Annotated in this window: 78 protein-coding genes, 1 rRNA gene and 1 pseudogene; 53 read left to right on the forward strand and 27 right to left on the reverse strand. The window is 67.3% G+C overall.

From position 1 onward, the window contains the following. The 13 genes from rrf to LBC97_02855 all read left to right on the forward strand — a co-directional run. Window positions 1-114, forward strand: a 5S ribosomal RNA gene (gene rrf, locus LBC97_02795); the annotation flags it as partial. A 220-nt stretch (window positions 115-334) separates the two neighbouring features. Continuing rightward, complete coding sequence (locus tag LBC97_02800) at window positions 335-1024, forward strand: hypothetical protein (protein ID MDR2564985.1); 690 nt, start codon at window positions 335-337, stop codon at window positions 1022-1024. Then, window positions 1021-2046, forward strand: a complete 1026-nt coding sequence (locus LBC97_02805; protein ID MDR2564986.1) for an HAD-IIA family hydrolase — start codon at window positions 1021-1023, stop codon at window positions 2044-2046. Before LBC97_02800 ends, LBC97_02805 begins: the two co-directional genes overlap by 4 nt. 96 nt (window positions 2047-2142) lie before the next feature. After that, a complete protein-coding gene (locus LBC97_02810; GenBank protein MDR2564987.1) occupies window positions 2143-3444 on the forward strand; it encodes a GNAT family N-acetyltransferase in 1302 nt (433 codons plus the stop codon). Window positions 3445-3603: 159 nt separating this feature from the next. After that, entirely contained in the window at window positions 3604-5595 is a 1992-nt protein-coding gene (locus LBC97_02815; GenBank protein ID MDR2564988.1) for a right-handed parallel beta-helix repeat-containing protein, read from the forward strand. A gap of 196 nt (window positions 5596-5791) precedes the next feature. Next, entirely contained in the window at window positions 5792-7405 is a 1614-nt protein-coding gene (locus LBC97_02820) for an ATP-binding cassette domain-containing protein (protein ID MDR2564989.1), read from the forward strand. 42 nt (window positions 7406-7447) lie between these two features. Further along, window positions 7448-9418 carry a threonine--tRNA ligase gene (thrS, locus tag LBC97_02825; GenBank protein MDR2564990.1) on the forward strand — a complete coding sequence of 657 codons (1971 nt, stop codon included), beginning with the start codon at window positions 7448-7450 and terminating at the stop codon, window positions 9416-9418. Then, the gene (locus tag LBC97_02830) at window positions 9411-9995 is read left to right on the forward strand and encodes an HIT domain-containing protein (GenBank protein ID MDR2564991.1); all 585 of its coding nucleotides are present in this window, start codon (window positions 9411-9413) and stop codon (window positions 9993-9995) included. The genes thrS and LBC97_02830 overlap by 8 nt, the downstream gene beginning before the upstream one ends. Continuing rightward, window positions 9995-10624 carry a CDP-alcohol phosphatidyltransferase family protein gene (locus LBC97_02835; GenBank protein MDR2564992.1) on the forward strand — a complete coding sequence of 210 codons (630 nt, stop codon included), beginning with the start codon at window positions 9995-9997 and terminating at the stop codon, window positions 10622-10624. The genes LBC97_02830 and LBC97_02835 overlap by 1 nt, the downstream gene beginning before the upstream one ends. Next, entirely contained in the window at window positions 10621-11535 is a 915-nt protein-coding gene (locus LBC97_02840; GenBank protein MDR2564993.1) for a phosphatidylinositol mannoside acyltransferase, read from the forward strand. The genes LBC97_02835 and LBC97_02840 overlap by 4 nt, the downstream gene beginning before the upstream one ends. Beyond that, complete coding sequence (locus LBC97_02845) at window positions 11535-12641, forward strand: glycosyltransferase family 4 protein (GenBank protein MDR2564994.1); 1107 nt, start codon at window positions 11535-11537, stop codon at window positions 12639-12641. Before LBC97_02840 ends, LBC97_02845 begins: the two co-directional genes overlap by 1 nt. A gap of 7 nt (window positions 12642-12648) precedes the next feature. After that, window positions 12649-13185 carry a hypothetical protein gene (locus LBC97_02850; GenBank protein MDR2564995.1) on the forward strand — a complete coding sequence of 179 codons (537 nt, stop codon included), beginning with the start codon at window positions 12649-12651 and terminating at the stop codon, window positions 13183-13185. 176 nt (window positions 13186-13361) lie between these two features. Then, window positions 13362-16133 carry a hypothetical protein gene (locus tag LBC97_02855; GenBank protein MDR2564996.1) on the forward strand — a complete coding sequence of 924 codons (2772 nt, stop codon included), beginning with the start codon at window positions 13362-13364 and terminating at the stop codon, window positions 16131-16133. A gap of 91 nt (window positions 16134-16224) precedes the next feature. Here the strand turns inward: LBC97_02855 and LBC97_02860 are convergent, their stop codons facing one another. Next, on the reverse strand, window positions 16225-17556 hold the full coding sequence (locus tag LBC97_02860) for a UDP-glucose/GDP-mannose dehydrogenase family protein (protein MDR2564997.1): 1332 nt from the start codon (window positions 17554-17556) through the stop codon (window positions 16225-16227). Window positions 17557-17698: 142 nt separating this feature from the next. Between LBC97_02860 and LBC97_02865 the strand changes: the two genes are divergently transcribed. From LBC97_02865 to LBC97_02875, 3 genes are all read left to right on the forward strand, one after another. Beyond that, window positions 17699-18688, forward strand: a complete 990-nt coding sequence (locus LBC97_02865) for an ATP-binding protein (GenBank protein MDR2564998.1) — start codon at window positions 17699-17701, stop codon at window positions 18686-18688. A 142-nt stretch (window positions 18689-18830) separates the two neighbouring features. Next, window positions 18831-20243, forward strand: coding sequence for a polysaccharide biosynthesis tyrosine autokinase (locus tag LBC97_02870; protein ID MDR2564999.1), 1413 nt, complete (start codon window positions 18831-18833; stop codon window positions 20241-20243). A gap of 7 nt (window positions 20244-20250) precedes the next feature. Next, window positions 20251-20919: a hypothetical protein gene (locus LBC97_02875; protein ID MDR2565000.1), complete on the forward strand. Its 669-nt coding sequence runs from the start codon at window positions 20251-20253 to the stop codon at window positions 20917-20919. A gap of 142 nt (window positions 20920-21061) precedes the next feature. Here LBC97_02875 and LBC97_02880 read toward each other — a convergent pair whose 3' ends face one another. Further along, on the reverse strand, window positions 21062-21340 hold the full coding sequence (locus tag LBC97_02880) for a helix-turn-helix domain-containing protein (protein ID MDR2565001.1): 279 nt from the start codon (window positions 21338-21340) through the stop codon (window positions 21062-21064). A 338-nt stretch (window positions 21341-21678) separates the two neighbouring features. On the opposite strand from LBC97_02880, the gene LBC97_02885 reads away from it, so the two are divergent. From LBC97_02885 to LBC97_02925, 9 genes are all read left to right on the forward strand, one after another. Then, window positions 21679-21834 carry a hypothetical protein gene (locus LBC97_02885; protein ID MDR2565002.1) on the forward strand — a complete coding sequence of 52 codons (156 nt, stop codon included), beginning with the start codon at window positions 21679-21681 and terminating at the stop codon, window positions 21832-21834. Between the two features lie 10 nt (window positions 21835-21844). Then, window positions 21845-22111, forward strand: coding sequence for a hypothetical protein (locus LBC97_02890; protein ID MDR2565003.1), 267 nt, complete (start codon window positions 21845-21847; stop codon window positions 22109-22111). 205 nt (window positions 22112-22316) lie between these two features. Continuing rightward, on the forward strand, window positions 22317-23297 hold the full coding sequence (locus LBC97_02895; protein MDR2565004.1) for a glycosyltransferase family 39 protein: 981 nt from the start codon (window positions 22317-22319) through the stop codon (window positions 23295-23297). Beyond that, window positions 23288-23917, forward strand: coding sequence for a hypothetical protein (locus LBC97_02900; protein MDR2565005.1), 630 nt, complete (start codon window positions 23288-23290; stop codon window positions 23915-23917). Before LBC97_02895 ends, LBC97_02900 begins: the two co-directional genes overlap by 10 nt. Before the next feature lie 341 nt (window positions 23918-24258). Further along, window positions 24259-25230: a GDP-mannose 4,6-dehydratase gene (locus LBC97_02905; GenBank protein MDR2565006.1), complete on the forward strand. Its 972-nt coding sequence runs from the start codon at window positions 24259-24261 to the stop codon at window positions 25228-25230. 44 nt (window positions 25231-25274) lie between these two features. Beyond that, a complete protein-coding gene (locus tag LBC97_02910) occupies window positions 25275-26360 on the forward strand; it encodes a glycosyltransferase family 4 protein (protein ID MDR2565007.1) in 1086 nt (361 codons plus the stop codon). A 103-nt stretch (window positions 26361-26463) separates the two neighbouring features. Then, a complete protein-coding gene (locus LBC97_02915) occupies window positions 26464-27309 on the forward strand; it encodes a hypothetical protein (GenBank protein MDR2565008.1) in 846 nt (281 codons plus the stop codon). A gap of 368 nt (window positions 27310-27677) precedes the next feature. Next, window positions 27678-29150, forward strand: a complete 1473-nt coding sequence (locus LBC97_02920) for an oligosaccharide flippase family protein (GenBank protein ID MDR2565009.1) — start codon at window positions 27678-27680, stop codon at window positions 29148-29150. A 553-nt stretch (window positions 29151-29703) separates the two neighbouring features. Continuing rightward, entirely contained in the window at window positions 29704-29943 is a 240-nt protein-coding gene (locus tag LBC97_02925) for a hypothetical protein (protein ID MDR2565010.1), read from the forward strand. Between the two features lie 416 nt (window positions 29944-30359). Here LBC97_02925 and LBC97_02930 read toward each other — a convergent pair whose 3' ends face one another. The 11 genes from LBC97_02930 to LBC97_02980 form a co-directional block, all read right to left on the reverse strand. Beyond that, the gene (locus LBC97_02930; GenBank protein MDR2565011.1) at window positions 30360-30509 is read right to left on the reverse strand and encodes a hypothetical protein; all 150 of its coding nucleotides are present in this window, start codon (window positions 30507-30509) and stop codon (window positions 30360-30362) included. A gap of 1644 nt (window positions 30510-32153) precedes the next feature. After that, entirely contained in the window at window positions 32154-33323 is a 1170-nt protein-coding gene (locus LBC97_02935; GenBank protein MDR2565012.1) for a glycosyltransferase, read from the reverse strand. Further along, window positions 33320-34072, reverse strand: a complete 753-nt coding sequence (locus tag LBC97_02940) for an HAD family hydrolase (GenBank protein MDR2565013.1) — start codon at window positions 34070-34072, stop codon at window positions 33320-33322. The genes LBC97_02935 and LBC97_02940 overlap by 4 nt, the downstream gene beginning before the upstream one ends. A gap of 11 nt (window positions 34073-34083) precedes the next feature. Then, entirely contained in the window at window positions 34084-34635 is a 552-nt protein-coding gene (locus LBC97_02945) for an ATP-grasp domain-containing protein (GenBank protein MDR2565014.1), read from the reverse strand. Between the two features lie 158 nt (window positions 34636-34793). After that, the gene (locus LBC97_02950; protein MDR2565015.1) at window positions 34794-34955 is read right to left on the reverse strand and encodes a hypothetical protein; all 162 of its coding nucleotides are present in this window, start codon (window positions 34953-34955) and stop codon (window positions 34794-34796) included. 391 nt (window positions 34956-35346) lie between these two features. Beyond that, window positions 35347-36021, reverse strand: a complete 675-nt coding sequence (locus tag LBC97_02955; GenBank protein MDR2565016.1) for an acetyltransferase — start codon at window positions 36019-36021, stop codon at window positions 35347-35349. Next, window positions 36014-36613, reverse strand: coding sequence for a sugar transferase (locus LBC97_02960; protein MDR2565017.1), 600 nt, complete (start codon window positions 36611-36613; stop codon window positions 36014-36016). Before LBC97_02960 ends, LBC97_02955 begins: the two co-directional genes overlap by 8 nt. A gap of 23 nt (window positions 36614-36636) precedes the next feature. Beyond that, window positions 36637-37782, reverse strand: a complete 1146-nt coding sequence (locus LBC97_02965) for an aminotransferase class I/II-fold pyridoxal phosphate-dependent enzyme (GenBank protein ID MDR2565018.1) — start codon at window positions 37780-37782, stop codon at window positions 36637-36639. 5 nt (window positions 37783-37787) lie between these two features. Continuing rightward, window positions 37788-39683 (reverse strand): polysaccharide biosynthesis protein, encoded by a 1896-nt coding sequence (locus tag LBC97_02970; GenBank protein MDR2565019.1) that lies wholly within the window; start codon window positions 39681-39683, stop codon window positions 37788-37790. Window positions 39684-39841: 158 nt separating this feature from the next. Continuing rightward, the gene (locus LBC97_02975; GenBank protein ID MDR2565020.1) at window positions 39842-42052 is read right to left on the reverse strand and encodes an acyltransferase; all 2211 of its coding nucleotides are present in this window, start codon (window positions 42050-42052) and stop codon (window positions 39842-39844) included. A 239-nt stretch (window positions 42053-42291) separates the two neighbouring features. Beyond that, on the reverse strand, window positions 42292-44553 hold the full coding sequence (locus LBC97_02980) for an acyltransferase (protein ID MDR2565021.1): 2262 nt from the start codon (window positions 44551-44553) through the stop codon (window positions 42292-42294). Window positions 44554-45705: 1152 nt separating this feature from the next. Between LBC97_02980 and LBC97_02985 the strand changes: the two genes are divergently transcribed. The 10 genes and pseudogenes from LBC97_02985 (at window position 45706) to LBC97_03030 (ending at window position 57804) form a co-directional block, all read left to right on the forward strand. Next, window positions 45706-47367, forward strand: a complete 1662-nt coding sequence (locus tag LBC97_02985; protein MDR2565022.1) for a DUF222 domain-containing protein — start codon at window positions 45706-45708, stop codon at window positions 47365-47367. A 289-nt stretch (window positions 47368-47656) separates the two neighbouring features. After that, window positions 47657-48415: a YebC/PmpR family DNA-binding transcriptional regulator gene (locus LBC97_02990; protein ID MDR2565023.1), complete on the forward strand. Its 759-nt coding sequence runs from the start codon at window positions 47657-47659 to the stop codon at window positions 48413-48415. 6 nt (window positions 48416-48421) lie between these two features. Then, window positions 48422-48994, forward strand: a complete 573-nt coding sequence (ruvC, locus tag LBC97_02995; GenBank protein MDR2565024.1) for a crossover junction endodeoxyribonuclease RuvC — start codon at window positions 48422-48424, stop codon at window positions 48992-48994. Between the two features lie 121 nt (window positions 48995-49115). After that, the gene (ruvA, locus tag LBC97_03000; GenBank protein MDR2565025.1) at window positions 49116-49721 is read left to right on the forward strand and encodes a Holliday junction branch migration protein RuvA; all 606 of its coding nucleotides are present in this window, start codon (window positions 49116-49118) and stop codon (window positions 49719-49721) included. 85 nt (window positions 49722-49806) lie between these two features. Beyond that, entirely contained in the window at window positions 49807-50910 is a 1104-nt protein-coding gene (ruvB, locus tag LBC97_03005; GenBank protein MDR2565026.1) for a Holliday junction branch migration DNA helicase RuvB, read from the forward strand. A 132-nt stretch (window positions 50911-51042) separates the two neighbouring features. Beyond that, window positions 51043-51504, forward strand: a complete 462-nt coding sequence (yajC, locus tag LBC97_03010; protein ID MDR2565027.1) for a preprotein translocase subunit YajC — start codon at window positions 51043-51045, stop codon at window positions 51502-51504. A gap of 46 nt (window positions 51505-51550) precedes the next feature. Then, entirely contained in the window at window positions 51551-53770 is a 2220-nt protein-coding gene (gene secD, locus LBC97_03015) for a protein translocase subunit SecD (GenBank protein MDR2565028.1), read from the forward strand. Next, window positions 53763-54866, forward strand: a complete 1104-nt coding sequence (gene secF, locus LBC97_03020; protein ID MDR2565029.1) for a protein translocase subunit SecF — start codon at window positions 53763-53765, stop codon at window positions 54864-54866. The genes secD and secF overlap by 8 nt, the downstream gene beginning before the upstream one ends. A gap of 5 nt (window positions 54867-54871) precedes the next feature. Continuing rightward, entirely contained in the window at window positions 54872-55414 is a 543-nt protein-coding gene (locus tag LBC97_03025; protein MDR2565030.1) for an adenine phosphoribosyltransferase, read from the forward strand. 206 nt (window positions 55415-55620) lie between these two features. Continuing rightward, window positions 55621-57804, forward strand: a pseudogene (locus tag LBC97_03030) (bifunctional (p)ppGpp synthetase/guanosine-3',5'-bis(diphosphate) 3'-pyrophosphohydrolase). On the opposite strand, the gene LBC97_03035 reads toward LBC97_03030, so the two are convergent. Both LBC97_03035 and LBC97_03040 read right to left on the reverse strand, forming a co-directional pair. After that, window positions 57712-59679 carry a DUF6020 family protein gene (locus LBC97_03035; GenBank protein ID MDR2565031.1) on the reverse strand — a complete coding sequence of 656 codons (1968 nt, stop codon included), beginning with the start codon at window positions 59677-59679 and terminating at the stop codon, window positions 57712-57714. The pseudogene LBC97_03030 and the gene LBC97_03035 overlap by 93 nt on opposite strands. A 116-nt stretch (window positions 59680-59795) precedes the next feature. Next, window positions 59796-60554: a DUF6270 domain-containing protein gene (locus LBC97_03040; GenBank protein MDR2565032.1), complete on the reverse strand. Its 759-nt coding sequence runs from the start codon at window positions 60552-60554 to the stop codon at window positions 59796-59798. Between the two features lie 111 nt (window positions 60555-60665). Between LBC97_03040 and LBC97_03045 the strand changes: the two genes are divergently transcribed. The 3 genes from LBC97_03045 to LBC97_03055 all read left to right on the forward strand — a co-directional run bounded on the left by LBC97_03045 (window position 60666) and on the right by LBC97_03055 (window position 63276). Next, window positions 60666-61562 (forward strand): peptidylprolyl isomerase, encoded by an 897-nt coding sequence (locus tag LBC97_03045; GenBank protein MDR2565033.1) that lies wholly within the window; start codon window positions 60666-60668, stop codon window positions 61560-61562. Between the two features lie 61 nt (window positions 61563-61623). Continuing rightward, entirely contained in the window at window positions 61624-62598 is a 975-nt protein-coding gene (locus LBC97_03050) for a site-specific DNA-methyltransferase (protein ID MDR2565034.1), read from the forward strand. A 27-nt stretch (window positions 62599-62625) separates the two neighbouring features. After that, the gene (locus LBC97_03055) at window positions 62626-63276 is read left to right on the forward strand and encodes an XcyI family restriction endonuclease (protein MDR2565035.1); all 651 of its coding nucleotides are present in this window, start codon (window positions 62626-62628) and stop codon (window positions 63274-63276) included. Window positions 63277-63287: 11 nt separating this feature from the next. Here the strand turns inward: LBC97_03055 and LBC97_03060 are convergent, their stop codons facing one another. Both LBC97_03060 and LBC97_03065 read right to left on the reverse strand, forming a co-directional pair. Beyond that, entirely contained in the window at window positions 63288-65255 is a 1968-nt protein-coding gene (locus LBC97_03060; GenBank protein ID MDR2565036.1) for a DUF349 domain-containing protein, read from the reverse strand. After that, entirely contained in the window at window positions 65252-66040 is a 789-nt protein-coding gene (locus tag LBC97_03065; GenBank protein ID MDR2565037.1) for a peptidylprolyl isomerase, read from the reverse strand. The genes LBC97_03060 and LBC97_03065 overlap by 4 nt, the downstream gene beginning before the upstream one ends. A 173-nt stretch (window positions 66041-66213) precedes the next feature. Here LBC97_03065 and hisS point away from each other — a divergent pair, with 173 nt between their 5' ends. Further along, complete coding sequence (hisS, locus tag LBC97_03070; GenBank protein ID MDR2565038.1) at window positions 66214-67572, forward strand: histidine--tRNA ligase; 1359 nt, start codon at window positions 66214-66216, stop codon at window positions 67570-67572. Window positions 67573-67583: 11 nt separating this feature from the next. Then, on the forward strand, window positions 67584-69335 hold the full coding sequence (aspS, locus tag LBC97_03075; GenBank protein ID MDR2565039.1) for an aspartate--tRNA ligase: 1752 nt from the start codon (window positions 67584-67586) through the stop codon (window positions 69333-69335). An 11-nt stretch (window positions 69336-69346) separates the two neighbouring features. Here aspS and LBC97_03080 read toward each other — a convergent pair whose 3' ends face one another. Further along, on the reverse strand, window positions 69347-70819 hold the full coding sequence (locus tag LBC97_03080; GenBank protein ID MDR2565040.1) for an AAA family ATPase: 1473 nt from the start codon (window positions 70817-70819) through the stop codon (window positions 69347-69349). 158 nt (window positions 70820-70977) lie between these two features. Next, the gene (locus LBC97_03085) at window positions 70978-73329 is read right to left on the reverse strand and encodes an MMPL family transporter (GenBank protein ID MDR2565041.1); all 2352 of its coding nucleotides are present in this window, start codon (window positions 73327-73329) and stop codon (window positions 70978-70980) included. 135 nt (window positions 73330-73464) lie between these two features. On the opposite strand from LBC97_03085, the gene LBC97_03090 reads away from it, so the two are divergent. Beyond that, window positions 73465-74835, forward strand: a complete 1371-nt coding sequence (locus LBC97_03090) for a replication-associated recombination protein A (protein ID MDR2565042.1) — start codon at window positions 73465-73467, stop codon at window positions 74833-74835. A gap of 8 nt (window positions 74836-74843) precedes the next feature. On the opposite strand, the gene LBC97_03095 is transcribed toward LBC97_03090, so the two are convergent. After that, the gene (locus LBC97_03095) at window positions 74844-75542 is read right to left on the reverse strand and encodes an FCD domain-containing protein (GenBank protein MDR2565043.1); all 699 of its coding nucleotides are present in this window, start codon (window positions 75540-75542) and stop codon (window positions 74844-74846) included. Between the two features lie 249 nt (window positions 75543-75791). Here LBC97_03095 and LBC97_03100 point away from each other — a divergent pair, with 249 nt between their 5' ends. The 5 genes from LBC97_03100 (at window position 75792) to LBC97_03120 (ending at window position 80742) form a co-directional block, all read left to right on the forward strand. Further along, complete coding sequence (locus LBC97_03100) at window positions 75792-77246, forward strand: GntP family permease (protein ID MDR2565044.1); 1455 nt, start codon at window positions 75792-75794, stop codon at window positions 77244-77246. A gap of 10 nt (window positions 77247-77256) precedes the next feature. Then, complete coding sequence (gnd, locus tag LBC97_03105) at window positions 77257-78696, forward strand: decarboxylating 6-phosphogluconate dehydrogenase (GenBank protein MDR2565045.1); 1440 nt, start codon at window positions 77257-77259, stop codon at window positions 78694-78696. 135 nt (window positions 78697-78831) lie between these two features. Further along, window positions 78832-79506 carry a 4'-phosphopantetheinyl transferase superfamily protein gene (locus LBC97_03110; protein MDR2565046.1) on the forward strand — a complete coding sequence of 225 codons (675 nt, stop codon included), beginning with the start codon at window positions 78832-78834 and terminating at the stop codon, window positions 79504-79506. 81 nt (window positions 79507-79587) lie between these two features. Further along, entirely contained in the window at window positions 79588-80325 is a 738-nt protein-coding gene (locus LBC97_03115; protein ID MDR2565047.1) for a DUF554 domain-containing protein, read from the forward strand. A gap of 36 nt (window positions 80326-80361) precedes the next feature. Continuing rightward, window positions 80362-80742: a hypothetical protein gene (locus tag LBC97_03120; protein ID MDR2565048.1), complete on the forward strand. Its 381-nt coding sequence runs from the start codon at window positions 80362-80364 to the stop codon at window positions 80740-80742. A gap of 10 nt (window positions 80743-80752) precedes the next feature. Here LBC97_03120 and coaA read toward each other — a convergent pair whose 3' ends face one another. Then, window positions 80753-81706: a type I pantothenate kinase gene (gene coaA, locus LBC97_03125; GenBank protein MDR2565049.1), complete on the reverse strand. Its 954-nt coding sequence runs from the start codon at window positions 81704-81706 to the stop codon at window positions 80753-80755. 145 nt (window positions 81707-81851) lie between these two features. Here coaA and clpX point away from each other — a divergent pair, with 145 nt between their 5' ends. From clpX to LBC97_03145, 4 genes are read left to right on the forward strand one after another with little or no spacing between them, the layout of a single operon-like run. Next, window positions 81852-83309 (forward strand): ATP-dependent Clp protease ATP-binding subunit ClpX, encoded by a 1458-nt coding sequence (clpX, locus tag LBC97_03130; protein ID MDR2565050.1) that lies wholly within the window; start codon window positions 81852-81854, stop codon window positions 83307-83309. Between the two features lie 2 nt (window positions 83310-83311). Then, window positions 83312-83668, forward strand: a complete 357-nt coding sequence (locus tag LBC97_03135) for a chorismate mutase (protein MDR2565051.1) — start codon at window positions 83312-83314, stop codon at window positions 83666-83668. A 24-nt stretch (window positions 83669-83692) separates the two neighbouring features. Further along, window positions 83693-85879 (forward strand): 4-alpha-glucanotransferase, encoded by a 2187-nt coding sequence (gene malQ, locus LBC97_03140; GenBank protein ID MDR2565052.1) that lies wholly within the window; start codon window positions 83693-83695, stop codon window positions 85877-85879. A 24-nt stretch (window positions 85880-85903) separates the two neighbouring features. Then, window positions 85904-86755, forward strand: a complete 852-nt coding sequence (locus tag LBC97_03145) for a DMT family transporter (GenBank protein ID MDR2565053.1) — start codon at window positions 85904-85906, stop codon at window positions 86753-86755. 8 nt (window positions 86756-86763) lie between these two features. On the opposite strand, the gene LBC97_03150 is transcribed toward LBC97_03145, so the two are convergent. From LBC97_03150 to LBC97_03165, 4 genes are all read right to left on the reverse strand, one after another. After that, window positions 86764-86949 (reverse strand): hypothetical protein, encoded by a 186-nt coding sequence (locus tag LBC97_03150; GenBank protein ID MDR2565054.1) that lies wholly within the window; start codon window positions 86947-86949, stop codon window positions 86764-86766. Window positions 86950-87104: 155 nt separating this feature from the next. Beyond that, window positions 87105-88142, reverse strand: a complete 1038-nt coding sequence (locus tag LBC97_03155) for a VanZ family protein (GenBank protein ID MDR2565055.1) — start codon at window positions 88140-88142, stop codon at window positions 87105-87107. A gap of 56 nt (window positions 88143-88198) precedes the next feature. After that, the gene (locus LBC97_03160; GenBank protein ID MDR2565056.1) at window positions 88199-89563 is read right to left on the reverse strand and encodes a DUF4921 family protein; all 1365 of its coding nucleotides are present in this window, start codon (window positions 89561-89563) and stop codon (window positions 88199-88201) included. Window positions 89564-89615: 52 nt separating this feature from the next. Beyond that, window positions 89616-90767, reverse strand: a complete 1152-nt coding sequence (locus LBC97_03165; protein ID MDR2565057.1) for a hypothetical protein — start codon at window positions 90765-90767, stop codon at window positions 89616-89618. Window positions 90768-91180: 413 nt separating this feature from the next. On the opposite strand from LBC97_03165, the gene LBC97_03170 reads away from it, so the two are divergent. Then, window positions 91181-92413 (forward strand): glycosyltransferase, encoded by a 1233-nt coding sequence (locus LBC97_03170; protein ID MDR2565058.1) that lies wholly within the window; start codon window positions 91181-91183, stop codon window positions 92411-92413. A gap of 24 nt (window positions 92414-92437) precedes the next feature. Here the strand turns inward: LBC97_03170 and LBC97_03175 are convergent, their stop codons facing one another. Continuing rightward, window positions 92438-93547, reverse strand: a complete 1110-nt coding sequence (locus LBC97_03175; protein ID MDR2565059.1) for a glycosyltransferase family 2 protein — start codon at window positions 93545-93547, stop codon at window positions 92438-92440. Between the two features lie 241 nt (window positions 93548-93788). Between LBC97_03175 and LBC97_03180 the strand changes: the two genes are divergently transcribed. Then, window positions 93789-94673 (forward strand): ABC transporter permease, encoded by an 885-nt coding sequence (locus tag LBC97_03180; GenBank protein ID MDR2565060.1) that lies wholly within the window; start codon window positions 93789-93791, stop codon window positions 94671-94673. Beyond that, window positions 94651-95457 (forward strand): ABC transporter ATP-binding protein, encoded by an 807-nt coding sequence (locus LBC97_03185; protein MDR2565061.1) that lies wholly within the window; start codon window positions 94651-94653, stop codon window positions 95455-95457. The genes LBC97_03180 and LBC97_03185 overlap by 23 nt, the downstream gene beginning before the upstream one ends. 72 nt (window positions 95458-95529) lie before the next feature. Here the strand turns inward: LBC97_03185 and LBC97_03190 are convergent, their stop codons facing one another. Beyond that, on the reverse strand, window positions 95530-103878 hold the full coding sequence (locus LBC97_03190) for an Ig-like domain-containing protein (protein ID MDR2565062.1): 8349 nt from the start codon (window positions 103876-103878) through the stop codon (window positions 95530-95532). Window positions 103879-103920: the final 42 nt, after the last annotated feature.

The raw sequence follows: 103920 nt of genomic DNA on the forward strand, positions 1-103920 counted from the left end.
GGTGGCCACAGCGGAGGGGAAACGCCCGGAACCATCCCGAACCCGGAAGCTAAGCCCTCCAACGCCGATGGTACTGCCAGCGCAGGCTGACGGGAGAGCAGGAAACCGCCGACACAACCCCATAAGGCGGTCCCCCTTTTCCTTGCGGACAATGAACGCGGGGGAAAGGGGGACTCGCCATTTAACGGGCCGGGCGCCGGGAAGCGGCGCCCGGCCAGCCGCAAGCCACAGCCGGGCCGCAAGCCGTGTCCGGGGCGTGGGCGGCGAACGGCAGGGCCGTGCAGCGTGCCGGACCCGGCGCCGCTCGCCGGAACTCGCGTAGGATCGAGGGGTTATGCCATTGCACCGAGACGACTTCGGCGAGCGCAATCGGGAACGCGAAGCCCGCCGTATGCAAGCGCACAATCGGTTGGAAGAGCCAGACTTGCCGACCATTCCCGACCACGTCTCCTCAGCCGATCTGCCGAGTTGGATCAGGGCGCAGCTGAGAGGCTTGGGGGAGCAGAACGGGGAGTTGGTGGGACGGCATCTGGCCATGGTGCTGGAGTACCTGGAGGAAGTCCCCGAGCTGGCCTACAAGCACGCCCGCGCGGCGGCGGATCGGGCCGGACGGGTGGGCGTGGTCCGGGAGTACGCGGGGTTGGCGAGTTACTACACCGGCAGGTACGCCGAAGCGGTCCGGGAGCTCAGAACCTACCAGCGCTTGTCGGGCGAGAAGCACCACACGGCCATCCTGGCGGACGCGCTGCGCGGAGTCGGCAAGTCGGGGGACGCCGTCGAGCTCGCGGCCGGCACGCCAAGGGCGTCGCTGGACCCGGACGAGGCGGTCGAGCTGGCCATTGTGGGCGCGGGGGCGCGCGCCGACATGGGGGAGTTCGGCGCGGCGCGAGCCGCGTTGGACCGGCTTTTGCGCGCCAACTTGGATGTTGACCAGCGGGAGCGGGCGGTGGAGGCGTTGGACCGGATAGAGGCTTTGGCGGCGGGGGCCGATCCGGCCACCCAAGAGTTCGTGGAGGGTGAATGAGCGAGGGCCGCCTCCTGCACGTGTCGGATCAGTTGCGCCGACACTTTGACGTGGCCCTGACGGACTTGGACGGGGTCTTGTTCCGGGGCAACGCGCCGGTGGCGAAGGCTGCCGATGCCGTGGCGGAGGCCAGGAAGGCCGGGCTCCGGTTTGTTTTCATCACGAACAACGCGTCGCGGCCGCCCAAGGTGGCGGCCGCCAAACTCGGGTCGGTCCGCATTCCGGCGGAACGCGAGGACGTGGTCACCGCGGCCGAGGCAGGGGTTCAACTGATGGCGGGAGAGATCGAGCCCGGCTCCCGTGTGATGGTGGTAGGCGGCAACGGGCTCACCGAGGCGGTCACCAAGGCCGGATTCAAATTGGCGACGGCCGCCGTGGAACGCCCGGCCGCAGTCATCCAGGGGTGGAGCCCCACACTGACCTGGCGGGATCTTGAGGAGGGCTGCTACGCCATTGAGGCGGGTTCGGCCTACTACGCCACCAACCTGGACAAGAGCATTCCGACCGAATTCGGCTTCGCCCCCGGCAACGGCGCCATGGTGCAGGCCATGGTGATCACGACGGGGGTGCGGCCGAAGGCCTCCGGCAAACCCGACCCGCTGATCTTTTGGCTGGCGGCCGAGCGCCGCCAGGCCGTCAACCCGCTGGTGATCGGCGACCGCCTGGACACGGACATGGCGGGCGCCAACAACGCGGGCTATCCCGGCCTGCTGGTGTTGACGGGGGTCGCGACAGCCGCTGACGCTTTTGTGGCCCGCCTGGCGGAACGCCCCAGCCTGATCGCGCGTGACCTGACCGCCCTGGCGGAACCCCATCCGGCCCCGACCCGCGAGGGCGACCGCTGGCTTTGCGGGCAAGCCCGCGCGTGGGTGGACGGCAACCGGCTGGTGGCCGAGGACCCGTCCCCGGCTGAGGACGGCCCTTCGAACGAGGCGATTCGCGCCGCCGCAGCGGCCGCCTGGGCGGCCGCCGACCAGGGCGTGATCCTGGAGCGCGAGTCCATACCGCCCGAATTCTCCTGAGCAGCCGGGGGACACCCGCGCGCTCGGCGATCAGGCGCGGGGCAGCCTGGCCGGTGCGCGTCCGGACCCGCCGACGGGACGTGAAAGACTGCCGGGGTGACTTTTCTGACTGAGGCGGTGGACGGCATCGTGCCCGCGAGGATTGTGCGGCTGGAACGGAGCCGGTCCGAGGACTTCGTGGAGGTGGACGAGCTCGTCTGGTCGACGCGGCGCGTCGAGGAGCGGGCGCGGCTGGGCGTGGAGGCGCTGGACTTCTCCTGGGCTGTCGGCGTGGACGTGCCAACGGAGGGCGGCGCGCGGCTGGGCGCGGTGGCCTCGGCGTTGAGCTTCGACCTGCCGGTGCCGGGCGGCCGGGTCAACGCCGCGGGGCTGACCTGCGTGGGCGTTCGCCCCGAGTACCGGGGGCGAGGATTCCTGCGGGCCATGATCGCCCGCCACTTCGCCGACTGCCGGGACCGGGAAGTGCCGGTTTCCCTGCTGTTCGCCTCGGAGATGTCGATCTACGGCCGGTTCGGCTACGGTCTGGGCAGCACAGGTGTAACTCTGAGGCTGCCCCGGGGCGCGGCGCTGCGCCCGCTGCCCCAAGGCGGCGCCAAGGTGGAGGCGCGGTTTGAGACGGGCAGTTTCGAGGCGCACGGGGCCGTGATCGAGGCGATCGACCGCCAACTGGGCCACGGCCCGTCCGCCCGTCCGGGCTGGACCGGCCTGACCAGCCCCGCCCGCCAGCGATTGCTGTTCCAAGACGAGGGGCACAAAGACCTGGCGCTGGAGCCGTGGCGCGTGCTGATCGTCAGCCGGGACGGGGAACCCACGGGCTACGCGCTGGTGCGGCGCGAGTCGAAATGGGACGGCGACCTCCCCGCCGGCACGGCCACCGTCCGCGTGGCGCAGGCTTTGGACCCGGCCAGCGGGCATGAGCTTTGGCGCCAGCTTCTGAGCTTGCCGCTGGTCGCCGTCATTGAGACGCCGCCTCTGCCGCTGGACCACCCGCTGCTTCACTGGTTGGAGGACTGGCGCGCCGGGCGGCCGGCCTGGGGCGACTTCGAGCACGTCCGCCTGGTCGACGTGCCCGCCGCCTTGCGGGCCCGCCGCTACGCCGCGCCGCTCGACCTGCGGCTGGCCGTCCGCGACCGGCTGCTGGGCCACAACGAGGGGGTTTGGCGCCTGCGGGGCGGCTTGGACGGCGCCGAGGTCGCCAAGGTCGCGGAGTTGACCGACGATGCCGACGCCGACCTCGCGCTCGACGTCCGCGAGTTGGGCTCGCTCTATTTGGGCGGCGTCACCGCCACGTCCTTGGCCGGCGCCGGGCTGGTCGCCGAGGCCACCGCGGGAGCGGTGGGGCTGGCCGCCCGCGCCTTCGCGGCGGAGCGCGCGCCTGGGACGCCGCACCCGTTCTAGAACACCGGAGGGCAACCGCCCGGCAGCGTTGGCGGGCGCGCCGTCAGCGGGCGTAGGCAACGCGCCGCGCGGGGGTCGGCGGGTACTGACGACGGACCGTCGATCGGAGGCTGCCGCGGGGGCTACCGTTCAATGGAACCGACCCGGAGGGGAACCGAGATGACCGAATACCACGTCGCCAAGAGGGGCTCTTACTACGCGTCGGGGCTGGCGGGCGATCCGTTCTCGACTATTGGCGAGGCCGCGCGGGTGGCGGTGGCGGGCGATCAGGTGGTGGTCCATGAAGGCGTTTACCGCGAATGGGTGGACCCCCGCCACGCGGGCTTGAGCGACAAGCGACGGATCGTGTTCCAGGCCGCCCCGGGGGAGCACGTGGTCATCAAGGGCTCCGAGTCGGTGGTGGCCTGGGTCCGCGAAGCGGGGGAGGTTTGGCGGGTGTCGCTGCCGAACGACCTGTTCGGCGACTTCAACCCCTACGCGCTCGCGGTGGAGGGGGACTGGGTGGTGGAACGGTTCCCCGGCGAGCCGGTCAGGCACCTGGGGGACGTGTACCTGAACGGACGGAGCCTGTATGAGGCGGCGTCCAGGGAGGAACTGGACAATCCGCCGCGGCGGACGGCGGTCAAAGACGACTGGACCGGAATTGTCGATCCGATCGCCGACCCGGATCAGACGCGCCGGGTCTGGTATGCCGAGGTGGACGAGGAAGACACCACCATTTGGGCCAACTTCGGCCAGGCGAACCCGAACGCGGAACTGGTCGAAGTCAACGTTCGGCCCTGCGTCTTCTATCCGAGCCGGACGGGCCGCGACTACATCACCGTGCGGGGGTTTGAGTTGGCCCAGGCCGCCTGCCCGTGGGCTCCGCCGACAGCCGATCAGCCGGGGCTGATCGGCCCGAACTGGGCCAAAGGGTGGGTGATTGAGGACAACGTGATCCACGATGCGAAGTGCTCCGCCGTCTCGATCGGCAAGGAGGCCTCCACGGGGGAGAACAACTTAACGCGCCGGCGCGACAAGCCCGGCTATCAATACCAGGTCGAGGCTGTTTTCGCGGCACGGGGGATCGGCTGGGCGAAAGAACGGGTCGGGTCGCATGTGATCAGGCGCAACACGATCTACGACTGCGGCCAGAACGCGATTGTGGGGCACCTGGGCGGCGTCTTTTCCCGCATTTGCGACAACCACATTTTCAACATCGCGTTGAAGCGGGAGTTCTTCGGCCATGAGATCGCCGGAATCAAGCTTCACGCCGCCATTGACGTGGAGATCAGCCACAACCTGATCCACGATTGCTCGTTGGGCGTCTGGCTGGACTGGCAGGCGCAGGGGACCCGTGTCGCCCGCAACATCTTGTTCGGCAACGACCGGGATCTGTTTGTCGAGGTCAGCCACGGCCCGTACGCGGTGGACCACAACATCTTCGCCTCCCGCGCGGCGGTCGAACTGGCCAGCCAGGGCGGCGCGTTTGTCGGCAACCTGGTGGGCGGGACGCTGCGGTTGGAGGCGGTGATGAACCGGGCCACGCCTTATCACGTCCCGCATTCGACCGAGGTCGCGGGCTACGCGGTGGTCCACGGCGGCGACGACCGCTGGGTCGGCAACGTTTTCCTTGGCCCCGGAGGCGATCCGGCGGACGTGGGCGCCGCGTACGCCCCGCCGCCGGCCGCGGCCTTCTACGGCACCGCCCGCTACGACGGGCATCCCGCGTCGTTTGAGGCTTACCTGGCCAGCGTCGAAGCCGCCCTGCCCGGCGACTTGGACGCGGTGATCGGGCTCAAGCAACCGGTCTACCTGGCTCGCAACCTGTACTTGAACGGCGCGGCCCCGTACGCCCAGGAGGACGGGGCGGTGGTGGCGGCCGCGCCGGGCCGGGTTCGCTTGGAACAAGCCGACGATGCCGTCTGGCTGGCGGCCGAACTGCCGCCCGAGTTCGGCTCGCTGACGGTTCCGATCCAAGGCGCCGCGACCTTGGAGCGGGTCCGCTTGGCGGACGCCGATTTCGAGGCCCCTGACGGATCGCCCCTGGTCATGGACATGGACCTGACCGGCGCCAAGCTGGGGCCTAAGTCCGTGCCCGGCCCCATCGCGGCGCTGAGGCCGGGCGCCAACCGCGTCCGTCTTTGGCCGCTGACGCCGCCAGAGCTCTGACCGTTCGGACCTAGCCTGCGAATCGGCCCCGCCCCGGCGAGGGCCCCGTTTCGACCGGGCGTCGGGCGGTCACCTGACGGCGGCGGGTTTGGTAGGGTGGGGGCGTCCTGTTGCCCCTTGAAAGGCCGCGCTTCAACATGTGGATTTGAGTCTGTTACCAGTTCCCCGACAGACCTCACCCTTGCTTGGAGCGCGCATGCCTCGGCCGACACCTTCTATTTCAGTTTCCAATTTGGGCTTCGCATTGCCGGATTCCGCCGCCCCGTTTTTCAGCCTCAGCTTCGCTTTGGGTCCCGGCCGCCACGGGTTGACCGGCCCCAACGGGGGCGGCAAGTCGACCTTGCTGCGGTTGGTCGCAGGCGAATTGAAGCCGACCGCCGGGGCGGTGGCCGTCAACGGCGAGATCGCCTATCTGCCCCAGCGCCTCCAGTTCGATCCGGCGGCGCCGGTCAGCCGGCTGCTCGGGATAGCGCACAAGCTGACGGCCATCGCCGCGATCGAGGCGGGCAGCGTGGACCAGGCGCACTTCGACGCGATCGGCGAAGACTGGGACGCCGCCGAACGCGCCCGGGCCGAACTCGCCAGGCTTGGCCTGGGCGGGTTGGGGTTGGACCGGCCGTGCGGCACTTTGTCCGGCGGGGAGGCGCTAATGGTTTGCTGGGCGGGGCTCGCGCGGCGCCGGGGCGGCATTTTGCTGGCGGACGAGCCGACCAACAACCTGGACCGGCGGTTCCGGGAGAGCCTGATCGACGGCATCGGACGCTATGACGGCGTGGTGCTGGCGGTCAGCCACGACCAAGCCTTGCTGGACCGGATGGACCGGATCGGCGAACTCCGCGACGGGGAGCTGACCTGGTATGACGCGCCGTTTAGCGCGTTCATGGCGGCGAAAGAGGCCGAGGCGGCGGCCCGCCAAAAGGCCCTGGCGGAGGCGAAGGCGGACCTCCGGCGGGAACGGCGGGACCTGGCGGAGGCGCAGACGCGCCAGGCGAGGCGGGACGCCGCCGGGCGCAAGGCGGCGGACTCGCTGCCCAAGATCATCGCGCACGCGCGCAAGGGCAAAGCCGAGGCCACCGCGGGCAAGACGAAGCATTTGCACGAGGACCGGATCGAAGCCGCGCGCGAACGCCTGGACCAGGCCAAGGACGCGTTCGGGAGCGTCGAGCGTTTGAAGCTGGACCTGCCGGGGGCGCTGGTGCCCGCCGGCCGGGACGTGCTGGAGTTGGCGGGCGTCCGGCCCGCCCACACCGAACTCGACGTCAGGCTGCGCTTGCGCGGCCCGGAAAGAGTGGCGCTGACCGGCCCAAACGGGATTGGGAAGACCAGCCTGCTGCGCTGCGTTCTGGGGCTGGACCGCCCGGCGGCGGGCGCGGTCCGCCTCCACGTGCCGGCCCGTCTGCTGCCGCAGAGCCTGGACATGCTCAGCGAGGACCGCTCGGCCCTCGACAACATCCTCCGGCCGGCGCCGGGGACCATGGGCTGGAATCCGTTCGGCGCGGAGGAGATCCAGCGGGTCAGGGCGGGCCTGGCCAGGTTGGGGCTGCGGGGGGCGAAAGTCGAGCGGCCGGTGGGCGCCCTGTCCGGGGGCGAACGCTGGCGGGCCACCTTGGCGGCGCTGCTGCTGACCAGGCCGACTCCCCAGCTGCTGTTGCTGGACGAGCCGACCAATTCCCTAGACTTGGACGCCAAGTCGCTGCTGATGGAGGCCCTGGCGGACTACCCCGGCGCGTTCGTGGTGGTGAGCCACGACGACCGTTTCATGGTGGGAATCGAGCCGACCCGCCAATTGGACCTGGGTGGCGAGCGGTAGGCTCGGAGCGGCAAATTGAGTAGTTGGAAAGAGGGAACAGCAGTGTCCAGTGACGAGGCGCCCAAGACGGGCGCTGAACTGTTCGCCGACCGCGATGACGTGGTGGTGGTCCGGGTTGACGGCGAGTTGAGGGATCTCGACCAGCCGATCCCCGAAGGGGCGGTGGTTGAGCCGGTCACCCTGGCGGAGCCGGACGGGTTGAACGTGCTGCGGCACTCCGTGGCGCACCTGTTGGCGCAGGCGGTCCAGGAGGTCAACCCGGACGCCAAGTTGGGGATAGGGCCGCCCATCGAAGACGGCTTCTACTACGACTTCGACGTGGCGGAGCCTTTCACCCCCGAGCAGTTGCGCCAACTGGAAAAGGTCATGACCCGGCTGGCCGCCCAGGGGCAGACGTTCAACCGGCGCACGGTGACAGACGACCAGGCCCGCGCCGAGCTCGCCCACGAGCCCTACAAACTCGAACTGATCGGCCTGAAGAGCCAGCCGGCGGACGCCGGCGAGGACGCTGGCGTGGAAGTCGGCGCGGGCGAGCTCACCATTTACGACAACATCAGGCGTGACGGGGCCGCAGCCTGGAAGGACCTGTGCCGGGGCCCGCATCTGCCCAGCACCAAGCACATCAAGAAAGGCGCTTTCAAGCTGATGCGGTCGGCCGCGGCCTACTGGCGCGGCGACGAACACAACCAGCAGCTGCAGCGGATCTACGGGACCGCCTGGCCCACGGCCGATGACCTCAAGGAATACACGGAACGGCTCGCGGAGGCGGAGCGCCGCGACCACCGGAAGCTGGGCGCGGAACTGGACCTGTTCTCATTCCCGGAGGAAATCGGCTCCGGCCTGGCGGTTTTCCACCCCAAAGGGGCGGTCATCCGCCAGGAGATGGAGGAATACTCGCGCCGCCGACACATAGAGGCGGACTACGACTTTGTCTACACCCCCCACATCACCAAAGCGCGGTTGTACGAGGTGTCGGGGCACATCGACTGGTACGCGGACGCGATGTACCCGCCCATGCGCCTGGACGAGGAACGGGGCGCCGACGGCCACATCAAGCGCCAAGGCCAGGACTACTACCTCAAACCCATGAACTGCCCCATGCACAACCTGGTGTTCGCGGCCCGCGGCCGCTCCTACCGGGAACTGCCGCTGCGCTTGTTCGAGTTCGGCACGGTCTACCGCTACGAGAAGTCCGGCGTGGTCCACGGCCTGACCAGGGCGCGCGGCTTCACGCAGGACGACGCGCACATCTACTGCACCAAGGACCAGATGCGGGACGAGCTCGCGTCATTGCTGGGCTTCGTGATCGACCTGCTGGGCGACTACGGGCTGAACGACTTCTACCTGGAACTGTCCACCAAGGATCCGGACAAGTACGTGGGCTCGGACGAGGTCTGGCGCGAGGCGACCCGCACGCTTGAGGAGGTCGGCCTGGCCTCCGGCCTGGAGATCAGACCGGATCCGGGCGGGGCCGCGTTCTACGGGCCCAAGATCTCCGTTCAGGCGCGGGACGCGATTGGGCGCACTTGGCAGATGTCCACCATCCAACTGGACTTCAACATGCCGCAGCGTTTCGGCTTGGAGTACACGGCGCCGGACGGCTCGCGCCAGACGCCCGTTATGATCCACCGCGCGCTGTTCGGGTCGATCGAACGCTTCTTCGCCATCCTGACCGAGCACTACGCGGGAGCCTTCCCCACCTGGCTGGCCCCGGTCCAGGCGCGCGCCATACCCGTCTCGGCGGACTTCGACGGCTATTTGGAACAGGTTGTGCGACAGCTGAAAAGCCTGGGCGTGCGGGCGGAGATCGACCGCAGCGACGACCGCTTCGGCAAGAAGATCCGCAACGCCGCCAAGGACAAGATCCCGTTTGTGCTGATCGCCGGCGCCGAGGACGCGGCCCAGGGGGCCGTGTCGTTCCGCTTGCGGGACGGGTCGCAGGACAACGGGATCCCCGTTGAGGAGGCGGTCGCCCGCATTCTGGGAACAATCGAACGGCGCTCAAATGACTGAAAACGCTCCCCCCGGCGAACGTGCGGGGCCGGCGCCGGGCGAGGAAGCGGCATCGGGCGCGGCGGGTGTGCCGGACGGCTTCGAGCGTCTCTGGGTGCCGCACCGGATGGCGTACGTGGACGGCGAGGCGCGGCCGGCGGACGGCAACCCGGACGACTGTCCGTTCTGTCTGGCGCCCGAACGGGAGGACGAGGAGGCGCTGATCGTGGCGCGCGGGCGGACGGTCTACGCGCTGCTCAACCTGTTCCCCTACAACCCCGGGCATTTGCTGGTCTGCCCCTATCGACACGTGCCGGAGTTGACGGACCTGACGGACGAAGAGGCCGTCGAGTTGATGGACTTCTCGCGGCGGGCCGTCCGGGCGATCCGCCGGGCCAAGGCGCCGCACGGCTTCAACCTGGGAATGAACCTGGGCGCCGTGGCGGGGGCGGGAATCGCCGCGCATCTGCACCAACACGTGGTGCCGCGCTGGACGGGAGACTCGAACTTCTTCCCGATCGTGGCGCGCTCGCGGGCTCTGCCGGAGTTGCTGGGCGCCACGCGGGCGGCCGTCGCCGCGGCTTGGGACGCGCCCTGATGCTTGGCGCCAACTCCAAGCCATTGGAGCAGCGGCTGTTCGGCCGGCCGGCGGCCTGGCTGGTCAAGCACCATGTGCGCGCGAACACGGTGACGGTGGCAGGAGTGGCCGTGCAGTGCGCGGTCGCGTTGACGCTGTTCCCGCTCGGCTACCTCTGGCAGGGGGCGGTGGTTCTGGCGGCGGTGGTGACCACCGATGCGCTGGACGGCACCATGGCCCGGCTGGCCGGGACGGCGTCGAAATGGGGGGCGTTCCTCGACTCGACGCTGGACCGGTTGGCGGACGCGGCGATTTTCGCCGGGTTGACCGTGTACCTGGCCCGCGAGGGGCACACCGCGGGCGTGATCGCCGGCGTGGCGGCGTTGGCGGCGGGAACCGTTGTGCCCTACACCCGCGCGCGGGCGGAGGCGCTGGGCTACCAGGCCACCGTGGGGATCGCGGAGCGCGCCGACCGGTTGATCGTGGCCCTGGTGGCGGCGTTCTTGACGGGCCTTGGGCTCAGCCCGCTGGTGTTGGTGGTCGCCTTGGGAGTGCTCGCGGCGGCCAGCCTGGTGACGGTGGGGCAGCGGTCATGGGCGGTCTACACGCAGGCGCGGGCGGAAGCGCAATCGCAGGCGGACGAACAGTGAACCTGACGGCGCTGGCCTGGAAATGGGTGCCGCGCCTGCCGGACGGCCTGGCGCGCGCCTTGTTCACTCTGGGCGCGGACTTGGCCTGTGTCCGCCCGGGCAAGGGCGTGCGCCAACTGGAGGCGAATCTGCGCCGGGTGCGCCCCGAACTGGCCCCCCGGGCGCTGCGCCGGCTGACCAGGGAGGCCATGCGGCGCTACCTCCGCTACTACTGCGAGGCGTTCCAGGTGGCGAACTGGCCGAAGGAGCGGGTCACGGCGATGGTCCGCATGGGGGACGAGCAGCGGGTCCGCTCCGAGATCGGGGAGGCCCCGCGACTGGTGCTGGCTTTGGGGCACATGGGCAACTGGGACTTGGCGGGCGCGTGGGCCACCGACCACTTGGCTCCCATCACCACGGTGGCCGAGCACTTGCGGCCTGAGGAGGTGTTTCAGGACTTCTTGGCCATGCGCCGCCGGATCGGCCTGAACATCATTCCGCTGGAGCGCGGCCAATCGGTTTTCCGGCAACTGCTGCGCGTGACCCAGGAGGCCACCAAAGCCGGCGAGCCGTGGGCGGTGCCCCTGCTGGCGGACCGCGAACTGGGCCGGGGCGGGGTCGAGGTGGACTTCTTCGGGGAGAAGGCGCTGATGGCGCCGGGGCCGGCCGCTTTGGCGCTGGCCTCAGACCGGCCGCTGTACGCCGTGGCGATGTACCGGGACGGGCCCGGCTACGCGCTGGAGTTCTCCGCCCCCATCGCGCCGCCGCCCGGCCTGCCCAAAGCCGAACAGGTCGCCGCCATGACGCAGGCCTGGGCCGGATTCCTCGAAGGCGCCATCCGCCGCCACCCCGCAGATTGGCACATGCTGGCCAAGGTGTTCGTCGCGGACCTCGACCCGGAGCGGCTGGCCCAAGTGCGGGGCGGGGCCTGATGCGCATCGGCCTGGTCTGCCCCTACTCGTTCGACGTGCCGGGCGGCGTCCAGTTCCACATCCGGGACCTGGCCGGGGAGTTGATCGAACGCGGCCACGAGGTCTCCGTGTTAGCCCCCGCCGAAGAGGACACGCCGTTGCCCGCCTACGTGGTGGCGGCCGGCCGGTCGCTCCCGATCCACTACAACGGGTCGGTGGCGCGCCTCAGCTTTGGGCCGCTGGCGGCCCGCCGCACGCGGCGTTGGCTGGGCGACGGCGAGTTCGACCTGCTGCACATCCACGAGCCGATCGCCCCGTCGCTCGGAATGCTCGCGATGCTCAACGCCCACGGGCCGCTGGTGGCCACGTTCCATTCGTCGCAGACCGCCTCGCGCGCTTTGCGCGCCGCGTATCCGCTGGTCAGGGCGTCTATGGAAAAGATCGTGGGGGCCATCGCGGTCAGCGAGGACGCCCGCCGGACCGTCATGGACCATTTGGGGGTGGACTCGGTCATCATCCCTAACGGGGTGCACGCCGGCTATTTCGCCAACGCCGAGCCGGATCCGCGTTGGCAGGCCACCCCGGACCGGCCGGTGGTGGCGTTCCTGGGGCGCCTTGACGAGCCGCGCAAGGGCCTGAAAGTCGCGCTCGCCGCGGTGCCGCTGGTCCAAGCCGCGTTTCCGGGCGTCCGGTTCGTGGTCGCCGGGGCCGGCGATGCCGCCGAGGCGCTTGGGCATTTGGGTCCCGAACGGGCCGCCGTCGAGTTGGCGGGCTCCATCACCGACTCGGAAAAGGCCGGCCTGTTCAAGGGCTGCTCCGTGTACATCGCGCCGCAACTGGGCGGCGAGTCCTTCGGGATTGTGCTGGTCGAGGCGATGGCGGCGGGCGCGCCTGTGGTGGCCTCCAACCTGCCGGCCTTCGCCCGCGTGCTGGACGGCGGCGAACTGGGGCACCTGTTCACGTTGGGGGACGCTGGGGCGCTCGCAGACGGGATCGTCGGAGCGTTGAACGGAAGCGACCAGACCAAGCGCCAGGTGGAGGCGGCCAGCCGGGCGGTGCTGCGCTACGACTGGTCGCAGGTGACGGAAAGCATCCTGGCGGTTTACGACACGGTGACGGGGCGTTAGGGGCGGCATGGACTGGACCGGCTCCACGCTCGTCACCTTGGCGGCCGCGGCCCTGGTGGTCGGGGCGGTCTGGTATGCGGCGAGCCGGGTCGACCGGATGCACCGGCGGGTGGAGAACGCCTGGGGCTCGCTGCAGCTGCAGCTGACCCGGCGGGCCTCGGTGGCGCTGGACTTGGCGCACGAGGACCTGTGGGACCCGGTCGCGTCGATGGTGGTGGCGGAGGCGGCGCGCGGCGCGCTGGAGGCGCCGCCTTGGGGGGCGGAGCATTCGGAGCTCTCGGCGGTGTTGCGGGCCGCCGCGGGCGACCGCGCCCAGGTCGAGGCGGACTTTGGGCGCCCGGACCGGGAGCCGCTCCTGCGGGAGTTGAGCGCGGCCTGGTACCGGGCCATCCTGGCCCGCCGTTTCCTCAACGAGGCCGTGTCGATGACGGCGCGGTTGCGTTCGCGCCGCCTGGTCCGCTGGCTGCATCTGGCCGGCCGCACGCCCATGCCGCAGTCCTGCGACATTGACGACGCGCCCCCGGACGGGCTGATCAGCCAGTAGCCGCGGCGGTGATCAGCGGAAACACTTCACACGGGTTGGAAACACGGCGGTCGTTCTGACGCAATTGAGGAGAAACTGCTGGGAAACCGCCTCCTTCTAGCGTCTTTGGAGAGGCGCCGGCGGTCCTCAACGCGTTGTCCCACGCACCCGCCGATCGCCCGGAAGGAGATATTTCGATGACCAATCCGCGGCGGAAAGTCAGCGGGGGTTTTGTCAAGCGCTGCGTTGCGACGGTGGCGGCGGCGTCCGTGCTGGGCGTTGTCGGCGCCGGCGCAGCCTGGGGTTATACCAGCGTGACCATAGTGGGGGGCGACCAGTGGAACGTGAATGACGCGGTCAGCCCGCGTGTCGACACAGGCAGCGTCATGTCCACGAGTTCCAACGCCTTGATGGGCTACGGCGGCCTGCGGGTGCAGGTGCGCGGCGGCGCTAGCCCGCTGGGCGGTCTGCTGCTGCGGGGGTTCGAGTCGACCTATGACGGCCTGGACACGTTCGAGGCCCGCCAAGGCGTGGACGTGGACGGGGTTGTTGTCCAGCGCGAGCTCACCATTGACCGCGTGACTAGCGTTGGCCGCTTCTACGACGCCTTCACCAACACGACCGCCGCGTCCGTGACCGTGGACGTGGCCTTCGGCGGGCAACTCGGCTACGACACAGGGGCGAACCAGAGCGCGATCGCCGCGACCGGCGACGGCGACGTTGCGATCACGGCCGCCGACGGCTGGGCCAGTTGGTACACCCCGAGCAACGGCCCCGGCTCGGCCAGCAACAACGGCCCGTCCGCCACGGTCTTCGGAACCCCCGGATTCGCGGGATCGCTTGGCCGGGTGGGCAACTTCCTGCGCGACCCGTTCACCAACGACCTGCCCGCCACGGGCGACGAGTCGAACCATCCCGCGTTTGTCAACACGCTGACGATCGCACCGGGCCAGACCGCCGCGGTGGTTCACTTCGTCGCCACGGGACTCTCCGAGGTCCGCCCCGTCGCCCAAGGGGCGGCCGTGCCGCCCGCCGGCGCCGAGGTGGCAGAGGTGCAGGCGGCCGCTGCCGCCCTCGCGGCGGCCCCGGATTGGGACGGTTTGAACTCCGCCGAGGTCTGCGCGATCGCGAACTTCGACCTGGCGGGAACTGACTGCGCGACCCCCGAAGGGCCGGTCCTGGGCGGGATAGGCGCGACGGCGGCCCCGATCAAGGGAACCACTAGCGTGGCCTACGACGTGCGCGGGAAGACCATCACCGACCTCCTGGCGGACCTTGAGGCCGGCGTGGTCACCAACGTCGAATTGGTGCAGGCCTACCTGGACCGGATCGAAGCCTATGACAAGGGGCCGTTCGGCCTGCATGCGGTCCTGACGATCTCCCCGACCGCGCTTGAGCAGGCCGCCGCCGCTGACGCCGCCCGCCAGGCGGGGGACGACCGCCCGCTGCTCGGCATCCCGATCCTCGTCAAAGACATAGTCGACACCTACGACATGCCGACCACCGGCGGCTCGCTGGTGTTCGACGGATACCAGCCGACGGCGGACTCCTTCCAGGTGGCCAAACTCCGCGAGGCGGGCGCCATCATCTTGGGCAAAGCCAATCTGGCCGAGTTCGCCAACGACGGGCATTTCAGCCCCAGCGCCTACGGGCAGGTGTGGAACGCCTTCGACCCGTCCCGCTCTTCGATCGGCTCCAGCGGCGGATCCGCCGTGGCGGTCGCCTCCGGGTTCGCCGCCGCCGCGATCGGCACGCAGACCGGCGACTCGCTGTGGGGTCCGTCCGGCGCGGCCAGCCTCTTCTCGCTGCGCGGCACGGACGGCATCCAATCAAGCGCGGGGACCATGCCGCTGACTTTGATTCAGGACTACGTCGGCTTCATCGCCCAGTCGAATGAGGACCTGGCGTTGCTGCTCTCCGTGGCGGCCGTCGACAACCCGGACGACGTGCTGGATGACGTGGCCAACGGGAGCCGTCCCGCCGACTGGACCGAGTTCTTGAAGGCGGACGCCCTGCAGGGCAAGCGCATCGGCATTCCGGACGGCGCGTTCGACGACCCGTTCGGGACCACCGCGGTCACGGACGCGCTGGCCGCGCAGTTGGCCAACTTCGAGGCGGCGGGCGCCACCCTGGTGCACATCCCGGCCGCCCCGGCCGCGTTGGGCGGGCGCCCAACGGGCGACCTCGGCTATGAGGGCTGGTCGCAATGGATCGACGCCCATCCGGACAACCCGTACACGGCGGCGGAGCAGATCATCCGGAGCCCGCTGCGCGTCCCCAACCGCGTCAGCACGAACCCGTACACGGGGACGGGCAGGATGACGGACGCGGAACAGCGGGCGTTCGAGCAGTGGCGGGCCGACAGCCGCGCCGCCCTGGCCGACTGGATGGACCAGAACGGGGTTGACGCGGTCCTCTACGGCGCCGAACTGAGCGACATCCACTTGAACGATTCGATCCAGCCGAGCTTTGGGCGGATCGACCCGCAGTCTTCCGCCACCGGCGTGCCCACCGCGATCTTCCCGGCCGGGTTGAACGCCCACGGCAACCCCGTCGGCTTCCAGTTGCAGGGCAAGGCGTTCCAGGACGCCGAGTTGTTGGGCTTCGCCTACGCCTTTGACCAGGTGGCCCACGGCCGGGTGCTCCCGTCGGTCACCCCGCCGCTGCCGCTGGCGGCCGGCGAGTCCCCGGACGATCAGGACGGCGAGGAGGATCCGGACGGCGAGGAAGACCCTGACGGGGAGGAAGACCCTGACGGTGAGGAGGGTCCCGGAGGCCAAAACGGTTCGCCCAGCCCGAGTGGTTCGGCGAAGCCGAGCGCCGATGCCGTGAACTCGCCCCCCAGCGCCAAGGCCCTCCCGATCACCGGCGTTGGCGGCCAGATGTGGTGGACGCTGGGCACCAGCGCCCTCGCGATAGCCTTGGGCGCGGCCCTGCGGATGCGAGCCCGGAAGCCGGCCTCAACGTGACCGGCACCGCGTCCTAACCGGCGCGCGATCACGCCCGGCGCCGTCCGCGACGCGCGAGGGTCGTTATGACCCGCCGCGCCGCGGACGGCGCCTACAGTGTTGGGCGGCCGGGGGAGTGGATTGTCCAGCCTGCGGCTTGCCAAGCCGGCACGTCTAGGCATAGGCGGGCGTCCACGACTTGGCGGGTGTCAGTCCAAGTGGCGACTTCGGCGGGGTCCAGCGCGCGGTACTCCGGCCACTCCGTGAGGACCAGGATCACTTCCGCGCCTTGGACCGCCTCGGGGACCGTCTCGGCGTAGGCCAGGCCTGGATAGGCGGCGCGCGCGGTGCGCACCGCTTGCGGGTCGGTCGCCACGACTTCGGCTCCCGCCGTCGCCAACGCCTGGGCGACCAAGATTGACTGGCTGTTGCGGACGTCATCGGACAACGGCTTGAAGGCCAATCCGAGGACCGCGATCCGGGCGCCGGCGACGGGGCCGCCCAAGGCGCGCTGGGCCAACTCCACCACGCGGGCGCGGCGGGAGACGTTCAGGTGATCTGCGGCAGAGAGCAGTTCGGCGGTCAGCGGCGCCCCCAGCTCTTCCGCCCGCGCCGCCAGCGCGTGCAGATCCTTCGGCAGACAGCCGCCGCCAAAACCCAGGCCGGGGTTGAGGAAGAGTTTTCCGATGCGCTCGTCGAGGCGGAGCGCGGCGGCCACGTCCAGGATGTCGGCTCCGGCGGAATCGGCCAAATCGGAGATCGCGTTGATGAAGCTGACGCGCAACGCGAGGTAGGAATTGGCGGATGTCTTTACCAATTCGGCGGACTCGTAGGACATTTTCAGGCGGGGCGTGCCGACAGCTAGGAGGTCCGCGTAAACCTGGTCCAGAACGTCGGCAGCCGACTTGCCGCCGAAGCCGCCCCGTTTGGCCGAAACCTGGGCCAGGCCGTAGACAATGCGGTCCGGCGCCAGCGTGTCCGCCACGGCGTGGCCCTCACGCAAGAACTCCGGATTCCAGACCAGGTGTGCGCCCGCGTCCGCGAGGCGGGCGGCCAGCGGCCGGGCCGTTCCCACCGGCACCGTCGACTTGCCGACCACCACCGCGTCCGGTCGCAGGTGGGGGAGCAGGTCCACTGCGGCGCGGTCAAGGGCGGACAGGTCCGCCGCTTGAGAGCCGGGCAACTGCGGCGTGCCGACGCAAATGAAATGGACCTGGCAATTCGCCGTGTCGGCGCTATTGTCGCTGAAGCTCAGTCGGCCTGATTCGAGGCCCTGCCGCAACAGGTCGGCGAAACCGGGCTCGTAGAAAGGAGCCTCCCCGGCTCGAAGACTGGCGACTTTTGCCTGGTCTGAGTCCACGCCGATGACTTCATGCCCCAAACTGGCCATGGCCGCGGCGTGGACGGCTCCCAGGTAGCCGCAGCCGATCACAGACAAACGCACCCGCTTACCTTACCGGCACCGACGTGTTTAGCGACGGGGTTATGAGGTGACCACGGTTACCAGCCTGGCCAGGTCAGGTATGGTGAAGCTGAATTGAACGCTGGGGAAGCGAATTGGCCCAGATAACGTTAGGTGTCCCCGAGTGGTAACAAGTGATCATGTATTGGCCTTGGTCAAGAGCCATTTCCAAGGCGATGACGACGCCTTTGGCGCCGTCGCGCAGCGGGTAGTCCAAGAGGCTGCGCGGGCGGGGAGGACCAAGTTCGCCCGAGAGCTTGGGGACTTCATCGACTCGGTCCGCGTCCAGCCGCCGTCGTTTTCCGGAGCGAAGCCCGCGCTTCCCTTTGCACGGCGGAGTGGTGAAACCGCATCGCCGGTGTCGGTTTCGTATCCCGACCCCGAGCTTGACCGATTGGTGTTGTCCCCCAAAGTCGAACAGGCCGTGATGAGCCTCCTGGCGGAGCAGCGCGACCTCGGCGTTTTGGCCGAGCATCGTTTGCCGCCCGCCCGGAAGATGCTGCTGGCCGGACCTCCGGGAACCGGCAAGACCTCGGCCGCGCGCGCAGTGGCGGGGGAACTTGCTTTGCCGCTGTTCTCGGTTCGGATCGACTCATTGGCCGACAAGTCCGCGCCGCAGGCTGCGGCGGACCTCCGGCTTGTCTTCGACCGCCTGAGCGACACCCGCGCCGTCTGCCTGTTCAACGGGGTCGACGAATTGGCGGGGGACCGTGATCCGGGCGGCGACTCCCCTACGGGGCGGCGGCCCTTGGATTCGTTTCTGGAGCTTCTGGACGCGGATGTGTCGGATTGCTTGGTTTTTGCCGCCACGAACAGCGTCCATCGGATCGACAGCGCCGCGAAGCGGCTGTTCGATGCCGTGGTCACCTTTTCGTTGCCGGACGAGGTTGCCGCGAAGACGGTCGCGGAGAATCGCCTGGCTTCATTCGATTTGGACGGCGTGGACTGGTCCGAGGTCACGGCCGCCGCCGCGGGACTCAGCCACGGGGACATTTGCGTTGCGGCGGAGAACGCCGCCAAGTTGGCGGTCCTGTCCGGCCACAAGAAAGTGGACACGTTGGCGTTGGTGGCCGCGCTGGAAAACCGGCCGCACCGGGTGGCCCGTGACATTTGAAGTGGTCAGAAAGGCCGACCGTTGGGCGCTGAACGGCCTCAACGTCCCGGCAGGCCGGGTTACCTGAGGTACCATCCCGGTGAGAGTTTTTTCCGAGCGGGGCGGGATGAGTAGCTGCCGTCCTTAGAAAGGTGCCGAGTTCATGGACCTGCCCGAGTTCATCGGCGTGATGAAGCGAAGCTGGGTGCTTGTGTGCCTGATCGCGTTGGCGGGTGTCCTGGTCGGCGTGGTCGCCGGTGTGGTTCGGACGCCTCTTTACACCGCCCAAGCGCAGCTTTACGTGTCGGTCCGGGCCAGCGGCACCCTGGGAGATTTGGTCCAGGGATCCACTTATGCGCGCCAGGCCGTGGTCAGCTACACGCAGGTCGTCACCAGCCCCTCGGTGCTCGGCGTTGTGGCCGAATCGCCGGAGGTCCCGTACACGGCAGCCGAGTTGAACGGCAAGGTGACGGCGGATTCGCCGTCAAGCACTTCGTTGATCAACATTAGGGTGTTAGATCCGGATCCCGAGGTGGCGGCGCTGATCGCGAATCAGACCGCCGCCGCGTTCATTGACGTGGTGGCTAACGAGTTGGAGCCAGCGGGGCCGGACGGCGTCAGCCCGGTGGCGATTCACGTGATCGGGCCGGCGACCCCGCCCGGCGCGCCGAGCGGCTTGGGTCCGCTCCGGACTGGGGCGATTGGGCTGATGATGGGGCTGGTGTTCGGGGTGGCGATCGCGGTCCTGCGGTCCAAGGTCGACACACGGGTGCGGAGCGAGGAGGACGTGCGTACGGCATCGGGCAAGCCTTTGCTGGGAACTATCGCGTTCGATCGCAACGCGGTGGCTTCCCCGCTGATCGCTGAGGCGGACCCGGATTCCATGCTGTTGGAGCACTACCGGGCGCTGCGCACGTCGCTGTCCTACGTCAATCCGGGCGGGCCGCTGAAATCCTTTGTGATCACCAGCTCCGGACCCGGCGTGGGAAAGACCCTGACCGCGTGCAACCTGGCCTGGGTGACGGCCCGCGCGAGCGCTCGCGTTCTGCTGCTGGACTCCGACCTGCGCCATCCGCGCGTCTCGAAGACCATGCACATACCCAGGACCCCCGGCCTGTCGGACGTGCTGGCGGGACGGATCGAGCCCAGGGACGCCATCCAAAACTGGGGAGGCAGCGGACTTAGCATTATGCCGGCCGGCCACACCCCGCCGAACCCCAGCGAGTTGCTCGGCTCGAGGACCATGCGGGACCTGATGGCCTACCTTGAGGCGAATTACGACTTGGTGATGGTCGACTCGCCGCCCGTGGACCTGTTCACGGACGCCACCCTGTTGGCGAAGCTGACCGAGGGCGCGGTGGTGTTGGCGGCCTACAAGAACACCAAGGCGCACGGGTTGGCGAAGGCCGTCGAGTTGATTGAGGCGGTCGACGGCAACGTGTTCGGCGTGGTGCTGACGTGCGCCCCGGACGCTGGCTCGGAGTATTACGGCAGTTATTACGGGGGCAGGCCGGTCAGAACGGCGACCGACTCGTCGGGGCGGCGCGCGCACCGCTCCTCGGCGGCAAAGCGATGAGCCCGCGTTGAGCCGACCGTTCAGCGTGTTGGCGGTGTGCACCGGCAACGTTTGCCGCTCGCCCATGGCCGCCGCGCTGATAGCGCGGCACCTCGTGCGGGCGGGGGTCGGCTCTGGCCTGGTCCAGGTGGAGTCTGCGGGCACCCACGCCTTGGCGGGCGCACCCACCGACCCGCCCGTCCTGGCCATGCTGGAAGGCCTCGGCGCCCGGCCCGACACGCCGCACCGGGCGCGTTTCGTCACCGAAAACCTGGTGGACCAGGCCGATCTGATTCTGGCCATGGCGCGGGGCCACCGCGACTGGATGGTGCGCGAATGGCCGGCTGCGGGCCGCCGGGTCTTCACCCTGAGAGAGCTGGCCGGGATCGCGGTGCAGTTCCCCTCCGAGGGACCGGTGCCCGTGGGCGGCGCCAAGGGGCGCTTGATTGGCTGCGGGTCTGCGGGGGATCCGGTCGGCGGAATACGCCCGGCCTTGACCCGCGTGGTGGAAACCGCTTCGGCGTTGAGGGGCCGGGCCACGCGGGGGTTCGCGCCGCGTGACTTCGATGTGGTGGACCCCTACCGCCGCCCCCCGGAGATCTACCGCCAAATGGCGGCGCAACTGGCCCCCGCAGCCCAGCAGGTGGCGGACTGGATAGCCACCCATGTTGAAAGGGCGGGCGCGACGTCCGCATAACGTCCGGTTTGCCGCCGTGCTTCGGGCCGCGTCGGTTGGATTCGGGTCGGCGCGAACGTCGGGCGGCCCCGCCATACGGTGGCGAACAGCGTGGCCACCTTCGTGTCGCCTCCGGTCTCCGGAGGGGCTACGTGGGTCTGGCTCATCGCCGCACTCGCTTCGGCAGCGCGTCATCGGCCCGGGCGCGGCCGAATTCCGTCTCGTAGGGGTCGGTCGCCAGCACGATGCCGTTCAGTATTCCCAGCCCCGACGCGACCGACAGCACCGCACCGAGGCTGACCCCAAGGTCGCCATGCTCCAGCCGCCCAAGCGTGCCGCGCGCTATCCCGGCTCTGTCGGCCACCTGCTCGGCCGTCAAGCCCAGGAGCTTCCGCCAGGCGGCGAGTTGCTGGCCGATGTCGCCGGCTGCGGCCTTGACCATGCGTGTGGGGGGACGCGATCACATGTGGTGGCTCCCAGTAGTGTGCTCTTGGGCGACCACAATAGCGCTTTAGGGTCGGCAAAGCGATCGCTATCCTTACTCGGTTGAAAAGGCGACCACCCGGTCGCCCTGCAGGATGCGGTCTTCTCATAACCCAGGCAGAGCGGGTTGGCGAACCGCCCGAATGACGGCGAGAAGTGCCACGCGCCTCAGGTCGGCGGGCGGGGGCCAAGTAAGCTTGTCGGCAAGTAAGCTTGCCTTGTGGGCGGCGAACCGATCATACTGGCGAGCGCGTTCAGGCATGGTCAAGCGCTGACGGCCAAAATCCCCTTCACGCGTTGCGATTCGAGGTTGTCCACTTTGTGCAAGGAGACGGCATGGTGATGGTGGTCGGTCCCAGCAGAATCGGAATCCTGATTGAGGTAGGAGTTGTCGAATGGTACGGCGACGTGGCGATAGCGCATTCGCGCACGACGACCAGGGGAAATACCTGAGGTGGTTGAAATGAAGCGATCTTTGAAAGATCTGGAGGCGAGGGCGGACGCGTTGGCCGACGCGTTCGAGGACTACGAACCTACCGAGGCGGATCTGGGAGCTCCTCTTCCCCCGCTGACGGCGGTGCGCTTGGCGGCCTGGCGACGGGATGCCGCCGAGCGCGACTTGGCGCAGGCAGTCCGCGCGGCACGGGAAGAGAACGTGTCGTGGCGCAAAGTGGGAGATGCGATCGGCACCTCGGGCGAGGCCGCTCGGCAGCGCTACGCCCCTTTGTAGTGCGTCACCCGCGCTGACTCGCCGCGCTGGCGCCGAGTCAGCGCGGGCTTGGCCGAGTCCCGATTCGTAGGAACCGGTCGCGAATACGGTGCTGTCCAGAAGCCCCAACCCTGAAGCCACCGACAGCACCGCGCCCAGGTTCCCCCCAGGCCACCGTGCTTCAAGCGTCCCCGCCGCCACAAGGGCCTCCAGTAGGATTGCCGCCGTGAGTGCCTCGCCGTCCTTGCGCCAATCGTTGCGTGACGCTACCCCCTACCTGGCCCTGGCTTTGCTGGCGCTGATTGTCTTGACAACGAGCCCGCTATCCCCCTGGAGCACTGCGGTGCAGACGGCGGACTCGTCGGACTTCTTCTACGAGGGTGCACGCGTTCTGGCCGGAGCTGCGCCTTACGTTGACTTCTTCGACCACAAGGGACCTGCGATCTTCCTGATCAACGCAGCGGGCCAGGTTGTTCTCGGCGAGTTGGGGGTGTGGTTGGTCGAGTTGATTTCACTCTCGTTGGCGGCGTCGATCTGCTACCGAACCATGCGGGTCTTGTTCGGGACCCGAGCTTCCTTCTTGGGCACGGCCACCGTGCTGGTGTTTGTCGTCTCGTGCTTGGAGCACGGCAACTTTACCGAGGAATACGCTCTGCCTCTGGAGATGGCGGCGCTGGCGGTGCTGGTTCGTTTCGCTGCGGTAGATCGCCTAGGCCGTGTGGGTGCGGTGACAATGGGAGTGACTTGCGCGGCCGCGTTCTTGCTGAAGCTCACGACGGTCCCGCTGTGGGCGGCTTACTGCCTTGGGGTCGCCGTGTTCCTGATGGCTCGCCGCCGGACTCGCGAGGCTGCGGCCGCAGCCGTATGGTTTTTGACTGGAGCGTTGGCTGTACTGGTGCCAGTGTTCGGCTGGTTGGCCGCGAGGGGCGCGCTGGGAGCCTGTTTTGACCAGATGATCGCCTTCAACCGGGAGTACGCGGGGATCATGGGTCCAGGCGAGTCAGTCGGAATGCTCGTCAAGTACTTTGCGCGGCCCGACACGCTCGCGGCCGTCTCCGTTCTTGTCTCCGGCGGCATGGCGCTCTGGGCCTGGCGGCGCCAGACGCGTGGGATCAGGGGGGGGGGGGGGGCTCCGCAAGAACGCGAGCAGTCGTTTTGCCATCTGGCAGATTCCTTGGCGCTGACCGTGTCTTGTTGTTGTCGCTGAGCAACCTGGCCGCGCTGATTCTGCTGCTCGTGGCTGCGGCGATGCCTGGCCGCGCTTACGGGCACTACTTGTTGGTGCTGGCCCCCTGCCACGCACTTGTTTGCGGCTTCTTGTGGCGGGCGACGGTGGTGTTCATCGCTCGACGGAGGCCTGCAGCGCGAACTGTGCTGGCGATTGGCCTAGCGGTGTGCGTTCTGGCGGCAGGCTCGCTCTACGTGGCCTTCAGGCTCGCGCACAAGTCGCAATTCGGATTCTCATCCAGCGGCCCGGAGGCCGGGTTCCAGGCCGAAATGGCAGACGCCATCCGGAGCAACACCCCCAACGAAGAGCCGATTCAGGTCTACGGAAACGCGAGCTGGATCTACCTTGCGTCGGATCGTCTAGCAGCCACAAAGTACCATTACATCCCGCTAAAGGGCGAGCCGCCAGCACTCCGTGGCGAGGTGCTCGGCCTGATCGAGGACGCCCGTCCGCGCGTGATCATCGACGTAGACGACAGACTCAAGGCGACTGGCTTTGATCTCCTCCAATACAGCCTGGTCTACCAGCAGGTCGACAACGGTCTGCCAATGACCTACAGGGTCTACGCACTGCCTCAGGAGATCCCGTCCCAGGGGTAGATCTCATGACTCGTCTCATAGGCAGTGATTGGATTATGTGGGGTGGTGGGGTGGCGTTCCTGGTGGTGGCGGTGGCTGACCGCTTGTAGCTCGTGCACAGTTTCCGATGCACGAATCTCGCCGTTGAAGACCGCCAGATCGCTGCCGGTCAGGAAGGCGCGTGTCCTTGGCTGGGGATGGTTGCACCGCACTACCCCCAAGGTGGTTTGGCCGGATCATGGGCCCCGGGGACCTGCGCCAGTCCGACTGCTCGGCGCGTGCCGTTTCGAAACGAGGGGCCTCATGTACACTCGACTGGCGACGAAATGATGCAAAGACCTAATCAGAAGCAGGTGACTCGCATGAGGGTGTTGGTGACAGGAGCTGCCGGATTCATCGGTAGTTCCTTGGTTGACTATCTCTTGTCCGCGACGGACTACCACGTTGTGGGGATCGACAGCTTCTCCGACTACTATTCTGTGGGGACCAAAGAGAACAATATTCGGGATGCTGGGCTGTCTGAGAGATTTGCTCTGCTCCGTTGCGATCTTCTCTCTGCGGACCTTGAGGCCATCGTCCGGGAAGTCGATGTCATCTTCCACTTGGCTGGCGAGCCGGGGGTGAGGGGATCGTGGGGGCATGGATTCCGAAACTATGCGGACGCCAACATACTTGCGACACAGCGGTTGCTAGATGCAGCCCTAAGCTGCACACGGTTGCGGCGGTTCGTGTACGCCTCGTCCTCCTCAGTGTACGGGGACGCTGACCGGTACCCAGTCACCGAAATGACATTGCCGAATCCGCTGAGTCCCTATGGTGTCACAAAGTTAGCGGGCGAACATTTGTGCGGGCTATATGGCAAGGTGTTCAACCTCCCCACCACAATGCTGAGGTACTTTACCGTCTACGGTCCGCGCCAGAGACCGGACATGGCGTTCACCCGCATGCTTCGCTGCGCCGCGACGGGCACCGAATTCGATCTCTACGGCGACGGCTCGCAGATCCGCGACTTCACCTATGTGGCCGACATAGCAGCAGCGAACATTGCGGCGGCGGAAGGAGACCAGGCACCGGGCACAGTGATAAACCTTGCCGGGGGCTCGGAGGTGTCTATGCGGGAAGCGATTTCGGAGATCGAGAAGGTTACTGGGAAAAGCCTCCTTTTACGCACTCAAGGGCGTGCGTCCGGAGATGTGATGAGGACTGGTGCCGAGACTGAGCGCGCCCATCGATTGTTGGGGTGGCGGCCCCGAGTGGGCCTGTCAGAAGGCCTGGCGAGGCAGTATCAATGGATTGTTGAGGAACTTGAACGCACAACGGTCGGTTCAGAATGAAGCGAATCGTATTCGCAGTTTCAAACTGCAAGAGAATCGGCCCAGTGAAGCAAACCCTGAATATAATCAGGGGGCTGGACAGGGCAGCATTTGAGCCCATTTTGGTGACGCTTTTTCCTGAAATGGACCAATCCACTTTGATAGCCGCTTATGTGGATGAAGTGCGAGAGAGGCACTGTCTCGGTCTGAGCCGTGCGCAAGCCGCAGTTCAAGGGAAGCGCCACCTGAACGAATTACTGGAGAAGATCGAGCCCGACATTATCCATGCTGTCGGTATGCCCATCTACTCTTACAGCCTCGGATACAGAAGCGCAGGACACGTAACGACGCTGCGTGCATACCTGCCCGTTGATTATCGCGATCGGTTTGGGAAGCTGGCTGGAGGGCTGCTAGCTAAGAGAGATGTTGAGTTGATCAGGCGGCAGCAGGCTGCGGAAGAAGGCGTGGTGACTTGTTCAATGGCACTCGCCGAGCTTTATGAGCGAGAGCACGGTCTGTGCCTGAAGGTGATCCGAAACGGTGTTGACACGAATTCCTATGCACCGCGAGCCGAAGGCGAGCGGCAGTCAGCACGGAGGTCATTGGGCCTGCCGAGGGAGGGCCTAATCGTGACTTATGCCGGACCAATGATAGATCGAAAAGACCAGCAATCGGCAATCGAAGGATTCCTGGCCTCGCGAATATCTGGTTCGCACCTGCTACTCCTCGGCGGAGGCGAGAACTACGACAAGTTGAGGAAACGATACTCGCGCCACTCGGCAATTATCATGCCTGGAGACGTGGAACAGGTCCGAGAGTATCTCGCTGCTTCAGATCTCTATGTGTCCACAAGCAAGTCTGAGGGGTTGCCGAATGCCGTTTTGGAGGCAATGTCGGTGGGTCTCCCCGTTGTGCTATCCGACATTCCGCAGCATCTGGAAGTTCTGCGGTTGGCGGCTTCGGTGGGGACTTCGTACGCTCTAGGCAGGACTTCCGATCTTGCCGAGAAACTGCTGGGTATGGCGAATCGGGATTTGGCCGGTATGGGACGGTCGGCTTCCTGTGCGGTTCGGAAGTCACTGTCTTCCGTTGAGAACAGCAGACAATACCAAAGACTATATGATCGGCTCAATATGCAAAGAGGGGCGTGATGTGATCGAACTATTGCGGCGTGCAGCCGCCAACCCGCCCATGTATGGATTGTTTGCAGCGAGGCGGTGTTGGCCGCGTGGCGAAGCGTGGGACAGAAGATACTTGACCCTGCTGTATCGCGTGATGACCGGATGGAGGCTCGATCTGGACAAGCCGGTGACGTGGACGGAGAAACTGCAGTGGCTGAAACTATACGATAACAACCGCCTCTACCCGACGCTTGTCGACAAAGTTGCGGTGAAGGACTACGTCGACAGTTTGGGCGAGAGCATTTGTGTCCCGCGCACATTTGGTGTTTGGGAGCGGTTCTCAGATATAGACTTTGAGCGCCTACCTGAGCAGTTCGTGTTGAAGACGACACACGACTCTGGCGGGACTGCAATATGCCGGAATAGGGCGGAATTCGATGCGGCAGCAGCAAAAAAGGTCATTCGGCACTCCATGGGTCACCGCCTGCACAAGCAAAACCTAGAATGGCCCTACTCCGGCGCGGTCCCACGAATTCTAGCTGAGGAATTGTTGCCGGGAGATCCGCCGGATAGGTCGCCTATTGACTACAAGTTCTTCTGCTTCAACGGAAGAGCCGAGTGCGTGTTAGTGTGTACCGACCGGGACATCGGGTATCCGAAACTCTTCTTCTTCGATCGGAGTTGGAGATTTCTGCGCTATAATCGGCAGTCGATCGCGCTGGCGCCTGGGTTTTCGCTGCCGAAGCCGCCCGCTATTGATGAGATGTTCGACTTGGCGGGGCGATTGAGTCGGGGAATGCCGTTCGTGCGAGTGGATTTGTACTGGTCTAAGGATCGGATCTATTTCGGGGAGTTTACCTTCTACCCGACGAGCGGGTTCTATCGGGAGATTCTTCCGGAAGCCAACTTGTATCTGGGTTCTCGGATCGACCTTAGGCTCTCCGCCGGGCATAGCGAGAAGGGCGCGCGTCACCGTTGACGGTTGGCCTTTCCGGGTCAGGCTAGACATGGGAGATGGATAGAGGGGGTAGGCGGAGTGCTGAAGCCTGGAGCGACTGCCAGTCGCGTACGTGGCTGCGGAATCGTGAAGGTGCAACCCGGAGAAGGGAACGAGAGAATGCCGCGTGCGGGGGTTGGGTCGATCAACCGATGTTCGGAAGAGCTATGGGATCTGATTGATCCGGGGTACGTGCCGCGTTTCGAAGGGGATCCGGATCAGGCGGGTAGGCGAGGATCTTCGGCACCTGGGGCCTCGGGAGTGGGACCACGCGCCCAATGCATTTGTGGGTGCGGGTCCCCGCAGATGAAGTACGGGGTCGAGATGGGCGAATTGAACTAGGGGTAGTGGTGTCGTCAACTATGGATGGTTTGTCGGAGGCAGGGCACCAGAAAGACAGCGGTTCGCCGCCGGCGCTTCGGGCCGGTGTGTGGTACACGGCAACCATCGTCTTTACTCGTGCATCGGGCCTAATAACGGTTCCACTGTTCGCCCGACTACTGACGAAGGAAGAGTTTGGAACCTATTCCAATTTCGTAGTCGTTGTTCTGATTGTGGGAATACTCACTGGTTTTCGGGGTTCCTTGGCGATCCCTCGAATGAAGTTGGATCTGGGAGGCCAAATTGACCGCTTCTGCTTCTCAACCCTTGCCTTGACGTCGATCATTACGCTAGTATGCTATGGGCTTTCGCTGTTGTTCAAACAGGCGATTATGGGGTTGCTGGGCTTGAGCGAGATCTACCTGCACATTATGTTTGTCTATCTGCTGGCATTTCATGCATTCGAGATTATGGCCTCTCGCGCTCGGGCATTCTACCGATATAGGCTGTTCGCGATCTTGAGCGCCGGCTCGACGCTCGGCGGCGCAGCGCTGTCGTTAGTGTTTGTCGTGTTCTTTCGAGACCATCTACTCGGGCGTACGATTGGGCAGTACCTTCCCGGAACTCTAATTGGTTTTGGTCTCTATGTCTTCCTGGCAATTAAGTCGAAGGGAATTACTTTCAAATACTGGGGCACGGTTGCGGCGCTATGCCTGCCGTTGGTGCCAAATGTCTTGTCGCTCTATGTGTTGAGCTCTTCTGACAGAATTATGATCACGGCATATTGGGGTGCGGCGAATACGGCGCTGTACGCACTGGCCGCTAGCCTGGCGAGTATTGTAGGGGTGCTGTTCCACGCTATGAATGACGCCTGGTCACCTTGGCTATTTGAAAGGCTCAGCCTTGGCGCCGCGGGTATCGTACGAAGGGCGTCAAGCGAATATTTCCTTGTATGTATGACCTTGTGTGTCACCGTGATTCTGCTGAGCCCGGAGGCAATTGGGCTGCTGGGGGGCAAGTCTTTTCAGGATTCCCTTGGGTTGGCACCCCCGCTGATCGTAGGCAGTCTATTTCAGGCTTCCTATGGCCTGTACGCCAATTTGCAGTTTTATTGCAAGAAGACTGTAGGAATCGCGGTCGGATCGGTGGTGGCCGCGTCTGTGAACTTGGTGCTCAACCTGATACTGGTGCCGCAGTTTGGTATGTACGCGGCCGCGTATGATGCTTTGGTTGGCTACGGAGTGCTGCTGGCAGCGCACTATTTGCTGGTGCGACGCTTGGATTACCATAGGGTGTATAGCGTGAAGGTGATTGTGGGAGGCACCGTAGGGTGCATCGGATTGATTCCGGTCGCCTTGTGGTCGTACGACCACGTCGTGTTTCGATTCTGTCTCTTGGGCACCCTGGTTGGGGGGAGTGCGGCGTGGCTCGTCACACGGCGCCGGGCGCAGAGAATGGAAGATGAGGGACAGGGCGGAGGAAGGATGCGAGAGGAGATTTGACGCCGTTTGGGGGTATTTCTGACATGCGTGGCGGTTGAAGGGCGACTGCCTGTTTAATTGAGATGGGCGCAGACGGTGAAGCGTTGGAATGGGGTAGGTTGAGGTTGATTGCGGTCAGCGGGGAGGAATTGGTTCATGAACTAGACTGGCGGCGTGCAGGGCGCAGATGTGGCCGCTAGGGCTTGGACCGAGAGCCGAGGAATGGTTGATGGCCAACGGTATTTGGATGGTTTTCGCGTGACACGACCCGATCTCAACCACTCGGGCGGGGCGGTTCAGGGCTTCGTCGCGGGGGTGTCTTTGCTGGCAGATGGGAGGCTCGTGATCCGTTGGTTGCCGATGATCTTTGCCTGTCTTGGCGTAGGCGGAGGGAAGGAGCTTGGTCCTTTGGGTGGCGGAGATTGCGGCCACGGCTGGAGAGGCCTCGGGGACGTGAGCTCTGGAGTGGCCACTGCCGTAGACCAAGTGGTGTGCGCAGAGGTGTGTAGCGACGTCCAAGGCTCCGCCCCTCGAGGCGTTCGCTGGTGCCGAAGCGGTCGTGCGGGGGGAGCAGATGGTGATTCCTATCTCGATTGTGCCCTCGGCTTTGGTGGTGGTCATCCGGCGACCTTGGAGAATCTGGCAGCACCACGGGATGTCGGCCAGGTCTGGTGTGGCACCGGCTTACGCTATGCCGGTGGCGTTCGCAGAGTGGCTCGGCACCGTGGGACGGCGCGCACTGGTCTCCCACGACGGCGAACTCGCAAGCCCGTCCAACGGCAAAGGCAGGCCGCGGTTGACTCTCAGACCGTAGTGGGGACCGTAGTGCCCGATCGGCCGGACTGCACCGACCAATGTGCGTATTGTTTCCAATGGCGAGATGGCTCCATGCAAGTTGAACAAGGAGAGCAGTTCGCATGCAGTGGTCACTTCTTTGGTCTCCGTGCCAATCACTACTGGTTTGACGGCCAATGCGGAGCCGCAGGTCAAACCACCGGCCAGGCACTGTGCGTCCTCAGTGTGGTTCTTCGCACCCCTGAGCGTCTTCCCTTTGAGACCCACGACCGCACGACCGTCTGCCGATGTTCGCCCTACGGACGCCCATCCCCCGAACGGCGCAGACAGGACGCAGACGTTCGGGGTGCCGAACAACTCCAGGACTGCCAGCTTGAACAGGGCGCGACAGCCCGACCCCAAGCGCTCCCGGACTTGGGCTCCCGTGCAAGTCGCTCACTCCGTCATTGCCCCCAGGAGCTTGGCGCGCGCCGAAACGTCGTCGATTATCAGGACCAACGCGGTGGACAATCCGGGGTTCACCGAGTGCTGAGGGGACAGGTACGCGATCGCGTCAAGAGCACGGACAAGATTCCGGGCGTGCAAGGATTTAGGATCGGCTTGGGGCCCGCCCAGCCGCGAGAATGGCTCTGCTCGCGGGATTCAGCGAGGGTCCCGGCGAGAACATCACTCTTGATCGCTGCGGCTAGGGCAATGTCTTCCCGCCGTCCCGAAAGGCGTGTCGCCATCAAACAAGCAAGTCAGCATGTCCCATCACCGGATTGGGAGACGTCCAGGGATACGGTCTCTTTTGTCGCAGAATGCCGAAAGCAAGGTCATGCGCCCGTCGCAAAGGCTGATGGAAGCTCCCGTGCGGCACTCCAATGGGTCCACTACGGCAAAGCGAACGCGAGCGAGAAGACGGTGGCGCTGTGAATGCCTTCTTCCCTGGCACGCTCGGCCTCGGGCTATTCCTAGCATGTGCGGTCGGCCTGGGGCTGCTGATTCTGTGGTGGTCTCGGGGGTCCGTCAACTCTGCTCCGATAATCGGTCCGCTTCTCTCAGGGATTGGGCTCGGACTCACGGTTGCCTGCGTCCGACTGGTCCTCGCGCCAACTTTGCAGGCGGATGAAATAGAGTGGAACCGTCTCGCTATCGTCGCCGCGAACGAGCTCATGGGCACAGGTGAAGAATACTCGGCCGGCTCTCAGCAGGGCAAAGATGGCTACGCCTGGATTCTTGGCGGGGTGTACGCTGTGTTCGGACCAAACGCCGAGTACGCTGTGATCATAAATCTGCTGGCAGGCATGTCGTCGGGAGTAATGATCGCGCGAGTCGCCGAACTGATAGGTGTCGAAGCGGGTCTCTCTGCGAATTCGGTGGCCGGAGCGACGAGGATTTCGGCCCTTATGATCGCAGTTTCTCCGGTGATGGCCTATTGGCAAGCTTGGGTACTGCGCGAGACGTTGACTGTCTTTGCGATTTCGCTGGTGGCACTCTGCCTGGTCAAATCGTTGGTCGGGGTTGGTCGGGGGAACCTCGTCGGCATGATCTTCGGCTGTTGCCTAATCTATTGGCTGCGAAGTCAACTTGCTCTTGCGGCAGCGGCGGCCTTAGTCGGCTCGTGGGTGGTCGCAGCAGCCCAACGGAGCAAGCACAGAGCACTGTATACAACCGGGGCGCTTGTGCCATTGGCGGCCATAACAGTCGTGGCACAACGGTTCGCTGCGTCGGCTTTTGAAAGGGACTCAGATAGATTGGTAACAGTCATCACCGCTCTGTCGGAAAATGCGAGTTCGGGATTCTTTGATGAGCCGACGGGGAAGATTGGTCTTGCCGAGATGGTGGTGCATACGGGTCCGCGCGTCCTGGCGGGGCCATTTCCATGGGAATGGCGGATTTCCCCGAGTATGGTCCTTGGCGCTGTTGAAGGCTTCATCTGGCTTTTGACTCTAATACTGGCCGTACTCGGCACAACGGCGGCACCCCGATTCGGCGCGTATCGGGGACGGACGGCGGGAGCGGTTGCGGGTTTATGGACCTTGGCGGGGGGACTCTTGTGCGCGTTTACAGTCACTTTGGGTAACTATGGCATAGTTGCACGAATGAGGCCGCTCGCTTGGTGCTGCCTGGTGCCAATTGCGGCCTACTCCATCGCCATGCGACGTGCGAAACGGTCCTCTTCAGCGCTACCTGCCGCGCGGAGCGGACGGCGGTGGCCAGTTTCCTGACCCGTCCCGCCTAGAGTGGTCAGGCGTTGCCGATTGCCTCGGCATACGTGGCGCGCATGATGCTGTCCACCACGGACTTGTCGAATCTTAGGGCAAGCGAGCGGTTGTGAACCTCGATTTCGGCTCGGTCATGCGCAGCACTATTGAGAATCGCTTTGATCCCCTTGGCTACCTGCTCGGGTTCAAGTGGATTCGGTACGAGATAGCCGCTCCTTCCGGCATCCATGTAGTCCTGAATGCCTCGCACGGCGGAGCCTACAAGCGGTAGTCCGGATGCCATGGCCTCCAGGCCGAAGACTCCGAGCCCCTCTCGAAGTGAGACGCTAATGGCAATGTCGGCAGCAGCAAGGTATGGGACAATATCCGATTGAAAGCCTTGTAGATGTATCTGTCGAGCAATCCCGAGTTGACCTGCTAGCCCGAGAAGATGGCCGCGTTCAGAACCGGTGCCGCATATGGCATAGTGAAGGTTCTTCATACGAAGGAGGCTGACGGCTCGAATGACAGTGGCATGGTTTTTGTTGCCGTTGAGTTCACCTACGGACAGCAACAAGTGGTCATCTGACCCAAGACCGAGGTCGCTCCGTACGGCCTCTGCGAACGTTGTCGGGGAGGGCGTTGAGAACCGAGAACAATCGACGCCCACACCAGGAATGCGCACCACCTTCGTCGCATGCATTTGGCGCCGAGCCAAGCTCTCGTCCTCTTCGTTTACGGTTAGAAGAACGTCCGTGAATCGGGAGAGGGATCTTTCTAAAGGGTAGTAGATAAGCCAGTTGCGTCTCGGGCCTCCCTTCATGAAATGGAAACCGTGCGCTGTATACAGGATTCGACGGACTCGCCCGCGCAGAGCGAAACGGGACAGGGCTGAAGCGGCGGGTTGGTGCGTGTGCAGAATGTCGAAACGCCTGGCGCGCTGGAGTTCCCGTAAGGATCGCACCACGTCGCGCGCGCCCTGCAGACTTCCTGCGCCGCGTTCAAAAGCGATGTGGTGGCAGGGCACGTTGATCGCGGCGAGTGCGGCTCGGAACTCGTCATAGGCCTCGCGGCTCATCTCGCCAGTCGATTCGGTGTTAGTGGCGACCTCAACGTCGCAGCCGAGATCCTGGAGGATGGCTAGATTTCGCATGTTGAAGGACCTGATCATGGATGGTGTGGCCGCAACCATGAGGATTCTGGGGCGAGTCATGCCGCGCTCGCCGTGCCGTTTGCGCCGGAACCCCAAGATGCAGAGGTTGATGTGCGCTGTCCGCCTAGCAACAACCGGGCGAGTTGGTGTACCGATGCCGCTTCTTTCAACCGCAACTGGGGAGGAGACTCGATTCGCTCATGGAGTTGGCCAGGGAAACGAACGCGGATGCAGTCCCAGCCACGGGCGATCGGAGCGTTGAAGTCCTTCGCTGGATTGTCGCCCACGTATACCAATCTTGCTGGATCAAGCTCGACGCTCTGCTCAACGAGTGCGAAGGCTCTAGGATGCGGCTTCCAATAGTCCGCTCCCCAAAGGTCAGTCAGAACCACTAGATCAGCATAGTGGCCTAGCTCCAAGGCTTTGGCTTTCGCGTGTTGGGAGGTCAGGGGCCCGTCGCTGATGATCGCTGTCTTGAGCCCTCGTCGCCGGAGGTTATGGATCATCTCGGCCATGCCCTCAATCATTTGCAGCCTGGGTGGGTGGCCACGGTATTGGGCAACCAGTTCCTCGACAGTCCAAGATCTGCCGATTTGTGGAAACCTCTTCAAGAGCGCGTCGAAATGGTCGAGTCGGACGCCGCGCTGGAATCTACCCCACATGAATCGGTAGATCTCGTGGGAGGTGACACTGCTGGTCCTATCCAAGGGATTCAGCGAATCATTGCTGACCATGTCGGCGATGAACCGAAAACCGCTTGCGACGTAGTCGCGCTCCAAATAGAGGGTGTCGTCGAGGTCGAAGACCACGCCTAGCGGACTTAGGTCCACAGCGGCCCCGCTGCAAAGTGCTCCACGTGGAAGCGGCTCATGTGCAGGCCGCGAACATAGGAGCCCAGTTCCACTTGGATCGGGCGACCTTCGAGATCGGCGACTATCCAGTCCGTGTACCGGCCGCCGGCGGCATGGGAAAGGGGGTAGCCGCCGCCGAAGCGCGGATTCACCTCAGTAAGCACTGGACCAGTATCGGTTATGAAAGCCTGAAGAGTCACCGGACCGCGCCCGCCGCCCGCTGAGACGGCGTTTAAGTGCAAATTCCGGGTGTTTAAGACGTCGATGAGCCATGAGCGCAAGTCGTGGTCGTCAATGGTCACTCCTTGGATGGACTCTCCCGCCAGGGTTCGGATTCGGCGGCGGGGCACATAGTGCACCACTTTGCCGCCGGAAGAAATGAGGGCGTCCACAGTGATCTCCGGGCCTTTCAAACACTCTTGGATGACGGGCTGGGGCACAAGTGGGAGCAGACCCTTCACACCTTCCCGGTTCGTGTAGAACACGTGTCTGCTTGCACTCCCGTGGCGCGGCTTGATCACAATGTCGACGGTCGCGTTATTGAGCCGGGGTACGTCACGCTATTGAGCCGAACGCGCGTCACCGATTTGAGCCACCTGCGATGCCGTTGACCTCCTCCTAAGCCTCCTGACTGCCGTGAACGGTGGTGGCTCAATAACGTGACACCGACCGGCTCAATTCACTGAGTGTCGACACACAAAATCCCCCCGGCGGCCCCCGCCAGGCTTGGCGAAAGCCCGGCCAGAATGAATAGCTCAGTGTCGATCGTGGGTGCCAGGACGTCGATCCGGTAGCGTTCCACGCCAGCTAGCAACGCGTCCGCGTAGTCTGATGACGTCACCGGAGGCAACCTGAGGTGTCGGTCCGCGAATTGAAGTGATGGGGCTAGGCCGTCAACATCGGCGGCCACTACCTGGCCGCCTGAAGGCTGAACTGCCTCGGAGAAGGCCCTCACAAGGCCCACCCTCCGCCCGGCGCTAGTCAAGAGCACGTTAGTCAAGATGCGGACCGCGCCGGAACACACTGAGGGCGACGACGGCTGGTTCTCGGAAATGCGCGTCTAGCAGATCGTTGGCTCGCTCGAACACCCGTGGAAGTATCCGGACGAGGGGCACCAGGTTGGTTTGAGGGTGCGGGGCGGCATCTGGACTGACGCGCGCGCGTGGCGACGGTCGAAGAAAACTCGACGGCGGAAGCCTCTTGCAGTTCGATACACCAAGTATTGCATGGGATCAGAAGCAGTCGATACTGCCGTGGGGGAGGGGGGCTTCCTTTGCCGGTACTCCCTTGACCATTGCTCCGGCGGGCACGTTTCTGGTCACACATGAGGCGGCGCCGACAGTCGCGTTGGCACCGACGGTCAGACCCTGGAGGATGACTGCGCCAGCGCCTAGTAGAGTGCCGTTCGCGACATGAACCTCCCCCGAGACTATTGACCCGGGGTTGGCGGACACGAAGTCTTCCAATACGGAATCGTGTCCTATCACCACGCCAGGATTGACGTGGACAAAACGGCCCAGCCTGACGTTGGTCGACAGGTTCGCCCCCGCGCAGATGACGGTGCCAATTCCGATCTGGCTGCGGCTGCCAATCAAGGCGGAGGGATGGATCAGCGCTGGGGAGAACACCCTGCGGCCGACCTTTTGGGCGATTGCCGCCCGCGCACCTGGAGAGCCGACACCAATGACCGCCTGGGTTTCGCTGTCCTCGCTCAGCCAGCGGTCAATTGGGCCGAGCCACGCTATGGCCCGGTCTGCTAGCCGTTCGAGCGCTTCTTCAGATGGCGCGTCATCGACCACCCCGACCACGGTGTGAACCGGTTTGGGTGTGGCGCGGTTGATCGCTTCGATCACGTCCAGAGTTTCGCGGCCAAAGCCGCCGGCGCCAATGATGACAAGTTCAGCCATCGGTCGCCTCCGGCATGAACTCGGGCATGGTGGCGTGGCCGCGGGCGGCGATCCCGGCTCTGCGGAGAACCATCGCCAATGTGCGGGCCAAGATCACAATGTCCATTTTCCATGAGCGGCCGTCTACGTAGCGGACGTCGAGGCGAAGGCGCTCGTCCCAAGATATGTCGTTGCGGCCGTTGACTTGGGCCAGCCCAGTCACGCCCGGACGCACCTCGTGGCGGCGGGCTTGGGTTGCCGTGTAGCGGTCTAGATATTCGACCAAGAGCGGTCGGGGGCCCACCATGCTCATGTCGCCGCGCAGCACGTTCCATAGGGTGGGCAGTTCGTCAAGGCTGGCGGCGCGGAGTGCCTGGCCGAGCGGAGTCAGACGGTCCTCGTCGTTGACCAGGCCGTTCGCCGGGTCTATCGGTTTCATTGTGCGGAACTTGCGCAGCCTGAAGACCTTGCCATTGCGACCTGGGCGCAATTGAGCGAAGATCACCGGTTTGCCCAAGCGCGCGCGTACCACTGCAGCCACTGTGGCGATCACGGGGGAGAGGACCAGGAGGCCTGCTCCCGACGCCGCGATGTCGAAAGCCCGCTTGGAGATCTCATAGGTTCGCAGCTGGCGTTTCACGCGGAGCGCTCCTGCCGGAAACGCTGGACCGCCGTCAGAACGCGGTCCCTCTGGGATTCGGTCAGGCAGGAGCCGCTCGGCAGGGCCAGGCCCGTCCGGAAAAGTCGCTCCGAAGCGCCGTTGATCCAGCTTCTGGCGTTGGCAAAGACCGGTTGCAGGTGCATGGGCTTCCACAGCGGGCGTGATTCGATTCCGGCCGCCGCCAGGACGTGGTTAAGGTCGTCCGAGGACCAGCCCGCAGTGGTTGGGTCGATCAGGACGGCGCTCAACCAGGCGTTGTCCTCCGACTCGCCGGGTGGGCCGAACATGGTCACGCCTGGCAGACCGGCGAACGCCTGCCGGTAGCGTTCCCGCAGGTAGCGGCGTTTGGCCACCATCGAGTCGAGCCGCTTTAGCTGGGCGCGGCCCACGGCCGCCAACAGGTTGGACAGGCGGTAGTTGTAACCCACCTCATTGTGTTCGTACCACGGCACTGGCTCGCGGGCCTGGGTCGCTAGGTGGCGGACCCGGCGGGCAAGGGCCGCGTCGTCGGTCAGCAGGGCGCCGCCGCCCGACGTGGTCATGGCCTTGTTGCCGTTGAAGGACACCGCAGCGGCGCGTCCGTAGCCGGCGGCCGGACGGCCCGCCAGTTTGGAGCCCATGGCCTCCGCCGCGTCGGAGAACACCGGAACTCCGTAGCGGTCCGCTATGGCGTCGATCCGCTCGTGGTCCGCCACCTGCCCCAGCAAGTCCACGGGGATGACGGCCCAAACTTTGCGCCCCTCTGCGGTCAGTTGAGCCAGCGCCTGTTCGAGCAAGTCTGGGTTCATGTTGCCAGTGCCGTCTGAGTCCACGAACACCGGCTCCGCGCCCGTGTACACCACTGCGTTGGCAGTCGCCGCGAAAGTCATCGAAGACGTCAACACGACCCCTCCGGGACCCGCGCCAAGAGCCAACAGGCCAAGGTGGAGGGCCGCCGTGCCGGACGACAGCGCCACGCACTCGCTCCGGCCGCAGTAGGCCGCCAACTCGGATTCGAAGGCGTCCACCTGGGGACCCAACGGCGCGATCCAACCGGACCGGACGGCGGCCAGCAGGTATTCCTCCTCCAAGGGGCCCACGTCGGGGAGCGAGAGGCCAATGGTTGGCGGGAGAGTGGACACGGCTTCTATTCTGCTGCCCGCTTGGCGGTAACGGGTTGATCGGCATCCGGCTCGGTCTCGCCTTGGGCTGACGGGCCGAATTCGGCGGTTGCGCGGCCGGAGTGGGGAGCGGCGGGTGACCGGACGGCATCGGGCAATGGGGGAGCCACCGCCGCCATGTCCGGAACGAAGGGGTGCTCCGTGGCCTCCTCGGGGCTGAGCGGCTCCACGCGAACCCGGCGGATCAGGGGATGCGGCCCCGGCTCGCCCTCTTCGCCCGCGGAGAACAGCACCTCGTGGAGCTTCTCGCCCGGCCTGAGGCCGGTGAACTTGACGGCGATGTCGCGGCCCGACTCGGCGATCAGGTAATTCGCCACGTCCAGAATGCGGACCGGGTCGCCCATGTCGAGGACCAGCGTGTCGCCCGACTCGCCGCCGGCGCCGGCCTGGAGCACCAGTTCGCAGGCCTCCGGGATGGTCATGAAGAAGCGCGTCACGTTCGGATGGGTGACCGTCACCGGGCCGCCATGGTTGATCTGGAAGCGGAAAGTGTCCAGCACGGAGCCCCTCGAACCGAGCACGTTGCCGAACCGCACCGACACGTACGGGAGGCCCAGGCGCTTGGCGTGCCAGGCCGTCAGCCGCTCGGCCGTGCGCTTGGTCACGCCCAGGACGCTGGTTGGATCGGCGGCCTTGTCGGTCGAGATGTTGACGAACCTGTGCACGCCGCTCTCCGCAGCGCATTTGAGCACATTGGCGGTGCCGATCACGTTGGTCTTCCAGCCCTCCTCGGGGAAGCGCTCCAAGATGGGGAGGTGTTTGAGCGCGGCCGCGTGGAAGACCACCTCGGGGCGCTCGCGCTGGAACACCGCCGTGAGCGCGTCGACCTCGCGGATGTCGCACAGCACCGTGTCGCTTGTCTGCAGGAGGCCCGAACCGGAAACCGACAGGTGGACCGCGTGGAGGGCGGATTCGTCGCGGTCCAAGAGCACAACGCGGGCCGGGGCCAGGCGGTGGACTTGACGCGCCAACTCGGAGCCGATCGACCCGCCCGCGCCGGTTATCAGCACCACTCGGCCGTTGATGTAGCCGGCTATGGCCTCCAGATTGGTCGTGATTGGGCGGCGGCCCAAGAGATCCCGCACGTCCAAGTCGCGCAGCTGGTCCAGGCGGACTTTCCCGCCGATCAACTCGTGCAGCGGCGGCACCACCGAGAAGCCCAGGCCGACAGCTTTGCATTCCGCGGAAACCCTCTTGAGCAGCGTCGGGGACGCGTCCGAGATGGCCACTACCACCATCTCCGCGCCCATCCGACGGGCCAGGTCCATCAGGTCTGCCCCGGTTCCCAGCACGCGGCGGGACTCGATTTGCCGGTGCCGTTTGCGCGGGTCGTCGTCAACGAAGCCGACAATCCCGTACGGCGAGTCGGCGGTCAACGCAATTTGGCGGGCGATCTGCTGGCCTATTTCGCCGGCGCCGTAAATGAGGGTCGGCTTGGCCTGCGTTGGTCTTGGCTGGCGCTTGACCGAGTCCGTGTAGCTCCGCCAGGCGTAACGGCCCGCGAACATCAGGATGAGCGCCAGTGCGGGCAGGGCCAGAGGAATGCCGTTCGGCGGGGGCAGCGGAGTCAATTCGGCCACTCCGAAGGCCACTATCCCGATTGCGACCACCGTGGCACCCAGCAGGGACACGTCCAGGAAGCTACCGATCCGGGTCCTGCCCAGGTAGATCCTCGTGATCAGACCGCCCGTGATCTGGAGGACTGCGGCCAGGGCCAGGTAAAGGGCGGTCCCCTTCCAGAGGCTTGGAACCATGGAGAAGTCGTAGCGAATCAGGACGAACCACAGCAGCGCCACGAGCCAGCAGAACACATCCCATGCCGCCAGGCCGACAAGTCGGTGGCGTTGCAACAATCGCCGCATTGAGACCTCCTGGGGTTCTGAAGTCGGGGACCACCAAATCTCGCCGTCGGCCGCGACAAGGGGTATGCCGCGTTTGGTGTCTTCTTGCGTTCCGTGGTCCACTATATGCCCCAACCCGGGTGTAAAGGCCTTCCCCCTCCGGAACCGCAAGAAGGCGGTCAGCGAGCCAGCGCGCCCTGAACCGCCGCTGACAGTTGCGGGGCAAGGGTTTCGACGAAAGTGGCCGACAGATGATCGTCATCAAAATACGCTACGACAGAGCCCACGATGCCTCGGCAGACTTCGCGGCCGCAGATCGCATCGGTGAAGTCGAGGACCTCGACCAAGTCCGGCCCAAAGGCCGCTGCCGCATCGACCCAAGGATCCGGGGAAAGCCAATCCTCTCTTGGCCCGCTGCAGCGGTCAATGCGGTCGGCGTTCAGGGCGAGGCAGTCCGGAATGCTTCGTTCCGCAGGTTCGCGAGGATTGTCCCTAATCACGATCACCTTCATCTCTGCCTCCGTTAGCTGCTGAAGGACCCAGCTTGCGGATTCGACGGCCAAATCGTACTTGTCAGGGGGTGCCTCGACTCTATTCGACAAGACCACAAGGTCCGGTTCATGGGCGCGGATAGCGTCGAGTTCCTCCTCGGTGACATCAACGCACTCATCGCGGAAAGTCAATGCGTCGAACTTGCCTCCTGGCGCTCTTGGAAAGCACGCCGAAGACAACCAAGTCGTGATTCCCAAGTCCAGGTCACGTGCGGAACGTTGCAGGCCAGGCAGCCACTGCACTGCATGTGAATTGCCCCAGAGGACGACTTCCCATTTCGCCGATTCCTCTGGCAGGGCGTACCGACATCGGTGCGGCGACGGGTCGTCCCAGTGTCGGGTGCAACCATCACCAAAGGCTGTCGGTTGGTCAAGCGACCCGAATCTGGGGTCGGGATAGGGCCCCGCCTCGTCAGCTGTACCGGTCACGGCGCAGGTCGGGTCCAGGATGCGTTGGGCACCCAAACACTGGCTTTGGCGGACGTGTTCCCTCGCGGACGCGACCTCGGACATGCCCGTGCTCTCTACGCCGACGTAAACACCGCTACCAACCAGGCCGAGCACGGCCATGCTGGCGACGGCAGGCACAAAGGTGCGCTTTGGGCGGCTCCTTATCCAGCGCCAACGCTGAAATGGCTGCTCCACAAACGCGTAGGAGACCGCCGAGAGCCCAAGGGTGGCCAGGATGACTAGGGCGCTGGTGCCAAGGGAGAGTTCGCTCCCCAGGACGTAGGGCGCGAGCAGCATCAGGGGCCAGTGCCACAGATAGACTGAGTAGGACATGTCGCCCAGGTATTGGATTGGTCGGAGTGACCAGAAGTGCTTCAAGAAGCGGTCGATGCCATTTGGATCGATGTCAGGCTTTACCTGGAGGCTTGATACATGCTCTCCCAACTTGTCATTGCCCAACTCGGGGGCCTTCGCGCGCGGGCGGAGGTCTGTCGGGGCGCGTCCGCCAACTATGAACAGGGCTGCACCCGCAGTCGGCAGCAACGCGACCCAGCCGGGAAAGGGCGTGGCGTCGGAGAACCACACGGCGGCGGCAATCATGGCGACGAGCCCCACGGCGACGGCACCTGCGCGCATCGTCGGGTGCGGGGCTAGTCGGTCCTCAAGGCGTGGCCAGAAGCAGGCCAACAAGCCGCCCAGCGCAAGTTCCCAAACGCGGGTCTGCGTGACCAAATAGGCCTCGGCCGGGTTCCGAATGGTCATCCACACCGACAGCGCAAAGGAAACGCCCGCCGCCGCGCCGACCACCAAGGTGATAGGCAGCCGCACAGAGGCCGTGTCGCCCCCGTGGTCCTTGCGGTGCCACAAGACAACCACGGCCAGCATCAGAACTGGCCAGAACACGTAGAACTGTTCTTCCACGCTGAGCGACCAGAAGTGCTGGAAAATCGACGGCACCCCGCCGCGGGCCAGGTAGTCCGTCGACTTGTGCCACAGATTCCAGTTCTCCACGTACACGGCGGCGGCCACGGCGTCGCGGGCGGTCTGCACCCAGGCCGACGGCGGCCCGACCAACCACGCCGCCACGCCTGTGGCGACTATGACCAGGAAAGACGCCGGCAACAGCCGTCTGATTCGCCGGCCCCAGAAGTCGGCCACGTCATGCCAAGTCTTGGGCGGCCGCGTCACCAATCCGCCCGTGATCAAGAAGCCGGAGATCACAAAGAAGATGTCCACGCCGACGTACCCGCCGGTCAGGACACCAGGCCAGAGGTGGTACACCACGACCAAGGACACGGCCAACGCCCTGAGCCACTGAATATCCGCCCGGCGCCCCGAAGCTTTCGCTCCCGAGGCTTTGGCGGTGTGTTGGGTGGCCAGGGCGTGCACCAGTCAATTGTGCATCACAAGAAAGGGCCGCCTGACACACGCCGCCGGCCGGTTGCGCGGGCTCCGGGACATCGGAGGTGGGTTCCACTCCGTCTCACACCGCCTCCAATCCCGCGGCCGCCGGTGCCCCGGCCGGGGCGGCCGGGGACCGCTGCGCCGACCCACGCGGACTGGGCTGCGAGGGCCCGTGGATCTAGCTGAGCGAGAAGACCCTCCGCTTGGGAGCCCAAGAAAGACGGTCAGCGAGCCAGCGCGCCCTCAATTGCCGCAGAAAGCTGCGGGGCAAGGGTCTCAACGAAAGTGATCGAAAGATGGTCGTCGTCGAAGTAGGCGACCACCGAACCGACCAGTCCGGTGCAGACTTCGCCGTCGCAGATGGCGTTGTTGAAGTCGACCACTTCGATCAAATCGGATCCCATCTCCGCCGCCGCGTCGGCCCAGGGATCCGGGAAAATCCAGCTCTCCTGCGGGCCGGCGCAACGGTCGGGTTGGCCGCCGTTCGCCGCCAGGCAGTCGGGGATGCTGCGATTCGACGGCTCGCGGGGAATGTCTCTGATCAACAGCACCTTGATCTGCGCGTCCGTCAACTGTTCAAGAACCCAGCGGGCGGATTCGACCGCCAGCTCGTGCAGTTGCGGGGGCGAGCTCGCCCTGTTGGTCACTACCACCAGGTCGGGACGGCTAGCGCGGATCGCGTCAAGCTCCTGCGACGTCACGTCCACGCACGGGCTGCTTTCGGTTAGCGGATCGAATCTGCTTCCCGGTGCCCTTGGAAAACACGAAGATGACAGCCGGGTGGTGATGCCCAACTGGAGTTCGTCCGCTATCCGCTCCAATCCCGGCAGCCATTGGACGGCGTGCGAATTCCCCCAAAGCACAACCTCGTTACCCCCCGATCCCTCCAGCAACCCGTACCGGCACTTGGCGGGCGTTGGGTTGGTCCAATGCCGGGTGCACCCATTGTCGTAGGCGGGCGAGTGGTCGAACCAGGCGAACCGCGGGTTGGGGTAGGGACCGGTTTCCTCATCGGGCTGGCCGCTGGCGCAGCCGGGGTCCAGGATTCGCTGAGCGCCCATGCATGGGCTCTCGCGGACGTGCTCCCGGTCTGCGGCGATGGACCGCTTTATCGCCGCGGGCACTGTGATGTACAGGACGGCCCCGGCCACGGAGATGGCCGCCATTCCGGCGACCGCCGGAACAAAAGTGCGTCTAAGGCGGGCCCGCATCCACCGCGAGCGTTGGAACGGTTTCTCGACCAATTCGTAGGACGCGGCCGAAATTCCCAGGGTGCCCAGGACCACCAGCAGGCTTGTGCCGACGGTCAAATTGCGCCCGAGGACGTTCGGCGCGAGCAGTATCAAAGGCCAGTGCCACAGGTAGACGGAGTAGGACATGTCGCCCAGGTATTGGATTGGCCGGAACGACCAGAAGCGGTTGAGCAGGCCGTCGATGCCGTCGACACCGTCGCCCGTGACCGTCCGCCCGGCAAGGTTCGGGTTCGGCGCAGCCCCGCCCCGCGTGTCGGGCGTCGCCCCAGCCTCGGCCCGCCCCGTCGCGGCGACGTCACCGGCGACGGGTGCCCGGCCTTGGGCTGGGCTGGTCGTGCGGTTGCGCCCGCCGGCTATGAACAGCGCGGCGCCCACGGTCGGCAGGAGCCCCACCCAACCTGGGAAGGCTGTGGCGTCGGTGAACCCGACCGCGGCGGCGACCATGGCCGCCAGCCCCACGGCCACCATCCCGGCGCGGACGCCCGGACGCCGCCCGAGTCGGGACTCCAGCCAGGGCCAGAAGCAGGCCAGCAGGCCGCCGAGCGCCAGCTCCCACATCCTTGTTTGGGTCACTAGATAGGCCTCGGCCTGGTCGCGCGCGGTCATCCAGACCGACAGCCCGAAGGACACGGTCGCGACCGCCCCGACCGCCCACGCGACCGGCCGCCTCACGCTGATCCCGGAGCTTCGCTTCTGTGCCCGCCGCCACACCGCCGCGACGGCCAGGATCATCACCGGCCAGAACACGTAGAACTGTTCTTCAACGCTGAGCGACCAGAAGTGCTGGAAAATGGACGGGGTCCCGCCGCGGCCCAGGTAGTCCGCAGACTGCTGCCATAGGTTCCAGTTCTCCGCGTACACGGCGGCGGCCACGGCATCGCGGGCGGTCTGCACCCAAGCCGACGGCGGCCCGACCAACCACGCCGCCACGCCTGTCGCGATGATCACCAGGAAAGACGCCGGCAGCAGCCGTCTGATTCGCCGGCCCCAGAAGTCGGCCACGTCGCGCCAGGTCCCGGGCGGCCGCGCCACCAGTCCGCCGGTGATCAAGAACCCGGAGATCACAAAGAAAATGTCGACTCCGACGTACCCGCCGGTCAGGACGCCGGGCCAGAGGTGGTACACCACGACCAAGGAGACGGCCAACGCCCTGAGCCACTGAATATCCGCCCGACGCCCCGAAGCTTTGTGGCCCGAGGCCTTAGCGGCGTGTTGAGAGCCCGGGGCATGCATCAGTCCATTGTGCATCACAAGGGCGGGCCGCCTGACACGCGCCGCCGCCCGGTCGCGCGGGCTCCGGGACACCGGCGACGGGTCCCGCTCCAGCCCACGCCGTCCCCCGAGCCCGTGGCCCCCGGCTCCGCCGCCGGGCCTTCCGGTCCGCGTGGCCGGTCGGTCCGTGCCGCCCGGAGCGCGACGGCAACACCGCCGTTTTGGCTGGTGGGAACGTTGTCAGAGGCGCGTTCTAGGTTGTTCTCATGACCGCCGATGCCGTCTGGTTCCACCCCGTTTCCCCACTCCGTCGCGCTCGCCTCGCCGGGGTGGCCGCAGTAGTCGGGGCGGCCGACGCGGCGGGGATGGCCGCGGTGATCGAGGACCGCTGCTCTGACCCGGCCGGAGGGCGGGGCGTCGGAGCAGCCGGAAGGCGAGGCTTCGGGGCAGCCGGAGGGCGGGGCATCGGAGCAGTCGGAAGGCGAGGCATCGGAGCAGCCGGGCCGTTCGGGCACCAGGACGGCGCGCAGGTTTTCGGTCGACTTTCTTCGCTCAGCCCATTGACTTCAGACCCGACAGGGACTAGCATATGTGTATGATGGTTAGCCATTCGAACAGCTCTCAAGGGTCGCTTGCGGGCTGCACCGGCTGGGCGTTTTCACGCAAACGCGCGGCCGGAAACTGATCATGGCTACTGCGACTATTGCATCCGCTCGCCCGTGGCCGCTGGGCTCGGAAACGGTGGCTTCCCCTCGAGGCGCGGCCGGGCCGGTCGCGAACGACCTGCCCGCGCAGGCGGCTGTCGGCACCCGCCACGGGTTCGGCCCGGTTTGCCAAGACGATTCTGGCTTGGGCGGCGGCGACGGTCGGCTCGGAGGACACCCCGGGCGTGACGCGGGCACCGCGCCTGGGTTCGCCGCAAGGGGCCAGAACAAGTTTGACCTGGGCGGCGACGGTTGGTCCGGTGGCCGCGGCCAATCTGGTTCCGGCGTCGGCACCCCCTCCGGCGCTGACGCGGGCGATCCGCCTGGATTCGGCTCAAGCGGTGGCCAGGATGGACTTGGCTGTGGCCCTCGAAGTGAAGCTGGGGGCGGCGGCCCATCGCCCGCGAAGGCGCTGGGCAACGGCGGCACGCCCACAGATTGGCGGAGCCTGGCAGATTCCAGGTTGGCGATGTGCGCCACCGCGCTGGACGAGTTCGCCTCGACAGACCGGTCGGGATTGGATGCCGCGCGGTTGTTGGCGAATCTCGATGGGTTGGTGGAGTTGTCGAAGCGGTCGGGATCGCTGGCGGCGGCGCTGTCTGAGGAAGTGAGGCGCCGGGGCGCGGCCGCGAAGACGGAGGGCGTGGACGTGGAGTCGCATCTCCGGATGAAGCACAGGCTCTCGCCGGCGGAAATCCGCAAACTCGTGAAACAAGGCGAGGTGCTGCGGCCGTTCGAAGTGATGAGCCTGGCGACTCAGCGGGGTGAGATTTCCCCGGCGCAGGCGGAGGCCTGCGCGCGTGAACTCGCGGACTTCCCCGTTGACATATTGGGCGATGCGGCGTTGCGGGAAGCGGAAACCCTGCTGGTCGCAGAGGCCCGCCGGCTCGGCGCAAGACAGCTGGGGCTGAAAGCCCGGCGACTGGTCGACCAGGCCCGCCAGGAGGCAGGCGTGGGCGGGGACCGGGCCGACCGGCTGGACCGCGACCATGAGAAGGCGTTCAAAGAGCGGTTCCTCTCGTTCAAACGCGACGGCCAGACAATGATCATCCGGGGGCGCTGCACAATCGAGGCGGGCCTGCGGATCAAAGCCCGTCTGGAAAGCGCCGCACTGGCCGTCCGCCGGGCGCGCACCGACTCCACCAACGGTGCCCCCAACGGCGAAGCCCAGGGCAGGCATGACCCGGCCGACGAGGGCGCGGGCAGCGGATCGTTCGGTCCCTTGGCTGGTGGCTCCGCGAGCAACAACTCGCAGGATGCGGTGAGCAGCGGCAGGCGGGAGGATCCAGCGACCGGCGGCGAGGACGGCAACGTGTGGGATCCGGCGACCGGTGGCGGCGCGGGTGGCGCGTCTTGGGATCCGCTGGCCGGTGGCGGCCTCGAGGCGGAGCCGTTTGCGGCTTCGGTGATGGATGCGCTGGAGGCGATCATGGATTACGACCCTGGCGTGGAGGCCCCGCTGCAGGTCGGAAAGCCCGCCCGGTTCGTGGTCACCATGACCGAGGAGGGTTTGCGTTCAGGCGCCCTTGAGGGAACGCTTCAGGAAAGCGGCGAACCGCTGGCCCCGTCGGCTCTCGACCAGGCCGCCTGCGACAGCGAATGGATCGCGGTCTTGCGCGGCTCGTTCGGCCAACCCCTCGATGTGGGACGGGCCACCCGCCGGGTGCCAAAGGCGCTCCGGATCGCGTTGGAAGAGCGGGACAACGGCTGCGTGTTTCCCGGCTGCGGAGTCTCGGCGAGCGGCTGCCAGGCCCATCACCTGCATAAATGGGTGTTGGGAGGCTCGACCAGCCTGGACAATCTGGCCCTCTGCTGCGCCGTGCATCACAAGATCGTGGAACCTGCCCGGAAGCTGCCGGACGGAACGCCGTGGCGCCCCGGAGCTGACGACCCGGGACGGTGGCGGATCGAAATCGACCCGGTGCACCACCATCCGGTCGTGATACCCCCAGCACGGGTCGACCCGGAACGCAAGCCGCTCCTGAACGGGCGCATCAGGCTGAAACTCGAAATGCTCGGCGCCCTTCCCCAATCCGCCCAAGGGTCTTCCGGCCCGGCCGCCGCCCCTGAGGGCGAGATCCATCGCGCGCAGGGCAACGGGTTCCGTGAACGTCAGCAGGCCGTCCAATGACGGCGCGAACGGGCGGTCGGGCCCCCAACGGAACCGGGGAGCGGCACGGCGCCAAGGGGAACTCCTCGGGCGGGGCCGCGCGCGCTGGGCAGGTTCGGCGGCGGCCGGGCACCGCTTGGCGGCAGGCGGGGCCAACGGGCGGTCGCGCCCCGACGGAACCGGGGAGCGGCCCTGGCCTGGGCCGGAGGGTGGTCACCGTTGGCGGGCGTGTGTCGGCCATGCGGCGTCAAACAGCCCCGGTAGACTGACCCAAGGTTTTAGCTGGATAAAAGAGGGGAAGAAGCGTTCTATGTCGGGTCACTCGAAGTGGGCCACCACCAAGCATAAGAAGGCCGCGATCGACGCCAAGCGAGGCAAACTGTTCGCCAAACTGATCAAGAACATTGAAGTCGCCGCCCGCACCGGCGGGGGCGATCCAGCGGCGAACCCAACCCTTTACGACGCGATCCAGAAGGCCAAGAAGTCCTCCGTCCCGAACGACAACATAGACCGCGCCGTCAAACGGGGATCTGGGGCCGAAGGCGGCGGTGCCGACTACCAGTCGATCATTTACGAAGGCTACGGACCCGGCGGAGTCGCCGTCCTGGTCGAGGCCCTGACGGACAACCGCAACCGCGCCTCATCCGACATCCGCCTGGCACTCTCCCGCAACGGGGGCTCCCTGGCAGACCCGGGCTCCGTCGCCTACATGTTCTCCCGCAAGGGGGTCATCGAGGTCCCGGCCGCCCCCGGCCTTGACGAGGACGCGGTCCTCGACGCGGTGCTGGAAGCCGACCCGGAAGAGGTCACCCCCCAAGACGGCGGCTTCGAGATCATCACCGCCCCGGAGAACCTCCTCGCGACCCGCCAGGCCCTCCAAGCGGCTGGGATCGACTACGACTCGGCGGAGGTGCAGTTCGTACCCTCGATGGAGGTGTCCCTGGACGCCGAAGGCGTCAAGAAGATCCTGCGCGTGGTGGACGCCCTCGAAGACTCGGACGACGTGCAGAACGTCTACACCAACTTCGACGCCAGCGACGAGGTCATCGCCGAAGCGATGGGGGAGTAACCGCCCATGCGCGTGCTGGGGGTCGATCCGGGCCTGACCCGCTGCGGCCTGGGCGTGATCGATTCGCAGCCGGGCCGGCGCGTCAGCCTGGTCGAATTCGGGACCGCCACCAGCCCGCCGGATGACACCGTGGACCGCCGCCTCCTCGCGATCGCCGACGCGGTGGGGGAATGGATCGACCGCCTAAGGCCGGACGCGGTCGCGATCGAGCGGGTCTTCGCCCAACACAACGCCTACACGGTTTCCGGCACCATGCAGGCCAGCGGCGTCGCCATGGTCGAAGCCGCCCGTCGCGGGGTCGAGGTCGCCCTCCACACCCCCACCGAGGTCAAAGCCGCCGTGACCGGCAACGGCGACGCCCCGAAAGAGCAAATCGCACACATGGTCACCCGCCTCCTCTCCCTGGACAAGCCGCCCACCCCCGCCGACGCGGCCGACGCCCTAGCCCTCGCCATCTGCCACGCCTGGCGTCCCTCCACCCTCAGCCCCACCGGCCAGGCCGCTACCCCCGCCCAAAAGGCCTGGGTCGAGGCCGCCCGCGCCGCCCGCCGCGGCCGCAAGACCTGGGTGGCCGCATGATCGCCTCGCTCTTCCCCGCCCGCCGTCTAGCGCAAGACTGGGGTGGCCGCGCGGTCGCCTCGCCTCGTGTGCCGGCTCCGCGCGTGGATGCCGCCGCCAGCCGGAAGCCTGAGGTGGTCGCGTGATCGCCTCGCTTCGCGGCCCCGTTCTTTCCTTGACCGCCAACTCCGCCATTGTGGATTGCGGCGGCGTGGGCCTGGCCGTCACCCTCACCCCGGCCGCCCGCGACCAACTGCGTCAAGGCGAGGAGGCCACCGTCTTGACCCACCTGGTGGTCCGCGAGGACTCCTTGACGCTCTACGGGTTCGCCGATGCCGCCGAGCGCGACGTCTTCGTTGTTGTCCAGTCCACCAGCGGAGTGGGCCCCAAGCTGGCGATCGCTCTGGTCTCGGCCTTGGGTGCGGACGGCCTGACCAGGGCCGTCGCGGCCGAGGACGTGACCGCCCTGACGAAGGTGCCCGGCATTGGCCGCAAAGGCGCCCAGAAGCTCGTCATCTCGCTGGCCGGGAAACTGGCCCCCGCCGCCCCCGGCGGGGGAGTGCCCGGATCGGCCGGCCCCGCGGCCAGCCCCCTGGCCGAACAGGTACAAGCCGCCCTGGTGCAACTCGGATTCAACCCGCAGGCGGCCGCCGGGGCCGTCGCCGCCGCCCAAGCCGACCCAGGCGCGCCCACCGAGGTGGCCGGGCTCCTCCGCGCCGCCCTTCAACGATTGCGGGCCACCCGATGACGGAAATGGGGACGGTTCCTGTTTCCGGCACGCCGGAAACAGGAACCGTCCCCATTTCCGATCCGGCCCCGAAGGGGGTTGCGCCATGACTGAGGAGCCACTTTCGCGCGAAGCCCTCTCGCCCGGTGCGTCCGGGACCGAGCGGGCCATCGAAGCCGCCCTGCGGCCCAAGAACCTGGGCGAATTCGTCGGCCAGAAGGTGGTCCGCGACCAGCTCTCACTGGTCTTGGAGGCGGCCAAAGCTAGGCGCATGCCGCCAGACCACGTGCTCCTGTCCGGGCCGCCCGGACTCGGCAAGACCACCCTGTCCATGATTATCGCCGCCGAACTGGGAGTCTCGATGCGGGTCACTTCGGGCCCCGCGATCCAGCACGCCGGCGACCTGGCCGCCGTCCTGACCTCGCTCGAAGAGGGAGAAGTCCTCTTTGTTGACGAGATCCACCGCCTCGCCCGCCCCGTCGAGGAGATGCTCTACGTGGCCATGGAGGACTTCCGGGTGGACGTCGTGGTCGGCAAAGGCCCCGGCGCCAACGCCATCCCCCTGACCCTGCCCCCCTTCACGGTGGTCGGCGCCACCACCCGGGCGGGACTGCTGCCGGCCCCCTTGCGGGACCGGTTCGGTTTCACCGGCCAACTCGACTACTACTCGGCCGAGGAACTGGAACGGGTGATTGTGCGCTCGGCGGCCCTCCTCGACCTACAAGTCACACCCGAGGCCGCCGCCGAGGTCGCCTCGCGCTCCCGCGGCACCCCCCGGATCGCCAACCGCCTCCTCAGGAGAGTGCGGGACTGGGCCGAAGTGCGCGGCAGCGGTGTTGCCGACCTGGACGCCGCCCTGGCCGCCCTCGCCGTCTACCAAGTCGACCAGCGCGGACTGGACCGTTTGGACCGCGCGATCCTCGAAGTCCTGGTCTGCCGCTTCGCCGGGCAACCGGTCGGATTGACCACCATGGCCGCCGCAGTGGGCGAGGAGCCGGACACGATCGAGACCGTGGTGGAGCCGTTCCTTCTGCGCGAGGGTCTGATCGCCCGCACCCCGCGCGGCCGGCTCGCCACCCCCGACGCCTACGCCCACCTGGGGGAGCGCCCCGCCGGACAGGCGGCCCCGCACCAACAGATCTCTTTGCTGCGCCCCGACCTCTCGGTCGAATCCAGCCCAGGCGAACCCCCGCCCCAGGAGTCCAGGTGACACAGAAATGAGCCGCCAGCGAAATGGGATGGCCGCTTTCGGCCCGACAGTGTGCGCGCCGTGCCGAAGTCCCCTAGACTCACCCCGGACGTATGTCTTTTTTCGCATCCCATTGACTGAGGAGTGTTTTCGTTGACTATTTCCGATGCCGTCCTGCTGGCCGCCGACGAGCCGGCTGCGCCAGCCGGGGGAGGCGGCAGCAGCTACGTAATGCTGATCTTCATCGCCGGAATGATCCTGGTGATGTGGTTCATGTCGCGGCGCAACAAGAAGCAGCAGCAGCAGCAGGGCGACTTCCGCCGCTCGCTGGACGTGGGCCAACGGGTTATGACCGTGGGCGGCATGATCGGGGTCATCACGGGGCTCAGCGGCGACGTGGTGACGCTGATGTCGCCCAGCGGCGACGAGTCCGCGTATCTCCGCCGGGCGATCAAGTCGGTCGTCTCGGATGAGGAATGGGCCAATTTGACCGAGCCCTACCCCGTCGATGAGGACGAGGAGATTGAGGCAGACGAAACGCCGGAAATCGAAGACGCGCCCGCTCCCGCCGAACCCGAAGAGGACGAACCCGAACCGGAAGACAAGGGCAAGTAAACCCTTCGGTTCGCCCCCGCAATTCATCCAAGGAAGAAGCACACTGGTGGCTACACACTCACGAAAGGCCCGGCCCGGCCGCACCCTGTTGGTGCTGGTCGTGTTGGTGGTCGCCCTGTTCGGAGCGATCGGGATCGGCACGGCGGCGGGCAAAACCGACTTTGTGCCGAAGTTCGCCCTCGACCTTGAAGGCGGCACCGAGCTGGTCCTCACCCCGCAGGCCTCCGAATCCAACGCCCAGGTCACCAGCGAACAGCTCGACCAGGCGCAAGAGATCATCAGGTCGCGCGTTGACGCGTCGGGTGTGGCCGAGACGGAGGTCGCCCGGCAGGGCAACTCCAACATTGTGGTCTCGATCCCCGGCAACCCCAGCCAAGACCAACTGGACCTGGTCACGAAGTCCGCGAAGATGACCTTCCGCACCGTGTTGTATGTGGCGAACGCGACCCCGACCCAACAAGACGCTTGGTCTAGCCGCTACTACCCGAACCCCTCCTACACGCCGGCGCCGGAGCCCAGCGCCGAAGGGGAAGACGGCGAAACCCCGACCGACGGCGAAACCCCGACCGACGGCGAGACTCCGGCTGAAGGCGAAACCCCTGCCGAAGGTGAGGCGACCGCCGAGGCGACCCCGAGCCTGGAGCCCAGCCCGACGGCATCGGCGGCCAGCCCCTCCCCGGCGCCCACCCCGACCTCGAAGGTCGACGCCTCGACCGGCAACATGCCGGTCCCGCCAGACCCCGCGTACACCGCGCGGCTGGAGAACGGCCTGGATGAGGCGGTCGTGTACGCGGCGGTGGCCGAGGAATACGCCACGCTGCTTGATGGCGCCGAGTCGACCGTCGCCTCCAAGACCGCCAGCGGCGTCAGCGAGGAGGCCGCCAAAGCCCAAACGGTCGCCGAGATCATCAACTGCGACATGGTCGGCTCATCCCGCGGCAACGTGCCGTCCGATCCCGACAAGCCGCTGGTGACCTGCGATGACGCGGGCTCGGCGGCGTACATCCTGGGTCCGGTGATGGTTCAGGGCTCGGAGTTGACCAAGGCCAACAACGGCATGGCGACCACCCAACAGGGCAACACCACCGGCCAATGGGTGGTCGACATTGAGTTCAACTCGGCTGGCGGCAAGCAGTTCGGCGAGGTCACCACCAAGCTCGACGCGGCCTGCAAAGCAAACGCCGAAGACCCGAAGCGGCAATTCGCCATCGTCCTGGACGACGTGGTCATCTCCGCCCCGGAGGTCTGCAATGACCCGATCCTGACCGGCACGGCCCAGATTTCGGGCTCCTTCACCCAGCAAAGCTCCAAGACCCTGGCCGACCAGTTGTCCTTCGGCTCGTTGCCGATCAACTTCATAGTCCAGTCGCAGGACCAGATTTCGGCGACCGCCGGGTCGGAGCAACTGGAGATTGGCCTCTGGGCCGGCTTGGTTGGCTTGATCCTGGTCGCCATCTACTCGTTCTTCCAATACCGCGCCCTGTCCATGGTGACCGTGTTGTCGCTGATCCTGGCGATCGGCATCTCCTACGGCACCATTGTTCTGCTCGGCTGGGTGCAGGGTTACCGCCTGTCGCTCGCGGGCGTGGCGGGCATGATCGTGGCGATCGGCATAACCGCCGACTCGTTCATCGTCTACTTCGAACGCATCCGCGACGAGTTGCGCGTCGGCCGCTCGATCAGCCTGGCGGTGGAGATGGCCTGGCTGCGGGCCCGGCGGACCATTCTGGCCTCGGACGGCGTCAACTTCATCGCCGCGATTGTGCTCTACATGGTCGCCGTGGGCGGCGTGCGCGGCTTCGCCTTCACCCTGGGTTTGACCACGGTCATGGACCTGGTGGTCGTGATGCTGTTCACCCATCCCATTGTGTCGCTACTGGTCAAGACCCGCTTCTGGGGCGACGGCCACCCGTGGTCCGGGCTCGACCCGTTCCGCCTGGGCGCTCCGGGTGCGGTCCGCTACAAGGGCCGGGGACGTTTCTCAGCTCCGTCCGATGCCGTCTTGGCGGCTGGCGGCAAGGGCGGCCGTTCCGCCGTGGCAGTTTTGGAAGACGAGGACGAGGCGGGCGCCTCGACCGGGCTGGACCAGGCGGAGGTTGAGGGCGTGGCGCCCGAGACGGCATCGGACGCCAAGGCGGCCGGAGGCAAAGCGCCGAAGAAGGTGCCGGGCGAGGCCGGCCTGTCAATTGCCGAACGCAAGCGGCGCGCGGCGGAGCGGGCCCGACAAGCCGGCGACGAGCCGGAAGGGGGCGATAGCGATGGCTAAGGGATTCTCGCAATGGGGCAACGACCTCTACACCGGCCGGCGGTCCTATTCGGTGGTGCCGAAAATCAGGATCTGGCTGGGCATAGCCGCAGCCGTGCTGGTTGTCTGCGTGTTTCTGCTGTTCAAACCGGGATTGACGCTCGGAATGGAGTTCGTGGGCGGCACCGAGTTCAGGGTGGTCGGCACCTCCTCGACCGATCAGAGCCCGGCTCTGGACGCCGTGCGGGAGGCGTTGGGCGGGGAGGCCTCGCCCAAGGTGACCTCGCTCGGCGACGGGGGCGTGCGGGTGCAGGTCGGCAAGCTGTCGGCTGACGAGACCCAGAGCGTGAAGTCGGCGCTGGCCGACGCGTACGACGTGCCGATCGAGGACGTGTCGAACCAGATGGTTTCGGCCTCCTGGGGTTCGGACGTCTCCGGCAAAGCCCTCCGCGGCTCGATCATCTTCCTGGTGCTGGTGGCCGTCGCGATGATCCTCTACTTCCGCAACTGGGCGATGGCCGTCTCCGCGATCACGGCCTTGATCCACGACTTGCTGGTGACGGTCGGGGTTTACGCCGCGGTCGGCTTCGAGGTCACCCCCGCCACCCTGATCGGCTTCCTGACCGTCTTGGGCTACTCGATGTATGACACGGTGGTGGTCTTCGACAAGGTCCGCGAGAACACCGACGGCGTCCTGGACCAGTCGCAGTACACGTACGGCGAGGCGGCGAACCTGGCCGTCAACCAGACCATGGTGCGGTCGATCAACACCTCGGTGGTGGCGCTGCTGCCGGTCGGGGCCATCCTGTTCATCGGCTGGGCTCTGCTGGGGCCGTCCTCTTTGCAGGACATCTCGCTGGCCTTGTTCGTCGGCATGGCCGCCGGCACCTATTCGTCCATCTTCCTGGCGACCCCGCTGGAGGTGCTGCTCCGCAACCGGGAGAGCCGGATCCGGGATCACGCCGAGAGGGTGCTGGCGAAGCGCGCGGCCGCGATCGCGGCCGGGGCGGACACGGGGATCGGCACGGCGGCGATCTCCGGGATCGGAGCCATGCGGGCCGGGGAGCACCGGGGCCATGAGGCCCAACCGCGCCGCAAGACCCGTTCGGAGCGGTGAGGGACGTGAACCTGATCTCGCGGGAGCAGGTCCGCGACCTGGTCGAGGCGAACTGCCGCGACATCCCCGACTTCCCCACCCCGGGGGTTGTGTTCAAGGACATCACGCCCTTGCTGGCGGATTCGTACGCCTTTGGCCAGGTGATCGAGTACCTCGCGGACTTCCTGGAGCGGGTCGGCTGCGAACTGGTGGTCGGAATTGAGGCGCGCGGCTTCATTGTGGCCGCGCCTGCGGCCTTCCACGCTGGCCTGGGCTTTGTGCCGTTGCGCAAGCCCGGCAAGCTCCCAGGAGTGACCCTGCGGGAGTCATACGCCCTGGAATACGGCGAGGCGTCTCTGGAGATGCACGAGGACGCCATTCCGCCGGGCGCCCGGGTCGTCATCATGGACGACGTGCTGGCCACCGGCGGAACCGCCGCCGCGGCTGCGGACCTTTTGGAGCGGGCCGGCGCGAAGGTGATCGGGATGAGCTTCCTGATCGAGTTGTCCTTCCTGGGCGGCCGGGCCAAACTGCCGGGCCGCGACCTGGAATGCATCTGGACCACGTGACGTTCCCCAAGAGGACCGGCGGGCGCTGACACTCCGTCTGGCGTGCGCCGATGGCGCAAAGCGGCGGGTCCCGTCGCGAGCGGCTCTACAATTGGCGCATGACAGACGCCGGCACCACCGCCAAACCGCAGGTGGAGTCTGGCGTCCACACCAGGCCGCTGTCATGGTTGCCGGGTTTTCGGGCGCACCAGTCCGCGCCCGCCGCGCTCGAGCCGGTGCTGGCCGCCCTCCGGGCCTCCCACCCCAAGACCTCCACCGAACTGGTCGAACGGGCCTACGCGGTCGCGGAACGCGTGCATGAGGGCCAGACGCGGAAGAACGGCGAGCCGTACATCACCCACCCGGTCGCGGTGGCGACCATCCTGGCCGAACTCGGGATGACCCCGTCCACGCTGGCGGCGGCGCTCCTCCACGACACGGTCGAGGACACCAGTTACTCGCTGACGGAGCTCAGACGCGAATTCGGCGACGAGATCGCCCAACTGGTTGACGGCGTCACCAAACTCGACAAGGTGGAGTACGGCGAGGCCGCCCAGTCGGAGACCGTTCGTAAGATGGTGATCGCCACCGCCAAGGACATCCGGGTCTTGCTGATCAAGTTGGCGGACCGCCTCCACAACGCGCGGACCTGGAAGTACGTCTCGGCCGAGTCGGCGGAGCGGAAAGCCCGCGAGACCCTGGAGATCTACGCCCCGCTGGCCCACCGCCTCGGCATGAACACGATCAAATGGGAGCTGGAGGACCTGTCTTTCGCCACCCTGCACCCCAGGGTCTACGAGGAAGTGGTGCGGGTCGTGGCGGAGCGCGCACCCGCCCGCGACGAATACCTGCGGGTGGTGGCGGAGCAGGTCAAAGCCGACCTGCGGGCCAACAAGATCAAAGGCGTGGTGACCGGGCGGCCCAAGCATTACTACTCGATCTACCAGAAGATGATTGTGCGGGGACGCGACCTGACCGACATCTACGACCTGGTGGGGGTGCGCATCCTGGTGGACTCCGTGCGGGACTGCTACGCGGCCCTGGGGGCCATGCACGCCCGCTGGAACCCCGTGCCGGGGCGGTTCAAGGACTACATCGCCCGGCCGAAGTTCAACATGTACCAGTCGCTCCACACCACGGTGATCGGACCGTCCGGCAAGCCGGTCGAAATCCAGATCCGCACCCACGAGATGCACCGGCGCAGCGAATACGGCGTGGCCGCCCACTGGAAGTACAAGGAGGGCGCCCATTCGACCGCCAACGGCGGCACGGAGATGGATTGGCTGCGCCAACTGGTGGAATGGCAGCGCGAGACGCAGGACCCGGGGGAGTTCCTCGACTCGTTGCGCTATGAGATCGGGCGGGCCGAGGTCTACGTGTTCACGCCCAAGGGGGACGTGCTGGCCCTGCCGTCCGGCTCCACCCCGGTTGACTTCGCCTACGCCGTCCACACGGAGGTGGGCCACCGGACGGTCGGCGCGCGGGTCAACTCCCGCCTGGTGGCCCTGGACACCGAACTGCAAACCGGCGACGTGGTGGAGATCTTCACCTCGAAGACGCCCGACCAGGGCCCCTCGCGGGACTGGCTGGTGTTCGTCAAGTCGCCCAGGGCCCGCAACAAGATCAGGCAATGGTTCACCAAGGAGCGGCGCGAGGAGTCCGTCGAGCGGGGCAAGGACCAGATCGCCAAGGAGATGCGCAAGCAGAACCTGCCGATCCAGCGGCTCATGTCCCATGAGACGCTGCTGGCCTTGGCCAACGAGCTGCGTTTCCCCGACGTTTCGGCCCTGTACGCGGCGGTCGGGGAGGGCCGCTACTCCGCCCATTCAATGGTGGAGAAACTGGTGGCCTCCCTGGGTGGCGAGGCCGGCAACGAGGAGGACCTGGTAGAGGTCTCCCGGCCGGGCCTGTCGCACCGCCTCAGCCCGGCCGGCGCCAGCGGCGACCCGGGCGTGGTGGTCCACGGGGTGGACGACGTGTGGGTGAAGTTGGCCCGCTGCTGCACCCCCGTGCCGGGCGACAAGATCATTGGTTTCATCACGCGCGGCTCTGGGGTCTCGGTCCACTGGGTCGACTGCTCCAACATCCTGGAGGCGGAAAAGCAGTCCCCCGAGCGGATCGTGGACGTCGAGTGGCGCGACCACGCCCAGGGCTCCTACCTGGTCCAAATCCAGGTCGAGGCCCTAGACCGCCATCACCTGCTGTCAGACGTCACCAAGGCCCTCTCAGAGGCCCACGTCAACATCCTGTCCGCCGAGGTGTCCACCACCAAGGACCGGGTCGCCATCAACCGCTTCGTCTTCGAACTGGCGGACACGTCACACCTGGACGCGGTCCTGTCCGCCATCCGGCGGGTCGACGGCGTCTTCGACGCCTACCGCATCACGGGCTCCGGCCGCCACCACCTCTGAGGCCGCCTTCGGCCGCGGCCGCGCGTACCAGGCCGCCAGCGCCACCACCGGCGCGGCCAGCGCCAAGCCCAGGACGTAGCGGAACTCGGCGAACGCAGGCGAGAGCAGGGTGCTGCCCCAGATGCCGAGCAGCGGCGTCATCGCCAGAAGCAGGCGCTGGCGGCGCTTGAGCGCCAGCACCGCCGCCGCCAACACCAGGACGCCGGAGTAGAAGCCGATCGAAAACGCCATGGACAACACCGGCACGGGCCGGGGGCTGCCCAGGGAAGCCCAGAACATGGCCTTGCGCAGGCCAGGCGCTAGCGAGTCCTCCTCGGAGATGCCCCAAGGGTTGTCGGCTATGTACATCTGGCTGGCCGCCTCAATCGCCTCCGGATACCAATAGCCGAAAGTCTGGGCCAGGGTGGCGTTGACGTACGACTTGGGATACTTGCGGCCAAGGTCGGCCCAGAGCCACACGGCATCGTCCAAGTGGGTCTTGAAGTACTCCGTGTCGATCTGCAACCTGACGGCGTCGCTGAGGCGGGGGTAGTAGGTGTCCTTGAACTCCCGCCCGACGGAGACACGGGTCTCGACGGAGAAGAACGCCTCGACCAACTCGCGTTCGCGCGGGGTCAGATCGTTCGCGTGCTCGTGAACCGCCCGGCCGATTTGCTGCGCGGGCAGGGACAGGGTCTCCCGCGTGGAGTCGCCGTGGACCGCCCCCAACGCGTCGTAAACGGGCCCGGTGACCACGCAGTAAACCACGGCGCTGACGGCCGCCACGGCCAGGAACTGACGCCGCAGGCCCTTCGCCAAGGCCACCAGGAAAAGGAACGACAGCGCGAGCACGTGGACCCCGTTCGAGCGCCACAACACCACCATCAGCGCGAAGGCGGTCAACGCCAGCCACGGCCCCCACCCTGGCGGCGCCGGGCGCCTCCGCAGCACCTCGATCAGGGCCGTGACCAGGCACATGATGGCGATCGCGAAAGGCACGTCCTTGAGCGCGTTGACGGAGTACATGGCGAAGAGCGGGCAGAGCGCAAAGAACGCGCCGGCGCCCAGCACGGCCGTCGGGCGCACCCCCCAGCGCTTCAGCGCCACCACCGCGTAGGTGAACGCCGCGCTTGAGGCCATGATCAAGAACGCCGAATACAGGCCCAGGCCCAACGTGGCCGAACCGAGCGCCACGCCGATCTTGCCGAACAGGCCCAGCAGCAGCGTGTGCGCCAAGGGGTGAAGGTCGAGCAGGGGCCGGCCTCCAATGGTCATTGACAACTGGACCTGGGCGTCCACCGGGAGGACCGCCGGGTACCAGGCCAGGAAATAGGGCACGCGGCTTGCGCACAACACCAACCAGACGCCCAGGATGAAGCGCTTGGGATGGCTCTGCCATTGGCCGCGCAGCCACCGCCAGGCGCCCGAGGCGGCCTTTGTCCACTTGGTGTTGGACCTGAGGGCGGCGTCGAGAATGAGCGCGAAGACGGTGTAGAAGATGACCCAATAGCCCGTCAAATGGATAACGGCCTTGCCGAGTTGAAGCGGCGACGCGACGAGCAGATGGACCGAGTTGTCCCAGTTGACGGCCGCGCCCACCGTCTCCGAGGCGGCCGCGGCCAAGGCCAGTCCGGCCGCTGTCAGCCGGGTGGCCCGGCCCGTCACCTTTAGCGCGCGGGCGGCGACCAGGGTCAACCCTGCCCAAACGGCCAACAGGAAGACGTTGTTCCCCGTGAACTGGCCGTCAAGGGCCACCGGGGCCCAGGTGGTTTGAGTGCGGTATTGGAATCCGCCCCACGTCTGCCGCACCAGCGTGGTGTTCAGGGCCACCGTCCCCCACAAGCCCGCCATCAGGGCGACCGCCCGCCTGCCGGGGTCGCCAAGTCTCGCCTTCATGGCGCCAAGTCTATCCAGCGGCCAGGCCGATTCCGCAGTTAGGGAAGGTGTGGAGCCCCGGTCGCGGCCCCGCTGCGGCCGCCGCGGCGGGCGCGGTCAGGCTCCGCCTACGCGGGTCAGCGTTCGGCCAGGAGGTGCGCTTTCAGCGCCTCCTCGTAGGCGGGGCCCCAGTGGTACGGCGCGCTGCCCCACTTGTGGTTCTCCGCCGCGTACAACGCCGCCTCCGGGTAGCGGTAGAACTGCTCCGGCCGGAGGTCGCGGGCCATGTGCCGGTACATCTGGTCCAAGGAGTCGTTGACTCGGCGGTACCCGTTCGGGTCGGCCGCGGCCGGGGGGTACGGGACGGTCTTGGACACCATGGTTGACCAATAGACCCGCCCCACGCGCAGTTTGCCCAGCGCCCCCGCGCGTCGGAGCAGGCGCACCCAGCGGCGCCAAGCCCGTTGCCAGAGCTGAAAGCGCTCATCCGAATAGGCGCCGATGTCGCGTTCGGCGCCGCGCTGAAAGCCCGACTCGCGAAACTCGTCGGTCACGGTGGCGAAGCATTCCCGGCCGCGCTGGAACAGCGGGTAGCGCTCGTCGATCAGGTCCATCAGCAGGATGTCGAAATCCCCATCCCTCACCAGTTGTCTGAGCTTGGTGGAACCGAGGTCCCACTCCACCCGGCTGCGGCGAAACGCGGACTCGATGGCGGCGGTGTCAACCCCCGTGAACGGGCGCTTCGACATGGCGCTGACCAGGGAAGACCGGGCCACGTATTCAGCCAACTCGATCCCGTCTTCGGGTCCCAGGTGCTCGAACACGTCCCGCGACACGCACGAACCGAAGATCAACACGCGCAGCGGCGCCGCCGCGTCTCTGGGCACCGTTCCCACGGATGCGAGTATAGGGGGCCGCACCGCGTCGCCGGAGCCATAAGCTCAGGTGGACGCTGTAATCTTTGGGTCAAAGCTCCAGGCAACCATTTCGTCACGAGGAGGCCGCAAATGGGTGACTATCAGCCCCAACAGCCCTACCCGCCGTACGAGCCCCACCAGCAGCAGCCGGGTTGGGGGCCGCCGCCGCCCGCCGACCGGGGCGGTTTTGGATGGGCCGTTCTCGGCTTCTTCGTCCCAATTGTGGGGCTGGTCTTGTTCGTGGTGTGGCGCGAGTCAAAGCCCCGGAGCGCGAAGAGCGCGGGCGTGGGCGCCCTCCTGGGTTTCGTCCTCGTGATGATTGCGCCGGCCGCCGTGGTTCTCGCTCTCCGGGCCCCATGGAACCCGGTCGTTAGTTCGGAGCCGTATTCGGAGGTTTACGAGGCTCCCGACCCGACCGTTGAAGCCACCCCCGACGCGGAGCGGACCAAGGCGGCCAGCCAGCAGCCCGTCTATTCGGGCGTGCCGGATCCGGCCCTGGCCGAAGGCCGCGAGTGGACCGGATCCATGGAAACCTCGATTGGTGCCATCAAGTTCACCCTTAACGGCGCCGCCGCCCCGCAGGCGACCGCCAACTTCATCCAGCTGGCCCGCGACGGCTACTACGACGGCTCCTCCTGCCACCGGCTCACCACCGCGGGCATCTTCGTCCTCCAGTGCGGTTCGCTGACCGGGGATGGCACCGACGGCCCCGGCTACCAGTTCGGCCCGCTTGAAAACGTCCCGGAGGACGGCGTCTACCCTCCCGGAGTCATCGCCATGGCACGCGCTTCCGCGGAAGACTCGCAGGGCGCCCAGTTCTTCATCACCTACGAGGAGAGCGTCATCCCTGGCGGCTACACCGTGTTCGGGCGGGTCACGTCCGGACTTGACGCGATCGAAGACGTGGCGGCCGCAGGCACCGCCGACGGCGGCTCAGACGGACGGCCGGCGGTCGACGTGACGTTTGAAGCCATCGAGTTCGACTGACGGCGGCCCAAGCCGGCCCGGCCTGGGTCAGGGTGTCAGACCACAACGGTAACCTTGCGCCATGACTCCAAGTTCCTCCGTCGAAGGGGCCTCCCGGCCGGTGCCGCTGCGCGCTCCCCAGTTCGTCACGGTGGATCATGTGGTTGGCGCCAACTATCGCCGCGCACTCGACCATTCGGCTTTGGTGTGCGGCGACGCGTTGGCCGTGATGTCAAGTCTCCCGCCGGAGTCGGTCCAGGCGGTGGTCACGTCGCCGCCGTATTGGAGCCTGCGCGACTATGGGATCAGCGGGCAGATCGGGCTTGAGGAGAGCGTCTATTCGTTTGTTTCGAATCTAGCCGATGTGTTCGACCAAGTCTTCCGCGTCCTCAGGCGAGACGGCACGCTTTGGCTGAATATCGGCGACTCGTACACGTCCGGCAACCGAGGCTGGAGGGCTCCCGACAAGAAGAACCCGGCGCGTGCCATGAGCTTGCGTCCCCCCACACCTGAAGGCCTGAAGGACAAGGACCTCATTGGCGTTCCGTGGCGCCTTGCTTTGGCGATGCAGGAGCACGGATGGTATCTCCGGTCGGAGGTGATCTGGCGAAAGCCGAACGCGCAGCCGGAGAGCGTTCGGGACCGGCCGACACGGGATCACGAGCAGCTTTTCTTGTTCTCCCGTTCCGAGCGTTACAAGTACCACGTCGATGCCGTCAAGGGTCCGGGCGGGCGCCGGTTGCGCACCGTCTGGGACATTTCCACCAAACCCAGTCGCGCCGCCGCAGGCCATTTCGCGACCTTCCCCGCGGAACTGGTCGAACGTTGTCTTCGAATCGGCACAGACGTCGGCGACTTGGTGCTGGACCCGTTCTTGGGCTCCGGCACGACCGCGCTGGTGGCGGGCGCGCTGGGCCGTCGTTTCCTGGGAATCGAACTCCATCCGGACTATCTGGCGATGAGCCGGAGCCGCTTGCTTGACGAGGGCTTCATCGACGCCACGCCCAAGGCCGCCGCGGGCCATGACCGGCAGGCAGGGCACCGTGCAGTCGTTTAGCTTCCCCCGCCGGGGCGACAGGTCTTTGTGCAGGAGTTCCTCAGGCAGTACCGAGCCAAGGCCCTTGGCTCCGGACTGGAATCCGCCGTGGCGGGCGTGCACCCATCCGTGCTGGAACGCGAGGTGGAACACCATGTGCCGGTCGGGGCGCTGGCGCCGCTCGAGGCCGCGGGGCTTCGGCCCGAGGAGGTCTTCGCCCTGCCGTCTGTGCTCCGTGCGGCTCCGGGCATGCTGGCCCGGTACCGTCTGTTGCTGGGAGTGTCGCAAAAGCTTTTCTACTCTTCGCGATCAGGCCTTTCGTCCTTCAAATCGATGGAGGAACGACAGGTGATCAGCGCCAAGGCTAACGGCATGATCGATCAGTTATGTGACGAGTTAAACCTCGCACTGGCTGACTTGGTGGCAGCTCTGCCCCCCGAATCTCTGCGGCTGGACGTCGCCTCTTTGCCGTTCCTGACTCTTGGCGTTCAGGCGGACGGGGCTTGGCGGGGACAGATCGGGCGGAGCGCCACAGCCGCCGTGTTCGAGGCCATGGTCGCGGTCGTGGCAGAACGGGTGGGCGATGCGATGATCAGGGATGGCAGTGCCGTGACTGTGGTCAATTCCGCCGGCCGGAGGGTAACCATGGCCTTTGCGCCGGACCCGGATGTTGTCATTCGCGAGACTGTCGGGATTTGAGCCGGCGGAGGCTACTCCCAGCCGCGTTCCGCTGACTGACGCAGGTTGTCGAGCATCTGGCGGCGCCCCTTGATGTCCTCTTTGAGGGCCGCGATCGAGGTTTGGTCGCCGGTGGCCTCAACCTTGACCAGTTTCCGCTCGAGCCCGGCTATGACCGCCTCGAGCTGGCTGGTCATCGATTCCATTCGGGCCATTGTCTCCGGGTTCGACTTCCGCCAACTGCGCTCTTCTTCGGAGCGGATCGTGTCCTCGACGGCCTTCATGCGCGCCTCGACCCTGTCCTGGTCCCGTCGGGGCACATGCCCCACCTTGTCCCACCGGTCTTCCAGATCCCGGAGCTTGGCCTTGGCCGCTTTGAGGTCGCGGATGGGGAGGAGCGTCTCCGCCTCTTGCACAATCGCCAGTTTGGCCTCAAGGTTGGCTTCCCGCTCCGCGTCGTTCGCCGCGTGCTGCGCGTCGCGCGCGTTGAAGAACCGGTCTTGAGCGGCTCGGAAACGCTGCCACAGGGCATCGTCCTCGCGTCGGGACAGCCGACCCGCCGACTTCCAACGTTCCATCAGGTTGCGGAACTCGCGCCCCGTCTCGCCCCAATCCTGCGAGGCGGAGAGCTTCTCAGCCTCCGCCACTATTTGCTCCTTGACCATTTTCGCGGCGCCCTGGCGTTTGTCCAGTTCGGTGAAGAAAGTCCGCCGTTTGCGGTCGAAGCTGGTGCGAGCGTGTGAGAACCGCCGCCACAATTCGTCTTCGGTGGGACGGTCGATCTTCGGGCCGTTGCGTTGCGCCTCGCGCCACACGTCCAGGATTTCCCGCAGCTCGATTGAGGCCTGCTTCCAGTTGACCTGGTCGGGATGCTGCTCGGCTATGCCCTCGGCGCGCTCAACCAGCGCCGTTCGCTGGGCCAGCGCCTCGGCTCTGACGGCCGCCCGGTCGGCCTCGATGCGTTGCCGCACCACGGCCGCGCTGGCCTTGACCGCCCGGTATCTGGCCCGCAACCCTTCCAGGTCGCCGACGGCCGCCGGCTCGGCGAGTGCCTGTTTGAGGCTCGCGAGGGTTTGGTCGATGTCGCGTTGGGTCAATTGCTCAAGGCGCGCCTCGAACAGGTTGACTTGCGCCTCCAGGTCCAGGAAACGCCGCGCGTAAAGAGCCAACGCCTCTTCGGCCGGAACGCCCGGGAATTGCCCGACGGCCCGCTCCGATTTGCCTTCAACTACGAACACCGTGCCGTCTGGGTCGACCCGGCCCCATTTGGAGGCCTTGACAATGTCCTCGTCGGCGTGGGTTGGCGGCGCGGCTGGCACCACAGGTCGGGGTGCCGCGCCTCCCGGCTTTGGCCCCGGTCCCGGTCGCGGTCCGGGCCTGGGCGGCCCCGGCTTCGGAATGGGCAGACCGGGGGAGGACGGTCGCGCCGCAGCCTCCGATGCCGTCAGTTCCGCCCCAGCACCATCCTCAGACGCCGCTTCGGCCTCAGTGGTTGCCGCCTCAGGCCCCGGCGCGGCCTCGGCCTGTGGTGCCGCCTCGGGCTCTGGCACCGGCTCGGGTTCGGCCTCAGCGGTTGCGGCTTCTGGAAGCGCTGCGTCGGGTTCGGGCTCCGGCGCAGCCTCAGCCGCGTCCTCGGGTGCCGTCTCGGGTTCGGCTTCGGGGATTGCCGCCTCGGTTGCGGCTTCGGGCTCCGGCGCGTCGTCGGTCACGTCCTCGGGGGACGCTTCGGGCTCTGGTGCCGCTTCGGGGGCTGCCGCCTCGGTTGCGGCTTCCGGAAGCGTAGGCTCTGGCTCTGGTGTCGGCTCTGACGCAGAGTCCGCCGCCGCGGGTTCGTTCGGCTCGGGCTCCGGGGCTGGGAGCGGCGCGACGGCATCGTCGGCGTGCGCTAGCTCCGTCGGTTCGGCGGCTGCCTCCTCAGACGCCGGGGGTTCGGGGATGGGCAGGGGAGCGGCGCGGTCGGGCGGGGTGACCGGCGCGGCGCTGGGGTCAGGGGTGGTCACTGTAGTTCAATCCCATCGATCGTCACGGCTATGGCGGGCCGGCCGTCCGTGCCCCCGTCTTCGGTGCCTGAGGCGGCAACGCCCTCGATTGCTTCGAGGCCGGACGTGACATGCCCAAATACACTGTATCCGCCCTGAATGACGCTTTCCTGGTATGTGATGAAAAACTGCGCCCCCTGGGAGTCTTCGGTTCCGGCGCGGGCCATGGCGATGGTGCCGGGGGGATACACGTCGTCCTCGGGCACGTTCTCAAGCGGACCGAACTGATAACCCGGACTGTCCGTGCCGTCGCCGGTCAGCGAACCGCATTGGAGAACGAAGATGCCGTCGGTGGTGAGCCGGTGGCACGACGAGGCGTCGTAGTAGCCGTCGCGGGCCAACTGGACAAAGTTCGCGGTGGCTTGCGGGGCCGCCGCCCCGTCAAGCGTGAACGCGATCTCCCCGACCGACGTTTGCATGGTGCCGGTCCATTCGCGTCCCTCCGCCAACGACGGGTCCGGCACGGCGGTGTAGGTGGCCTTGCCGTTCCCGGGCTCGGTCGGATCGGGTTCCGGCGTGTAGACCGCGCCCGTGTCGGAAGGCGCCGCGGCGGGCTCGTCGTTGCGTCCGGACAGCGCCGAAGTGATGATCACGGCGGCCAGGCCGCCCACCGCCACCGCCGCGACGGTGACCCCGGCGATAATCTGATTCCGCCGCCTACGCTTGGCTTTTGCGATCATGCGCTGCTGGCGAGCGAGCGCCTTACGGCGCTCACGCTCGCGCTGCAAGTTGCGTTTGGCCATCATGCTCGAAGAACCTCCCCAACCTTGACAACTACCGGCGAGCGAAAAGTCTATCGGTACCAGTCCATTACCCTGGAGAGCGCGTCAGCGGGGCTGGCGTCGAGGCCGCCGCGGCGGTGCGCCTCACGGCCGAAACCCGCTGCCTGAATTGTCTGATCTAGCGGAAAGGCGTCCCGATGGCTGCTCGTCCCCGCCCACTGTCCGGGTTCCCCGAATGGCTGCCGTCCGGCCGGGCCGTGGAGCGTCATTTGATCGACACCTTGGCCCGTGTTTTCGCTTTGCACGGCTTTGTGGAGATCGAGACCCGCGCCGTCGAGCCTTTGGGCGACCTGCTGCGGAAGGGAGAGACCTCCAAGGAGGTGTACGTGCTGCGGCGGCTTCAGGACGCCGAGCGCACCGGCTACGACGCGAAAACGCTGGGTCTGCATTTCGACCTGACCGTGCCCCTCGCGCGCTACGTGCTGGAAAACTCCGGTCAGCTGGATTTTCCGTTCAAGCGTTATCAGATTCAGAAGGTCTGGCGCGGCGAGCGTCCCCAGGAGGGGCGTTTCCGCGAGTTCATCCAGGCGGATCTGGACGTGATCGGGTTCGGGGAGCTGCCCTTCCACTACGAGGTGGAATTGCCGCTGGTGATGGCGGAGGCGCTGGCTGCCCTGGGGATTGGGGACTTCCGCGTGTTGGTCAACAACCGCAAAGTCGCGGAGGGCGTCTACCGAGGGCTTGGCTTGGGCGACAACATAGACGGCATTCTGCGTTGGATCGACAAACTCGACAAGATCGGCGCGGACGCGGTGGCCCAAGGCCTGGTCGAGGAGGGCCTGACCGCGGAGCAGGCCGCGGTCGCGCTCGACCTGGCGGCCATCTCGGGGTCCGATCCCGCCCAGGTTGTGGGCGCCGTCCGGCGCCTCGCCGGGAGAGCCGGGGCGGGCGGCCCCCTGCTGGAGGAGGGATTGGCGGAACTCGGCGCTCTCTTGGAGGCGGCCGAGCGACGCCTGCCGGGGATGGTGGTAGCGGATCTGAAGATCGCGCGCGGCCTGGACTACTACACCGGGTCGGTCTACGAGACGGTGTGGTCGGGGCAGGAATCGCTGGGGTCGGTCTGCTCCGGCGGCAGGTACGATTCGCTGGCTCAGGCGGGCAGCCAAACCTATCCCGGCGTGGGGCTGTCGATTGGCGTCTCGCGGCTGGTCAGCCGGGTGCTGGCGCTGGGGCTGCTGGCGCCCAGCCGGCTCTCCCCGGCGGCGGTCCTGGTGGCGGTGGTGGAGGAGGGCAACCGGACGGCATCGGACTCCATCGCCGCGAAACTGCGGGCGCGGGGGATCCCGGCGGACGTGGCGCCGGCGGCGGCCAAGTTCGGCAAACAGTTGAAGTACGCGGACAAACGCGGCATCCCGTTCGTCTGGTTCCCGGGCGTGGACGGACAAGGCGACCAGGTCAAAGACATCCGGTCGGGCGAACAAGTCGACGCGGACGCGGAGTCTTGGGCGCCGCCGCCGGCCGACCTGGGTCTCCGGTTCGTCCGGCCGGGCGGCTAGGATGCTTAGCCGTGCTACGTACTCATAACTGCGGCGAGCTGCGGCCCGGCCAAATCGGTCAAATTGTCACCTTGGCGGGCTGGGTGGCCTCGCGGCGCGACCACGGCGGGGTTGCGTTCATAGACCTGCGGGACGCCTCGGGGGTGGCGCAGGTGGTGATCCACGACGAGGCGACGGCCCACCAACTGCGTTCGGAATTCGTGCTGCAGGTCAAGGGTCTGGTCCGCGAGCGGCCGGAGGGGAACGAGAACCCGGAGCTGCCGACCGGCCAAGTCGAGGTTCTTGCCGAGGACGTGCTGGTGCTGAACCCGTCCAAGCCGCTGCCGTTCCCGATCGACGACCATGTGGAGGTCGGCGAGGAAACCCGCCTGAAGTACCGCTACCTGGACCTGCGCCGGACCAAGCCCGCCGCCGCGTTGCGGTTGCGCTCCGAAGTCAACCGGGTGACGCGGGAGGTGCTGCATGACCGCGGGTTCGTGGAGATCGAGACGCCCACGCTGACACGCTCCACGCCGGAGGGCGCCCGCGACTTCCTGGTGCCGGCCCGCCTTTCACCGGGCCACTGGTACGCGCTGCCGCAGTCCCCGCAGTTGTTCAAGCAACTCCTGATGGTGGCGGGCATGGAGCGGTACTTCCAAATAGCGCGCTGCTACCGCGACGAGGACTTCCGTGCCGACCGCCAACCGGAGTTCACGCAGCTTGACGTTGAGATGTCGTTTGTCGACCAGGATGACGTGATCCTCTTGGCGGAGGCGGTCTTGCGGGCCGTGTGGCGGCTGATCGGCTACGAGATCCCGGCCATTCCCAGGCTGACCTACGCGGAGGCGATGCGGCGCTTTGGCTCCGACAAGCCGGACCTGCGCTACGGCCTGGAGTTGGTTGAGTTGGCGGAGTACTTCGCGTCGACGCCGTTCCGGGTGTTCCAAGCGCCCTATGTGGGGGCCTTGGTCATGCCCGGGGGCGCCGCCCAGTCGCGGCGGACGTTCGACGCCTGGCAGGACTGGGCCAAGCAGCGGGGCGCGCGCGGGTTGGCGTATGTCACCATTTCCGAATCCGGCGAGCTTGGCGGTCCGGTCGCGAAAAACATTTCCGATGCCGAACGGGCCGGTTTGGCCGCTGCGGTGGGCGCCCAGCCCGGCGACTGCGTCTTCTTCGCGGCCGGGGCGCCGGGGCCGTCCCGCGCGCTGCTGGCCGCGGCCCGCGCCGAGATCGCGGCGCGTCTGGGCCTGGCCCGCGAGGGGGAGTGGTCCTTCGTCTGGGTGGTCGACGCGCCGCTGTTCAAACCGGTCGGCGAGGACGACGACGTGGCGGTGGGCGGCGGCGCCTGGACGGCCGTGCACCACGCCTTCACCAGCCCCACCCCGGAGTGGATCGAGCGCTTCGAAGAAGACCCGGGCGCGGCCCTCGCCTACGCCTATGACATTGTGTGCAACGGAAACGAGATTGGTGGCGGGTCGATCCGGATCCACCGCGCGGACGTGCAGCAGCGTGTCTTCCAGGTGATGGGCATTGGCCCGGCCGAGGCCCAGGAGAAGTTCGGCTTCTTGCTTGACGCCTTCCAGTTCGGCGCCCCGCCGCACGGCGGGATCGCCATGGGCTGGGACCGGATTGTGGCCCTGCTATCCGGCGCGGATTCGATCCGCGACGTGATCGCGTTCCCGAAGTCCGGCGGCGGCCTGGACCCGCTGACCGGCGCCCCCGCGCCGATCACACCCCTCCAGCGCAAGGAAGCCGGCGTCGACTTCAAGCCGAAGGCTGACTGACCGGCCTCTCGCTACTCCAACAGCAACGCGACCAGCGGAGCCGGCACGGCCCAAACCGAATTGGTGGTGTCCAGCACGCTCTTGGTCGCCACCAGGCCCCGTCCATACTTGCCCGCCAGCGGTCGCGATTCGCCTTTCCAGCCTGCGCCCACCCATTTCGATTCGATTGGCACGGACCAGGCCATGTCTACCCCTGCCGGCACTCGCGCAGGCGCCAGGTCGATTTCGCCTCCAGACGCGGTGCGGGCGAAGCCAATTGTGTCGTCGTCGGACCACCGCCCTTGGTCCAGCGAATCGATCCGGCGTGCGAGGGACACTCCAAGAGCCGCTTCCGTCAGCTTGGTGAAATCAGGGGCGGGCAAACCCGCGCTGACCATCGATGGCAGCCACGCAAGGATCGGATCGGTCAGATAGACCTTATGCTGCGACCCGTTCACAATGCGCCCTGAGTCCGCGCGTTGATGGCAGCGCAGCGCCGCGTACGACCTGACCATACGGGCCAACCGCCGTTCCAACGAATTGCGACTGCCGTAGTTCAGCTCCTCCGCCAGGTTGGTCATGTTGAGCGGGCTGGTCATCCGGTCGGCCAGTTCGACCAGCAGCAGCGGGATCGACTCGCGGGACGCATCCTCGTCAATGTCGGTGCGGAGCCACCCCATCAGATCCTCGGCGAACGCTCCGCTGACCGCCCCGGTGGCGGAGTGCTCCGCCACAGCGCGCGGGAATCCGCCGCAAGTCAGGTAGTCCTGCCACGCCAAGTCGTAGTCGTCGACGCTATAGATGGCGGCGGCCAACTCGCGGTGGACCGCACTGGACGCCAACTCGCTTGGGTGCACCCGTTCCGGGCGCTCCAAGCCCGGCTTGACGGCCGCCAAGTAGTCCCGGAACGACATCGGCATCAATTGCCGGATCCGGCGCCTGCCGCCCGAACCGGCCCTCCCGGCCATCAGGTCGCCGTGGATTTGGGAATTGCCCGCCCATCTGCTCCCGGTGGCCACAACCGTGTCCGCGCCGAAGCTGGAAAGATCCCGGGCTTGTTTCAGGACGCCGGTCCACCCCGGCACGGCGGTCACCTCGTCAAAGAACCAAATCCGGCGAAGCTCCCCGGCGGAGTCAGCGGACGCCGTCAACGCGCGGGCCAGCGTCAGGGTGCGACGCAGGTCGCGTTCCCGCATTCCCTCGCAGGAAATGTGGATAATCTGCCGCGGATCGATCTCCGGGCGGGAGCAGAGCGTCGCGATGGCGTCAATGAGGGCCACAGACTTTCCGACCCGGCGCGGCCCGGTGAGCACGACCAAGCTGTCGTCGAGCGGCTCGGTCGCTATGTCGGACAGCACAGTCGGCCGGTAGCCAAGGTCGAAGTCCGCGCGCCCCCTCAGCAGGCGGTGGTAAGGCATCCACGCGCTGCGGTCCCCGCCCCGTGCGGCGGCCGCCCACCAGGGGTTGGAGGCCACCAGAATCTGGCGGATTTCATCGTCTCGCATTCCTCAAGCATAGCCGGGCGGAACAAAAGGGGAGGGGTTTTGATGCGGCGGCGGAACAAAAGGGGAGGGGTTTTGATGCGACGGCGGAACAAAAGGGGAGGGGTGTGGAACGGAGAACGATGCCGTGGGGCGGCCCGACGGCATCGGCGGCGGGCGTTTTAGTGCTTTAGCGAGAGCCTGTCGTGGAGGCGGGCGAGCGGGCCCGGCGCCCACCAGTTCCACTTGCCCAAGATCGACATGGTGGCCGGGACCAGGAGCATCCTGACCAGGGTGGCGTCGAGGAAAACGGCCAGGGCCAGGCCCAGGCCGATCTCTTTGATGATGACCAGGCGGCCGGCGGCGAAACCCAGGAAGACCATGACGATGATCAGCGCCGCGGAGGTGATGATGCGGCCGGAATGCTGCAAGCCTTCGCTGACCGACAATTGCGGGTCGTGGTTGGAGTCCCAGGACTCCTTGATCCGGGAGATCAGGAAGACCTCGTAGTCCATCGCCAAGCCGAAGCCGAAGATCAAGAGCAGCACCAAAATGTAGCTCTCAATCCCGTTCACGGCGGTGAAACCGAGCACGGAGCCGAGATGCCCGCCCTGGAAGATCCACGTGACCAAGCCCAGGCAGGCGAGCAGGGACAACCCGTTCGTGATCAGCGCCTTGAGCGGGATCAGGATGGAACCGGTGAAGAGGAACAGCAGAATGAACGCGGCCGCCACCACAATGCCGAGGGCGACCGGGCCGCCTTTGGCCAGTTTGTCCTCGAAGTCAGCCAGACGCGCGGCCGGGCCGGTGACGTGGATTTCGAAGTCCTGCGGGGCCAGGGACCTGATCTTCTTCACCGCCGCGCGCGCCTCCGGGCCCTCCGGATCCTCGGCGGTGACGGCCAGGACCACTTCCACGTAGCCGTCGCGTTGAATCGCGGCCGAGCCTTCGGTTTGGCCGCCCGCCGCGCCCGCGTCGGCCTTCTCCAACTCGGTCCCCTTGATGGAGTCGAGCTTGTCTTGGGCGAACTTCTCGGTGTCCGGCAGACTGCCGGTTGAGATCACCTGGATGGAGTCGACTCCGGACAGGGGGTAGTTGTCCTCCAACTCGTCCAGGAAGGCCCGTTGCGGGGAACTCGACGGCAGCAACTCGACCGTCGAGTTGCGCAACTCCAAATCGCGGATGGGCAGCGCCAGAAGAATCAACACGGCCACCACGCCGCCCATCACCCACCACGGGCGCTTCTGGACGGCGCCGGCCAGCTTGGAGAAAACGCCGGTGTCCGGTGACACGTCTGAGGCGCGGGCGTACAGGAACGACAACACGGGAACCCGGCTGAGCCACGACGGCCGGATCAGGCGGTGTCCGGCCAGCATCAGCAGACCGGGCACAAGGGTGGTGGCGGTGCCCAGCGCCAACAGCACCACGATCAACCCGGCCAAGCCAAAGGTGCGCAAAATGGACGCGTCGAAGGCCATCAGGCCGGCCACGCAGACCGCGATTGTCAACGCGGAATAGAAGACGGTCCGCCCGGCCGTGGTGACGGTGGCCCGGACGCCGCCCGCGACCGCGGTCTTGACCTGGGCATGGTCTTGGAGGTCGTCCGCCCCCAGGCGGCGCACCTCCTCGCGGAACCGGGAGACGACCAGCAGGCCGTAGTCGATCGACAGGCCGACTCCCACCAGCGAGATCACGTTGATCACCGACGTGTGGATGTCGGTCACGTAGGTGAAGCCGAAAACAACGCCCATGCAGGTGAGGATCGAAGCCAGCGCGCCCACCACCGGCATGGCGGCGGCCAGGAACCCGGCGAAGACAAGCACCATCACGATCAGCGCCACCGGCAGGGAGATGAATTCGCCCAACTCCAAGTCGTGCTTCATGTCGTCGATGATCTCCGTCAAGATCAGATGCTCCCCGCCCACCAGCACTTTGACGCCGTCGACGGCTTTGGGCAGTTCCTCCGCAGCCTGGTGAAGCCGGGACACCACGGCCGTGACCGCGCGATCCTCCTCCTCTTCCGTGAGGTCCTTGGCTATGTCAACCGTCAGCAGGAAGCCGTCCTGGTCTTTCGCCACCAGACCCCGCACCAGCGGATTGGCCAGCGCGCACTGGGCGGCTTTGGGGCTGGTCGGCGCGAGTTCCGGGTCGCCGCAGAAAGAGGGGTTCAGCGGGTCGATCACCAGCGGATACGCGTTCTCGCCGGGATTCGTGGCAATGCCGTCGATCTTTGACAGCTCGCTTCTCACGTCTGCCAATTCGGAGCCGATGATCCCCACCGCCGCCGTGTCGGCGAGGTCCAGCCCGCTGACCGCCATTGTCACCGATTGCGACTCCGTGGCGCCCGCCTCGATCAGCGCGTCGGCGGTTGCGGAGTCGGAGTCCGTGGCCTGGGGGGCGCCCGAATTGACCCGGTCGAACAGGCCTTCCCCGGTCACCCCGAAGACCGCCAAACCAAACCCGCCTGCCGTCACCGCCGCCCATGCGACCACCGTGATCAGCGGATGGCGGATGATGCCGTTGGCCAGGTGCATGAACACGGGTTCAAGGCTATTGCATTCGGGAAGACCGTTTCAGGGGGCACCGGTGGAGGCCACGCCCCGTCCCGGCGGGCAAGCCGCGCCGTCCGGCCTTCCCGCCGTCCGGCCGCCAGCCCCTAGGCTTGGCCCGTGGATCTGTTCGACTCCGCACTGGCTTCGCCGGCCACGGGCGAGGTGGACCCGAGGGCGCCCCTGGCCGTGCGCATGCGCCCGCGCAATCTGGACGAGTTCACCGGGCAATCCCACCTGCTGGCGCCCGGTTCGCCCCTGCGGCGGCTGATCGAGCCGTCGGCGGCGGGCGGCGGCGGCCGCTCGGTGCCGTCCTCCGTCATCTTGTGGGGGCCCGCCGGCAGCGGCAAGACCACGCTCGCGTACCTGGTGGCGCGCGGTTCGGGGCGCCGGTTCACCGAATTGAGCGCGGTGTCCGCCGGGGTCAAGGACATCCGCGCCGTCTTGGAGCAGGCCAGACGGTCGCTCGCCACCGGGGAGGAGACGGTCCTGTTCATTGACGAAGTCCACCGCTTCTCCAAGGCACAGCAAGACGCCCTGCTCCCGGCCGTGGAGAACCGCCTGGTCACACTGGTCGCCGCCACCACGGAGAACCCGTCCTTCTCCGTCATCTCGCCGCTCCTGTCGCGGTCGCTGCTTTTGACGTTGGAGCCTTTGGGGGACGACGCGATTGGCGAACTGGTCGACCGGGCGCTGACCGACCCGCGTGGCCTGGACGGCACCGTGTCTTTGACCGAGGCGGCGCGGACCGCCCTGTTGCGTTTGGCCGGCGGCGACGCGCGCCGGGCGCTGACCATCTTGGAGGCGGCCGCCGGAACGGTCGCCTTGGGCAAGGACCAGGCCGTGGTCGACTTGGCGGAGATTGAACGCGCGATCGACGTGGCCGTGGTCCAATACGACCGCGAGGGCGACCAGCATTACGACGTCACCAGCGCCTTCATCAAGTCCATTCGCGGCAGCGACGTGGACGCCGGCCTCCACTACTTGGCCAGGATGATCCAGGCTGGGGAAGACCCGCGCTTCATAGCGCGGCGTCTGATCATCTTGGCGGCAGAGGACGTCGGCATGGCCGACCCGTCGGCTTTGCTAACGGCGGTGGCCGCCGCCCAAGCCGTCCAGATGATCGGCCTGCCGGAAGGGCGCATCCCGCTCGCGGAGGCGGTGGTCCACCTCGCCACCGCGCCCAAGTCGAACGCGGTCTACGTCGCCATCGACGCGGCGTTGGCGGATGTCCGGGCGGGGCGCGCCGGCCCGGTTCCGAAGCACCTGCGGGACGCGCACTACCCCGGCGCGGGCGGCCTGGGCCATGGCGAGGGCTACCAGTACGCGCATGACGCCCCGCACGCGGTCGCCCCCCAGGTCTACGCCCCGCCCGGGGTGGACGATGCCGTGTATTACCGACCCAGCGACCGCGGCTTCGAGCGCCAGGTCGGCGAGCGCCTGGAATGGGCGCGTTCGATCCTGCGCTCCGCCCGCCCGGATTCGCCCTGACGGTTTCGTCAGGCGGTGATGGCCTGAACCGCCTGGTCCGCCTCGTCCACCAGGGCGCGGCTGGCGGCCTCGGCGGCGGCCCCGTCCCCGGCCGTGATCGCTGCCGCGATGTCGCCGTGGAGGCGCAGCGCGGCCGGGTTGGCGGTCGAGGGCATCAAGGACTGCTCGGTCCGCCCCCGCAGGACCGCCTCCACCACCCCGCCCAGCGCGGCGAACATGGGATTGCCGGAGGCGGTCAGCAAAGCGCGGTGGAAGCGGATGTCGGCTTCAAGGTACTCGGCGCCCGTCGCCTGGCGGGAGTGGGCCACCAGGCTGATGGCCGCCTCGGTCAGGGCCGCCCATTGCTCCGGCGCGGCCTGGGCGGCGGCCAGGCGGGCCGCGGCCGGTTCGACGGCCGCCCGCAACTGCGACAGGTGGTGCAATTGGGCGGCCGTGTCCGGGCCGCGCAAGCGCCAGGCGATCAGTTGGGGGTCGAAGGCGTGCCACCGTTCCGGCGGGTTGACGACGGCGCCAAGCCGCCGTCGGACGGTCACCAGGCCCATCGACTCCAGCACGCGGACCGCCTCCCGCGTGATGGTGCGGGAGGCCTTTTCCGTGGTCACGCCGTCATCCAAGGCGATTCGGCTGCCCGGCGGGTAGGCCCCCGCGACTATGCCCATGCCCCAGGCGTCCAGAACGCGATTGTGAAGCGACACCGCATCGGCCATGCGTCAATTGTCGCACATATGGGAGTTGACGCTGGAGAAGGACCGGCGCGACCCGTAGGGACCGGCGATGTGACATACATCACGGCGGGACTACTTGACATAAGGATGCCAAATGAGCCATGCTGTACGGAGAGCGTAATCCAAAGTGGGAGAGCGTTCGCAAGATAGCTCCGACCGTTCCCGCGCCGTCGCGGTGAACCGGCCCACAATTGCATCAACATCCATTCCCTCGAGAGCCAAAGGACACTGATGTTCACAAGCACACTGGCCGGACCGGCCCTTTTAGCGGCCGATGCCACGGCCAAAGCCCAACTTGACCAAGGCCGCCTGATCGCGTTCGCGGTCATCGGCATAGGCCTCCTGGTGGCCTTGATCACCTGGCTGAAGATCCACCCGTTCGTCGCCCTGTTGATCTCGGCCCTCGTGATCGGGATTGGCGCCGACTACGGCGCGGCCGCCACGATCACCTCCTTCACGGCGAGCTTCGGCAAGACCATGGCCGACGTGGGCATCCTGGTGGGGCTTGGCGCCATGTTCGGGAAGCTGCTGGCGGATTCTGGCGGCGCCGACCGCATAGTCGAGACCCTGGTGGCTCATTCCTCGAAGCGCTCGCTGCCCTGGACCATGGCGCTGGTCGGCGCGTTGATCGGCCTGCCCATGTTCTTCGAGGTCGGCCTGGTACTGCTCATCCCGGTCATCCTGTTGGTGACCAAACGGTCCAAACTGCCGCTCATGCGCATCGCGATCCCCACCTTGGCGGGCCTCAGCGCCATGCACGGCCTGGTCCCGCCACACCCCGGTCCCCTGGCGGCTCTCGCCAACTTCGAGAACGGCAACCTCGGCTTGACCTTGATGTTCGGCGTGCTGGTGGCCATCCCGACCGTCATCATCTCCGGCCCGCTGTTCTCCATCCTCGCGGCCCGCTGGGTCCCGGTCGGCGTGCCCGCCTCCATGAACGCGCTGATCGGCGCGTCCAGCCCGGACGGTCTTGGCGACGATGCCGAGCCGGCGGCAGAGGTGACCACGTCGCGGCCGTCGTTCGCGGCATCGGTCACCTGCGTGCTGCTGCCTGTGGTCCTAATGCTGGCCAACGCGATCTACGAGATCGCCAACCCGGACCCGGCGGACGGCGACTGGTTCGGCGCCTTCCTGGGCTTTGTCGGCAAACCGACCGTGGCCCTCGCGATCGCGCTGCTGGCGGCCATGGTGGTGTTGGGGCGCGGCGGCAAGATGCCGTGGTCCAAGGTCAATGAGTCGACGGCGGCGGGGCTGCCCGCCATAGCCGGCATCATCCTGATTGTGGGCGCCGGCGGCGGCCTCAAAGGCGTGCTGGTGGACACGGGGATAGGCGACGTCATCGCGAAGTTCGTGGAGGACTCCGCCATCCCGATCACGCTGCTGGCGTGGCTGGTCGCCGTGATTGTGCGGATCGCGACCGGCTCCGCCACCGTCTCGATCGTCACCACGGCGGGCATCCTGGCCCCCGCCGCGGCCGGGCTGGGGGGCGCCGAGGTCGCCTTGCTGGTGCTCGCCATCGGCGCCGGGTCTGTCTTCTTGTCCCACGTCAACGACGCGGGCTTCTGGCTGGTCAAGGAGTACATGGGCGTCTCCGTGGGCCAGAACTTCAAGACGTGGTCGCTGATGGAATGCGTGCTGTCCGTCACGGCCCTGGTGTTTGTGCTGATCGTCGGCATTTTCGTGTGAGGAGCGGAGCATGACTGAAAGGCCTGGCGCGACCAGCGCCGTGCAAGGGGAGCAAGTGCGGATCGTCGTCTTCATGGGCGTCTCCGGCTCTGGGAAAACCACCGCCGGCGCGCTCATGGCGGGACGCCTTGGCTGGGACTTCGCCGAGGCGGACGACTTCCATCCGCCCGCCAACGTCGCCAAGATGTCGGCCGGCATTCCGTTGGGGGACGAGGACCGCCTGCCCTGGCTGGAAGACCTGCGCAGATGGATCGACCAAGAAATCGCGGACGGCAAGCGCGGCGTCATGACCTGCTCGGCGCTCAAGCGCGCCTACCGCGACCTGCTCAGAGCCCCCGGCGTGGTCTTTGTGCACATGGCCGGGTCGCCGCAGACGGTCGAGTCGCGCCTGGGCGCCCGGCAGGGACACTTCATGCCCGCGAGCCTCCTGGCCTCGCAATACGCGGACCTGGAAGAACTCGACCCCGCCGAGGACTATGTCACGGTCAACCTGGACCTTGGCCTGAGCCCCGCCGAAGAGGTCGACTCGGTGATCCGCCAACTGGGGCTCGGGGAGACGCCGGACGTCACCATCGGCATGGTCGGCCTGGGGCGGATGGGCGGCAACATGGCCGCCCGCCTGCGGGACAGCGGGGTCGGCGTGGTGGGCTTCGACGCGGGCGCCGGCTCCGGCCGCGACGTCGACTCCCTGGCGGCGCTGGTGGAGGCGTTGGCCGCGCCCCGGCTGGTGTGGGTGATGGTGCCGGCCGGCCAGCCGACCGACCAGACCATCGAAGCTTTGGGGAACTTGCTCCAGCCCGGCGACCTGGTGGTCGACGGCGGCAACTCGCCCTACCGCGACGACTCCCGTCACGCCGCCCACCTGGCCGAACGCGGCGTCCGATTCATCGACGCGGGCGTCTCCGGCGGCGTCTGGGGCCGCCAGAACGGCTACGCCTTGATGGTGGGCGGGGACGCGGCGGACGTGGAACGGGCCATGCCCGTGTTCACCGCGCTGGCTCCGGCGGGCGGCGGCTTTGTCCACGCCGGGCCGGTTGGGGCCGGGCACTTCGCCAAGATGGTCCACAACGGGGTCGAGTACGGCATGATGCAGGCCCTGGGCGAAGGCTACGACCTGCTGACCGCGACCGACCTGATCACCAGCCCGGACGCGGTGGTGGCGTCCTGGCGGGAAGGCTCAGTGGTCCGGTCCTGGCTCCTGGACCTCCTGGTCGAGGCGGCCCGCAAGGATCCGGGCCTGACCGGCTACGCGGCGCGGGCCGAGGACTCGGGCGAAGCCCGCTGGATGATCGAAAGCGCCCTCGACCTGGGCGTCCCCCTCCCGGTCACGGCGTCCAGCCTGTACGCTCGCCAAGCCTCGCGCCGCCCCGACAGCCCCGCCATCCGCGTGGTCTCGGCGCTGCGCGCCCAGTTCGGCGGCCACCCGGTGGCCCGCACCGCGTCAAGATGACCCGACGGCGCCCGCCGGACCGCGCGTTGGGGGTGATCATGCGGGATAAGCTTCGAGTCGGCGGTTCGCGGGGTAGGGCGGGGCGCGCGGTTGGCGGCGCCCCAGGACGGGAGCGCAAGAGGCTGACGGGGAGGGATGACGAAAGGGGATGCGCGGTTGACGGCTTCTGGAGAACGCGTCAATGTGGCCTCGGCTTCCGGGGCGGCCGTGCCGCCCGGCCCCATCCGCGTCCAACTCGTCCTGGCCGCCGCCGGCCTTGTGCGTCGGGCGGCGTCGGCGCTGGCCCGCGAAATCGTTGAGGAGAAGGCGCGGGAAGCCTGGGCCGAGTCGCGTGACGAAGCCCCGCCGGACCGTTGGACATGGGGCCGAACCGACGCGGGCAAGCCGCACCTTGTCGAGTTGCCGGAGTTCCAATTCTCGGTTTCCCACGCCGGTCCGTATGTCGGGGCCGCTTTCGCCTCAGGGCCGTGCGGGCTGGACGTTGAGCCAGCCGACCGGCCCGTCGATTTGGCCGTGGCCCGGCGGTTCGCGCCGGACGAGCGCGACTACGTGTCTTCCGGCCCGCCATCTTCGCAGGCCAGCCGCTTCCTTGAGATTTGGACCAAAAAGGAGGCGTACTTGAAGTGGACCGGCGCCGGAGTGGGCGCGGGCCTGGCGGCCTTCTCGGTCCTGGACCCGGCTGGTCTGGGAGCGGTCTTCCTGTCGCTGTCGCGGGGCCCCGGGGGTGACCTGATCGGCTGGGTGTGCGCCCGCGCCGAGTTCGGCGCGGCCGGGCTGCGCGAGGAGTGGTCAACGGCCCAGGGCGGTTGACGAGGCGGTCCGGCCGGCTTTGCGCCACCGCCGCGCCCGGCCCGCGCGGACGCCCGGCGGCCCATCCCTATGATGGGGGTCGTGTTCAGAGGCGCCGGGACGGTCATCAACGTTGTCACCGTGGTGCTGGGCTCGGGCCTGGGTCTGGCGCTGGGCAACCGGTTCCCCGAGCGAACCCGCACGCTGCTCACCCAATGCCTGGGCCTGTTCACCATGGTGCTGGGCGCCTTGGCGATCCGCGACGGCCTCAGCCCCGCGCTGACCCAGGAAGTCGGCGACGGCGCGCCAATGCTGATCATCTTGGGGGCGCTGCTGGCCGGGGCGATCGCCGGGTCGTTGATCCGTTTGGAGGACCGGATCGACTCGGGCGCCGAGCGGATCCGCCGCAAGTTGGCGCGCGGCGCCGAGCCGGGGCGTTTCAGCGAGGGCATGGTGACCGCGACCCTGGTTTTCTGCGTCGGCCCGTTGTCCATCCTGGGCTCGCTCAGCGACGGCTTGGGCCGGGGCGCCGAGCAGTTGATCGTCAAGTCCGTCCTGGACGGCTTCGCCGCGATCGCGTTCGCCTCGACCTTGGGGATAGGGGTCCTGTTCTCAATCATCCCGCTCGCCCTGTACCAAGGCGCGCTGACTCTGCTTGGCCTGGGCCTGGGGGAGTTCCTGTCGACGGGCCAGGTTGACGCGCTTGGCGCGACCGGCGGCATCATCCTGATCGGCCTGGGCATCCGCCTGGCGGACCTCAAGAAGATCAAGGTCGCGGACCTGCTGCCGGCGCTGGTCTTCGCGCCGATCCTGGCCTGGCTGGTGGCCCTCTGGCGTTGACCGCCGCGCGGGCCGGATGGGCTAGGGTCGGGGGCTGTGATCTTCTGCATTCCGGTGGGACCGGACGGGCAAGTCGGCCATGGTTGGGGCAGAGCTCAAGCGGTCGCGTTGGCCACGGTCGACCAAGCGGGCAAGGTCGCCGAATGGCTGGTTCACCAGGTCGGCTGGGGCGAATCGCATGACGACGGCACGGAAGGCTCGCACCACGCCCGCATTGTGCGGTTCCTGAGGGAGCACCAAGTCGGTTGCGTTGTGGTGGAGCACATGGGCCCCGGCATGCAGCGGGTCATGACCGCCATGAGGATCCCGACCTTCTTGGGCGCCAGCGGGTCGGCAAGGGCTTGCGTCGAGCGCGCCGCCGCCATCCTGGCCAACGAACACGGGACCGGCCCGGACCGGGCCAACCGGCCGAATTGAAGTCGAGTGGCTAGACCTTGCGGAGTTTGATGCCCTCGACTAGATGGTCGGCGCCCTTGCGGAGGATTAGGGAGGCGCGGGAGCGCGTGGGCAGGATGTTGGACTCCAGGTTGGGGGAGTTGATCGCGTCCCAGACCGACTCGGCGAAGGCGGCGGCCTCAGCGGTGGACATGGAGGCGTAGCGGTGGAAATAGGACTCGGGGCTGGTGAAGGCTGTGGCCCGCAGGGCCATGAAGCGGTCCAGGTACCAGCGGCGGATGTGGGATTCGTCGGCGTCCACGTAGATGGAGAAGTCGAAAAAATCGGAGACCACCAATTCGGCGGCGCCCAGGCGGTCGGTTCGGGCCGCCTGAAGGACGTTCAGGCCCTCGACTATCAACACGTCCGGCTGCGTCACCACGGTGGTGCGATCCGGCAGGATGTCATAGCGCAGGTGCGAGTAATAGGGGGCCTCGACCTCGGCGGCGCCGGCCTTGACCTTGGCCAGGAAACGCAGCAGAGCCGGGCGGTCGTAGGACTCGGGGAAACCCTTGCGGTCCAACATCCCGCGCCGCTCCAGTTCCGCGTTGGGATACAAGAACCCGTCTGTCGGGAGGAGTTGGACGCGGGGGGTGTCCGGCCAGCGGGCCATCAACTCCACCAGGAGACGCGCCACCGTCGACTTGCCGACCGCGACCGAGCCGGCTATTCCGATCACGTAGGGGGTGCGCACCGTCGAGTCGCGCAGGAACATGCCCCGCACGTCGTGTAGGTAGTGCGAGGCGTGGGCGTGCAAATTGAGCAGGGCGCTGAGCGGGCGGTAGATCGCGTCCACTTCAGCTAGAGAGATCTCGTCGCCAATGCCCCTGATCCGGGCGATGTCTTCCTCGGTCAGTGGCAAGGGGGTCGATGACGCCAGGTCGGCCCAGGTGCGGCGGTCAAAGGCCAAGTATGGCGACTCGACCGGAGCGCTGGTCGTAGGCACAAGCCAATTATCGCACTTGGCGGCGGCCTGACGCGGACGTGGGAGGCGGGACCTGCCATCCCCAGCCCGCGCGCCCCCGGCGGTCACAGGGCCGGGGGCGTTACCATAGGAGCCGATCTTCCCCGCCAGGCCGAAAGGAAGCCTTATGCCGATGATCTCCGACGGAGCAGCGGACCTGTTGAAATGCTCGTTCTGCGGCAAGTCGCAGAAGCACGTGCGTAAACTGATCGCCGGCCCGTCCGTCTACATCTGCGACGAGTGCATTGAGCTGTGCAACGAGATCATTGCCGAAGAGGTCCAGCCGAAGGCCGGCCAGGCCGCCGCCGAGTTGCCCAAGCCGAGGGAGATCTTCGAGTTCCTGGATCAGTACGTGGTTGGCCAGGCCGGGGCGAAACGGGCCTTGTCGGTGGCCGTGTACAACCATTACAAGCGCATCCGCTCCAGCCAGGCCTCCGCCCCGGCGGCCCCGGCCCGGCCCAAGGCCGGCCGCCCGGCCATAGGGCGCGGCCCCGCCCAAGGCCAGGCCCAGGGGCCGCTTCAAGGCGACGGCGGCTCAAGGGCCGCCCGCTCCGGCCACGGCCCGGGCTCCGGCGGCGCCGGAGCCGCCTCCGGTCCGGGCGCCGTCCCGGCCGAAGCCGAACCCGTTGAGATCGCCAAGTCCAACATCTTGTTGATCGGCCCCACCGGCTGCGGTAAGACCTATGTGGCGCAGACGCTGGCGAAGATGCTGAACGTGCCGTTCGCCATCGCGGACGCCACGGCGCTGACGGAGGCCGGCTATGTCGGCGAAGACGTTGAAAATATCCTCCTCAAACTGATCCAAGCCGCCGATGGCGACGTCAAACGCGCCGAGACGGGCATTGTCTACATTGACGAGATCGACAAGATCGCCCGCAAAGCGGACGGGCCCTCGATCACCCGCGACGTGTCCGGGGAGGGCGTCCAACAGGCGCTGTTGAAGATCCTGGAGGGAACGGTCGCCTCCGTGCCGCCGCAGGGCGGGCGGAAGCATCCGCAAGCCTCGGATTACCTGCAAATCGACACGACCAACGTGTTGTTCATCCTGGCGGGGGCGTTCGCGGGCCTGGAGGAGATCATCGCGCAGCGGGCGGGGCGGCACGGGATAGGCTTCGGGGCGCCGTTGCACATAGCGGGCGGCGAGGACGATTTCGAGGATGTCCGCCCGGAGGACTTGCTCAAGTTCGGCTTGATCCCGGAGTTCATTGGCCGGATGCCGGTTGTGGCGACCGTCTCGCCTCTGAACCAGGAGTCCCTCCAGCGCATCCTGACGGAACCGCGCAACGCCCTGATCAAGCAGTACCAACGGATGTTCGAGCTGGATGACGTCTTGCTGGAGTTCACGGAGGACGCCGTGGAGGCGATCGCCGAGCAGGCGATGGCGCGGGGGACTGGCGCGCGCGGCTTGCGCGCCATCATGGAGGAGATCCTGCAACCGCTGATGTTCGACGTGCCTTCGCGCGAGGACATCGCGCGGGTCGTGATCGACCGGGGCGTGGTGGAGAAGAACGTCAATCCGACCATCGTCCCGAAGACCCGGCAAGCCGACGCGCTGCGGCCCGGCCCGGCCAAGAAGACGGCCTGATTTTGGGCGCCGCGACGGAGCCTGGGGACGCCGCCCGGCGCTTGGTCGAACTCCGCGACTCGATCGACAACATCGACGCCGCTTTGGTGCACCTGTTGGCGGAGCGATTCAAGTTCACCCAACGGGTTGGGCATCTGAAGGCGGACGCGGGCCTGCCGCCCGCGGACCCGGCCCGCGAGGCGCAGCAAATCGCCCGTTTGAAGGCTTTGGCCGACCAGTCGGGGTTGGATCCGGTCTTCGCTGAGAAGTTCCTGAGCTTCATAGTGGCCGAGGTCATCCACCACCACGAGGCCATTTTGACCAGCCCGGCCCAAAACCGGCCGGGAGGGGTTTTGCCCGGCCGCGGCGACGGGAATTGAAGGCGCTCAGCTAGCCTTGTGGCTATGAGTCAAACCTCCAGCCCGCGCGCGCGTTTCCTGGACTCGTTGCGCGGAGTGGGCCCCACCCCGTCGATTGAGCTGACGGAACTGGCCCGGAAATACGGTGTCACGACCGAGTACACCAACTGGAAAGGCGAGCCGACCAGGGTTTCGGCTGACACGGTCAAGGCGGTGCTGGCGGCGCTGGGGGCCAAGGTCGCCGCCCCCGAAGACGTGCGGCGGTCGCTGGACGGCTTTGACGACCGGGGTTGGCGGGTGTTGATCCCGGTCAGCACGGTTGTTCGGCGGGGGAGCGACACGTGGGTGCCGGTGACCGTGCCGGCGGGCTCTGGCGCCCGCCTGTGGATCGAGTTGGATGACGACCCGCTGCTGGGCGTCAACGGCGGGCGGGTGGATCTGGAGGCGGTGGACGGCGGCGAAGGCGACCGCCGCACGGTGGACGGCCAGGAGCTCATCCGGGTTTACCGGCAACTGCCGGGCGACCTGCCGCTGGGCTGGCACAGGCTGCGGGCGCACGTTGAGGGCGGCCCGACCGCCGAGGGGGCTCTGATTGTGTGCCCCGATCGCCTCGAATTGCCGGCCAAGCTGAAAGAGCATTCGGTCTGGGGCCCAATGGTGCAGCTTTACGCGAGCCGTTCGCACGGCTCGTGGGGGACGGGCGACTTTGAAGACCTGGCCGAATTGGGTTATCGGTTCGCCAAGGAGAATGGCGCCGATTTCATCATGATCAACCCGATCCACGCGGGCGAGCCGACCGCGCCGTTCACGCAGTCGCCGTATCTCCCGACCACCAGGGATTTCACGAATCCCTATTACATCCGGCCGGAGGCGATCGACGAATACGCGGACGCGCCGGAGGAGACCAGGGCCGCTGTCGACCAATTGGCGGCCAAAGCCAGGGCGGCGGACGCGGACGCGGAGTTCTTGCACCGCGACGTGTCCTGGACCATCAAGGGAGAGGCGTTGAGGCTCCTTTACCGCGTCCCCCGCTCGCCGGCCCGCCAGGCCGACCTGGACGAATACAGGGCGGCCTTGCAGCCCGCGATTGGCGACTTCGCGTTGTGGAGCGCCCTCAAGAACGCCGGGCGGGCCGGGGAGGTGCCCTACGGCTCCAGCGAGGCGGCCCGGTTCGCCGCCGACAACGCCGAGGAGGTCGAGTACTTCATCTGGCTGCAGTGGATCGCGGACCAGCAGTTGGCCCGCGCCCAGGACCGGTGCAAGGAGGCGGGGATGCTGCTGGGCGTCGTCAAGGACTTGGCGGTCGGGGTGCATCCGAAAGGCGCGGACGCGTGGTCTCGCCGGGACGTGCTGGCCACCGACATCGAGGTCGGGGCGCCGCCGGACTATTTCAACCAGGTGGGCCAAACCTGGTCGGAGCCGCCCTGGCGGCCGGACGCGCTCGAGGCCACGGGCTTCGCCGCCTACCGGTCCATGCTGCGGGCCGTGCTGGCCCACGCGGGCGCCCTCAGGATTGACCACATTTTGGGGTTGACCAGGCTGTGGTGGATTCCGAAGGGCATGGGCCCCGGCGACGGCACCTATGTCGCGTATGACCGCGAGGCGATGGTCTCCATCCTGATCTTGGAGGCGACCAGGGCCGGCGCGGTGGTGGTGGGGGAGGACCTCGGGGTGGTTCCGCCGGGCTTGCGCGAATACCTGGGCGGCCGCGGCCTGCTGGGCAATTCGATCGTCTGGTTTGAGAAGACCCCCGACGGCGCCCGCCCGCTGAACCCGGAGGCCTACCGCTACCTGGCCATGACCGCGATCACGACCCACGACTTGCCGCCCACCTCGGCTTATCTGGCGGGCGAGCACATAGCCCAGCGCGACCGCCTGGGCCTGTTGGACACGCCGTTGGCGGACGCCCGGGCCGCCGCCCAGGCGGAGCGCGCCATGATGGTGGGCCTCTTGGTGGAGCGCGGCCTGCTGGCGCCCGACAAGACCGAGGACGAGTTGGAGCTGGTCAGGGCCATGCACCGTTTCCTGCGGACCACGCCGTCCGTCATGTTGGGGGTCTCCCTGGCCGACTTGGTGGGGGAACGCCGCACCCAGAACTTGCCCGGCACGGACCGCGAGTACCCCAACTGGTCGGTGCCGTTGGCGGATTGCGACGGCCAACCGGTCTACATCGAGGAAATCGAACGCAACCCCGTGTTCGAGGCGATCACCGAGGTCATGCGCCAGGGCTGAGGGCCGGGCGGGCGGGGGCGGCCGATGGATTTGCTGGCAATCGGGGTGGGGCTGGCGTCAGCCCTGTGCTTCGCGGGGGCTTTCGTCGCGCAGCAGCATGTGGCGGCGGCGGTGCCGGCGGCCAAGGGCAAGGGCTTGGCGTTGTTCGCTCAGTTGGCCCGCTCGCCGCTGTGGTGGGCGGGGGCGACGGGCGACGTTTTGGGCTTCGCGTTGCAGGCCGTCGCGCTCGCGTTCGGCTCGGTGGTGTTGGTCCAGCCGGTCCTGGTCACGTCCATGGTCTTCGCGTTGCCCCTGGCCGCCCGGTGGAACGGCCGCCGGATCGGCCGGCGCGACATTGGGTGGGCCGTCCTGGTGGTGGCCGGTTTGGCGGTCTTCACCGTTGTCGGGGATTCGACGAAGGGCTCGGTGTCCGATGCCGTCCGGCCGTGGCTTTGGCCCGCCGTCGCCTTTGGCTTGGCTTGCGTCGGGTTGGCGCTGGCGGGCGTGGCGGCCAGGGGCTCCGCCAAGGCGCTCGCTTTTGGCCTGCTGACGGGCGTTGTCTACGGGATCATCGCTCCGCTGACCGAACTGGTGGTGGTCCATTTGGGCCAGGTGGGCGCGCTCGGCGTGTTGCGCTCCTGGCCGGTTTACGCGCTGGCGGTCTGCGTGCTGGCGGGCACCGCCTTCCAACAGGCGGCCTTCCACGCGGGCGACCTGGGCGCGTCCCTCCCGGCCAGCCAGGTCCTGGAACCCGTTGTCGCGGTCGTCTTGGGCCTGTGGGCGCTGGACGCCCGCCTGACCACGCACGGCCTGGGCTGGTTGGCGCTGGCGGCGGCCTGCCTGGCCATGGTGGTGGGCACGGTTCGACTGGCCCGCAGCGCGGCCGCCCCCGACTGACCCCGCCGTCAGCGCAGATCGTGGCCCAGGATCGCCAGCGCCCGGCGCTCGGAGTGGGTCAGGGGTCGGTGGCCGGAGCGGCGCAGGGCGGCGCACAGCGCCGCCTCCGTCCGTTCGGCGGGCGGCATCTCGGCGAGAGCCTCCAGAATGATCTCGAGGCGGTCAAGCAAAGCTATCGCGGTTGCTGTTGGCATTCTTCGGCTCCCTTCTGGATGCGGTTTGGTTGGTCGGACGGCACCAGCGGATGCCGCCCGTGGGATGTGGCCGCCGTCTTTGACAAGACAACATTGCCAAGAATTAGCAAAACGCGGGTTTTGTAAAGGAAATCATCTCGGCATGTGGGAACATGTCAGGCGCGGGTGTCGGCCAGCGTCAGGCGGCCGAGCAGCCCCGGCAGGCCGCCGCTCTTGGGGCGGGCGATCACCGCCGCTACCGCCACCAGCACGAACACGTAGCGCAAGACGGACCACGGACCCTGAATCAGCCCCAGCAACTCAAATGCGCCAATCCCGCCGAACAGCCGGGCCAGCCTTCGCGCCAGCCAGGCGGGCCGCGTGGGCTCCCAACGCAGCCAGGTGGCGAAGTCGCCCAGCGTGCGTCCGCTCGCCAAGACGCAAACGCACTGGACCAGGAACGGCAAGCCGAACGCGGCTAGGCCCACCCAGTCCGCGCCCGTCCCGCCCTGGGGTGCTCCGGCTAGGCGGCCCGCGGCCAAGCCGCCCACCGCGCCGATCAGCCAGACGCCGAGGGCGTCGCAGACCATGGCGACCAGCCGCCTGCCCACGGTGACCGGCGCTGGCTGGCCAACCGGTTGGGCCGCGGGGACGAGCCAGCCGCGCGGCAGCGCCAACGCGACCAGCCCGCCGATCAGCGCGCCAACGGTGTTGGTCAGCACGTCGTCCACGTCGAACACCCGGTAGGCGCACCGATACAGGCCCCACACGCCGGTCAACTGGGTCGTCTCCACGAACAACGACAAGCCCGCGCCGACCAGCGCGGAGGCGACCAACCCCCGGTTCCAAAGGATCCGGACGAAAAGGCCCAACGGCACGAACAGCGCTATGTTCAGCGCCACCTGGCCCACCACCGGGTTGTGGAGCAACTGGCTCAAGGAGGAATGCGGATATTTGAACGCGTCGCCCACCGAGAAGAAGGGCACCAGCTGCGGCCGAACGCAGCGCAGTTGGTCGGGGTCGGGGAAGAACAGGAGCGTGTACGCCCAAACGGCCATGAAGTAAACCAAGAAGGCGAGCCAGGCCAGAACGTAGCGCAAAGTCAACCGGCGGTAGCGCCGGTATGCGAGCGCCACGAACGGGGCGAAGACGACCACGGCCACCGCGAGCCCCAAGCCGACGGCGACGAGCGCGAGCAAGGCGGTTTGTCCCACGCCAAAACAATAGCCACATCACCCGCCGCGCCGCCGAACCGGACGGCATCGGGCTTCTAAAACAGCGGCTCGCCCCGGTTGGCGGTGTAGCGGAGGGGGTTGGGGCGGCAGGACGCCTCGGTGGCGATCCTGATCTCCGGGGCGATCCGGCCCTCGGCGCGGAGCGCGAAGAGTTTCGGCACCACCAGGTCCCGCAACGCGTACGGGTCGATCGTGTTGAGGTAGATCTTGGTCGCGCCCTCGAAACCGGCCAGGGTCGAGATGCGCCATTTCAGCATGATGCGCCAAGGGGTCGGCAGCTTGGCGTCCACCGGGCGGGTGTGCCACTCCTCGTTGGTCGGGATGGCGGTGCCGGTGGCGGCGTGCATGGCGTGCAGCAGGTCGGCCACCCCCGCCAACTCCTCCGGCTGGTGGTTCCACGGGTCGGGGGCCTCGGACTTGGAGAACAACTCGATGGTGGGGTAGCGGTGCCCAAAGCCGGCGAAGGCGATGGCGTGGTCGTTCTCGGCTATGACCAGGTTCTTATACGCGGCGTAGTTGACCGCGCGCTCGTTGAAAATCTCGGGGTTCTCCCGCAGCGCCTCTTGGGCCAGTTCGTATTGGGCGCCGTGCTCGTCGATCGCCACCAGCTGCTTGTGCAGGTGGTCCAGGGAGGCTCCGGCGGGTTTGAGCCAGTTCTGAAACACCGACACGTAGCGGACGTACCGGTTGCGGCGGTAAAGGTCGGTCATGGCTTGCATGGTGAAGCCGATGAATTGGCGGTGCTCCTCGGGGGACAGCGTGCCGGCGCCCGCCAGCTGGGAGTCGTCCAGTGCGTTGTCGATGAAGTGGCGCCTGCCCACTATGACGTCATGGCCGGAGGCCAGGAAGGCCCCCGCCGCGTCCGTCAACTGCTTGGTCGTCAGCGGCCCGGCCGGTGCCTGGCCCGCCGCCGTCAGCTTGGCCGTCAAGAGCTTGACCATGTGGGTTCGACCCGCCGGGCTGGCGACGTAGGCCTCCGCGTGGCGGGCCAGGTCGGCTGGCAATTCGTAGCCGTAGTTGGCGTGCCAGTAGTCGAAGGAGAGAATCTCGAACAGGTTTGGGATGCGGCGGAACTCGGCCGTGGTCTGGTCCAGGTCCTCCGCGCCGGTCAGGAGGAGGGTGGGCCAAGGGCCGCCGGGCCGCCCGGACGGATCCGGCGCAGGCAGGACCAGGCGGGCCTTCTCCGGAGGGGTGTCGGTGTGGCGGCGGGGGCAAAAGACGCAGTACGCGTCCTCGCGGGCGGGATCCAGCGATTCCGGCTGGCGCTCGCTCACGCCGAGCGGCCGGTGGCCCCGCCCCGCCACGGTCCAGACCTCCGTGCCGGTGAACGGGTTCAGCTGCTTGACCGTGCCATCGGCCAAAATGTCGACATACTCCGGCTCGCGCATCCAGGGGGCCATGCCTCAACGCTACTAAAGTCTGGCGCGGACGCGGGCGGCTGCCGGCCCGAACTCAGCCCAGGCGGCCGAGTTCTTCTTCAATGTCGCCTAGAAGCTGGTCGAGTTCGCGCTTGAACTGGTCAATGTAGGCCTGCTCCGCGTCAAACTGGATCTCCGCATACCGGTTCACATAGTCGGTCGCAGCACGACACTGGAAATCGGTCAACGCAATGTTGATCTGCGCTGTGTTGGCTTTCAGGCCTCTGTACTGAGGCGGGATATCCGCCACTGATACCTCGGTCGCGCCTTGGGGGTCGAACACCGACCCGTCCTCCGCGGTGCCCCAAGCGATCCCCATCATCGAACTAGGGTCCATGACCTCATCCGAATACCACGATCCTTGCTTGTTCACCAGCACACACTCGACGTATTCTTGGTTCAAGGACGCCAAACGTGGATCGTTTCCCATGTTTTCCGTGAACCCTTCTCCCGCCGTCGACGGAGTCAGGTCGAGGGCACCCTGGGTAATGGAGTCAAGGGACGCAAGCAGATCAGTTGTCCGAGCCGATGTCCGAGTTGCAGGAGCAGGATGAGCGGCCTGACCCAGCGTCCTGCAGGCGCCCGGATCGGGGTTGGCGGCGGTGGCGTAGTCGTAATGGCCCATCAGCGCGAAGTCGTATTCTCGCTGGGCCGCTGCGGACAAACCCTCACGGTATTGCGCGTTCCTGGCCTCTGCCTCGGGGAGAGCCTGACCCTCCAAGCTCACTTCCTCGCTTGGGGACACCCCGTAACCGAAGCGCCGTACGTCATCAACGTCGCTCGGTAACCATGGGATCGCGAGCATCAGACCCGGGCGCTCAGTCGACTCCGCGTCCAATTCAAGAGCATCCGTTTCCGGATAATAGGTGAACCCTGCGTCCTTCATGCATTGCGCCGTGAACTCCTCGAACGCGACTAACCACGCGCGCGAAGTCTCTTTCTCGGTTTGTTCCACTGCGGTTCGCAACCGATCGCCCGCCGCATAGTAGGGAATGAAAGGCATCTCCACGGGTGACTCCATGGTCGCACGCGCGATCGGGTACCCGTTCTCCGCCAGTCGCGCAACTTGTTCCCCGGCATCCGGTGGCCCACTCGTTGGGGAATCCTCGGGGTTCCCGGTGCAGGCTGCGACCAAGGCAAACAGGGCCAGCGACAAAGCCGAAACACCTTTCAGCGAACGCTTCATGTGCGACAACTCCTCTCAGCGCAAACCTGCGGTCCCCGTGGCCTTGCGCGGCAGCCAGCCTCTTGCAAGGCTCCACCGTGCCAGCCGACCGGGCGGCTTCCGCAACATCCTAAAGCGAAATCGCGCGAGGGCCGCCCAGGATCTAACGGTTTCGTACGGTGTCCCATCGGCTTTCGATCACGTAATCGGTGTATAAGGCGTAATCGCGGCGCTGCGGGTTGTTTTGGTATTTTGAGGTCGAACACGTGACAATGCCAACATGCCATCCTCCCGTCTGAGGTCCGTGAAGTCCTTCCCAGGAACCTGGACGTGGCGGCGACGACCCGTGCGACATGCTTTGAGCATGGCGCACCCGGCTGCCACCTCTTGGGGGCGCACGACTGGCGTCGGCGCCGGCTGAGTAGTATCCATCTGTGAGTTTGAAACCCGGCGGCGCCCGACTGGTGGAGACCCCGCGTTGGCGGTTGAGCGTCCCGGACCATGTGACGGCCGACTCGCCGCTGGTGTGCGTGCCGACCGTGCACCAACGCGGCGACAGCCGCGTTGTCCGGTGCGCTCAGGACGCCCTCAACGCGGGCTTCAGAGTCAAGCTGATCTGGCTTTCGGACGACCAGGATCCCAGCGCCGACCCGGCTGTTGGCGAAACGCTGATGAAGTTGGCGCACTCGACGGCCGAGCGGGTGTCGCTCGTCTCGCGCCTGGCGGAGGCCGCCCGGCGCGAGAACCCCGACCTGTGGCACATCCACGACTTCTACCTGCTTCCCCAGGCGCGGCGCTGGCGCCGCCGAACCCGCCGGCCAGTCATCTACGACGTGCATGAATATTACGGAATTGTCTACTCGGGCAAGGTTCCCGCGCCAGGGCCGGTCCGGCGGTGGCTGGCCCGGCGGATCGACGCCTACCAGGTTCGCTCCGCCCGCAAACTGGGCGCGGTCAACGCCGCGGCCGAGGGGATAGCCCGCACCTTCGCAGGGTCCGGCGCCCGGGTGATAACCACCCTCAACGCGCCACTGGGCGCCCCGTTCGGGGACGTCCCGCTGAAGCCGTTCTCCGAACGGGCCCGGCGCGTGGTGCACATCGGCACCCTGAACGAGGACTACGGCATGAGGCGCGTGGTGCAGATCGCCGCCGAGGCCGAGCGACGGGGCCTACCGCACACGTTTGACCTGGTGGACCGCTTTCACAACGACGCCGAGCGCGAAACCTTCGCCCGCTACCTGGAGGAGGCCGGGAACCCGTCCAACCTGCGCATGGTTCCCGCCGTCCCCTCGCACCAGTTGGGCGCCCTGTTGGGCGGCTACGGCGTGGGCCTGGCCGTGTTCTCCCGCACCAGCCAAAACGACCTGGCCATGCCGGGCAAACTGTTCGAATACTCGCTGATGGGCTTGGCTATCCTGTGCACCAACGCCACCGCCCAAGAGCGGTTCGCCGGCCAGTGGGCCCTCGCCCGCGCGTGCCCGCCGGAGGACGTGGCCGCGTTCGCCGACGCGCTGGAGGAACTGGACGCGCAAGCGTCGCGGCTAGACCAGGAGGTCGCCCGCAAAGCCGAGGTGGCGCGCCATTCGCTGACCTGGGAGGCCGTCTCCGCGCCCGCGCTTGAGGGCCTCTACCGGGACCTCGTGCGGCGGGAAACGCATCCCGGCTGACGGGGGCCCGGCCGCCCCGGGGCGCTACCGCCCGGTCGGACCGTGCTCCGCGCCGCGCCTGGGCTGGTCGAAGATGCCGCGCAGAAAACCGCTTCCCCAGGCTAGATGCATTGTGGCCATGGCCAGGGGAAGACGCCGCTTGGCAGGTCCGTCCAGGCCCCGCGCCGACCCGGCGGCGGCGGCCGTGACGCCAACCGCGTAAAGCGCCGGGATGGCGAGGGCCGTGACTGTGGGACCGCCCCGGCGAGGTGGTACGGCCGTCGACCCGACGGCATCGGGCATAGGCGACGTCTTCCGCGTTCCGCCCGCCGCAGCCAACCCGGCCAACCCAGCCAACCCGACGGCCAAGCCCGCGGCCACCGCCAAGGTGGCGCAAGGCGCGGCCAGGTACCGGGGCGTGGCGGTCCGGGGGTCGGCGCGGACCACCTGCCAACGCCAGCGTCCCGTGGCGAAGAACTGCTTGGCCAGCGCCCCCCAACTGCTGCGCGGGCGGTAGACCACGCCGAGCGACGGGTCGAACCAGACCAACTTGCCGGCCTTGGCCAAGCGGCGGTTCAGCTCCCAGTCCTCAGCCCGCCCGAGTTGCTCGTTGTAACCGCCAACCCCCTCCAGGTCCGCGCGCCGGAAGTTGCCCAGATAGACGGTGTCCGCCGGGCCGGGGTCGCCGCCGGTGTGGAACTGGACGCGCCCAATCCCGAAGGAGGAGGACATCGCGCGGGCGACCGCCTTCTGGAAGGGCCCCGCGCCCTCCGGCACCATCATGCCGCCAACGTTGGCGGCGCCGGTTTGGCCCAACAACTCCACGGCTTTGCGCACATAGCCGGGCGGCAGGAGCGCGTGGCCGTCAACCCGGACCAGGTAGTCGTGTTTGGTGGCCCGCCAGGCCAGGTTGAGGCCCTGGGGAATGCAGCCCGAGGGGTTGTCGACCAGCCTCAAAGCCGAATGGCGCCGGGCGAAGTCTTCGGCGATGGCGCGCGTTTGGTCACGGGAGGGGCCGACGGACACCACGACCTCGAACGGGCCGGGGTAGTCCTGGTCCAGAACGCGCTCCAAGACCTGGGCCAGGTGTTCCGCCTCGTCGCGGACGGTCATGAAGACGCTCACGCCCGGGAGGGCTGACTGAGAGGAACTCACTTGGAGAACTCTACTTTCTGCGGAGCGTTGGCGCCGACGGGACCGACCGGACCGGGCTGGCGCGCGGCAACCGGGCCGACTAGAGTACGGGGGCCCACGGGTGCTCGCGCGCCGACATGGAACATGAGTTCGGCCGCCCGGTCGCGAGCTTCGGGGATGAATTGGGAGTAAGGTATCGGCGCTATTCTTTGGTGGACCGTATCAGTCTGGGGTTCGCTAGCCGGTTGAGGAAGGGAAAGTTTTGGCCAAGAGCGCCGCAGAGTCATCCGAGGTCAGGGATGAGCTCCATGTTTACGAGGCCGGCCGGGCCGGTTTGCCGAAGTTCGGGCCGTACGTGCGCGACTTGGTGGCCCGCTGGCCGTTCGCGGCCGAGTTCTCGCGTTCTTCGATTCGCTCGGCCCACACCGACACCGTCTTTGGGCGGCTGTGGCTGGTCATCAACCCGACTTTGCTGGCCGTGGTCTACTTCATCCTGGTCATCATCCTGACCCAACGGCCGCTGCGGGAAGGCGGGCCGGTGCTGACCCAGATTTGCTGCGGGCTGTTCTTGTACACCTTCTTCCAATCCGCCGTCTCCACCGGCGCCAGTTCGGTGACGGGCGGGGGCGCCTTGATCTCCAGGATGGCCTTCCCGCGGCTGCTGATGCCGTTGGCGGCCGTCCGGACGGCCTTCTACCGCTTCATCCCCACCTTGCCGGTGTTCCTGGTCCTGAAGGCGGTCCTGACGAAGGAGCCCTGGGGCTGGGAGATGCTGGAGGCGGTGTACTTCCTGGGTCTGATGATTGTGTTCGCGGCCGGGTTGGCCGCGTTCATGGGCGCGTTGCAGGTCTACTTCCGGGACGCCGGCAGCTTCCTGCCCTACTTCCTGCGGATTTGGATGTATCTGTCGCCGGTGCTGTGGCCGCTGGCTGACTACGTGCCCGGCGGGAAACACGAGAACCTGTTCGGCTTGATGCTCTTCAACCCCATGTTTTCCATCTGCGGAGGCTGGGGCGAGGCGTTGCTGTTCTCCCAGACCGCGTTGTGGCAGTTGTGGGCAGCCGGTCTGGGCTGGGCGTTGGCCGCCTTCGTGGTCGGCTCGCTGTTCTTCATGTCGAGGGAGCGTGATTTCGCTGTCCGCATCTGACTCGGCCAAACCCGCCCAGCCGCCGGCGGTCTCCGTTCAGGATCTGTCGATCACCTACCGCACCACGTTCGAGAAGGTGCCCACTCTGAAGAGCGCCGTGGTCCGGCTGGGCAGGGGCGAGCGGGCCGTGCGGGAGGTCCACGCCCTCCAGAACTTGAGCTTCGACGTGCCCGTGGGCACCGCGCTGGGAGTGATCGGCGCCAACGGGGCTGGGAAGTCGACTCTGGTCAGGGCCGTGGCCGGCATCCTGGCGCCGTCGTCGGGCCGGATCGAGGTGCGCGGCCGGATCAGCTCGCTCCTGGCCCTTGGGGTCGGCTTCAACTACAAGCTGACCGGCCGGGAGAACGTGGTCCTGGGCGGCCTGGCCCAAGGCATGAGCCGCGCCCAGGTCGCCGAACGGGCGGAGGCCATCGCCGAGTTCGCGGATATCGGCGAGTTCATGGACATGCCGCTGACCACCTACTCTTCCGGGATGGCCACGCGCCTCGCCTTCGCCGTTGGCGTCCACATGGACCCGGACATCCTGATGATCGACGAGGCCCTGTCCGCCGGCGACGCCCAATTCAAGGTCAAAGCCGCCAAGAAGATGGAAGAGCTGATGCAGTCGGCCCGTGCCATGTTCCTGGTGTCCCACGCGCTCGGGTCGATCCGGGACATGTGCGACGACTGCATCTGGATCCACAAGGGCAAGCTGATGCTCCACGCCGACCCCCAGACCTGCATCGACGCCTACACCAAGTTCATCCAGGTGGGGGAGAACGCCTTCACCATGGACGACCTGTGACCTGACCGCCGTTTGCCCGATGCCGTCCGTCCGCCCACCGTTCAACGGTCCGGCGGGCGGACGGCCGGTGGTTTAGTCCCGGACGCGGCGGCGTGCCGCTGCCAGCACAAGAGCCAGCCCGGCCAGTGTGGCGGCGAGGGCGAGGACCGCGATGCCGCCAGAGGCGGTTCCCGTGATCGGCAGACCGCCGCCGGTGCCAGTCGGCGACTGACCGCTGGTCGGGGCCGCCGAGCCGGTTGGGCCGCCAGACTCGGTGGGACTGCCAGACTCGGTGGGGGCGCCCGATTCGGTGGGACTGCCAGACTCCGTCGGACTGCCAGACGCCGTGGGCGTGGGTTCGCCGGGGGCCGAGACCTCAAACGAAACGATCCACGTCCCAGACTGTTGGCCGACCAGTTCGACTTGATGGGCTCCAGGCTCCGCGTCGGCGGGGATGGTCCAATCGAGGCGGAGGCGCCCGTCCTGGTCGGCCTGGGCGGCGCCAAGGCTGACCGGGGTGGAGCGCATGGTTCCGGCGACGGTCTCGCCAGGCTGGAAGTTGACACCCGTCACGGCCGCGCCGTCTCCGGGTTCGAACTGGGTGGCGGACAGAGTCAATTCCGGCACGCCGATTCGCCATGGGGTCGTGGCCTGGTTGCCCGCCGGGTCGAGTTCCACTACTTCCACCAGGTCGCCTTCGCTGCCGCTGGGCGCCAGCGTGCAAGACCACGCGCCGTCCGGTCCGGCGGTGGCCGCGCACAGCGCGCTGCCGTTTGCGTCCACCACGGTGACCTGGTTGCCGGGTTCGGCCCCGGTTCCGGCAAGGACCGTCCCGTCGGACGGAACCGGTTCGACTCCGTTGGGCGCGGTGCGGTCCGCGAACCGGACCACCGCGGGAGACCCGCCCAGGATGTCGCTACCACCCACCCTCGCGGTGACCTCATAGGCGCCCGCGATTTGGCTGGTCAACGCCAGGTCGGCGGTGCCGTCCTGACCGGTTGTCGCCGTCACTTCGGCGGGCCCTGGGACCAGCCCGGCGGACACACCGGCGGGGATGGTGAACACGACGTGTTCGCCCTCCACGGGGTAGCCGCCCGCGTCGACCACGTACGCGGTGACCGTGCGGGTCGCCAAGCCGTCCGCCTCGGCTTCGCCAGATTGGCCTGCCAACCTGGTCAGGCCGGGGCCGAACGCCGGGGGACCGGCGGTGTACAACACGTCCACGGTGGTTTGCGTCCCGCCTGGGATGGTGGCCACGGGCTGGCCCGCCACTGAGACGCTGATCCTGTAGCTGCCGGGCGCCAGGGCCGTCACCGGCACGCTGGCCGTCCCGGACGCGTCGGCCGTGAACGGCGTGGACCAGGCCGAGGCGCCGGGCGCGCTCAAGGGCGCAGCCGAGACGACCCCGGAGGCGCCACCCAGCGGGGCGCCGCCGGCGTCCCTGAGGATTATGGCCACCGTGTAGGCGTCGGTTCCGTCAGCCACCACCCTGCTTGGGGAGGCGTTGGTCGCGGCCGGCGCCACGGCGAACTGGGAGCGGGCCGGATCGACCGGGTTCGCCGCGAACACCGCCACCGGATAGGGCGGCGTCGAGGACACTCCGCCGACTTCGGCGCGCACCGGGTAAGCCCCGTCCACAACCGATGTGACCACCGTTGTGACCAGTCCGTCAGCCCCAGAGGCGCCAGACCAGACGGTCGAACCGCTCGGGAAGAGCGCCCCACTGGGGTCCGCGTACGCCAACTCGAACTGGGCGGGCGTTCCCGGCACCGGATTCCCGTAGGAGTCGACCGTCGCCATGGTGACCGGCACTTGGGCCGCGCCGTCGGGGGCGGCGGGACCGCCGCCCACCGTCAAAGTCGCCAAAGACGCCGCCGGGTCGACTGGTCCGGGCGCGAACACCAACGCGGCCAGGCCGCCCAGCGGTTCGCCGGCGACTTCGGCCCGCACTTGGTAGTTGCCTGACCTGGTCACGCCGAATCCCGACCAGGTGGCGACTCCGGCCGCCGAGTCGACAGTCGCCGCGAACACCCAGGCCCCGGTGTCGGCCAGGCGGTAGTAGAAGCTCACCGGCAAGCTGCCCAGGAACGGGCTCCCGGACGCGTCGACCAGGTGGGCCACCGCCCCCGCGTCGGCGCCGCCCACAACGCCGGCGCCCGGAATCGGCTCGATCCACGAGGCGGTCCCGTCCCATGTCGGGGGCGGAGCCGTGGTCTTGAACTCCAGTTGCCTCTCGCCGATCAGATCGCCGTCCACCAGCGCTCTGAGGGCGGCGGTCACCTCAGACGCGGAGCCGATCTCGACGAGAGCGGCGCCGTCGGGGCCGGTTTCCGCCGGGCAGGTGGTTTGACCGTCGCAGGGGCCGCCGTGGAAGTGGGCCGGGCCACCCGCCGGCAGCGTGAAAACGACCGGCGTGCTGGTGATGATGTTGCCGTAGGCGTCCCGCAGGGCGGCTTTAGCCCAATGCAGGCCGCTGCCCGGCTCGACCGCGTCCTGGGAGGCCGTCAGCAGGCTGTGCGCCGCAGAGGCGGGCCCGGCTGCGAATTCGACCGACAGGACCGTCTGGTCGTCGGGAACGCCACCGGCGGGTGTGGCGGCCTTGACGTAGTACACGCCGGCCGTCTCGACGGTGAAGCCGTCCCACAAGGCGGTCCCGTCCGCGGGGTTCGCCGAAACGGTGGCTCCCGTGGTGAACGGACCGGTGGGGCTTTCGTGGCTGTAGGAGAAAGTGACTGGCACGGCGACCCCGGTGTAGACCTCCCCGGCGGAGTCCCGCAGGACGACCCGCGCCCGGTGGAACTCCGTGCCGACCGCCTTGGCCGGCGGGTTGTCCGCGTTGGACGTCATCTCAAAGTCAGAGCGGGCCGGGTCGTAGCCGAAACCGGTGAACTCCACCGTGGCCGGGGACCCGTTTGCGATCTGGACGCCATCCACCGAAGCGGTGACGTTGAACGTGCCCGGGCGCTTGGAGACCAGCCGCAACTGGGCCACCCCCAACGCCCCTCCCGCCGTGCCGGCCGGAACCGAGACGGTCACGCCCGCGCCGCCCGCCACATCGCCGCCGGCGGTCTTCGCGGTGACGCCCTCCGGCACCGCGAAGACCGCGATCCCGTCAGGCGCCAGGTTGGTGTTGGCGTCTCTCAACTCCGCCTGGACCACCAGTTCCGTCGCCCCGTCGGTCGGGGCGGTCCCCGGAGCGGGCGGACCGACCAGCCGGGACTGGCCCGCGATGGCCGGGCCGGCCTTGAATTCGAGGGTCCGGTCCGCGGGCGCAATGCTAGCCGTTCCGATCAGCGCTTTGACCCCGTGATAGACGTCTGCGGCCGTGGAGGTCAGATGGACCGTCAAAGTGCCGTCCAACCCCGTCGAATAGGGCCCCGGCTCGGTGATTTGGATCGCTCCCGGCAACGCGAAACTCACGCCCGCGCCCGGGACCAGCGATCCATCGGCGTCCCGCGCCGTGACCGTCACCGTGAACGGTGCCGTCCCGTCGGCCACGACCGCCTGGCCGTCCGGGTCCACGCTCCAAGACGACGCGGACGCGACGGCCGAGCCGGGGGCGAACTTCAAGTCCGCCGAGCCGGCCGGCAGGCCCACGTCTTCGCCCAACCAGGCTCTGACCTGTGCGGTGACCGCCGAGCCGGACACCACCTCGACTTGGGCAGCTCCGAGTTGCGAGGTCTCCACCTCGCACCGGTGCGGGTCGCAGCCCACGCTCGAGAACCGGGCCGGTCCGGAACTGGGCAGGGTGAAGACGGTGGGAGCTCCGCCCACCGGGTTGCCGTACGCGTCTGCGACGGCCAGCTTGGCCCAGTGGGCCGCCTGCCCGTTCGAGGCGATGGCGCCGGTCGATGCCGTAAACACGGCCGCCACGGCATCGCCGGCCACGAACTGAGCCGTCGCGCCGTAGTCCGCGTCCGGGCTTGGGAACTGGACCCCGCCGACCTCGGCCTTGAGCAGGTAGGTTCCCGCTTGTTCAACGGTGAACCCGGCCAGTTCGGCCACGCCCGTCGCCGGGTCGGAGGCGACCGGCGCCAACGCGGTCCAGGCGCCGGAGCCAAGTGACAGCCGGTAGGAGAACACCACCGGCAAGGACTCGCGCACATACGGGTCCCCGCTCGCGTCGCGGAGCACCGCCCGCAAAGTGTGCGACTCGGCAACGACCTGCTTGGCCGGCGGCACGTCCAACATGGTGGGGACCGTGAACTCGGACTCCTCGGCCGACCATTGCTGCGGCTGCGCCAACTGGGTGAACTCCACCGACGCGGGCGAGTTCAATTTGACCGGCTGGCCGCCCACCTCGGCCGTGAGCTGGTAGACGGCCGCGCTGGAGGACACCAGCTTGATTTCGGCCAGGCCGCGCCGGTTCGGGTTGGTTTCAGACGGATCGGCTGTGACCGGCACGTCGTCGGGGCCCGCCTTGTCGCCGGCGGCGGTCTTGGCGACCACTCCGGACGGGACGTGGAAGAACGCGGTGGCGCCCGGGGTCGGGTTGCCCCGCGCGTCGCGGAGGAGCGCGCCCACAGTCAACTCGGTCAGGCCGTCGGCTGGCGCGGTGTCTCCAGGCGCCACCAACTCCGAGTTGTCGCCTTCGGCAGACCCGGGGCTGAAGCGCAGGAGCCGGTCACCCTGCCCAATCTTTTCCCCGCCGATTTGGGCGTTCGCCGCCCAGCCGTCCGCGCCGTAATTGGCCGAGATGCTGGTGAAGGTGACGGACACGGTCCCATCCGGACCCGTCACGTAAGGGCCCTGGGCCGGGGCGATGGTCAACTGCGGGGAGTGGCCGAACACGACCTCGGTGTTTGGCACCTCGCCGCCGCCGGCGTTGCGGGCCGTCACCGTGGCCGTGTAGTGCTCCTGGCCGTCCGCCGTCAGCGGGCCGGTCGGAGTGACCGTCCAAGACGAGGCCGAGGCGAGCGCCACGCCGCCGGGCTGGGCGCCGAACTCGAGCTGCGCCGACCAGGCCGGTCCCGCGCCCACCAACGCCGTGATCTGTGCGATCACCGGGCTGTCCGCGACAATTTCGACTCTGGCCACGCCCAATTCGGAGGAGACCAGAGTGCAGGTGTACGGCTGGCACGGGGTTCCGGTGAAGCGCGCCGCGCCGCCGTCCGGCAAGGCGAAGGCCACCGGCTCGTCCTGGACTGCGTTGCCGCGCGAATCGAGGACGGTCACCCGCGCCCAATGGGTAGCCTGACCGTCGGGCTCCGCCAAACCGCCGGACGTGGCGAACTCGCTTTGCGCCACCGCCGCCGGACCGGCCTTGAACACCGCCAGCGCGACCGCGTCCGGGCCGCCGACTTGGCTCGCGCCGAGGGCGGCTTTCACCTCATACCAGCCCGCTTGGTCGACTGTGAACGAATTCCACACGGCGACCCCCGTGGCGGGGTCCGTCTGCGCTGTCGCGCCGGTCAGCCACGAGTCCTGGCCCACGGCCCGGTAACTGAACACCACGGACTGCTGACCCTGCGTGTACGGGCCGCCGTCGGCGTTTTTCACCGTCACACGGGGAGTGTGGAACTCGGTGGCCACCTGTTTGGCCTGGCCTGCCGTGCCGTCCATGGTCGGGACGTCCAGCACCGAGTCTGCGGCCGAGGCCCACGGTCTTGCGAACACGACATGAGCCGGCGAGCCCGTGACGATGGGCTCTGGGCCGACAGTCGCGGTCACCTCGAAGGTGCCTGACCGGTCCGAGACCACGGCCAGCCGGGCGATCCCGACCGCGCCGCCGCCAGCCCCGTCTCCGGCCGGCACGGTCACGGTCACGCCGGCGCCGCCCCGCACGTCGCCGTCCGCGGTCTTGGCCGTCAAACCCTCCGGGAGCGCGAACACCGCCGACCCGTTCGGCGTCAAGGACCCTTGCGCGTCCCGCAGTTGCGCCTCAACCACCAACTCGTCCGAGCCGGTGGCCTGCCCCGGCTCGTCCGGCTCGACCAAGCCGGATCGGCCCGCCACGGCTGGCCCCGCAGGGGCCTGCCCAAACGCGATCGTTTGGTCTGCCACAGCCACGTTCCGCCCGTCGACCAGCGCGTTGACGGTGTAGTCGCCTGCGATTAGGGAAGTGAATTCGACCGTCACCTGTCCGCTCTGTCCAGCCGCGTACGGCCCCGCCGGGTCGATCGCCACCGCCGACGGCACGTCGAACGTGACGGCCGCCCCCGGCACCGGCACGGAATCGGCGTCCCGGACGGTCACCACGGCCGTGTAGGACCCCGCGCCGTCGGCCGGGACCGGGGTCGCCCCGGTCGGCTGGACAGTCCACGAGGACTTCGCCGCGACCGGGGTGGGCGCCACGAATGAGACAACGGCGGGCGAGCCGGTGGTGATCGGCTCGCCGTTCAGCGTCGCGGTCACGTTGTACGCCCCCGGTGTGGTGGAGACCAGATACAGATAGGCGACTCCCAGCGGCGTGCCGTGCCTTCCGTCGCCGGCGGGCACAGTCACTGTGACGCCATCGCCGCCGGCCAGGTCGCCGGCCTCGGTCTTGGCTGTGACTCCGGCGGGCACCGCGAACACGGCGCTGCCCTCGGCGGTGAGAACGCCCTGCGCGTCTTTCAGCTCGGCCCGGACCAGCGCCTGAGCCACGCCGTTGGCCTCGGTCGCCGTGTACGGAGTGCTGAGCGTCGAAGCCGAGGCGACCGCCGGGGCCGCCCGGAAGGTCACGGGCGCGGGCGGGTCGGGGATCCGATCGTTCAAGAGCCAAGTCTCGGCTTGCAGCAGATAGGTGCACGGCTCTAGAGACGTGACTTGCCAGCGGACCACGCCATCCTCCAGGGCCGCGTGGTAGCCCAAGTCGCCGTTGCCGGAAGCGCCGCTGTCGCAGCTGAAGGTGTAATAGACAGTGCCGGCGGCGTCCGCCATGGGGTAGCCCTCGGCATCGAGCAAATGGAGCTCAAACGTGTGCGGGCTGAAACCGTTGGCCACCACCGTGGCGCCGTTCCTGGCCGTGGGGATGTCGTAATACGACCGGCCCGGGTCGACCGTTTGGGCCGTGAAGGTCAGGCGCACCGTCCCGTCCGAGGCGACCACCTGGGTTTCCGCGGCGTTCTTGACAGTCGCCACGCCCTGCGGGGAGGCGAGGGTCACCCCGCCGGTCTGATTGGTCGCGCTCCAGGCGGTCACTTGGATGGAAGCCGAGCCGTCGGTGCCCACCGGCGCCGTGGCCCAGCCGCTGGTCCCGCCGACCGCTGTGAGCGAGTACGGCATTTGGAAGCTGACCGAGCCACTGGTCACCGGATCCCCGAAGGCGTCGTTCAACCGGGCCGCCACGGTCAGCGGCTGGTGGGCGTTGGCCACGGCGGTCGCCACGTCAGGCGCGATCAGCCAAGAGCGCGACGGGTCGACTACGCCGCGGTGCGCGAGGCGCGCCACGTCGTTGCCGTCAGCTGGCCGGAGCTTCAACTCGAAACCGCCGCCGCCCGCGACCGGGTCGTTCCCGGCCGTCACGGCGATCACGTAGCTTCCGGGCACATCGCCTCGGAAGGTGGTGGTGTAGACCCCCGGGGCGCCTTCGGTGAACGCGGGGCCAAAGCTCAGGCTGGCGCCCTCCGGTCCGGACACCAACCGGGGCGTCAAGCCATCCGCCGCGCCGGCGAACGGCGCCCCGTCGGTCCCGTAGAGCTGAACGGTGATGGCGCCGGTGGTCGTGTCGTCAGTTGGAACCAAGGCGTCCGACACGGTGAACCACGTGTCGGCGTGATCCGGGTCGATCCTGGGTGCGCTACCCGCTTCCCAGGTCAGAGTCTTGGGCGAGCCGCCCACGGCGGCGCCGGCAATGGTCGCGGTCAGTTCACAGGTCCCCTCGTCGCCCTGGATGAGGGCCTCCAAACGGCCGACGTCGGAGGTGTCTTTGGTCAAAGACCGGTTATGGCTCTCCGTGAACTCCGCGTCGCAGTGGTCGCCGCTCAAGGTCAATTGGACCTCCACGTTGGGCACGCGGCTGGCCCGGTCCTCGGACCAGGAAGTCACAACGGCGTTGTATTGCTCGCTTGGCGTGATGGCGTCCGGCGTGCCGTCCGGCTGGTCCTCCGGATCGTCCGGGAAGTCGCGCGGCGTGGACGGCTCCACGACCAGGGTCGAGGCTGCGGCGCTGGCCCCGGCGACGGCGGTGAAAGGCGCCCACAAGACGGTGTAGGGGCGGTAGTCGGCATTCACCAGGGTGGCCTGCTCGCTGTAGGACGACCCCGTCGCCACCAGGTGGCGGTAGCCGGGGTAGGCGGAATAGACCTGGGCTTCCCAACGGCCGCTGAGGCACTCGTAGGTGTAGGGGTCCTCCTCCGTGCATTCAGGCCAGGAGAAGTCCAGGCCATCGCCGTCCCACGGGTCGGTGTCGGCGGCCTCCAGGTCGAAATCCCCTTCCGACGGAGGGTAGCCAAAGGCGTCGGTGGCCTCGATGATCACGGTTTGGCGGCCCCATTCCGCCTCGGGGGCGCCCGTGTCCATGTTGGCCGGTTGGCCCGGAGTCTGGGTGACCCGCGCCGAGGC

The sequence above is a fragment of the Bifidobacteriaceae bacterium genome (assembly GCA_031281585.1).
GTDB lineage: Bacteria > Actinomycetota > Actinomycetes > Actinomycetales > WQXJ01 > JAIRTF01.

Bases quoted from the DNA above. Each gene is read 5' to 3' on its own strand.
- LBC97_02800 (MDR2564985.1), top strand. From the start codon at position 335: ATGCCATTGCACCGAGACGACTTCGGCGAGCGCAATCGGGAACGCGAA.
- LBC97_02805 (MDR2564986.1), top strand. From the start codon at position 1,021: ATGAGCGAGGGCCGCCTCCTGCACGTGTCGGATCAGTTGCGCCGACAC.
- LBC97_02815 (MDR2564988.1), top strand. From the start codon at position 3,604: ATGACCGAATACCACGTCGCCAAGAGGGGCTCTTACTACGCGTCGGGG.
- LBC97_02820 (MDR2564989.1), top strand. From the start codon at position 5,792: ATGCCTCGGCCGACACCTTCTATTTCAGTTTCCAATTTGGGCTTCGCA.
- LBC97_02830 (MDR2564991.1), top strand. From the start codon at position 9,411: ATGACTGAAAACGCTCCCCCCGGCGAACGTGCGGGGCCGGCGCCGGGC.
- LBC97_02835 (MDR2564992.1), top strand. From the start codon at position 9,995: ATGCTTGGCGCCAACTCCAAGCCATTGGAGCAGCGGCTGTTCGGCCGG.
- LBC97_02845 (MDR2564994.1), top strand. From the start codon at position 11,535: ATGCGCATCGGCCTGGTCTGCCCCTACTCGTTCGACGTGCCGGGCGGC.
- LBC97_02850 (MDR2564995.1), top strand. From the start codon at position 12,649: ATGGACTGGACCGGCTCCACGCTCGTCACCTTGGCGGCCGCGGCCCTG.
- LBC97_02855 (MDR2564996.1), top strand. From the start codon at position 13,362: ATGACCAATCCGCGGCGGAAAGTCAGCGGGGGTTTTGTCAAGCGCTGC.
- LBC97_02870 (MDR2564999.1), top strand. From the start codon at position 18,831: ATGGACCTGCCCGAGTTCATCGGCGTGATGAAGCGAAGCTGGGTGCTT.
- LBC97_02880 (MDR2565001.1), bottom strand. From the start codon at position 21,340: ATGGTCAAGGCCGCAGCCGGCGACATCGGCCAGCAACTCGCCGCCTGG.
- LBC97_02890 (MDR2565003.1), top strand. From the start codon at position 21,845: ATGAAGCGATCTTTGAAAGATCTGGAGGCGAGGGCGGACGCGTTGGCC.
- LBC97_02905 (MDR2565006.1), top strand. From the start codon at position 24,259: ATGAGGGTGTTGGTGACAGGAGCTGCCGGATTCATCGGTAGTTCCTTG.
- LBC97_02925 (MDR2565010.1), top strand. From the start codon at position 29,704: ATGGTGATTCCTATCTCGATTGTGCCCTCGGCTTTGGTGGTGGTCATC.
- LBC97_02935 (MDR2565012.1), bottom strand. From the start codon at position 33,323: ATGACTCGCCCCAGAATCCTCATGGTTGCGGCCACACCATCCATGATC.
- LBC97_02955 (MDR2565016.1), bottom strand. From the start codon at position 36,021: ATGGCTGAACTTGTCATCATTGGCGCCGGCGGCTTTGGCCGCGAAACT.
- LBC97_02970 (MDR2565019.1), bottom strand. From the start codon at position 39,683: ATGCGGCGATTGTTGCAACGCCACCGACTTGTCGGCCTGGCGGCATGG.
- LBC97_02980 (MDR2565021.1), bottom strand. From the start codon at position 44,553: ATGCATGCCCCGGGCTCTCAACACGCCGCTAAGGCCTCGGGCCACAAA.
- LBC97_02985 (MDR2565022.1), top strand. From the start codon at position 45,706: ATGTGCGCCACCGCGCTGGACGAGTTCGCCTCGACAGACCGGTCGGGA.
- LBC97_02990 (MDR2565023.1), top strand. From the start codon at position 47,657: ATGTCGGGTCACTCGAAGTGGGCCACCACCAAGCATAAGAAGGCCGCG.
- ruvC (MDR2565024.1), top strand. From the start codon at position 48,422: ATGCGCGTGCTGGGGGTCGATCCGGGCCTGACCCGCTGCGGCCTGGGC.
- ruvB (MDR2565026.1), top strand. From the start codon at position 49,807: ATGACTGAGGAGCCACTTTCGCGCGAAGCCCTCTCGCCCGGTGCGTCC.
- secF (MDR2565029.1), top strand. From the start codon at position 53,763: ATGGCTAAGGGATTCTCGCAATGGGGCAACGACCTCTACACCGGCCGG.
- LBC97_03035 (MDR2565031.1), bottom strand. From the start codon at position 59,679: ATGAAGGCGAGACTTGGCGACCCCGGCAGGCGGGCGGTCGCCCTGATG.
- LBC97_03045 (MDR2565033.1), top strand. From the start codon at position 60,666: ATGGGTGACTATCAGCCCCAACAGCCCTACCCGCCGTACGAGCCCCAC.
- LBC97_03050 (MDR2565034.1), top strand. From the start codon at position 61,624: ATGACTCCAAGTTCCTCCGTCGAAGGGGCCTCCCGGCCGGTGCCGCTG.
- LBC97_03065 (MDR2565037.1), bottom strand. From the start codon at position 66,040: ATGATGGCCAAACGCAACTTGCAGCGCGAGCGTGAGCGCCGTAAGGCG.
- hisS (MDR2565038.1), top strand. From the start codon at position 66,214: ATGGCTGCTCGTCCCCGCCCACTGTCCGGGTTCCCCGAATGGCTGCCG.
- LBC97_03080 (MDR2565040.1), bottom strand. From the start codon at position 70,819: ATGCGAGACGATGAAATCCGCCAGATTCTGGTGGCCTCCAACCCCTGG.
- LBC97_03085 (MDR2565041.1), bottom strand. From the start codon at position 73,329: ATGCACCTGGCCAACGGCATCATCCGCCATCCGCTGATCACGGTGGTC.
- LBC97_03095 (MDR2565043.1), bottom strand. From the start codon at position 75,542: ATGGCCGATGCGGTGTCGCTTCACAATCGCGTTCTGGACGCCTGGGGC.
- LBC97_03100 (MDR2565044.1), top strand. From the start codon at position 75,792: ATGTTCACAAGCACACTGGCCGGACCGGCCCTTTTAGCGGCCGATGCC.
- gnd (MDR2565045.1), top strand. From the start codon at position 77,257: ATGACTGAAAGGCCTGGCGCGACCAGCGCCGTGCAAGGGGAGCAAGTG.
- LBC97_03110 (MDR2565046.1), top strand. From the start codon at position 78,832: ATGACGAAAGGGGATGCGCGGTTGACGGCTTCTGGAGAACGCGTCAAT.
- clpX (MDR2565050.1), top strand. From the start codon at position 81,852: ATGCCGATGATCTCCGACGGAGCAGCGGACCTGTTGAAATGCTCGTTC.
- malQ (MDR2565052.1), top strand. From the start codon at position 83,693: ATGAGTCAAACCTCCAGCCCGCGCGCGCGTTTCCTGGACTCGTTGCGC.
- LBC97_03145 (MDR2565053.1), top strand. From the start codon at position 85,904: ATGGATTTGCTGGCAATCGGGGTGGGGCTGGCGTCAGCCCTGTGCTTC.
- LBC97_03150 (MDR2565054.1), bottom strand. From the start codon at position 86,949: ATGCCAACAGCAACCGCGATAGCTTTGCTTGACCGCCTCGAGATCATT.
- LBC97_03160 (MDR2565056.1), bottom strand. From the start codon at position 89,563: ATGGCCCCCTGGATGCGCGAGCCGGAGTATGTCGACATTTTGGCCGAT.
- LBC97_03165 (MDR2565057.1), bottom strand. From the start codon at position 90,767: ATGAAGCGTTCGCTGAAAGGTGTTTCGGCTTTGTCGCTGGCCCTGTTT.
- LBC97_03190 (MDR2565062.1), bottom strand. From the start codon at position 103,878: ATGGACACGGGCGCCCCCGAGGCGGAATGGGGCCGCCAAACCGTGATC.